We start from the raw sequence: 112,697 nt of genomic DNA, 5'->3' as shown, positions 1-112,697 counted from the left end.
GTTCGCCCTGATGCCGTAGCGAGTGTTCGCCCCGGCGATGTTCTCGGTCAGCGCGATCACGGCGGCCTTCGTCGCCTTGTACCCCAGGTACGGGTAAGCGTGGCGGACCGCCATCGAGGAGATGTTCACGATCGAACCGGCCTCCTGCTTACGCATCACCGGGATGGCGTGCTTGCAGGCGAACCACATCCCCCGCAGGTTCACGTCCACGATCCGGTCGAACGCTTCCGCTTCCAGTTCGGTTGCCGGCGCATCGCCCAGTGCGAGACTCGCCCCAACGTTGTTGTGCAGGATGTCGATGCGCCCGTACGCGCTCGCACACGCCTCAATCGCTGCCCTCACCTGTGCCTCGGACACCACGTCGGCGACGAATGCCTGCGCCTCGCCGCCCTTCGCCCGGATCATCTCGACCGTGTCCACCGCCGACTTCTCGTCGCGGTCCACCACCAACACCTTCGCCCCTTCGGACGCGAGAAGCACCGCCGTCGCTCGTCCGTTGCCTATCGTCTCACCAGGCGTCTGTCCGGCGCCGAACACGATCGCCACTTTGTCCCTCACCCGGTCTGCCATCGAACTCAGCCTCCTCGGTTGTTCGCGAACTCTACCGGAGTGCGCGATGCCCGACGCAGCGTCCCGCTCCGGACATGTTGGAGGAGTCACCTTGAGGAGAGAGAAGATAGGGTGCCTCGGCCGCCCGGCGAATCTCTATCGCCCGGTTGAAACTCGGCAGAATTCAGGACGCCGCGGGTTCCCGGACCGGCGACATGATCGCTCGGACGACATCTTCCGCCGAGTAGCTGCCGTCGGCCTGCACTTCGAGCTGCTTGTAGAACCCGGTGTCTTTCCCAAGCGTGACAATGAACGGTTCTTCTCCGGTCCTCGTCGACTGGCCGTATCCGGCGGCGGAGCCAAGCCCGTTGCAAAGACAGACCTTCGCTTCGGCGTCGGCTGCGTTACCACCTTTTTTCACATAGGCGTCGACTGCTTCCGCGGGACACCGGAAGCCGACTCCGCCGCCTTCCGATTCATCCTTCTGGTACGCCTGGGTCAGGTGCCCGATGTTGCAGATGCGCTGGCGATTCTCGTAAACGGATAGCTCCGACAGGCTGCCTTCAAGCTGGACCACCTGGAAGGGGAAGCCCGAGGGCGATGCGGTCGCGCTCGTCTTCACTTCGAGCGAGTCGGTAGCGATTCGCTGCCTCAACTCGCGCTTGATGTCTTCTCGCAGCGCCGACTCGTTGCACAGCGCGAACGCCGACCCCACCTGCACGCCGGTCGCCCCCAGGCACTTCGCCTCGGCAAGCCGACCGGGGCTACCATACGAACCGGCGAGCCAGAACGGCTTGCCAATTTCAGCCAGCTTCTCCAGGTCGGGCCGGTCGCGCTCTCCGTAAATCGGCTGGCCGTCGTCCGCCAGAGTCTTCCCGCGGGCAGGGGCGTTGTGTCCGCCCGCGCTCGGCCCTTCCATCACGAAGCCATCGACTTCGACCGTCGCCGCGAGCCGCATCGCCAGGGCATGGTGCGAAGCGATGAGCAGGAACTTCGGGCGCTTGAGGCACTTCCCCGCGGGCACGAACTCCCTCGGGTCGAGCTTCAGGGTCACTTTCTCGCTGCTGCCTTCAACGTCCATCCGGTAGCTAGCCGGTTCGTTGCGCGCGAAACTCGCGAGGACGGCCGGGACCTGGTGCGGGATCCCGGCGCCGACGAGCACGTAGTCGACGCCCGCCATCATCGCCCCAAGCAACACTGGGAGATGCATCAGCTGGACTTTTTCGAGCACGTTGATCCCGATGGGCCCGCTGTGCCCCTCTTTGGCGAGCCACACTTCCACAAAGGCCGAGGCAACCGCCAGCTTCGTCATCTTCGATTTTGTCGCTTTGCTGCCGTTGACCAGGACCTCGGGCTTCGGCGGTAGCTTCCGCCGGCCGCGAGCCTTGGATGGGTCGCGTACCGCGTACTGGTCCATGATCTCGCTGGCAGCTTCTGGATCGAAGGCGTTCAATGCCCGCGCGACATCCTTGTCCCCCGCCTGTAAACGGTCCACAAGGATGACCGGGAGGCCGGTCCCCGAGACCACGCCGAGCACGTTCGCTCCCAGGCGCTGACCGGCCATGGCAACGGCCCGCGCCAACCGCCAGCTCGAAACTCCGACGCCCATCCCTCCCTGGATCAGTTCAGGCAGGCGGGGTGAGTTCGTTGGACGTTGTCGCATTGTTTCTATGGTAAGGCAGCCTCGGGCTAGCGTCAGTGCGTCCGCCTACACGCCTGCGCCGGGCGCACGCACCAATCCCGTTGCCGGCCGTCAAATCCGGTAGAACCGTGCTGCCGTCCCGTAGAACATCGCGTCCTTTTCCTCTTCCCGGAAGCCGGCCGCGATCCGCTTGAACGCGTTCCAGAGCACTGCATAACTCACGCTCACTTTGTCCACCGGGAAGTTGCTCTCGAACATGCACCGCTCCGGCCCGAACCGGTCGATCGTGTACTCATAGTAATGCCGTGTCGCATCCACCAGCTCCTGAGAAGTTGGCGGCGCCGGCCGCTTGTCCCAGCCGAATCCGTTCAGCGGCATGTTCAGTCCCCCGAGCTTCGCCACCACGTTCGGGCACTTCGCCAGGTCATTGATCGCTGGCTTCCACTGGTCGAAGACCTCTTTCTGTTTTCCCGCGAACGGCCCAATGCCAAGCGGCCCTCCGAAGTGATCGAGCACGATCGGCGTCTCCGGGAACGCGCGCGCCAGGTCGGTGAGCTCCGGGATCTGCGGGTGGTAGAGCCACGCTTCAAAGGTCAGTCCCAGGCGCCCAAGGTGCGCGTACCCCTCCCGGAACTTCGCGTCCATCAGGAGGCCCTCCGGTGGGTTCGTGTGCGAGTTCCGGATGTCCGCGCTGGCGTGCCACCCGGCAGCGTGCCGGATCCCACGAAACCGGTTCGCGCTCGCGTCGATGTGCGCCGTCAGTACTGGTGCGACCGCGTCGCCGAGTGCGAGGTCCGCGAACCCGATGATCCCCGCGCACGCTCGCATCGGTCCATACCCGCCGCTCGCACTCATCGCAGCCACGCCCTGCACGAACTCCGTCTCGCCAACTGGCCGCATCGCCTCGGAGCCGTCCGCCCGGTACATCGAAAGGCACTCGATGAAGACGGTGCTGACGATGTTATGGCCGCTACCGGTGTCCGCCAGGAGCTCATCCAGCAGGTAGCGGTTGCCGCCCCGGTCCCAGAGGTGGTGGTGGGGGTCACAGATCCTGCGTCCCGGTTCCAGCGTCTCTTCCTGGACCTGGTTGAGCCAATCAGTTGAGTCGGGCATCGATGTCCTCCAGCGTTCCGCGAAGCCTACGCACCTTGCTCGCTGCATCTCAACCGGCGTAGCCTCGGTGCGTCAGCTGAGGCGCCCCGCTCGCGAAGGATTTCCACGAGACCGGGTTTCTCTGTCGCGAAAGGATGCGCCGTGCCAGACCTCGAAGCCGAACTCGGACTGCGTGACAGGGTCGCAATCGTCACCGGCGGTGGTGCAGCCGGCGATGGCATCGGCAACGGCCGGGCCGCCGCCATGCTCCTCGCTCGCGCCGGCGCCAGCGTCTTCGTTGTCGACCGCAAGCTCGAACTCGCCGAGCGCACGGTCGAGATGATCCTGGCCGAAGGCGGACAGGCCGCCGCCTTCGCGGCCGATGTCACCGACGAGGCAGCCTGCCGGATCCTCGTAGAGGCCGCCGTCGCCCGCTTTGGACGCCTCGACCTGCTTGATAACAACGTGGGAATCGGGAGCCGGGGCAGCGTCGTCGAGGAGTCTGCCGATGCCTGGCGCCGTGTGATGCAGGTGAACGTCGAGAGCATGTTCCTCGTCTCGAAGTACGCCATCCCCGCGATGGTCGCTTCCGGTGGCGGCGGGGCAATCGTCAACGTCGCCTCCATTTCCGCCCTTCGTCCGCGCGGGCTGACCTCGTATTCGACCTCGAAAGGAGCCGTCATCGCCCTCACGAAGGCGATGGCTGTCGACCACGGTCCCCAGGGCATCCGCGTGAACTGTGTAGCCCCCGGTCCCGTCTACACGCCGATGGTCGGCGCCGGTGCGATGAGCCCCGAAGCCCGCGAGAACCGCCGGTCCGCTTCGCTCCTCGGCATCGAGGGCACCGGCTGGGATGTCGGCAACGCCGTCCGCTTCTTGCTTTCCGAACAGGCCCGGTACATCACCGGCCAGGTCCTCGTCGTCGATGGCGGCGCCACCCTTCGCGGCCCAGAGCGCGCGAACTGAGGTTCAGAACATGGCCCGAGTCCCTTATCTCGCGAAATCCGACCTGAAGCCCGAGGACCGCAGCCTGCTCACCCGCGAAATCAACCTGAATCGAGCCCTCGTCAATAGCCCCGAAGGCGCCCGCGCCTTCGGCACGCTTGGCGGGTTCATCCGCAACAAGAGCCGTCTCGACGGCCGTCTTCGTGAGCTTGCCATCCTCCAGGTTGGCTACCTTACCCGCTCAGAGTACGAATACTCCCATCACATCAAGATCGGGCGGGACTTCGGCGTCGGCGACGACGACATCCGTTCCATCGCGTCGGAGTCCGCCGGCGAGGTCTCCACGCTTGAGCCACTCGCCCGCGCGGTCCTGGCTGCCGCCCGCGAAGTGGTTACCAACCTCGCTATTTCCGCTTCGACGTTCTCGGAACTGGAAGCCGGCCTCGACTCGGAGTGCCTGACCGACCTCGTCATCACGATCGCCTTCTATTGCGGCGTCGTCCGTCTCCTCGAATCCCTCCAGATCGACGTCGAAGACGAATATCTCCACTACCTCGAAGAATTCCCACTCCCCATCTGACAGGTGGTCCGGCCGCCCCCTCCCGTGCCGCTCCGCCGACCATTCCCAAGGTTGACTAGCTTGCCTTCCGGCCTCCATGGCCGAAGTACTGCCGAGGCAGGTGTGCGGCTCTCTCCTCCCCCGTCTGTGCATGCGGCGCATCTATCCAGCAGGTCCCGTCGCGGGCCACATGTCCGTCCGAATCGAACGCACCCCGCAGCCCCTCCCGGGCCAGCCGCAGGTTCCTCGCCACCGACCCGGCGCTGTCGTCGAGCCGCCAGGGTGAGTTCTTGGAAAGGTCCGGCCGGATCACCCTGACCGGCATCTGGCTCGTGAGACATGCTTCGACCGCCCGCGTCGTTGCTGTGCTCAGGATGCTGAACGACTGCTTCAGCACCCCCGCTGCAGTCTTCGGCCGGGCAAGGTTCGCCGGCGGCGTCAGGTCGATCGCCAGGATTTCGGTTGCCCCCATCTCCATCGCCGTCGTCATGTCCACCGAGGCCGTCACACAGCCGTCCACAAACTGGTCTCCCCCGAGCACCACCGGTTCGAACACCCCGGGGATTGCGGTCGATGCGAGGATTGCGCTGCTCAACGGGCCCGACCGGAACACGTGCTTCTCGCCGCGCGTGAGGTTCGTCGCCACCACGGCCAGCTCGAGCCGGGCATCCTCGATGCTGTGGCCGCCCATGTGCTCCTCCACCAGTCGCGGCACGACGTCGTTCGTCGTCACGCTCAGCGGGTGAAACAGCCGAGCAGCCATCCGCGCCGGATGGAACTTCACCAGCGACAACCGGTCCAGCCCAAGCCAGATCTTCAGGAGTTCCTCCGGCCGGTCCGGGTGGAGTGCGATCCACGCGCCGTTGAGCGAGCCCACGCTCGTCCCGACAACGATTTCCGGCCGGAAACCGAGCTCGAAGGCGGCCTCAATGTACGTTGCCTGGATCACGCCGAGCGCGCCTCCGCCCCCGAGCACAAGCGCCGGCCGGTTCCCCCGCCTCGTCAAGTCCGTGATGTCTGGCATTTCAGGTCTCGCCATCATCTTCGGCAGGGGTGGCTGCCTCTGAACCTCAGCCCGCCAGGATTCGCGCCAGCACGGCCGCGTCCACGTTCCCCCCGGAGACGATCACCCCGATCCGCTTCCCCGCGGCGTCCGCAATTCGCCCGCTCATCAAGGCCGCGGCCGGGATAGCTCCGGTCGGCTCAACAACGGTCTTCATCCGGAGGACCATGAACCGCGTCGCTTCTTCGATCGCTGCGTCGGAGACCGTCACCACTCCGTCAACGAGGCGGCTGATCACGGCGAACGTCAACAGGCCGGGCTGCCGCGTCCGCACCCCGTCCGCAATCGTCGTCGGCGGGTCGATGAGCACCCGTTCGCCCGCCGCCAGGCTCAGCACCCAATCGTCGGCGCCCTCGGGCTCCACGCCCATCACCCGGGTGTTCGGCGAAAGCGCCTTCACCGCAGTTACCGTCCCAGAGAGCAGGCCGCCCCCGCCGAGGGGTGTGATCACCAGCTCCAATTCCGGGACTTCCCGCATCAGCTCGAGCGCTGCCGTGCCCTGGCCGGCCATGATCATCGGGTCATCGAACGAGGGCACCACGTACGCGTTGGTCGGCCCTGCCGCTTCCCGCACTACCACCTCCGGCAAATCGCGCAGGCGGTCATAGGTCCGCACCGTCGCCCCGTAGCCGCGAGTGGCAGCCGCCTTCGAAGCCGGTGCGTCCTCGGGCATCAAGATGGTGCATGGGATCCCGAGCAGCCGCGCCGAGAGCGCGACCCCCTGCGCGTGGTTGCCCGAAGAGGCGGCGACGACCCCACGCCGCCTGGCATCGGGCGGCAACGTGGAGAGGTGGTTGTACGCCCCCCTGAACTTGAACGCCCCGACTCTCTGGTAGTTCTCGCATTTGAAGAACACCGTCGCACCGGTCATCTCGTCGAAAGTCCGCGACGTCATTACTGGCGTGCGGTTGGCAACTCCCTCAAGCCGTCCCGCGGCTGCGAGCACATCGTCGAAGGAAATCGGAAGGGCGTCTGTCACCCTCCGATCCTAGCGGAGCCGGCGCCACGAAGCGAGCGCCCGGCCACGTTATGGCGTTTTCAGGTACGATTCGCACTGGTGGGGCTGGAGGCCTGATGCGCGCAGCCGCGCAGCAGACAGCGCACAGACATTCGCGGGAACGCCGGTCGCGTCCCGAATGGGCGGTCGTCGCCTTCGTTTCGCTCGTCGCCGCTACCGCATACCTCTGCCTCAGCATCAGCCAGGCCATCGGGTCCCACTACTCGGAGGAGACCTCGCCGGCCATCGCCGCGTTGGCCCCCCGCGACGAAGCGGACTCAGAGCAGGTCCCCGCGCCTCCAACCGTCGAAGCATCCGCCGCAGAGTTGGCCGCACCCGCGCCGCGCCCTATCCGAGGTCTCGCACCCGCTGTGGGCGACCCGGCGCTTCTCGCCGTTATCCAGGGCGCCATCGGCAAGGACAGCGACCATATCGCGGTCTCCGTCCGCCGCATCTCCGATGGCCGTTCCGCCGCAGTCAATGGCGACTACCAGTTCTATGCCGCGAGCACATTCAAGCTCGCCGTCCTCTACGAAGCCGAACTCCGGCATTTCCTCGGCGAACTCGAATACTCCGATAGGCTCTTCATCACCGATGAGGACGCCGCCGAAGACCTGGGTACCTCCGGCCGCCTCGAATTCGAGCCCGATGGGAGCATCACCATCGGCCATCTCCTCGAGGCGATGATTACCGTCTCCGACAACTCCTCAGCAGTGACGTTGATGCATGCCTTCGGCGCCGGCAACATCGATCAAACGCTGCGTTTGCTCGGCCTCTCCACGATGACGGTGAACCAGGTCGAACTCTGGACCACGGCGGATGACCTCGCCCGGCTGATGCAGGCGATCTATGTGGGCGAGGGTCTGGGGATTCGGGAGCGAGCCCACATGCGCGACCTCCTGCTCGCGCAGACGATCCGCAACGGGATTCCCGGTGCGCTCCTCGGCGAGGTCGACTCTGGACTCCTGATCGGGAACAAGACAGGTACATGGCCCGGCGCACAGCACGACGTCGCATTCGTCGAAGCCCAGTCCGGCGCGTACGTGATCGCCATCCTCACGGACGGCTCGTACGAAGGCTGGCTTGCCCTCCATCGTGTCGTCCCGGAGGTCCACGCCGCCCTCTCGGATTAACACAGCAGCGGTCGTTTTCGCGACGTCTTTTTACGCTCTCTGGTATCGCCCGGGGCACTCGCGTAGGGTAGTGTGACCCCAGCGCCCCCGGAGTTTGTCACTTGCCGGATTACGACGCGCAGGAAGGCTCGGCCCTTCGTCGGCTCTTGGTCTGCCTCGGGGCAATCGCACTCTTCATAACGCTGATAGTCATCGGTCTCTCGGCCACCGGCACGGCGCACTTGCTGCCCATGCAGGCCCGCGCCGCGTCCTCGCCCGCCGCCAACTGGGACTTCGCGCGTCCCGCCGTCGACAGGATGAATGCGGCGGCGATCCAGGTCTGCGGTGCTGAGGCGACCGCCCGCGCCGCCCACGGCACGCCCAATGAAGACGTCCGTAAGGCCCAGGTTGAAGTGCTCGTCGCCGAGTACCAGCAGTCCGAGCGCGACTACAACGCCGCGGTCCGAGCGATCGTCGAGGCCGGTGGCCGCCGCCCTTCCGATGTCCCCAGCAAGGCGCTTCCCCTGGACCTCGCGCGCGCCAGGAACTGCATCAGGGTGGCCGTCGCCGAACCCAAACAGACAAAGCCGCTCGCGGCTCTCACACTCGCCATCGCCCAGGGCGACGATTCCGGCCCGGTCTGGATCCCCGCCCCGGAAAGCCGCTTCCTCACCCTGGAACAGCTCGACGCGGCCGCCGCCATGGCTGGCTGGCCCAACGAGCCGGGCTGGTGGCCGGAAATGCGCAAGATCATCCTTTGCGAAACGCGCAGCCTCGATACCATGGCCCACAACACCAGCGATCCCTATGGCGGCAGCTACGGCCTCGCCCAGCTCAACGGGAGCTACCACTTCGCTAATGCTGGCCAGGACTTCTCGCGCCGTTTCGACCCGGTGGTGAACCTTCGCACCGCCCTCTGGCTTCGCACCGCCCGCGGTCACTTCGGTGGAACCGGCGGGTGGTTCAACTGCGCGAAGCTCTGGGGCATAGAATAGGCGGAACTTCCTGCAGGAGACGGACATGTTTGTCGCCATGAACCAGTTTTCCGTGAACGAAGGCCGCGGCGCCGATTTCGAAGAGCAATGGCGCACCCGCGAAAGCTATCTCCAGGGCTTCGAAGGCTTCGTCCATTTCGCCCTGCTCAAGGGAGACGAAGCGGGTGATTACGTCTCCCACACGATCTGGCGCTCCCGGGAGGATTTCCTCAAGTGGACCCAGTCTGAGGCCTTCAAGAAGGCCCATTCCGCCCGCTCGAGCGAAGGCGTGCTCGCCGGGCATCCCCGCGCCCGCTTCTACGACGCCGTCATAACCGAGCCTGCCGAGGTGCCGGTGCTTTCGCGTTGAGTCAGGCCGCGGAATCCTCGCCGCTTCGCCCCGAGCACTTCCGCCGCCAGGACGAATCCGACGACGCGCTCTTCTACCGCGAACCGCGCCTGGTCACGCACATCGATGATGCTGCGATCGAGGCGGTTTCGCGCTTCTACGGCGAACTCATCCCCCCGCGCGCCCTCGTCCTGGACCTGATGACGAGCTGGGTCTCCCACCTCCCGGCCTCGCTCCATCCTGCCGGTGTGGCGGGCCTCGGCATGAACGCCGAGGAGCTCGCACAGAATCCCGTCCTCACCGAGCGGATCGTCCAGGACCTCAACCGCGACCCCGTGCTTCCCTGGGCCGATTCCACCTTCGACGCCGCCATCGTTACCGTCTCAGTCCAGTACCTGACCGCGCCACCGCTGGTATTCGCCGAAGTCGGCCGCGTCCTCAAACCCGGAGCTCCGTTCGCGGTCGCTTATTCCAACCGTTGTTTTCCCACCAAGGCTGTCGCGGCGTGGTTGTCGCTTGATAGCCGTGCCCAGGCGGAGTTAATCGGCCTCTACTTCCGCCTCGCCGGTACCTTCACTCCGCCGCAGGCGTTCGATATCTCTCCGGGGCCGGGGAGCGACCCCATGTTCGTCGTCGTCGCCCGCCGCCTTCCCGTCATTCCCGGCGCATGACGTGAAGGTCCGAGGCCGGCAACTCGATGAGCCATTCCTGGCCCGCTGCAACCCCCAGCACTTCGTACGGCCGCGAGGCAATCTCCACTTCTACCTCGGGCCCCGTATCTACCGGCTTGAAGTGCAGCGTATGGCTGGACCCGAACGCGAACTCCTCCGTGAGCATCGCCCGGAATGCATTCGCGACCTCGCCCGGCCGGCGAAGATTCACCCGCTCTCCTCGGATCGCCACGTCTATGCCGGAGCCGGGCATCGCCGCAATCGGGGCACTTGCTGCGAACCGGGCGCCCGCGACATCCAGCATAGCCGTCCCGTCCCGGTTCTCGATGACGGTCGCAGCGAAAATGTTGGATGTACCGGTGAGTTCCGCAACCCGGCGGCTCACCGGTCTCCGGAACACCTCCTCGCGCGCTGCGAACTGGAGGATGCGGCCGTCATCGAAGACCGCCAGCCGGTCTGCCAGCAGGTGGGCCTCGCGCAGGTCGTGCGTCACGAACACGATCGTTAGGCCCAGCTCCGCCCTCAGCCTCAGGAGTTCGCGCCGCAATGTCACCCGCAGCGCGTCATCGAGGGCGCTGAACGGCTCGTCCAGGAGGAGTACGTTCGCGTCCCTCGCCAGCGCCCTCGCCAGCGCCACCCGCTGCCGCTGGCCCCCGCTGAGCGTGCTCGGCTTCCGGTTTGCCAGGTCGCCGATCCGCAGGAGGTCCAGCAGCTCCGCCGTTCGGCTGCTCCGATCGATCGCCCTTGGGATGCCGAAGGCCACGTTTTCGGCCACCGTCATGTGCGGGAAAAGGGCAAGTTCCTGAACGACATAACCGACGTTACGCGCCTGCGGCGCCACGTGGATGCCCGCCGCCGAATCGAACATCGGCCGGCCATCGACCGTGATTCGCCCCCTTTCGGGGCGGACTAGCCCGGCGATTGCCTGCAGCGTCACGCTCTTGCCGGCGCCCGAATGGCCGAACAGCACCACGATCTCGTTCCGTGCCTCGAACCTTGCATCGTAGGTGAAGCCGCCGAGCCGGATGGCCGCGTCAAACTCGATGCTCACGCCTGCCAGGTCTCCCGGTTCGAGACCAGCCGGAACACCACCAGTACGCCGAGCGCGACGGCGAGCAGCATCACCGAAAGTGCAATCGCCCCGGCCAGCCCGAGTGAGCTCCCTTCAAACGCCGAGATGATCGCGAGCGGCATCGTCTGCGTCGTTCCCTCCAGGTTCCCCGCGAAAATCAGCGTTGCGCCGAGTTCCCCCATCGCCCTCGCCCAGCACAAGACCGTGCCCGCCATGATCGCCGGCCGCACCTGGGGCAGGACGATGCGGAAGAACGTCCGCGTCTTCGAGGCGCCGAGTGTGTAGGCCACCGCCTCTGCTCGCCGGTCAACCGAATCGAACCCGCTCCGCGCCGCGCGCACGTAGAACGGCGCGGCAACCAGCACTTGCGCCATGATCACCGCCATCGTCGTGAACGCGAATGTCTGCCCGGTCCATGCCTCGATCGGCTCGCCCACCAGCCCTCGCCTCCCGAATGCCGTCAGAAGCGCTACCCCCGCAACCGTGGGGGGCAACACGATCGGCAGGTCGATTGCCGCGTCGACGATCGCTTTTCCCGGGAAGCGCGCCCGCGAGAGCAGGTACGCCACCGGCGTCCCAAAGACGATCGTCAGGACCAGTGTCACTGTCGAGGTCCACACGGAGAGCCAGAGCGCCGCCTGCGCAGTCTCGGACCGCGCGAGTTCCCAGGTCTTCCCATCCTCAATTGCCCGGTTTGCCAGCCCGGCGAAGGGCAGCACGAAGAACGCACCAAACGCTGCGGAGAGCACCAGGAGTGTCACGAGAGCTGTCCGGTCGGTCCGCATCGCGTTCGCAGTCTACGGCAGCGCGCCCGCTCGCCCTACGGCGCAGCGAAGCCGTACTTCTCCAGGATCGCCTGGCCATCCGCTGAGCGGACGAACGCCGTGAATGCTGCGGCGGTTACACCGTTCGGGCTCCCCAATACAACCGCGATCGAGTATTCCGCCAACACGTTGTACGGCGCCGGGATCTCGATGACCCGAACGTCGCCGCCAGCCGCGACGATGTCCGTCCGGTATACGACTCCCGCATCGGCCTCCCCCAGCTGGATCTTGGCCAGGACCGCCCGTACGTTCGCCTCTTCGCTCTTAAGGTTCGCCAGCACCCTGTCCGAGAAGTCCGGGCTGATTCCGCCCGTCCCCGAGGCCTTCGCCAGGACTTCTCGAGCGTATCGCCCGATCGGCACGTCCTCGCCCGCAAGCACCAGCTTTACTCCCGGCTTAGCAAGGTCTGCGAAGGTCGCGACCGCCTTCCCGTCCTTCGGGACCACCACGACCGGCGTGTTCGTCGCGAAAACGGCCGATCCTTCCGCGTTGCCCTGGTCAATCACGTTCTTCATCTGGGCCGTGTCGGCCGATGCGAACACGTCCGCGGGGGCGCCTTCGTTAATCTGGACCGCCAGCGCCGAGGATGCCGCGAAGCTGAACGTCACTTCGGTCCCGGGGTTCGCTTTCTCGAAGGCCGCGCCAACTTCCTTGAACGCCTCTGACAGGGACGACGCGGCGAATACCGTGATCTCTCCGTCGATTGTCCCGGGGGCGCCGTCGGAGCCGTTGCCGCAGCAAGCCGAAAGCGCCGCGCCCACAAGTAGGGCAAAGAACACGGTGGCCCGCCCCATCAGAAAGCCATCGGTTCGCGGCTGACGAACTCGTAGAGCATGGCCGGCCGGTGCGCACCCTCTTTCGATGTCTGCCCCGTCTCCCGGATGATCCCGAGCCCTTCCACTCGCCGCCGGAAATTCCGTTTGTCCAGGGACTCGCCCAGGATCGCCTCATACACATGCTGCATCTGCGTCAGGGTGAACCGCCGGGGCAGCAGGCTGTACACGACGTTCGTGTACTCCAGCTTGTTGCGGAGTCGCTCTTCCGCGTACGCGACAACTCGTTCGTTCTCGAACGCCAGCTGAGGCAACGGGTGCACCGGTTGCCAGGCCGGGCGCCATTCGGAATCTGCTCGCATCCGTGCCCGCGCCAGGTCCACCAGCGCGAAGTACGTCACGACGATGTCCGCTCGTCCTTCGCCCAGCTGGTCGAACGTGTAGAGCTGCTCCAGGAACACGTCCGAGACGCCAGTCTCGTCCTCAAGTTTTCGCTTTGCCGCAGCGTCCAGTGATTCCCCTTCGTGCAGGAAGCCGCCCGGGAGTGCCCACTGCCCCCGCGATGGCTCCGCCGCGCGCTCAATCAGCAGCACCGAAAGGCTGCCCTGCCGCACCGTGAAGATGACCACCACAACGGCCGTTGCCACCCTCGAAGTGTAGGGCCTCCCCGCGAAAGGCTCAGGAGGCGCCCCCAGCCGCGGACACGTTGCCCCTCTCCCGAGTCCTCTCTTCACCGTTGACGAAACGAACATATCTTCCTATAACACATCCCGTGAGACGAAAACCCGGCGCTCTGCTGCCCGTGGAACTCGCCATCCTCGGCGCCGCCCTGGAAAGCGGTGCTGATGCCGAGTTCTACGGCTACGCCATCGCCAGGCAAATGCAGGCTGGTGATGCGTCACGGCTCCTCACCTCCCACGGCACCCTCTACAAAGCCCTCGACCGACTCGTGAAAGCAGGCTTGCTCACCTCCCGTTGGGAGGATGCCCAGGTGGCAGCCGACGAAGAACGCCCGAGGCGCCGGCTCTACCGCCTGACCGCGGCGGGCGGAAGTGCGCTCCGCCAGGCAGAGCGCGCCGCAGCCTCTGCCTCCGCCGCCTTGGTTGAAGGGTTCCAAGCACTGTGAACGCAGTCGCTCGCTGGTCGGCCGGGTTCGCACGGACCTGGACCCGCGCCTACACCCTCGGGCTCGATACCGGCGCAAAGACCGACCGGCGCGCGGAGATCGAGTCTGATCTCTGGGAGCACGGGACGAGCCTCCACTGGTCCGGGCGCGCAGCTCTGGAGATGGCACTGCGCTGCTTCCTGGGCATCCCTGCCGATGCGGCGTGGCGCGCCGAACAAGCTCGAACCGGCGAGCGGGCCGCAGCCATCATCGCTACCCTCCTCCACCGCGCCGAACGAATCACCGAGTGGGTCGCCCGCCGTGGCCTTCCCGGCATGACCACCGTGCTCGCCTGGGCGTTCATCGCCGGCGGGCTGTTGCTTACGCTGCTCTTCCCGTTCCAGCCGGAGAAGGGTGCCGGCATGGTCGTCGTCGGCGGTTGGGGCATAGGTGCAGGGTTAGCCATCCGATGGGGCAAAACGCGCATCCCGAACCGGCCGGTCTCGGGCTTTCTCGCTCTCGCCGCCGGAGCAGCACCACTGTCGCTGATCCTCCTGGCCACGGTCATCGCTCCGCTCGCCGCACTCGCCGTCCTCACCTTCGAAGGCCGCCGGGCATGGGCGGCCTGGAGGCTCCCGAAGGAAGCCCTACGGATGAGTGATTCACAATAGGAAGCTATCTTCCTATAATGCTTCCCGTGGACCTTTCCACGTGGAGGCATCTCGATGCATCACACGATCCGGAGACTTGTCGGGCGGCTCGTCGCCCTTCCCGCCCGCCAGGCAAGCGCAACCGGCGCCAGGCGGCGCTACCTCCTTAGCGGAGCCGTCGTCGGCCTCGTCCTCGGTGTTGCCGCCCGCGCGTGGATGCGGACCATCTCAGAAGAGCACGTCTTCACCGTTGGCGGCTCACTCTTCATCGTGGCCTTCTTCGCCGGCATGGGCGCCCTCGCCGGTCTCGCCGCCTGGTGGCGCTGGGGCGCCGGCGGTCCGCGCAGCAGCCTTGCCGTCCGTGCCGCCGCCTTCGCGCCATTCGCCTTCCTTGGTCCGTTCATGCTGCTCTTCGTGCCGAGTCTGCTGGCGGCCCTCGTCTCCGGGCATCCCGCCTGGCGAACATGGGCCAGGCGGCTCGCTCTCGCCGGTGCCGGTGCGTTCTTCGGGCTAACCGAACTAATCATCCTCACTGCGGACGTGCCGGGAAACGCCGGCGTCCGCCTTGCCTCAGGTCTGCTCTACCTTCCGCTCGCCTATGCCCTCTTCTTCACGAACCGGCTGGCGCTCGATCCGCTCCCGCGCCGCGAGCGCCCCGCTCCGGCGGGATGACCCAAAACGCCGCCTCCGGGTACACTGGGAAGTCTGTGCGGAGGGGTCGCATAGTGGTCTAGTGCGCCCGCCTGCTAAGCGGGTTCCGGGGTAACTCGGTCGAGGGTTCAAATCCCTCCCCCTCCGCCACCTCCCAGTTCTCAAGGTCATCACCCACCCATGCCAGGCCGTTACTACCTTTGGACCGTCGGCTGCCAGATGAACAAGGCAGACAGCGAGAAGCTCGCCGCCGGTTTTGATCGCATGGGCCTCAAGCCCACCGAACGCATCGAACGGGCCGACATCGTCGTCATCAATACCTGCAGCGTCCGCCAGCACGCCGAAGACCGCGCCTACTCCAAGCTCGGCCGCGTCCGCGACCTGAAGAAGTCCAACCCCGCCCTGAAAGTCGCCGTCATGGGCTGCATGGTCGGTCTTAAGACCGGCGACCTTGAAAAACGATTCCCCCAGGTCGATGTCTTCGCACGGCCTCAGCAGTTCGAGCCGATCATCGAGCTCATCGAAGGCCCCATCGAGGACCTCGGCGGCGAATTTTGGCCCACCACCTACGCGATCCCCGAAGGCCCCACCGCCTACGTCCCTATCGTCCACGGCTGCAACAAGTTCTGCACCTACTGCATCGTTCCCTACCGCCGCGGCCGCGAGAAGAGCCGCCCGATGGACGAGATCGTCCGCGAAGTCGCCTACCTGACGGCTCACGGAGTGCGCGAAGTCACCCTCCTCGGCCAAACGGTCGAAGCCTACGGTCATGACCTGGCCGAACAGCCCGATCTCGGTGACCTCATGCGCGACCTTTCTGCGCTCGATCGGCTTCAGCGCATCCGTTTCCTCACCTCCTACCCGAGGGACATGACGCATCGCATCCTCGAGGCCATCGCCGAGCTGCCGAAAGTCATGGAATGCTTCTCGCTCCCCGTCCAGGCCGGCAGCAACCGCGTCCTCGATTCCATGCGCCGCGGCTACACCCGCGAGGAGTACATCGAGAAGATCGCTGAGGTCCGATCCCTCATGCCCCATGCCGGCATCACGACCGACGTGATCGTCGGTTACCCAGGCGAAACCGGCGCCGACTTCGACGAAACCTGCTCCCTCCTCGAAGAACTGCGCTTCGACAAGGTCCACGTCGCGGCGTACTCCCCACGTCCCGGCACCATCGCCTGGCGCAAGATGGAAGACGACGTCCCCGCCGAAGTGAAGGCCGCGCGCCTCCATCGCGTCGAGGAGATCGAAGAACGAATCTCCCAGGAGATCAATTCGACCTATCTCGGCACCGTCCAGCCGATCCTCGTTGAAGCCATCCGCAACGACCAGCCAAATGGCCGCACTCGCACCGGCAAGCTCGTCCACCTCGACGCCCCCGCCCGGATCGGCAGCATGGTCGACGTCCATATCGAGCACGCCGGACCGTTCTCCCTTCGCGGCATGCCCGCCGATGCACTCGTACTGGCTTAGGCTCCCGCCCCCGCGCTTCCGCTCGCCTAATTCTCTGCCCAATCGATCGTCACCGAGTTCCGGTCGTTCGGGTCGACGCGCACATTCAGCGACGAACCCTCGATCAACAGGCTGACCAGCGAGGACCGCACAAGCGTCGGAATCGTCACGCGGTACGGCACGCCCCCAACAGGCTGGACTTCCACCTCGAGCTCCAGCAGCCGCTGATTCGCGGCCGTCGCTCCGCGGTCCCGCTTCCGCACGATGGATGCCCGCTCAAGGACGAGGTCCGGCCCGGGTTCCGGCGCTGGCGCCGGCGGCGAGGCCGTCGATGCGACTCCGGCGGCTGTCATCGATGGATTCGTCCGCTCCACCACATCGCCGCCCTTCATGAGTGTTGCGTTCCGCAGGACCTCTTCGTCGATGGAGATCCCCATCGACTTCAGGTAGGCGCTGAGTCCCGCCGGGTCATTGGGCACGTCGCGCCCCTGCCGTTGGCCGCGCAGGTCAATGACGCGGTGCTGCACGGTGACGTTCGGGCTGTTCGCCGGGTCGACTTCGATGCCGAACGGTTTCAGGAAGCCCGCAATGCTGTTCGCCGCGTCGCCGGGCCCAGCGCCGCTGCCGATGCTCGACACCAGCGACCGCGTCTTGCGGATCGCGAACTCGGTGGCAGCGGACGAAATCAGGCCCGCCCCGATGAAAGCCACGCCCATCGTCACGAACGTCGTCTGCGCCCCCGCTGTCGCTCCCGAGCAGTCGCCGTACTGGCAAGCCGAAGTCTCATCCAGCCAGGCTGTGAACGCATCACTGAGCCCCAGCACCAGGAATCCCGCGCCGAGCGCAACGAACAGCACGCCCATCCCATGGCCGATGACCCGTCCCATCGTCGACATACGCACTCCCCGGGGAAGTCCCCGCCGGTTAGACCGGCATCGCGAAGGGATCTTACGGCTTCGGAACCGCTACTATCCGCTCACAACTTTCGGAGGAATACCGTGAAATTCGAAGACATCAAGAAGGTCGGCGTCCTCGGCGGCGGCATCATGGGCGGCGGCATCGCCCAGACCTACGCCGTCGCCGGTTACCAGGTCGCCGTCTGCGACATCAACGACGACGCCATCACCGCAACGAAGCATGCGGTCTTCGATGGCAAATGGGGCATCAAGCGCGGCGTCGAACGCGGCAAGATCCCGTTCGACGATGCCGTCGCCGCCATGGGCCGCGTCTCCTTCGGCACCGCCCACGGCGTCCTTGCGGACTGCGACTACATCATCGAGGCCATTCCCGAGAAGCTCGAACTCAAGCAGCAGGTGCTCGCCGCCCTCGACAAAGTCGTGAAGCCAGAAGCCATCTTCGCTTCCAACACCTCGGGATTCGTCATCGAGGAAGTAGCCCGTGACGTCTCCGAGGCCCGCAAGAAGCTCTTCATCGGCATGCACTTCTCGAACCCCGTCACCACCATGCGCATGTGCGAAATCATCTACACGCCTCAATCCGCCCAGGACACCATCGATGCCGGCGTCAAGCTCGGCGAAGCTGGCGGCAAGGCCGTCTCACTCGTGAAGGACACGCCCGGGACCTACGGTTTCCTCCTGAACCGGATCTTCGGCGCTGCCGCTCGCGAGGCCCGCGCCATCGCCGAGCAAGGCATCGCCACGAAGGAAGACATCGATAAGGCCATGATCACCGGCCGAAACTGGCCCTCAGGCTTCTTCGGCGCCCGCGGCGGCATCGGCAAGGAGTGGTAGCAGCCCGCCGAGGCAGAGCAGCTGCCTCCCGCGGTGTAGCATTCGGCCTGCAAGTCACGCGGGAGGCAACCTCATGCCCTGGATCGAAGTCAATGGGACGGACATCTACTACCAGGAGGAGGGCGCCGGCCAACCCCTCGTCTTCCTCCATGGCAACACCTCCTGCGGCGAGGCGTGGTGGCAGCAGTTCGCCCACTTCCGCGACCGTTTCCGCTGCATTGCCTACGACAGCGTGAACCACGGTCACTCCTCGAACTCCCCGCGCGACGCCGACGAGCCCGACCGCGCCGACGAACTCGAAGGGTTCCTGGCCGCCCTGGGCATCTCCCGGCCGATACTCGCCGGCAACTCCATGGGCGGGAACACCCTTACGCGCTGGGCGGCCCGCCATCCCTCAGATGCGCTCGCCCTCATCCCCTCCGGCGCCGGCGTCGCCCGTGCCGGTCAGCCCGGCGCCACGCCGCCGCTTCAGCAGCCGCTAAGCCCCGACGTGCTCTTTCTCCCCATCGGCGACTCCCTCACCGATGGCTTCAAACAGAGCCAGCCGCGGATGTTCGAGCGCTATCTCCGGATCCGCTCAACCGCGACGCGTCTGGAGGCGATGCGTTACCCTCGCCGTCCCGCCCCGAAGACCCTCGCCGAACGCGAAGGCATGGCCGGACGCGTCACCGCGATCACGTCGCCGATGTGCATCATCGTCGGGGCCCTGGACCCGGCCGTTCCCCGTTGCGAGATGTTGCATGAGTTGGTCCCCGGTTCCAACTACCACGCCATCGCCGGGGCGCCCCACAACGTCTACTACGAAGCGGCCGAACCCTACAACGCCATCGTCGACGCCTTCCTCGCGAAGGTGATGGCGGCGGTGCGGGCAGGCTAACTTCGTTCCTCGAACCACCAGGTTGGGGGCTCACAAAGGACTTCCACCGACTCCCAAGCATGTGGTTGAGAGCCCAGCCCTACCCCGCCTCGCTCGTGTCGATCTTCGTCGTGCTGCGCCGGTCCTTGAACTTCGCCTTCAGGTAGTCGCGGTTCATCTTCGCGATGAAATCGATGCTGATTCCCTTCGGGCAGGCGGCCTCGCACTCGGCGTAGTTCGTGCAGCTCCCGAAGTACTCCTCCATCGTGTCGACCATCGCGACCGTCCGGCTCCAGCGCTCTGGCTGCCCCTGGGGCAACAGGTTCAGGTGGGCCAGCTTCGCAGCCGTGAAGAGCTGCGCTGCCCCGTTCGGACAGGCCGCTACGCATGCCCCACAACCGATGCACGCGGCCGCCTCGAAGGCAAGGTCCGCCACTGACTTCGGGATCAGGGTCTCGTTTCCGTCGCCTGCCGCACCGGTCGGCGCCGAAATATAGCCGCCGGCCTGGATGATGGCGTCGAATGCCGACCGGTCCACCACCAGGTCCTTAATCACCGGGAACGACGTCGAACGCCATGGCTCCACTGTGATCGTGTCGCCGGTCTTGAAGTTCCGCATGTGCAGCTGGCAGGTCGTCGTCAGCGTCTTGAGTCCGTGCGGCACGCCGTTGATGACTACCCCGCACGAACCGCAGATGCCTTCGCGGCAGTCGTGGTCGAATGCGATCGGCTCCTTGCCCTGCGCGATCAGCTCTTCGTTGACGACGTCCAGCATTTCGAGGAAGGACATGTCCTCGTTGATGTCGTTCGGGCTATAGGTCTCGAAGTGCCCGTCGTCTTTCGGGCCGCGCTGGCGCCAGACCTTGAGGAGGAGGTTGAGGCTCATTTGTAGCTCCGCTGGGCGAGGTGAACGTTCTCGAAGACCAGGTCTTCTTTGTGCAAATTGGCCGCCGTCCCGGCGCCCGTGTACTCCCACGCGGCGACGTACGCATAGTTGTCGTCGTCACGCTGCGCCTCGCCGTCCGGCGTCTGGTGTTCTTCCCGGAAGTGCCCTCCGCACGATTCCTCGCGATGCAGCGCGTCCTGGCACATCAGTTGACCCAACTCGATGAAGTCCGCGACCCGCCCGGCTTTCTCCAGCGATTGGTTCATCGAGTCGCCGTCACCGAGCACCCGGACATCCGACCAGAACTCCTGGCGCAACGCGTCGATGTCCTTGATCGCGGTCTCCAGCCCCGACTTGTTCCGTGCCATGCCGCAATAGTTCCAGCACAGGTGCCCCAGTTCCTTGTGGAACGAATCCACCGAACGCTTGCCGTTGTTGGTGAGGAGACGGTTGACCTGCTCTCGCACCCCGGCCTCTGCTTCTTCGAACGCCGCCGACTGGGTCGAAGCAGCCGGCTGGTTGAGGTGGTTCGCCAGCTCCCCCGCAATCGTCGTTGGCAGGACGAAATAGCCGTCCGCGAGGCCCTGCATCAGTGCGCTCGCGCCCAGCCGGTTCGCCCCGTGGTCGCTAAAGTTCGCCTCGCCGAGCACGAACAGGCCCGGCACGTTGGACATCAGGTTGTAGTCCACCCAGAGCCCACCCATCGTGTAGTGCACGGCCGGGTAGATGCGCATCGGCTGGGTGTACGGGTCCTCTCCTGAGATGTTGTCGTACATATCGAACAAGTTGCCATAACGTTGTTCGATGACGTTCCGGCCCAGCCGCTCGATCGCCGTCTTGAAGTCCAGGTAGACGCCGTTCTTCAGCGGTCCCACGCCGTACCCGTCGTCCACCATCCGCTTCGCCGCGCGCGAAGCGACGTCCCGTGGCACCAGGTTCGCGAACGACGGGTAGATGCGCTCCAGGTAGTAGTCCCGTTCCGCCTCGGGGATCTGGTTCGGGCTGCGTTTGTCGTTCTTGTCCTTTGGCACCCAGATGCGTCCGTCGTTGCGGAGTGACTCGCTCATCAGCGTCAGCTTCGACTGGTAGTCCCCGCTCACCGGGATGCAGGTCGGGTGGATCTGCGTGTAGCAAGGGTTCGCGAAATAGGCGCCCTTCTTGTGCGCCCGCCACGCCGCCGTCACGTTCGATCCCTTCGCGTTCGTCGAGAGGTAGAACACGTTCCCGTAGCCGCCCGTCGCCAGTACGACCGCATGGGCTGAGTGCCGTTCGATCGCACCGCTCACCAGGTCTCGCGTGATGATGCCCACCGCCCGGCCGTTTTCCGTCACCAGGTCCAACATCTCGTGGCGGGCGTACATCTTCACTGAACCCGCATCCACCTGGCGCTCGAGCGCCTGGTAGGCGCCCAGCAATAGCTGCTGCCCGGTCTGGCCGCGCGCGTAGAACGTCCGCGAAACCTGTGCGCCGCCGAACGAACGGTTGTCGAGCAACCCGCCGTACTCGCGCGCGAACGGCACGCCCTGCGAAACGCACTGGTCGATGATCTGCACGCTGATCTCCGCGAGCCGGTGGACGTTCGCCTCGCGGGCGCGGTAGTCGCCGCCCTTGATCGTGTCGTAGAACAGCCGGTGGACGCTGTCTCCGTCGTTCTTGTAGTTCTTCGCCGCGTTGATGCCGCCTTGCGCCGCAATCGAGTGCGCGCGCCGCGGGCTGTCCTGGAAGCAGAAGACTTTTACGTTGTAGCCCATCTCGCCGAGTGTGGCCGCCGCCGCTCCACCGGCCAGCCCCGTCCCGACGATGATGACCTCGAACTTACGCCGGTTTTGCGGCGCCACCAGCTTGGTGTTGAACTTGTGGCTCGTCCACTTCTCTTCGAGCGGACCTTCTGGGATGTTTGAATTGAGTGTCATTGCGGCCCCCTTACTCCACGATCCCGGTCATGACAGCGATCGGGAACGACACGTTGCCGACCACCACCAGTGCCGCGAAGCCGATTGCGAACATCCGCCGCCAATCGTTGAAGCGCGGGTTTGCCCAGCCCAGTGACTGGAACAGGCTCCACGCGCCGTGGTAGATGTGAATTCCGAGCAACAGGTTCGCAACGATGTACACCGCCGCAACGGGTTCTCGCTGGAAGCTCGCGACCAGGTTCTCGTAGGGCGTCCCGCGTGTGTAGCTCGAGGTGGCCACTCCCACGCCCCAGGTAAGGTCCATCAGGTGGAAGAGCAGGTACGCGCCGACGATGATGCCGCTCCAGCGCATCGTCCGGGCTGCGTAGTTCGCCGCCACGTAGGTGCGCCCGCCCTTGTATCCCACCGCCCGCGATTGACGGTTCAACAGTGTCAGCGTGGCCGCCGAATGGATGTGCAGCGCGAACGCCAGGATCAGCCCGCCGCGCATGATCCAGAGGAAGCCCGTGTGCGGCAGTATCGGCTCACCGATGGTGCGCAGGTACTCGCCGTAGTGGTTCATGTGCTCGGCGTCCTGGTACATGTGCAGGTTGCCCAGCATGTGCGTGAGCACGAACCCGAGCAGCAAGAGCCCCGTCACTGCCATTACGGCCTTCTTGCCTATCGCCGAGCCGTAGAAATCCAGCAGCCAGAAACGCGGCCGTATCCTGCGCTGCCGCAACGGCTGCGCGACGCGTGAACCAGTGAGCATGCCCACCCTCCCGAACGTGTCCCTGTCAGACGGTTAGGGGCGACCCGGCGTTTGCGGAGCCAGGCGAAGCACGGAACAAGCCGAAAGAGCGGCTTTACCGCTGTCCCACCGCGAATCCTAGCCCTGCGTCATGGGGCCAGCAATGCAGCGTCATTCATTCGTGCTATAGAACGTTGTCTCACCTATCGATTCCGTGATTCAACCTGCCGCACCCATCTCAGGATCCCGATGACCGATTTCGCATCGCAGATCTCGCCCGATTCGAGGGCCGCGATTGCCTCGCCGGGAGTCAGCGTCTCCACCTCGATGTCTTCGTCGTCGTCGGCATCCAGAGTCGATGGCTCGAGTTCGGTACAGACGAACAGGTGGATGAACTCGGTGGTGTATCCCGGTGCCACGAAAAACCCGCCCAGCGGTTCGATCTTGCCCGGCCGATGCCCCACTTCCTCCTGTAACTCGCGCGAAACGGCCGCCAGCGGTGCTTCGCCAGCCTCCAGCGTCCCTGCAGGCAGCTCCAGGAGCCGCCTGCCTGCCGCGTGCCGGTACTGCGTCACCAGCAACAGGTTGCCCTCCGCTGTGACCGGCACCATTGCCACCGCCCCCGGGTGACGGATGGTCTCGCGATACGCGATCACCCCTCCGTCCATCTCGATGGTGTCGAGGCTCACGTTGAAGAGGCGGCCCGCATAGGCCGTTTCGGAAGAAATCACTCGAGGGTCAGGCATGGTGGGATTGTGGAGTTGGAGTGGCAGCAGTGTCGATCGACGAGGAGCGCCAAGGCCGGTCTCGCCTCCCTCCGTCGGCCCGCCTCTAGATCGCCCTCCCCAGGCACTCCCACACGCGCTTCGGGTCGGCGTACCGGTGGATCGTCCGGTGCTCCAATTGCTCCACCTCGAACAGCCCGGCCACGGCCCTGTGCACCATCGCCTCGTCGAAGAACCGCTTCGTCTCCGAGAAGTGCGCCTGGTACGAGTCTGCGACCCGGTAGAAGTTGGGCTCCAGCTCCTCGCCCTGGCCCGCTCCGTGTGCGAAGTCGTCGGTCGCGTTTACGCGAAACAGGAACGCCGACCCTTCGCCCAGGACCCGCCGGATCTCCCCGAGCGCGGCCCGCGTCTCGGCCCACGGCAAGTAGTGCAGCGCCAGCGACGAGACCGCGCAGTCGAACGCCCCGTCCCGGAACGGAAAGCGTTGCCGTAGGTCCGCCCGCAGTAGCATCGCTCGCGGCGCGTTCACCCGTGCGCGCTCCAGGGGCGCCCGGTCAAAGCCGACGACCTGGAACCCATGGGTGTGCAGCGTTGCCGCGTCCAGCCCTGGACCGCAGCCAGCCTCAAGCAGCCGATCTCCCTGCGCCCGCAGAACGGAAACAAATGGAGAAAGCCAGTCGCTGGCTTTCGGCAGCGGCTGGCTTTCTCGTTGTGCGTCCTGGGCCGTCATGGTGGGATTCTCTTCCTTCACGAACTCTCCGTGAACTCGCGAGAAAGAAACCCTCCGTGACCTCAGTGCCTGTGTGGTGAACTAATCGAGGTAGTCTTTGAGCTTCTTGCTCCGGCTCGGATGACGCAGCTTGCGCAGCGCCTTCGCCTCGATCTGGCGGATGCGCTCACGCGTCACGCCAAACTCCCGGCCCACTTCCTCGAGCGTCCGGCTGCGGCCGTCCTCCAGCCCGAAGCGCAACTGTAGGACCCGTCGTTCCCGGCTGGTCAGGCTCGCGAGCACGTCTTCGACCTGCTCGCGGAGGAGTTGCTGGCTCGCCGCTTCTGCAGGCGCCAGCGCCGTCGGGTCCTCCAGGAAGTCGCCGAGATGGCTGTCTTCCTCTTCGCCGATCGGCGTCTCCAGCGAAACCGGCTCCTGCGAGACCTTCTGGATCTCCCGGATGCGCTCAGGTGTGTAGCTGGCGGCGGCGTCCGGCTTGCCGGATTCCGTCATCCCGCGGGCGATCTCCTCGCTCGTCGGTTCGCGGCCGTACTCCTGCACCAACCGCCGGCTGACGCGCACGAGCTTGTTGATCGTCTCGACCATGTGGACCGGGATGCGGATCGTCCGCGCCTGGTCAGCAATGGCGCGCGTGATCGCCTGCCGGATCCACCACGTCGCGTACGTTGAGAACTTGAAGCCCTTGCGGTAGTCGAACTTCTCGACTGCGCGGATCAGGCCGATGTTCCCTTCCTGGATCAGGTCCAGCAGCGACATCCCGCGGCCGATGTACTTCTTCGCGACCGAGACCACCAGCCTAAGGTTCGCCTCCGTCAGCCGCCTCGTCGCCTTGCTGCCGTTCCGCTTCACCGTGTCGAAGTGATAGCGCAGCTTCTCTTCCAACGGCGAGATCTTCTCGATGAGGCCGTCCACGGGGGGTACGAGGTCGTCCTCCGTCCCCGCTTCCGTTCCCATCTGGGCCACCAGGTCCGGCGTCAGGACGTGCGTGATGATCGAGAGTTGGACGATCCGCATGTGGGCGTCGTCGTCTTCGATCTTCAGCTTGTTCACCACGTGGATCGTGAAGTCCGGGTCCATCTCGCCGTCGATCAGCCCCCGGAACTGCGGGTCCGCGATCGTCTCGCTGAACGAGAGGTTCTTCAGCTTCTGGCCGTCCGGATTGCGCCACTTCCGCGTCACCGTAAGTTCGCCCTCTTCACGCGGGCGCACCAGCTTGTCGAAGTCGTCGACGAAGCGCTTCGCTTCCTTGTAGACCGAAAGCAACGCGCCCCACTGCTCGAGCAGCCGGACGGCCACGCGTGCAGCCGATGGCGGATGCCCGTAGTTCGTCACGTACTCCTGCTCGATGGCCTCGATGTGCAGGCCTTCTTCCATCTGCCGGGCGAGGTGCTTCTCGTCGTCCGCGGTCAGCAGGTAGACCTTCCCGATTTCGCGCAGGTACATGCGCACCGGGTCGTCGATACCCTCGGATTCCTCGCTCAGGAGCGCGAGGCTGGCATCCTCTTCTTCCTCTTCTTCGTCGCTGTCGGCGGGAGTCTCCTCCTCGTCGTCCGTGGTCGCCTCATTCAGCTCGTCTTCCGAAGACTCGTCGTCGGTGAACGAGGAGAGACGGCTGAGTACGCCGTCGATCACGGCGCCATCGTTTGAAGGGGATGCGCCGGTCAGGACATCTTCTGTCATAAGTAAAACACTACCTCAGGTTGAACAGGGAACGAACCGCTGGACGCGCAGGGCATACTGCGCCTTTTGAAGCTTAGCAAGTGAACAAACGCATTTCAAGGGCTTTTCGACAACTCGATCCCGCGCTGTTCGCGGGCCGCGTCACGACCCCCGTCACTGTCACCCACAATTGACAGTACCACCCCTTCCCACCCACCATACCCCATGGCCACCTCCCGCCACGACCGCGCCAAAGACGCCCTCCTCCAACACCACCTTGAACGTCTCCGCCACACCAGTACCGTGATGGCCGCCTCCGCCGATGAGGTGCGCCGCGCCCGTGCTCTGCGCGACCAGTCCATCCGCGAAGCCGTCGCCGCGGGGCTCTCACTTCGCCAGATCGGCGGCGCCCTCGGGCTCAGCGCCCAGGGCGTCAACGCCACCCTCGCCGCGCCGAAAGCAGCCTACGACACCATCGGCCAGACCTACTCCCAGACCCGCCGCCCCGACCCGCGCATCCGCGACGCCATCTGGGCGGCACTCGGCGATGCCAAGTCCGTGGTCAACGTCGGGGCCGGCACGGGCTCCTACGAGCCGCCCCAGACACTCCTCGCGGTCGAACCGTCGGTCGTCATGATCGCCCAACGCCCGCCAGAACTCGCTCCTGCCGCCGTCTCGACCGCGGAACGCATTCCCCTTCCCGATAAGTCGGTCGATGCGGCACTCGCCGCCCTCACCATCCACCACTGGGCGAACCTCGAGGCGTCGCTTGCCGAAATACGCCGCGTCGCCCGGCGCGTGGTCATCTTCACCTGGGACCTCGATGTTTCCCGGACGTTCTGGCTCATCGACTACATTCCCGCCATCCTCGAACTCGATGAGCGGATCGCCGTCCCGATCGACCGCCTCGCCGAACTCCTGCGCACATCCGATATCCGCACCGTCCCCGTCCCGCACGACTGCACCGACGGCTTCATGGGCGCGTTCTGGCGACGGCCAGAGTCCTACCTCGATCCCTCCGTCCGTGCCGGAATCTCGACGTTTCCGCGGCTCGACCAGTCTGTCGTGCGGGCGGGGTTGGAGATGCTGCTGCAAGAGCTCCAATCCGGCCGATGGGCCGAACGCCACCGCAACCTCCTCGACCTTGAAGAGCTTGACCTTGGCTACCGTCTCGTCGTCGCGGACCTCGATTGATCCCGCATTTCCCCGCACCACCCCCACCCCCTACCCTCGATCCATGTCTCGACGCGGTCAGCGCTACAAAGAACCCGCCGAACCAACCTTCATCACTGTCCGCGTCGAATCGCTCGTGTTCGGGGGTGCCGGCCTCGCGCGCGGGGCCGATGGCCGCGTCGTTTTCGTCGCCTTCGCCGCCCCCGGCGAACTCGTCGAAGCGCAGGTCGAGCGCGAGTACCCGGACTACATCCAGGCTGTCACCACCCGCGTCATCGAACCCTCGTCCGATCGCGTCGAGCCGCGCTGCCCCCTGTTCGGTGAATGCGGCGGCTGCCAGCTCCAGCATATGAGCTACCCGGCTCAGCTCGCGGCCAAGGAAGCGGTCGTCCGCGAACAGCTCCGCCGCATCGGCAAGCTCGATGACTCCGTCGTCCGCCCTATCGTCGGCGCCGCCGAGCCCTGGGGTTACCGCAACCACCTCCGCTTTTCCACCGGCAAGAAGTACGGCGATGTCGGCTACATCGGCCGCAAGGGCTACGGACTCCTCAAGGTCGACTCCTGCCCCATCGCCGACCCCTGGGTCAGCGACCTCCTCCCCAAGCTCCAGGGCCACGGAGCCGGCCTCCACCAGGTCCAGGTCCGCTACTCCGCCGAGACCGGCACCGGCCTCATCAACCCTGCCATCCCCGACGTCCCCTTTGAGACCGGTCAGAAGGCCTACGTAGAAGAGCTCGCCGGCCGCCGCTTCGATGTCAGCGCCTCCGCCTTCTTCCAGGTCAACCACGCCCAGGCCGAACAGATGGTCCGCCTGGTCGGCGAAGCCCTCCCCGAACGTGGCGACCTCCTCATCGATGGCTTCGCAGGCGTCGGTACCTTCGCTGTCATCTACTCCGACCGATTCGAACGCGTCCTCGCCATCGAAGAATCGAACAGCGCCGCAAAGGACAGCGAGCGCAACCTCGCCCAGGCGCCCAACGTCGAGATGCTCGTCGGCAAGGTCGAAGACATCCTCCCGGATCTCGAAGTCCGTCCCGACGCAATCATCCTCGACCCGCCTCGCCCGGGCTGCGCCCCTCCCGTGATGCGCGCCATCCTCGAGTTCCAGCCCTCTACCGTCGTCTACGTCTCCTGCAACCCGGCCACGCTCGCCCGCGACCTCCGCATCCTCGTCAACGGCGGCTACCAGCTGGACTCGGTCACCCCGCTCGACATGTTTCCCCAGACCGGCCACATCGAGTGCGTCTCCCGGCTCACCTTCATCGGCCTCCCGGAAGCGCCGGAAGGACCGGATGAAGATGCCGTTGAGCCGGACGAAATTATCGTGGACGAACCCGGCCTTGAGTAGACGGCGCCCGCCGCAGCACCTCCGTTCCGTCGTCGCCTCGATAGGGATCGCCGGAAGATGAGTCCGCGCGTCATCCTCGCCTCCGCTTCACCCCGCCGCCGTGAGCTCCTCGCCGCCCTCATCGATGGCTTTGCCGTGGTCCCTTCCGACGTAGACGAACTCCTCACCGGCGATGGCTTCGTCGATGCCGAGCGCCTCGCCTTCGCCAAGGCACAGGACATCGCCCGCAAGAACCCGGGCGCCATCGTCATCGGCTCCGACACCGTCGTCTTCGATGAAGACCGCAGCTTCGGCAAGCCGGCCGACCAAATCGACGCCATGGACATGTGGCGTCACCTGCGCGGGCGCGTGCACGAAGTCGCGACCAGCGTCGCTCTCGTCGGGGCGTCCGGCGAACGCCAGCTCACGGAGGTCGCCGAAGTCGAGCTGGCGGCCCTCTCGGATGTCGAAATCCATGCCTACGTCGCCTCGGGGCGCCCCATGGATAAGGCCGGCGCCTACGCCATCCAGGACGAAGACATCCCCACCGTCGCCGCCTTGCAGGGCTGCTATTGTGCCGTCATGGGCCTCCCGCTCTGGATCACCAGGGGTCTTCTCGAAGACGCCGGCGTGCCCTGCCGCGACCCCTCGGTGGCCTTTCCACGCTGTGCTGCCTGCCCATCGCGCCCGGACGGCGGCTGAGACGGCGCCGCGTCTCGCGGCCCACCACTACTTGAGATGCTCCCGCATCCGAGTACACTGGCCCCCGAACGCATGCCCGGCATCACCCGCTGGCAGCGGCAATCGGGGGAAGAGCAGAGGCTGTCCATGAGCATGAACCGGAGCCTCGGCCGCGCATCGGGCGCGAACTCGCATCAGATCCGCGTCCTCCTCGTCGATGACCACGCCGTCATTCGCCAGGGCCTCCGGATGCTCCTCGAAAGCCGCCCCGAACTCGAAGTCGTCGCCGACTGCGAGAACGGCCGCGAAGCCCTCCTCGCCGTCGAACGCCTCAAGCCCGATGTCGTCCTCATGGATGTCGTCATGCCCGGCCTCAACGGCATCGAGGCCACCCGCCAGATCCGCAAGGCATCCTCCACCACCCGCGTCGTCATCCTTTCCGGCTTCGTCGATGAAGAGCAGATCACCGGCGCCCTCCGCAACGGCGCTTCCGGCTACCTCGTCAAGAACAGCGACGTCTCCGAACTTGTCCTCGCCATCCAGACCGTCCACCGCGGCAACCAGTACTACTCCGCCGCCCTCAGCGAAGGCTTCGATATCCCCGAGCTCCAGCTCCAGGCCCGCCGGCCCGAGCAGAAGACCGGCCTCGATACCCTCACCGCTCGCGAACGCGAGGTCCTCCAGCTCATCGCCGAGGGCCACACCAACCAGCAGATCGCAGACGAGCTCGTTGTCAGCGTCAAGACCGTCGAAGCCCACAAGTCCCACATCATGGAAAAGCTCAAGGCGAAAAGCCGCACGGACCTGATCCGCTACGCCCTCAAGCGCGGCATCGTCAAACTCGAAAGCGTCGACGAAGCCGAAAAGAGCCTGGCGAACCTGGGCAGCGCAGATTAGCATGTTCGGCATCTCTTGGGAGGGGCGGTACCATGAAGGCAGGGCGAACACCATTCCGGCACTCCCTACTCAGGCTCGTGCCGCTCCTTGCTTCTGGAGCGACTAACGCCGAAATCGCGAGAAAACTCGGGCTCAGTAAGCACACTGTCGAGTGTCTACGTTAGTGAGATGAAGTCGGCTACCGGAAGCAGAGATCGCGTCGCTCTCGCCCTGCTTTGCCAGAAAGTAATGTCGCATATGACTCAATCCGTTCGAGCTGGCTCCATTGCTTCGACGCACAGCACTTGGCCATGCTTGTCCGCGAAGCAAGGGAGTTGGAGGACTCAGGAATGACCTTTAGGAAGCTCGCGATAGCTCTCATCGGGATCCTGGCTGTAGCGACCAATGCCGTGGCTCTCGCGTCGAACCCCGACTCAGGGTCTTGGACAGGAGGCGGGTGCAATATGTGGGGAGGGTCGTACCAGACATACTCTGGCACGAGTTACAGCTACACATACTCCCCGAACTGCCAAGGGTTTCAGGCGAGCCACGTCCATGCCGGATTCTTCTCGACCACTTGGCACTGGTTCGATGTTGATGCAGCAGGAATGGCTAACAAGAACTGGTATCTCTACAACGAGGCATCTGAAGGGCATCATCAGCTGTCGTTTCCGTGGAGCCCGAACAACATCTTTGGTTTCACACACGCCGAGTGAATCCTCCAGACGAAACGAGAGGGGAACTACCCATCATGAATCTCGAAGCGCCTACTTCCAGCAAGTCATGGGCACTGGTCTTCGTGGCACTCGCCGCGGCGGCGGTTGCGCCCCTCTTCTACGCGAGTAGAGGGAACGACGGAGCTGCTGCTTTCGACAGTCCGGCGTCCTCCGGGGCCGACATCTCCCAGTCTCAGCGTGACGCGCTCGCCGATGGCGAGATAACCGAAACTGAGCTTGAGGCTGCATTCGAGCGGGCAGCGGCGTGTCTCGTGGCACATGGTATCGAGCCGATACGGCTCGGGGACCCGCTTCTGGAAGGCGAGTACCAGTTCGCATGGAAGAGCGGTCCCGTCGATTCGCCCCAGGCCCATCTGGACGCGTCTTACTGCAAGAGGGCCGAGCTCGAGTCGTCTCTCACGACGTATCAGCGCGCGCTCTTCGAGGGGCCAGTCGACACCAGGGAGCGCCACGAGGCTACGAGGGCGTGCCTCGCCCGGCACGGGGTCGGCGTTCGTGCGAACTTGAGCGAGCCCGAGGTGCGCGCCTTGATGAAGGACGATGCGACGCGCTCTGTTCTCGTCGCTTGCGTGAACAATCCGTCGTCAAAGTGAATAGAAGGCACTCTCCGGCGCACAAACGTTCGCCTTCCCTGCAATGCCCTATCGCCCCAGGGAGTCGCACCCTCGCATGCTGGCCTCCCACGGGTGATTCCTGTCGATTCGTTCACAAATAGACCACGCAATGGTCTAGAATTCCTACAATGAAGATCTCCGTCACCGACGCCAAGGCACAACTCACCGAGCTCGTGCGCCGGGCTGAGGCTGGTGACGAGGTCATCCTCACTCGGCACGGCCACCCCGCGGTTCGTCTCGTGCCGGTGAGGGTGCGGCTTAACGAGGCTGAGCGACGGGCGATTCTCGAGTCCGTACGCGCGTCGGCCGCCAGCAAGCCATCGCCAGGCCCGAGCGCGGCCCGCAGCCAGGACTTCCTGTATGACGACGATGGCCTGCCGGCGTGATCGCCGTCGATACATCAGCAATCATGGCGATCCTCCTCAACGAAGACTCTGCCGCTGCGTGCGTCACGGCACTCGCTTCGGAGGACGAAGTGCTCATCTCGGCTGGCACGTTGGCCGAGTTCCTCGTCGTAGCGGGACGCCGCGGCCGCGCCAGTGAGGCCGCGCGATTGCTCGACGAATTCGACTTCGCGGTCGTCCCTCTGACGGCGATGTCGGCCCGCCAGGTCGGAGACAGCTATGCCCGCTGGGGCCGCGGAGTCCATCCAGCCGGCCTGAACTTCGGGGACTGCTTTGCCCACGCAGTGGCAACGGAGTACGCCTGCCCCCTCCTCTACGTTGGAGATGACTTCTCCCGCACCAATGTCGAAAGCGTCCTTTAGGGAAGTCCTCCCTGCGCACAAACGTTCTTCTCCCCCTACAATGCCCTATCGCCCCGGGGAGCCCTCCGCGTGTCCACGCCCATCCGCCTCCAGTACCTCGAACTGAAGCAGCGCTACCCCGATACCATCCTCTTCTTCCGCCTCGGCGACTTTTACGAAACGTTCGACGACGACGCGAAGCTCGTCGCCGCTGAGCTCCAGATTACCCTCACCTCCAAGCCGATGGGCAAGGACCTCCGCGTCCCCCTCGCCGGCGTCCCCTACCACTCCATCGATGGCCACGTCGCGAAACTCGTCGCCCGCGGCCACCGTGTCGCCATCTGCGAACAGATGGCCGACCCCGCCGATGTGAAAGGCATCGTCCCCCGCGACGTCGTCCGTGTCGTCACCGCCGGGACCGTCACCGCCGATGCCTCGCTCGATGCCGCCGCCCCGAATTACCTGGCCGCCCTCGCTGTCCGTGGCAACGACACCGCCCTCGCCCTCGCCGACATCACCACCGGCGAAGTCCGTCTCGCTTCTGGCCCCGAAGCCTCCCTCGAACTCGTCCGTTCCGCGCCCTCGGAACTGCTCGTCGAAGACCTCGCCGACGCTGCCGGTGAAGGCTCCACCGTCCTCCGTCCCCAGATGTCCGAGATCGCCGCCGGCGCCGAATTGGCCCGCCAGTTCGGCGAACACGCCCGCGATACCATCGTTGCGAACCGCGCGGAAGCCGCCGCCCTCGCCCACCTCCTCGCCTACCTCCGCGAGACGTACGCCGCCGCACTCGGTTCGCTCCAGCGCGTCCGCCGCATCAGCGAGGCCGGTCTCCTGGCCATCGACCAGCGCACCCTCCGCAACCTTGATGTGCTGAAACAGCCCGGGCGCAAGTCGTCGCTCTTCGAGGTGCTCAACCGCGCAAAGTCGCCCATGGGTTCGCGCCTCCTCCGCCAGTGGCTCACGCACCCACTCCGCGACCTCGATGCCCTCGAACGCCGTCTCGATGCCGTCGAATGGGCGATGACCCACCCCATCGAACGCGAACGCTGCCAGCTGGTCCTCGGAAACATGCCCGATATCGGCCGCATCCTCGGCAAGGTCGGCGCTCGCGGCGCCGGCCCCCGCGACCTCTCAGGTTTGCGCGCTGGCCTCCGCGCCGGCCTGGACCTCGGGATGCACCTCTCGGGTGGTGATGTGCCCGGCCTCTTGCACGAAGCGCTCCGCGGGCTCGCTGCCGCCGCCGATGCCCTCGTCACTCTCGATGCCGCCCTCGATGAGGACCCACCGGCAGGTTTCGATGAAGGCGGTGTCATCCGGCCGGGCTTCTCGCCCGAGATCGACTCACTTCGTGCGATGACTCGCGACGCCCGCGGCTTCCTCCTCGGCCTGGAACGCCTGGAACGCGAGCGCACCGGCATTAAGACCCTCAAGGTCGGCCACAACAAGGTCTTTGGCTACTACCTGGAAGTCTCCTCCGCCAACACTGGCAACGTCCCCGATCACTACCAGCGCCGCCAGACCCTCGTCGGCGCAGAGCGTTACGTCACCGAAGAACTGAAGGAGCACGAGTCCCGCCTTGTTGGCGCCCGTGACCGCCTGGTCGACCTGGAAAAGCAGGCCTTCGCCCAGCTCGTCGAGTCGCTCGCGGCCGGGCTCGCCAGCCTCCAGGCCGTCGCCGAGGCCGTCGCCTTGATCGACCTTGCGATGGCGCTCGGCGAGGTATCCAGCGAACGCGCTTACGTCCGCCCGCGCTTCGCCGAAGGACAGGTCCGCATAACCGGTGGCCGCCATCCCGTCGTCGAAGCCGCCGTCGGCCCCGGCCGTTTCGTCCCCAACGATTGCGTGCTCGACGAGGAATCCCAGGTCGTCGTCCTCACCGGCCCGAACATGAGCGGGAAGTCGACCTTCCTTCGCCAGGTCGCCCTCATCGCTCTCATGGCCCAGGCCGGTTGCTTCGTCCCCGCAACCGAAGCAGAGCTGCCGCTCTTCGACCGCATCTTCAGTCGCATCGGTGCACAGGACGACCTCGCGGCCGGCCAGTCCACCTTCATGGTCGAAATGGTCGAGACCGCCCAGATCCTCCATCACGCCACGCCCGATTCACTCGTCATCCTGGATGAGGTCGGCCGCGGCACAAGCACGTTCGATGGCATGGCCATCGCCCGCGCCGTCGTCGAGTTTCTGCACAACCGAAAGGAGGTCTCGGCCCGCACGCTCTTTGCTACGCACTATCACGAGCTCACCTCGCTGGCCGGCGTCCTCCCGCGCGTCCAGAACATGCACGTCGGAGTGCACGAAGAAGGCTCCGACGTGGTCTTCGAGCACCGTATCCTCCCCGGCCCTAGCGACCGCAGCTACGGCATCCACGTTGCCCGCCTCGCCGGGCTCCCGGGCGCTGTGGTCACCCGCGCGGAGCACCTCCTCGTCGAACTCGAGGCATCTCGCCCCGTGGCCGGCTTCCAGTCGCAGCCCCCCGCCTCCCAGGTCCAGCCATCGCTCTTCGGCGGCCCGTCCCCGGTCGAATCCGAAGTCGCGCGCCTGGACATCGACGGGATGACGCCGATCGAAGCCATCCAGAAGCTCTACGAACTCAGGGCTGCCGCACGCGCCGCCCTCGAAGGCCCCCGCAAGTGACACCGGCGAACGTCGCGCGTGTCCTGTTCGCCCTCCCCCAAACCTGGCGGGGAGGCCGGCGTCACGAGTGCCGGGAATGACCGCCCGCACCATGATCCGCGTCCTCGCGCCCGAAGTCGCCGCCCGCATCGCCGCCGGGGAGGTCGTCGAACGCCCCGTTTCCGTCGTCCGGGAATTGCTGGATAACGCCATCGATGCGGGCGCCTCCCGCATCACCCTCGAAATCGAAGAAGGTGGCCTTTCCCTCATCCGCGTCACTGATGACGGCCGCGGTATTCAGCCGGAAGAACTCGAACTCGCCTTCGAACGCCATGCCACCTCGAAGATCGCCGATCTCGACGACCTCGGCCACGTCCACACTCTCGGCTTCCGCGGCGAAGCCCTCCCCTCCATCGCCGCCGCCTCGGACCTCGAGATTGTCTCCCGCGTCGAGGCCGAGCCGGTGGGCGTCACCGCCACCCTGGTTGAAGGCCGGGTCGTCCGGCGGGCCGCGAGGCCAGCCCCGCGCGGCACCGCGATCACCGTCCGGGACCTTTTCCTGCGTGTTCCCGCCCGGCGCAAGTTCCTCGGCGCGCCGGGCAGTGAAGGCCGCCAGGTCGTGGTGCTCGCCTCCCACTACGCGCTCGCTTACCCGGGCATCGCCTTCCACGTCGTCTCCGGCGGCCGCCGTGCGCTCACCACCAGCGGCGACGGCGACATCCGCCACGCGTTCGCTGCCATCTATGGGGCCGAGACCGCCGCAGCCATGCTCGACGTCGACTTCAGCGACGGTGGCATCTGCGTTACCGGTATCTGCGGTCCGTCGTCTGTTCACCGCGGCAACCGCGCCGCGATCTCGCTCTTCGTGAACGGCCGTTGGGTCCAGAGTCGCCCGCTCACCTTCGCCCTCGTCGATGCCTACCAGGCCCAGCTCCCGATCGCCCGATTCCCCGTCGCCGCCGTCAACATCGCCATCCCGGATGAGGACGTCGATGTCAACGTCCACCCGGCGAAGGCGGAGGTTCGCTTTCGCGATGAACGCGCCGTTGGCCGTGCCGTCCGCCGAGCCATCGCGCTCGCCCTGGAGGCAAGCCGTCCCGTCGCCTGGAGCGAGGCCGCCTCTCCCGCCGGCATCCTCGCCCGTCCGCTCCACGCCGTGCCGGGTCCACCGCTCGGCGGCCCCCAACCCTTGCAGGCCGCCCTCGGCCTCGGCCGCGTGTCGCCAACGGGATCCGCAGGCCAGGCCGTCCCGACCCAGCGTGACCTCCTCCCCATGCTCCGCGTCGTTGGCCAGCTCAACGCCACCTACGTCGTTTGCGAAGGCCCCGACGGCATGTACCTGCTCGACCAACACGCCGCCCATGAACGCGTCGTCTATGACCGCTTGCTTGCCCGGCCGGAAAGCGAGCCGGCCGGCGTACAGCCCCTGCTCGAACCCATCGTGCTCGAACTCGAACCAGTCCTTGCGGCGACGCTGGACGAGCACCGCGCCTCACTCGGTCGCCTCGGGCTCGATACGGAACCCTTCGGCGAGCGCGCCGCCGTCATCCGGTCCGTCCCCGCCGGCCTCGGCGCCCGCGACATCGTCGAGGAGGTGACCGCCCTCCTCCGGAAACTCGAAGGTGAGCGGCGCGTCACCGACCCCTTCGGCAGGGCAGCCGCCACCGTTGCCTGCCACAGCAGCGTCCGCGCCGGAATGTTGCTCTCGATGGAGGAAATGCGGCGACTCGTCGAAGACCTTGAGCACACGACCGCACCCCGTACATGCCCGCATGGCCGGCCGACTCTCGTCCACCTCGGAACCGACGCGATCGAACGCCAGTTTGGCCGCCGCTGATATGGCAGGCCCTACAATGGTTTGGACATAACGACGAAGTGCGCCGGGTACTTCAATGTCTGCAGCGCCGCTTCGGGCCACTCCGCCGTCCCCGTCACTTCGTACCCGAACTTCCGGTAGAAAGGGGGGAGTTCAAGTCGGGGACTCGCCACTTCCAGGTCCATCCAGGTGCAACCGTGCTCACGCGCGAAATCCTCCGCCGCCGCGATCAGTGCCCGCCCGAGCCCTGTCCCTTGTGCCTGGGGCGCCACCGAGAGCATTCCGAAGTGTCCCCGAACGCCATCGACGGAGACGCGGACCACCCCGGTCACATCGCCGTCCTCGCCCCGCGCAACGAGGAACGTTTCCCGCTCGATGAAGGCCGCCACTTCGCCCGCGTCGGTCCTGTCGCCGACCTTGAAGAAGTCTTCGACGCGGTAGGCGGCGTTGATCACCCGGCTGATGGCCACCGCGTCGCAAGCCTCCGCGACTACGATTCGCCCCATCAAAGCTTCTTTTCCAGGTAACAGACCCGGTGAGGCTCCGGTAGCCCCCAGTGGTCTGCCTCGAAGCGCTCTTCGAACACCGGCGCGTATCCCTGCCGGATGTAGTACGGCACCAGGTCGAACTCGTACAGCGTATTCAGGGCGATGTGCGTATGCGCGTGCTCCCGCCCGATCCGCTCAGCCTCACCCAGAAGCAGCCTGCCGATGCCCCGCTTCATCTGGCGTGTATCGACACCCGCGAGCCCGTAGTACAGGGCAGTTGCCGGCGGCGCATACCCGTCGTGGACATCGGTAGCGTTCACGGGGCGGACCATCGCACTGCCGACGATCGTCTCGCCGGCCTTCGCGAGGATAAAACGGCCGCCTTCTCCCGATTCCTCCAGTAGACCGCCTGCGTCGGTGCGGTCACCTCGCATCAGCGCGTGCGTCAGGAACGCACGGTTCACCAGGGCGGCGATCGTCTCCAGGTCGGCTTCGCCCGCTGCCACAACCGCCAGTTCGACGCCATTCATGAGGGAAGAAGGGTATCAGAGACGCTGCCGTTCCATCGCCCGGCCGCTCAAAAGGAGGCGCGCTTCTCGCGCCGATCCGGTGGCGCCGCTTACGCGCTCACATCGAGTTGGCGGCCCACTCCCGGGTCCAATAGCCGGACCACCTCTTTGGCCATCTCGTTCTGGACCTTCACGGCTTTCACCGCGGCGCCGAGCGCAACCCGGCCCTGGATTCCCTCGACCGGGTCAACAGCGATCGTCGTCGGGGCAAGTGCCTGGAGAAGGTTCATACCATGCATGATCCCCCCCAGCTCCCCGCCATCACAAGACGCTATCCGGTGACAGTCCGGTGGCGAGGCCCGCTAAAACCCGAACGCCTGGCTAACCCCGTAGGCTGCTCGCTGCGACTCGAACTTCGCGACTTCGTGGCTGAGCACCAGCAGATCGTGCGTGTTTCCTGCCCGGTCCTTCACCTGGTCGCGAAGCAACGCTTCCGGCCGGAAACCGAGCCCCTCGAAAGTAGCGATCGCGCCCTTTTGGTCGAGCGTCATTTGCGCGACCATCTTCTCGATGCCCATGGCCAGCGCGTTTGCAAATGCCTCCTGCGTAAGCACCCGTCCCAACCCGAGCCCCCGCGCCGACTCCGCCACCATCACGCGCAGTTCCGCTACATGCGCCGTCCACCTCAGCAAGCTCCGGTGAATCGTCGCGTACCCCACGATGCGGACGCCCTCGACCGCGAGGATCGTCACGATCTCCCCGCTCTTTAGCTCGGAAATCCAGTCGTCGATCGCTGGCTCCTGGCTGATGTCTCGTCGCAGGAACAGCAAGTCGTGCTCGGGCAGGGCGCGTGCGAATTCCAGGAGGCCCGCCTTGTCTCCCGGTGTCATCTGCCGCAGCGTGACTTCGTGACTCCCTGCGCGATAGGTGATCGGATACTTGCGCGGCGCTGCCTCGGTCATACCGAACGCTCCCCCAGCCATGATTCCAACTGTGGCCAGAGACGATAGATGGCGTTCCCGCCTGCAACAAGGCTCACGTGCCCGCCCTTCAGCATCACTTCGCGTTTGTCCTCGCTTCCAATCATCGGCACCAGGGGTTTCGCGGCCTCGTACGGCACGATGTGGTCGTGTTCGGCGACGATATGGATGAACGGCGCCTTGATCTTCCCAAGATCGACCCGCCGCCCGCCGATCTCAAGTTCGTTCTTCGCAAACTTGTTCTCCCACATGAATTCCTTCGTCACCTGGCGGAAGCATTCTCCCGGGAACGGGATCTGGTCTGCCGCCCAACGGTCGAACATGCGGTAGGACTTCACGAACTCGTCGTTCCAGAGGTTGTCCCAGAGCTGCACGTTCTTCGCCACTCTTGCCGCCGGTTTCAGCATATCGAACGAGGCGAACAGGAGCTCCGGGGGCACGTTTCCCAGCGTGTCCACAACCCGGTCGACATCGAAGTAACGGCGGTCCGTCCACTGCTTGAACAGTGTCATCCCGTCCGCATCCACCGGCGTCGTGAAGCAGGCCAGGTTCTTCATCGGTCCATCCGCGTGCAGCGCCCCGTACATTGTCGCGAGCTGCCCGCCCATGCAGTAGCCGATGACGGAGACCTCATCCTCTTCTGAGTCTCTCATCACCCGTTCGGCGCAGTCCGGGATGAAGTCCAGCACGTAGTCCTCGAGCCTGAGCTTCGTGTCTTCCGGCCGGGGAACACCCCAGTCGATCATGTACACGTCGAAACCCTTCTTGAGGAGGAACTCCACCAGGCTCTGTCCCGGGGTCAGGTCCAGGATGTACGGCTTTGAAACCAGCGACATCACGAGCATCACCGGGACTCGGTAGACCTCGTCCGACTGTGGGCGGTAGTGATACAGCTTCAGCGTCCCGCGCGCATGGATGACCTCTTTCGGCGTCAGCCCTACCGCGGGGTCTCCCGTCGAAATGTACTCGAGGCCCTTGATGCTCCGCTGGATTGTCCGTTCGATTTGCTGCCGGACTCGCTCTTCAACCGTCGTTTCGCGTGCAGGAGCAGTCATGGGGACCTCCGTGGCGGGATGTGCGGCGTTTCGGGCGGCTCGCACGCTGGACCGGTGATCGAGTGTACCCGGCGCCGTGATCGGGTATCCAGTGCCGATCATGACGCGAAGAAGGTTCCCGGGACGTCAACATTGGATGAACAGGTTGTGAATCGGCCAGGCAGCCTCTCCGCCGGCCGGGGCAGACCTGGCATGCGCGTGTAGGATTGCGCCACAGGGTGGCCGGGCCTTCTGCCCCGGTTCGGCCGCGGTTGCGTCCCATCCGAGGACCCGAGGGGAACATGACAGCTACACCCGCGCTCGAACGCACCATCACCACCTACCTCGAAGGCCGCGAACGCTCCGACCAGCCCGAGAACATTCACACGGATGCAGTCGCCCTCGAGATGGGCTACCGCGGCGGCCTCGTCTACGGGACCTCGGTCTACGGCTGGGCCACCCCACTCATCATGGACCTCCTCGGAGAGCCGTGGCTTCGTGGAGGCTGGGCAGATGTCCGCGTGCTGCGCCCGGTTTACGCCGGGGAACAGCTCACCATCGCGGCAACACCCGCCCCCGACGGCGCTTACCAGGTCGATGCCCGTGACGGCCATGGTCGTGTCCGTGTTGCTATCACTGTCGGGCTCGGGCGGGCTGAGTGGCTGGAAGATCACCTCCCCTCGAAGCGGCTCGACACGGAACCGCTCCCGTCCCCTCGTCCCCTCCTCCGGCTCGATACCGCGCCCGTGGGCGCGGATCTGCCTGCGCTTCGTGCAGACGCCCGCGATCGCCTCGCCAGGCTCTTTGACGAAGCCAGCGCCCACGAGCGCGGACCGATCGTCGTCGATGGCCGCGAGGTCCAGAGCCCCGCCTCGTTCGCCGGCCGCATGACCTGGTACACCCACGCCTGTTGGGACTACGCCGGCCCATCGCTCCACGCGCGCAGCCTCGTCCAGCACCTCGGCGTCGTAGATGCCGGCGAACCAGTGACGGTCACCGGGCGCCTTCGCGCTGTCTACGAACGGAATGGTCACCACTACTCGGAAACCGACGGCGTCATCTTCGCCGCGGATGGTCGGGAAGCCGCCCTCACCCGCCACACATCGATCTTTCACGTCGCGAAGCGTTGACCCGGCGCCCGGAGCTACGCTCTCGCAGGCTTCTTCGTCCTTGGCGGCCGGGGCATCGTCGCCGCGATCGGCGCGCCGGTCGCGGCCGCCGGCTGTGCAGCTTCGCGGCGCAGGAGCCCGTCTTCGATCTGGTCGAGCCGCTCTTCGATCTGCGAGAGCCGTTCGCCGATGGCCAGGATGTCGTTCCGCGTCGGGACGTTGATGAGCTGCAGGTAGCGGCCCATCACCTCGTTCATGTTCTTCTGCAGGTTCAGGTAACCGTCCATCATCCGGCCCATCGTCTGGCTGAACTCGTCCGTTGCCATCGCATCGTTCAGGAAGCCGTTCCACTGCCGCTCTGAGTTCGCCATCCAATCCCGCCACATGCCGAATGGGTCTGCCGTTGTTGTGTGTTCTGCCATTCGAATCCCTCCTCGGGAGCTGCGCTTAGGACCTACCGGTCGCGTTCTGGGCCGCTGTCATCGATGGTTGTACCGCCGCCAGGGACGAAGCCCTCCAGCGTCGACGAGAGGATCTTCTGGTAGTTCTGGAGCACGTCGATCCAGCCTGAAAGGAAGAGCTCACCGGCTTTCGTCAGGCTGTACATCCGCCGTGCTGGCCCGTTTTCCGAAGTGTCCCAGAAAGACGAGACCATCCCCGTCTTTTCCAATTGGCGAAGCGTCCGGTATACCGTCCCACTGTCTGATTCCGGCAGCCCCGCCGCCGCCAGTTTCTGCGCGAGCTGGTACCCGTACGCGTTCCATCCCTTCAGGAACGCGAGCAGGCTCGTCGAGAGTAGTTCGCCGTGCAGGCGAGGTTTCACGTCGGGAGTGTCGTTGGCCACGGTTGTGTCGGCCTCCTCTGGGTAACTGCAGTATGCACTTAGAAGCGAAGTGTTGACAAGTCTTGCAGCTATGTGTAACTTGCATCTAGATGGGGCGCACCAACGCCCAACCCCCAACAAAGAAGGAACCCTCTCCATGGCCTCCAACGAACACGTCCAGAAGTACTACGACAGCCTCCTCGCCAGCTACGACGTCCTCGTCGACGCCGTCGCCAAGGCGAATGACCGCGGCATCAAGGTCACGAAGCAGTTCGCGACCGACGTCGCGAAGGGCCAGCGCGAAGCCATCGACCTCGGCCGCAGGCTCTCCGCCGAGCCGACCGACCTTGGCCACTTCTACACCGCCGTCCTCGAGGCCACCACGGCCGCCCAGGGTCGCGCGCTTGCATTCACCCAGGCCGCCTACGCCGAGGCCATGGGCGCCGGCAGCGAAGCCCGCGAAACCGTCGAGAAGCTCGTCGCCGCCAACAAGGAAACCTCCCAGGCCGCCGTCGAAGTTGCCCGCAAGTGGGCCGCTGCCAACCCGATGGCCGACATGGTGAAGAAGGGTTATGAAGCCATGCAGCCCGCAGCCAAGACCGCCAAGAAGGAAAAGGCAGCCGTCTAGGCACTGTCCCCCCGGGGAACAGAGAGGCCCGGTCGTCAGACCGGGCCTCTCTGTTGCGTGCTTGTCGATCGCCTACCGATTCGGCGATGGCGCGCCCAGCAGCTCTGTTTGCGCCGCCACCCGCCGCTCGAAGATCGCCCGTGCAGCATCCAGCAGCGCGAAAACCTCCGGCTCAGTGACTGAGTACCATGCGCTTGTCCCTTCACGCCGCGCTTCCACGATCCCCCGCGCGCGCATGATCGAGAGATGTTGCGACGCATTGGCCGCCTCAATCCCGGCTCGCACCTGGATCTCGCCTACCGTCAGGCTTCCGGCGGTCCGTAACGCTTCGAGGATGCGGATCCGGACCGGGTTCGAGAGAGTCCGGAACAGGTCGGCTTTGAAGTCCTGCAAGGTTGACATCCGCCCCCAGCCTAACAATTGTTTCTAATCTGCGCATGTTCGAATATAAGGAAGCGAGCATCGAGCGGCTCGACCTCCTTCTCGGACGTACGCCTTTGCAAGCGGTCCAGTCCTGGCTGACGCTCTCACCCTCGATGCCCGCGAACATCCGCCAGAACTTGCTCGCGGGCATCGTCGTCGGTGTCATCGCCTTCCCGCTCTCGATCGCCCTCGCCGTCGCCGTTGGCGTGCCGCCGATCGCCGGCCTCTACACTGCCGTCATCGCCGGGGGCATCGCTGCGGCCTTCGGTGGCTCGCGCTTCAACATCACCGGCCCGACTGCCGCGCTTGTCCCCGTCCTCAGCCACGCAGTCGTCATCCACGGACCAAAGGCCCTCCCGCTCCTCGGGCTGATGGCCGGCGTCATGCTCCTCGTCATGAGTGCCCTCCGCGCCGGCCGCCTCGTCCGCTACATCCCGGGCACCGTCGTGGTCGGCTTCACCGCCGGCATCGCGCTCTCGATCGCCTTCGGCCAGCTCAACAATCTGTTGAACATCACCGGCACCGATGCAAGCCTCGAACACTTCCACGCCCGCGTCTGGGACAGCGCCCGCCACCTCGAAACCGTCGGGTTCACCACCCCCGCCATCGGCGCGCTCGCCCTCGCAATCCTCGTCGTCTGGCCGCGGCTGCCCCGTGCCCGCGCGATTCCTGGTCCGCTTATTGTTGTCGTCGTCACCACCGCGCTCACCTGGTACTTCGGCCTCGATGTCCCCACCGTCGAAAGCAAGTACGGGGCGATCCCCCAGGAACTACCTTCGTTCGATGCCGGCTTCATCGACATCGGCCTGATGTTCGACCTCCTTCCGCTTGCTGTTTCCGTCGCCATCCTCGCCGGAGTTGAATCTCTGTTGAGCGCCGTCGTTGCCGATGGCATGTCCGGCGGCCCAGAACGGCATGAACCCGATAACGAGCTGCGCGGTCAGGGCCTCGCGAACGTTGCCGCTTCGCTCCTCGGCGGCATCCCGTCTACCGCTGCCATCGCCCGCACCGCTGCCGGGATCCGCAGCGGTGCAACCAGCCGTCTCACCGGTGTCGTCCATGCCGTTACGGTTCTCGCCGGGGTTCTCCTCGTCGGCGATGTCGCCGGCCGCGTCCCGATGGCTGCGCTCGCCGCCATCCTGCTCATCGTCGCCTGGAACATCGCCGAGGTTCCCGAAGTCTCCCGCCTCCTCCGAAAGTCTGCTCGCGGCGATGCCTTCGTCCTCGTTTCGACCATCCTCATCACGCTCTTCTTCGACCTTACCTACGCCATCGGGTTCGGCATCATCGCGTCGATGGTGCTGCTCCTCCGCCAGCTCATTCGTGTCCCCGCCGCGCAGCAACTACTCCCCGATGAGACGGGCCATATTCGCCAGGTGACGCCCGAGCTCTCGGCGCTCATGCAGTCCCGCCCCGATATCGCGTTCTTCAACGCCGAGGGCGTCCTCTCGTTCTACAGTGCCGCCGCCTTCGAATACGAACTCCTCGGCCAGACCCGCAATCCCCTCATCCTCCGCATGAAGGATGTCCACCACATCGATGCTTCCGGTCTCATCACGCTCGAAGGTGTCGTGGAGCACCGGCAGAAGAGCGGCGGCCGGATCATCCTCACCGCGATCCAGCCGGAAATCAGCGAGTTACTCGGACGCTTTGGTCTGCTCGCGAAGCTCGGGCCCGAAAATGTCTTCGAACACACGAAGGACGCGATCGCCTCGATCGACCTTCCCGGTGGGCACAGCCCTCACCCGCAGGGACACCCGTCCGAGGATCAGTAGCCCGGCTCGTGGTGCCCCTCGGCAGCCTGTCGCAATCGGCTCGCCAGCACGCGGTAGACGCCCGGATGGAACGCCATGCCGAGGTGGGTGCAGTTCACCTCGTCGTTCAGCGAGGTGTCATCCTCGATGCAGTTCTCCCAGTCCACGACCCCGTCCCGCTTCGAGTAGATCGCAAAGTGCGCGACCTCGTACTCCTCGGGCGCGATCATGTTCTTCACGAAACTGCATGTGCAGTGCCCCGAGAAGCAGGATGGCTTCACGTTCTTCGCCACGTGCCGCCCATGTACGCCGCGCAGCGATTCGGTCGCCGCGTGTAACAACGGGTGTGCCTTCACCGCATCTTTGAACGGCGACCCCATCGAGATCACCAGGTTCACGTACTCCGGGTAGTCCAGTGCCACGTGCCGCCCAAGCATCCCGCCGAGGCTGTGGCCCACCACCCGCACCCGTTGGCCGGTGTCCCGGTACGCCCGCCGGATCGTCTCCAGCAACAGGCTGGCCACATGGTCCGGGCAATCCGCGTTGTGGCCCACGTTCGAGAAGTATGGCCGGTACCCGATCCGTGCCAGCCACCAGTACAGTTCAGTCATCGAAAGGTCACTTGCCAGGAATCCGGGCACGACGACAACCGGTTCGCCCTCGCCCGCGGGGATCCCGCAGCCGTAGTACACGGGCGAGCTCCGCAGCGCCATCCAGTCCAGCGGGAACATCGCCTCCCGCCAGATAGGGGTAGCCGCCATCTGGAGCGAGGGGTCCTCGGAGAAGGGGTTCCCCGCTCCCGCGTTGAGCGAGTATTCCACTGCATTCATGGAAGCGACCCCCGGTGTTTTCCGCGCGGTAAGTTCCCTTACTCGGTGCAAGCTACAAGCGGTCTCCCGTTCGGACAAGGCCGCCAACCGCACGGCGCCTTACCCGAATGTTCCGTACCGAAGCTATCGTGATTATCGACGCACTCTATGGTTCGCGCGATAGGCCGCGGGGGAACGGCGCTCTCAGACCGGCTTACACTCATCGCAAGGCGCGAATCCCGCCTCGATTGCGTCCGCCGCGTTCCGGAACCCCTGGATTCGGGCGGCCGGGATGGTGTCGAGGCCGCCGCAGGCCGGCAGGCAGAACTCCATGAAGTCCAGCTGGCCGACAAACGGGGGGGCGTGCTGGATCCACTGCAGTTCGCGGTGAGTCAGTCCCTCCATCTGGAGAACCGCCTCCTTCACCTCGGGCCCCCCGGCTGAGTACTTCCCCAGCTCCCAATCCGCCCTGACCACCCGGTGGCAGGGCACGATGAACGGCACGGGGTTGTGCCCAAGGCACGTTCCCGCGGCTCGCACCGCGCCCGGATTGCCCGCTTCTCGCGCGACCCAGTTGTAGGGCCGGATGCTCCCCCGGGGGATACGTGACGTCGCCCGGAGCACGGCTCGCTGGAACGGCGTCAGTTCACCCAGGAAGGCGATTTCGTTGCCCCGTCTGCGACCCGCCAGTACCTGCTCGGCCGCCTTCCGCACCCGTTCCGATTCGCCGTAGGCGGGTTCGAACCCGAGTTCATACTCCGCCCGGTACTCGTAGCGGCGAAAGTCGTTGTCGACAAGGTGCACAAGTTGTTCGTCGTGCACGATCCGGATCGGCCCGATGGGCAACTCGAGGTCGAACCACCGGAGGCTCCGGGTGGCGCGCGCCTGGAGTCCCCTCAGTTCGCCCCTGAGATCTGCGGCGAACCCCGGGTCCGGTTCGAGGCGCACCTCCTCAAGGACGGCCTCGCGCAATCCCGGAAGGTCGTTGGATTCAGGCATCGTGCTCATACCCGGCCTCCTGAAGGAGTTCCCGCAACCGGTTCACGGCGCGGTAGGTGAGTTGCTTGACTGCCGCTTCGCTCTTTGCGAGCTCGTCGGCGACCTGGCGGACGCTCCATTCGCGCCCGAAGCGAAGGACGACCACACGCCTTTGTACCTCGGGCAGTCTGCCCACCGCCACCTGGACGGCGCTCCGCTGCTCGTGGCGGACCAGGTCGAAACCCGGCCAGTGGTCTTGTGGTTGGTCGTGGTCCATCAGGGGGATTTCCCGCCCCCGCTTTCGGCCTCCATCGCGCGCCAGGTTGCGGACGATGGTGCACAGCCATGCCTCGAACGGCCGGCCCCGGTCTTCGTATCGGTGAAGGTTTACCAGTGCCCTCCGGTAAGCCTCCGCCGTCAGGTCTTCGGCGCCCGTGTGGTTGCCGGCGAGGGAATAGGCGTAGCGGTACACGCCCGGTTGCGTCCGGTCGTAGAGGCTGGCGAAGGCATCGGGCGAGGTCCGCGCCGCCGCGATCAACTCCGTCTCATTCATGCACACGCAGGGTAACGGCGCCTGCCGCTGATGGTAACGCCGGACACCGTCCGTACCTGCGCATCGGCCCCCGCCTGACGTCCAACCGGGCCTTGTTCTGAGGCCTACCGTCCCTTTCCCTCGGCTTAACCGTGGTACATCGTTTTCAACCAGGCCCGGCACAGCGGGCTGAAATGGGGAGGATCCCGTCCGATGAAGCGCGCCTTTGTATTCCTCGGTGTGGTGCTGGTTGCGGCGACCTTCGGAAACGCTGCCCTGCGCACCTCCGCCCAGACCCCGGATCTGCGCATGAACCACGTGCAGGTGCTCGGCACCCACAATAGCTACCACCTCGAGCCCTACCCGGAACTTCTCCAGATCATCAAGCAGTTCGAGCCCCAGCAGGCACTCACCTTCGAGTACAGCCACCGGCCCCTGACTGAGCAGCTTGGACAACTTGGAATCCGTCAGGTCGAACTCGATGTCTTCGCCGACCCCGGTCCCGCGCCGCTCTTCGCATCGCCGTTAGGTGAATCCGTCGCCAAAGGGCCCGCCTCCGTGCCAATCGCGGGAATGGCCGCGCCCGGATTGAAGGTGCTGCACATCCAGGACATCGACTACCGGTCGACCTGCCTCACACTCGTCGCCTGCCTCCAGGAAATCGCTACCTGGTCGGCGGCCAACCCCCGTCATCTCCCGATCCTCGTCCTCATCGAGGCGAAGGATGACCCGCTCACGCTGCCGGCGGGGATCCCTCCCGCTGCCGTCCCCGTGCCCATCGGAGCCGCCGAGCTCCAGTCGATCGATGACGCCATTCGCTCCGTCTTCGCACCTGCCCGCCTCATCACACCCGATAACGTCCGCGGCAGCCGCGCCACGCTCGAAGAGGCCGTGCTCAAAGATGGCTGGCCCAGCCTCGACCAGGCTCGCGGGCGCGTGCTCTTCGCCCTCGACAACCAGGATGCCACGCGTGATGCCTACATCGCGGGCCATGCTTCGCTCCAGGGTAGGGTGATGTTCACCAGTTCCGATCCCGGGACGCCTGAGGCGGCGTTCGTCAAACTCAACGATCCAGTCGCCGACCTTGCACTGATCAAGAGCCTGGTCTCCAGCGGTTACCTCGTCCGCACTCGCGCGGATGCCGACACTGTAGAAGCCCGCACCGGTGCCACCGCCCGGCGGGAGGCCGCTTTCGCCAGCGGCGCGCAGTTCGTCAGCACCGACTACCCGGAGCCCGATGCGCGTCTCGGCGCCGGCTATTCGGTGGTCCTCCCGGGTGGCAAGGAGGGTCGCTGCAACCCGGTCCTCAGCATCGCAGCCTGCACTGCGACGACGTTCGACCCGCCACCGGCTCCCACACCGACGGTCACGCCAACGCCCACCCCCACCTCGCCCGCGACCGCCACCCCGACGGCCACTGCGACATCACCCGCGCCCGCGACGCCTTCCGCGACCGCTTCCCCCGCAACTCCGCCGGCGGCGACTGCGACGGCCACTCCGACGAACCCCGCACCCCGCCCGCCCTCGACGGGTGATGGCCACGCTGCAACCGGCAGCAGCTCGAGTCTTCCGCTGGTGGGAGTTGTGGTGCTCGGTGCTGCCTTCGCCATCGCCGGCCTCAGCGCGGGACGTCGCCGCTGACGAGCAGCCCCACGTACGAGGGCTCGCGCCGCGGGAGCGCGGCCCGGAACGGGCACGCGCTGCGAGACGATGGCGGTCGAACGCACGGGCCCGTTTAGTATCAGTTCCCGCCCCGGCTGCCATACCGTCCCCGACCGGGTCCCGTCGCAACGACGGCGCCCTCACGGCCGGGAATGCCGGTCGCGGTGGCGCCGGAGTTACAGTGCGAGCGCCGCCGGTGCCTCGAGCAGAGCCTGGATCTCCTTGATGAAGCGCGCGCCTTCGGCGCCGTCGGAGACGCGGTGGTCGGCGCTGAGGGCGACCTTCATCACCTGGCGGACGACGACCTGGTTGTCCCGCACGAGCGGCTGGGGCATGACGGAACCGACGCCGAGGATCGCCGCCTGCGGCGGGTTGATGATCCCGATCAGTGTCTCCACCCCGTAGGCGCCGAGGTTCGTAATCGTAAACGTGCCCTCGCTGTACTCATCCGCACGCAAATGCCCCGACTTGGCCCGGCCGATCAGATCCTTCGCTTCGACCGCGATCCGCCCCAGGCTCTTCGACTGGCAATCGAGGATGGCAGGCGCGATGAGTCCGTCGTCGAGTGCCACCCCAATGCAGATATTCACCCGCTCGTGCATCTCCAGGCCGCTCTCGTGAAACTCGGCGTTGAACTGTGGCTGGCGTTCGAGCGCAATCGCACACGCCTTTACGATCAGGTCGTTGATGCTGACACGCTGCTCTTCGGTCGCGTTCGCGTTGATCTGCGAACGGAATTCGAGGGCGGCAGTCATGTCGATGTCGAGCGTCAGATAGTAGTGCGGCGCCGTCGCCTTCGATTGGGACATTCGCCGGGCGATTGCCTGGCGCATCTTCGAAAGAGACGTCGTTCCCGCCGCTGTGGCTGGCCGCACGGCGCCCGTCCCCTGACTGTCGCGCTCCTTTTCGGGCGCGGGTGGGCGAGCTGCCGTACTCGCTCCGCCGGCCGCGATCGCTGATTCGATGTCCTTGCGAAGGATGCGGCCGTCTGGACCGCTTCCGCGCACACTCGAATAGTCGAAGCCTGCTTCGACGGCAATCCTCCGCGCGACGGGCGAAATGCGGATACGTCCGTTGCCTCCCGGCGCGTGCGGCGGCTCCACCACTGTCGAAGCCCCTGGCGCCATCGCGGGGGCCCGGCTCGCAGCCTTCATCTCCGGTTCGATGGCGCGCTTCGCCGGTTCCGCGGGCGGCTTTCGTTCGATGTCGGGCGCCGCTTCATTCTCGGCGCCGAGGAGGGCAATCACCTCGCCCACCGGGACGACTTCGCCCTCATGGGCGATGAGCTTGATGATCGTGCCCGCTTCGAAGGCCTCGATCTCCACGTTCGCCTTGTCGGTTTCGATTTCCGCGAGCAGTTCGCCCCGCGCTACGCTCTCGCCGACCTGCTTAAACCATTTCACAATGGTGCCTTCGGTCATGTCGGCCCCCATCTGGGGCATGGTTACTTCGAAGGCCACGGGCTACTCCTTGAACATCCGGAGGACCGCCTCGACAACGTCCTCCTCAGAGGGCAGTGCGGCGAACTCCAGGTTGCGATTGTAGGGCAGCGGCACGTCTTTCGAAGACACCCGGGCGACCGGTGCGTCCAGGTAGTCGAAGGCCCGCTCCATGATCTGTGCGCTGAGTTCTCCCCCGAAACCCCCGAACAGCCAGTCGTCCTCGACGATCACTGCGCGGTTCGTTTTCTTCACCGAGTTGACCACCGTGTCGATGTCGAGCGGACGGATGGTTCGGAGGTCTATCACCTCGGCGTCGATCTCCTCCTGTTCTTCGAGCATCCTGGCCGCCCGCATCGCCTGGTGGACGCTGCCGCTGTAGCCGACGATCGTCACGTCGCTCCCGCTCCTGAGGGTGTTCGCAACGCCGAACTCTACCAGGTAGTCCGGGTCGTCCGGCACTTCGCCCTTGAGCGCGTAGTTGGCCGTGTGCTCGATGAAGATAACCGTGTTTTCATCGCGGAAGGCTCGCTTCAGCAGCCCCTTGGCGTCGGCAGCGTTCGAAGGACACACCACTTTGAGACCCGGGAAGTGCGCGTAGAGCCCTTCGAGCGAGTGGCTGTGCGTCGCCGCCAGCTGTGAGCCGCCGCCGCTGGCCATCCGTACCACCATCGGGACGTTTATCTGGCCGTTGGACATGTGGTACAGCTTCGCCGCACTGTTCACGATCTGGTCGAGTGCCAGGAAGCTGAAGTTGATCGTCATCATCTCGACCATCGGGTGCATCCCGCCCATCGCCGCTCCGATGCCGATGCCAACCATGCCCGACTCGGCGATCGGCGTGTCCCTCACCCGCTCCTCGCCGAACTCGTCCAGGAGGCCCTTCGTCACGGCGTAGGAGCCTCCATAAGCCCCAATGTCTTCCCCCATGAGGAACACCCGCTCATCGCGCAGCATCTCTTCTCTGAGCGCCTCACGGAGTGCATCGCGCATGCGCATCTCAGCCACGGGCCGGCTCCTTCGTGACAAAGTCAAAGAGGGTGTCCAGCCCCGGCTGCGGGCTCCGCTCCGCGAATTCGATGGAATCTTCGACAACCTGCTCCACGCGCGCGGCGATCTGTTCGAACTTCGCCTCGTCGAGTTGCCCCGCTTCGAACATCTGCGTCTTGAGCCGTTCGATGCAGTCGCGCTTGCGGTATCGCTCGATCTCGTCCTTCAGCCGGTACAGCTCCGGGTCGGCCATGGAGTGGCCCCGGTAGCGGTACGTCATCGCTTCCACGAAGTAAGGACCGTTCCCGCTCCGCGCGTGGGCGACGGCTTCCTTCATCGCTGTGTGGACGGCGAGCACATCCATTCCGTCGACCGAGACGGCCGGCATGTTGTACGCCGCTGCGAGCTTCGGGATATCGGTCGAAAGCGATTCCTTCAACGGCACGCCCATGCCGTAGAGGTTGTTCTCGCAGAAGAAGATCGTCGGAGTCTTCCAGAGGACCGACATGTTCAATGCTTCGTGGAACTCCCCTTCGCCGACTGAGCCGTCGCCAAAGATGCAGAGTGCCACCGAGTCTTCCTTCTTCATCTGGGAAGCGACACCGAGGCCGACCGCGAGCGGGAGATGGGCGGCAACGATGGCATAACCGCCGAGAAAGCCCTTCGTGACGTCGTAGAGGTGCATCGAGCCACCCCGGCCGCCGCTCACACCCGTCGCTTTGCCGAACAGTTCGGCCATCACGCGGTTCGGGTCGAGGCCGCGCGCCAGTGCGTGGCCGTGGTCGCGGTAGTGCGTGACGATCTTGTCGCGCTCTTCGAGGGCGGCGATGGCGCCTACCGCACACGCCTCCTGCCCCGTGTACAGGTGCAGGAAGCCCTTGATCTTGCCCTTGGTGTAGAGTTCGCCGCATTTCTCTTCGAAACGGCGTATCAGCACCATCTGGTAGAGGAACAACCCCAGTTGTTCCTCGCCGAGCTCCGTGGTCGCGGCGGATTGGATGGGTGTCGTCACCGGTTGGCGGCTCCTTCGGGAGGTTGGGTGCCCGCGCGCCTGCGGGCGATGTGGATCGCGTCGCCGTCGACGGCGAGCGCGGCTTCCTTGATCGCTTCCGCCAGCGTCGGGTGCGTGTGCACGGCGAATCCGACTTCGATCGTTGTCGCCTCCAGGAGCGCGATCATCGTCGCTTCGCCAAGGAGGTCATTGATGTCGTGGCCGACCATGTGGATGCCCAGTACTTGTCCCGTCGGTGCATCGGCGACCACCTTCACGAACCCTTCGGTGTGGCCCACGGCAACCGCTTTGCCCAGCGCGGTGAGGGGGAAGCGGCCGCTCTTCACCGTGAACCCTGCGTCCTTCGCGGCCTGTTCGGTGTACCCGATCGAGCCCACATTGGGCTGGCAGAAGGTAGCCCGCGGCATCTGTACATAATCCAGGACCGGGACGGCCTTGCCCGCTATGTGCTCGACGGCGATGACCCCTTGCTGCATCGCGACATGGGCGAGCATCAGCTTCCCCGTCACGTCGCCGACGGCGTAGATCCCCGGGACGTTTGTCTCCATGTGCTCATCGATCGTAATGAATCCGCGCTGCGTGGTGACGCCCGCTGCCTCCAGTTCGAGCCCCTGCGTGTGCGGCACGAAACCGGCAGCCAGGAGGACCGCATCTGCCTCGACCGTCCGTGCGCCGTCCTCTCCTTTGACCGTCACTCTCGCCATTCCGGCCTTCACTGCCACATCTTCCACACGAGTCTTCACCAGGCACGTGATGCCGCGCCCTTCGAAGGAGCGCTTGAGCGCGCGGCCGGCATCCGGGTCTTCCTGCGGGACGATGGTTTCGAGGAGCTCCACGATGGTAACCTCGGCGCCGTAACTCGCCCAGAGGTGTCCGAACTCCACACCGATCGGGCCGCCGCCGATGATGACGGCCCGCTTCGGCACGGTCTTGCTTTCCAGGGCTTCGCGGCTCGTGACGATGACGCTGCCGTCCGGGTGGATGCCCGGGAGCAACCGTGTCGACGCGCCCGTCGCGATGATGATCGAAGAGACGGCGAACTCCCTCGCGTCGCATGCGACCGTCCGCGTGTTCTTTAGCGAAGCCGCGCCTCTCACGATCGTGATGCCATTGTCACGCATCAGGCCCTCGACGCCGCTTACGACTTTCTCCACTACTGCCCGGCTGCGGTCGATGGCCGCCCCGAAGTCATAAGTAGCGTCTTTCACGCCCTGGATTCCCCACGTCTCCGCGTCGCGGACGAGGTTCACGACATCTGCATTCTTGAGCAGAGCCTTGCTTGGGATGCAGCCCCAGTTCAGGCAGAGCCCACCAAGCCGGTCCCGTTCAAAGAGGACGACCGACTTGCCAAGCTGGGCCGCACGGATGGCGGCCACGTAGCCCCCGGGTCCGCCGCCGATGATTCCGATATCGTAGTCAGCCATAGTCCATTCCTAGACTACCATAGATTTGATTGGGGTCACCGCCGCGCAGGCGATCTGCAAACGCAGCTTCCACTCTCCCTTATGCCCGACGGCATTGTCTACAGTGCGAACCCTCATCTCACGCTGCAGGCTGCAGCCTGCGGCGTTATGCCGCCGTTTCGCGACATGGCCTGACGTCTTCGGCTGTAAGGTGCGCAGATCTACGACGACACAGGGGGCAAAAGGATGGAATCCGGAAGATTGGGGGCAGAACGAGAACCACTGGTCGAACGGCCGACGGTCCCGGATGGCTACGGGCTGCCAGCGGATGATTCAGGCCTTCTCGAGTGGGCGTGGGCAGAAGAAAAGCTGTCAACCGGTTTGAACTACTGGGTTGCGACGGTTCGCCCGGACGGCCGTCCCCACGCCACGCCCGTGTGGGGAGTCTGGTTCGACGGCGCGCTCTACTTCGATGGAAGCGCAGAGACGCGCCGGATGCGGAACATCGCCTCGAACCCGAACGTCGCGGTCCACCTGGAGAGCGGCGATGAGGTCCTGATCCTCGAAGGCGAGGCGTCCGCCGTGCCTCCACCTCCGTCGCGGGCACTGGCTGGATCGCTGGCGGCCGCGTATGCGGCGAAGTATGTGGCCCACGCCTACGCGCCCGCGGTCGACCAGTGGGACGACGGCGGGCTGTACGTCATGCGCCCGCGCATCGGCCTGGGCTGGACGCTCCGGCCGGGCGAAGAGTTCGGGAAGAGCTACACACGCTGGCGCTTCCCGCGGGAGGCCGGCTGAGCGCTGGAATGCCGTCGCTCTCAGGGGGTCAGCGGGTTCCTCAGGATGTAGATCGCGTGTGTGCGCAGGAGGGGGACGGCGGCCAGCGGGCCATACAGCCATGGCGCCCATTGGCCCGCGCGCCGCGCAAGCGGTGGCGCCAGCGTGATAGAACGCGTTCGCATCGGGCTGCGCGGGAACCAGCGCCGGACGTCCTCCTTCGTCACGGGGTGGACTGCCCTGTTGCCGGGGTTTCGGCGTCTCATGTCATAAATGATGATGAAGCCGCCCGGTTTCGTAACCCGCCGGAGTTCGCGGGCGATGCCAGCGCTGATCTCCTCGTCGGGCACCGAGCTAAACAGCGTGAACGCAATCGCCAGGTCAAACGTGGCGTCGGGCTCGGGCACCGCGTCCGCACTCCCGGCGTGGACCCGGATCTCCGGGGAGTGCGCCTTGCAGTAGTCGACCGCGTCCGGGTCGAGGTCGATCCCCGCGATGTGTTCCGGGCGGGCGCCCCACTGCACGAACAGGCGCATGTTGTAGCCCGTCGAGCATCCGGCCTCGAAAGCACGCAAAGAATCGAGAGTGGGCCAACCGTTCTTGCGCAGGAACCGCGCCAGGAAGCGTTCACGCTCCTGGACCATGAGGAGGTTGCCGGGCTGCAAGATCGAATGGTCGGCCACGGTAAAGGGCACTCTATCTGTGCCGGCGGCTCCGCAACAGGGGAAACGTAAGGCCCCGGTTTACCAGGGGGCGCTGGGGTGTGGCCGGAGTGCCTGGTGGGATTCTGAGGCGCTTCGCCAGGGCGGCACGGAGCGAAGGGGCGGGAGTATCATCCTCGCCGTGGAGGGCAGGCGATGAGCATCGAGCAGACTTACGTAGAACGGAACCCGGCTTCGGCGCGGTTGTACCAGCGGGCGGGCAAGGTCCTGCCCAGCGGTGTCACCCACGACAGCCGGTTCGTGCGCCCCTTTCCTGTCTACGCCGAACGCGCCGCCGGAGCGCGAAAGTGGGACGCCGATGGCCACGAATTGATCGACTACGTCATGGGTCATGGCGCCCTCATGCTCGGCCACAACTACCCCTCGGTGATTGAAGCCGCCCAGGCGCAGCTGGCCCTCGGCACGCACTACGGTGCGAGCACCCTCAGGGAAATCGAGTGGGCCGAAGAGGTCACCCGCATCGTCCCTTCCGCCGAAGTCGTCCGCTTCACCAGCTCGGGCACTGAGGCAACCCTCATGGCCCTTCGCCTCGCCCGCACCCACACCGGCAAGCCCGGTGTGATCAAGTTCGACCGTCACTTCCACGGCTGGCACGACTACGTCGTTGCCAATTCCAGGTACTCCGTCGGCGCGCCCGCGGGCGTCCCCCAGGCCACACTCGACTCTGTCTCAGTCTTGCCCCTCGAGATGGCCGAAGTGCGCCGTACCGTGGAAGAGCGCGGCGACATCGGGGCTATCATCGTCGAGTCTGCCGGGGCATCGAGCGGACAGCTCCCGGTGCCGCGAGGCTTCCTCCACGAACTCCAGGCCTTCTGCCGCGCCCAGGGAATCGTCTTCATCATGGATGAGGTGGTGACTGGCTTTCGCTGGGCGCCGGGCGGTGTCCAGGAAATCGAAGGCCTCAAGCCGGACCTCACGACCCTCGCCAAAATCCTTGCCGGCGGCTTCCCCGGAGGCGCGGTCTGCGGGAGCCGGGAAGTGATGGAGTTCCTCCGCTTCCCCGATCCAGGCACGAAGACCGCAAAAGTCGGCCATCCCGGCACCTTCAACGCCAATCCTCTCTCCGCGGCAGCAGGGGTCGCCTGCCTTCGCGAGATTGCCGATGGCCGTCATCAGCGCCGCGCGAACGACCTCGCAGCCCAGCTTCGCGCCGGCATGAACGGCGTGATGTGCGAACTCGGCTTGCCCGGCTTCGTTTACGGCCAGGCCAGCGAGTTCCGCGTCGTCATCGCGGGGACGCAAGTCCCCGAGGCCCAGGACTATGACCCTCGTGATCTCCCGTGGGCCCTGCTGGAAGAAGGGATGCCCGCGGAACGGGCCCGCCTGCTCCACCTTGCGATGACGAACCACGGTGCTCACCTGTTCGGCGCCGGGGGCCTCGTCAGCTCCGTTCACACCGAGGCAGACATCTCGCGCACCGTCGGAGCCTGGCGAGAGGCGCTGCGCGAAATGCGCGACGAAGGCGCGGCATAGACCAGTCGTAGTGGTCTTTCGCCAAATGTCCCCCGAGAGGGACTAAGATGGGTGCGTGGCGTCGTTCATCGTCTTCCTGCTGGTCGCCGGGATCCCGTTCGTGATCTTCGGGATAAATGCGCTGAACGCGATGCGCGAACAGCGCGGTATCGCGGCCGGTATCCCTCGGCCGAAGCAGGCGAAGGAACCGCGCCGCAAGAAGGCTCGTGACGCTCGTCTCCGCCAACGCCGTTCCGTCTACTGCGGCAAGGAATTCACCCACTTCGCTCTTGCCATCGTCGGCTCCCAGGATTCCTGCAAGCGCTGTACCTACTTGCAGGAGGTGCCGCCCCCGCCAGGCGACGGCGACGGTGAAAGCGACACCCCGGGGAGCGACTCCGACGCCGCGGTACGCGCGGCCGAGGCCATCATCGACCGGGCCCAGCAGTAACTCACCGCTGCCTGGCGCCGCACGTTCCGTCCTATAATCGCCCCACTCACTTTCCGGAGATCTCCATGCAGTACACGCGCCTGGGCCGCACCGGCCTCCAGGTTTCCCGCCTTTGTCTCGGAACCATGACGTTTGGGCTTCAATGCGAAGAGCGCACCTCCGTCGCCATCATGGACAAGGCATTCGGCGCCGGGGTCACCTTTTTCGATACTGCCGATGTCTATCCGCTCGGCGGCACCGGCGACACCGTCGGAAGGACTGAGGAAATCGTCGGCCGCTGGCTCCACGGTCGCCGCGACCGCATCATCCTCGCCACCAAGTGCTTCGGACGTTCCGGCCCCAACCGTTGGGACCAGGGCAACTCCCGTAAGCACATCCTCGATGCGGTCGAGGCCTCCCTGCGCCGTTTGAACACGGACTACATCGACCTCTACCAGCTGCATGGACCAGATCCCGAGACGCCCATCGACGAAACCGTGCGCGCGCTCGAGGATGTCGTCCGCTCAGGGAAGGTGCGCTATGTAGGCTGCTCCAACTTCCTCGCCTACCAGGTCGCCCGCGCCATCGGTCGGAGCGAGGCGTTGGGCGTGGTCCGCTTCGATTCGGTGCAGCCGCGTTACAACCTCCTCTTCCGCGAGATCGAACGTGAACTACTCCCCCTCTGCCGCGAAGAAGGCATCGGCGTGATCCCATATAACCCCATTGCCGGTGGCCTCCTCAGCGGCAAGCACAACCGGGACTCCGGTCCCGAGGAGGGCTCGCGCTTCACGCTCGGTACTGCCGCTGAACGCTACCAGGACCGCTACTGGCACGAGGCGATGTTCGAGACCGTCGAGCAACTGCGCCCGATCGCGAACGATGCCGGCATGGCCCTCCCCGAGATGGCCGTCGCCTGGGTGTTGGCGAACCCGGCGGTCACAGCACCGATCATCGGCGCGAGTCGCCCTGAACAACTCGATGACACGCTCAAGGCGGCCGAAGCGCCGATGAACGCCGAGTTGAAGAAGACGCTCGACTCGCTCACCGCGCAATACCGGCGCGGAGACGCAGCACGCTAGTGAGCGAGCTTGCCGAGTTGCTGCAAATCGCCCGGCGGGCGGCGGTCATTGCGGGTGAAGTGATCATGCCCCTCTACGACGCCGGGACCGCCGTCGAGCTGAAAGCCGACCGGACCCCCGTCACCATCGCCGACCGCAATGCCGAACTCGCCATCCGCGAGTTCCTCGCGCGTGAGTGCCCCGGACACGGGATCCTCGGCGAGGAATTCGGCGAGACGCCCGGCGATGGCCGCCATCGCTGGATCCTGGATCCTATCGACGGCACCAAGTCGTTCATCCACCATGTGCCCCTCTTCGGCACGCTCGTCGCCCTCGAGCGCGATGGCGTGCCGGTCGCTGGGGTCATCGCCTGCCACGCGGTCGGCGAGACCGCCTCGGCGGCCCAAGGGCTTGGAGCCCACCTCAACGGTGAGCCATGCCACGTTTCCGCCACCTCCGAGATCCGCGAAGCTACCATCACCATGACGAGCTTCTCGCGGATGCTCCGGGGGCGCTCGGCGGGCGTCGCTCGGCTTGTCCAGGAGTGCGGCCTGACACGGGCCTGGGGTGACTGCTATGGCTATCTTATGGTGGCGACCGGCCGTGCCGACGTCATGCTCGATCCCGTCATGAGTATCTGGGACGCTGCGGCCCTCTACCCGGTAATCCGCGAGGCCGGGGGCGGTTTCTCCCAGTGGGACGGAACGCCCGTTCTAGGCGACTCCGTCGTGGCCACGAACGGCGTTCTTCATCCCGCGGTCCTCCAGGCGCTTGCCGTCGCCCCGGAGTAGCGAGGCGGGAAAGACGGTCCGGTATGGCCGTGATTCTCGCACTTTCGGCCGCTCAGCGGGCACGGCCGGACGTTGTACCGTCTTCATGTCGTGCGCGAATGCCCCACCTGTCATCGGAAAACCATCGACACCGACGTCGTCTGCCTGGTATGTGGCCAGGACCTCCGGGCCGCGCGGTTTGCTCCTCCGCCGGGAGCCCCAGGTCCCCAGTCCGAGTTCGTATCAGCGCCTGATTCGCCGACCGTTTCGGGCGAGGAAGTGCCAGGGTGGTTCCGGGAGCGCCACCCGAACATCGAGTTGTTCGCCTGGCTCGTGTGGGCGCTCGCTCTGCTGGGTTTGACCGCATTCGTCACGCTAATCCTCGCCGCCTTGCGCGAGGACAACCGCGACGGTTGGGGCTTGCTCATTGGGTTCGCGATCTTCCTGGCGACGGCCCCCAGCGTCATCCTCGTCACGACGGCCCTGGCAATGCGGCTCCGCCGGCGCGACGTTCAAACGTTCTGCGGCATGGCCCTCTGGTTCCTGGCGATTCCCATCCTCCCGGTTTGGTGCTGTTTGTTCGTCGCCTCGCGATTCTCCCGTCAACCCGGGATCCCGAACGCACTCCGCGCGATGAACCGCCTGGCGACGAGTTCTATCCTCACCTTCGCGTTCGTTGCGTTTTCCATCGGCGGTTTCGCCGGTGTCCCGCTTGTGCTTGCCTGGCTGCTAGTGCTCATTTGGGCTCCCGTTTCGCTGGTGAAGGCCCGGCGCCAGGTCAGTGCGGCATCCGGTGCGCCGGGCTCCAGGTTCCGCGCACCGCTTGCTCCTTGAACCGCGCCTCACGAAAAAGGGTCCCCCGCTGTGGGGACCCTCTTTCAAAGTGCTCGGTAAAGCAGTGACGTGTTCGATCAGGCCTTCCCGATCTTGAACATCCTGGTGCTGCAGACGGGGCACGAGCCCTCGGTGGCCGGCTTGCCATTCTTCATCGTGATGGGCTTCGGGGTTTTCATCTCCCGTTTCACCCTGCACTTGAGGCAGTAGGCTTCCAACTGGTCCTCCTTCTTTCCGCCCGCGGGTGGGCGGACTTCGGCGAATTGATAGAGTGTCTACGCGGATGCGCAGGTTCGCCGTTCCATCAGGCATGATCGGAGCCCGATGCGGGCATGTCAAGAGTCTAAGTGAGTCTGGACACGACATAAGACGAGGATTTACGGGAATTGGCCGAAAGAAACACCTTCCGCGGCCGGATCTCACCGGTATCACTCACCGAACCGATGCCCACGAACTCCCCCAGGGCTCCGTAGATTCGGACAGGGTCAGCGGCCCGGATCGTCCCGCCGGGAGCCTGCCAGGCCACGCCATGAGCCACTGCGTCCACGCCTTCCGCACCGAGGATTGCCGCATCGATAACGCTGATCCCGTCATCCGTTGGGAGGAGCAACTCGTCCAGCGCGCCGTCCGCGGCGGCGGCTTCCAGCCTCTCTAGCGTCACGGCGCCCTCCAGGGAGAACGGTCCAGCTCGGTGGCGCCGCAGGGCCGAAAGGTGTCCTCCGCATCCCAGTGATTGGCCGAGGTCCCGCGCGAGGCTCCGGATGTAGGTCCCGGACGAACATGAAACGTCGATCGCTACCGTCCCGGGGCCGGCGATTGCCGCGTCCAGGCCATGCACGGTGACGCGACGCGCCGCTAGTTCGGGTGCCTCGCCGCTCCGCGCGAGGTCGTAAGCGCGTCTCCCTGCGATTTTCAGCGCGCTGAACACCGGTGGCTTCTGGAGGATCGGCCCGCGGAACGCTTCCAGGTGGTCATCGAGGATTCCTTCGTCCATCCGGGGGACGGCCGATTCTTCGAGGGTTTCGCCTTCGGCATCGTCGGTGGTCGTCGTTCGTCCGAGGGCGATCGTCCCCGTGTAGCGCTTGTCGTGCCCTGTGAGGTATTCCACCAGCCGGGTCGCCTGCCCGAGGCAAAGCACCAACAAACCCGTGGCCATCGGGTCCAGTGTGCCGGTATGGCCGATCCTGCGTTGCCCGGTGATGCGGCGGGCTTTCGCCACGACGTCGTGGCTTGTCCAGCCGGCCGGCTTGTCGATCAGCAGGATGCCGTCGAGGCCGCTGTCACTCCGCTTGCTCACGATAGTCGTTACTCACTTTGCGGATCAGGTCGGAAAGCCGCGCGCCGCGTTCGATAGAAGGGTCGAAGCGGAACGTCAGGTTCGGGATCGCACGCATCTTCATGCGGTGGACGAGTTCTCGGTGCAGGAAAGGTGCGGCGTGTTGCAGCGCCGTCAGTGCATGTTCCCGCTCCTCGTCCGTGCCCAGGTGGGAAACGAAGACTGTCGCGTGGTGCAGGTCCGGCGAGACCCGCACTTCCGTGATGGTGATCAGGCCCTCGCCGACGCGCGGGTCCTTCACCTTGCGCAGGATCAGGTCGCTGATCTCAGCCCGAAGCAGTTCGTTGACGCGGGTTGTGCGGAGAGACATGGCATTCCGGCCCGCAGCAATGCGGGCCCTCCGTTCGTTGGGGCGCTACGCCTTAACTGACGCGCTCTTCATGGATGAACTCGATGACGTCGCCGTCCAGGAACTTGTCGAAGTTGCTGAGGACGACTCCGCACTCGTAGCCAGTCTGCACTTCCCGGACATCGTCGGCGAAGCGTTTCAAGCCCTCGCAGCGAGTTCTGGTGAGCTCCTGGTTGTTGCGCAACACGCGGACATTCGATCCGCGCCGGAGCGTGCCATCGGTGACGAAACACCCTGCGATCCCGCCGAGCCGGCTCGACTTGAACAACTGCCGGACCTCGGCATGTCCGTCGATAACCGTCTGGAAGACGGGCTCGAGCATACCCTGGAGCGCCTTCTCCACGTCCTCGAGCACCTGGTAAATGATCGCATAGGAGCGGATTTCGACGCCCGATACGTCCGACCGTTTCTTGGCTGATGGGTCGATCCGCGTGTTGAACGCGATGATGATCCCGTTTGAAGCTTCTGCCAGCATGACGTCGCTGTCGCTGACAGGCCCGGTTGCCGAGTGGATGATCTTGACCTTGACCTCGGCGTTGCTCAGCCGTTCGAGAGAGGCCTTGATCGCCTCAGCGCTGCCGCGGACATCGGCCTTCAAGATGATGATCAATTCCTTGAGCTTGCCGGTCGAAATCTCGTTGAAGAGTGTGTCCAGGTTGACGTGCGCATGCGCGGTTTGTTCCACTGCTTCGCGCCTGCGCCGCCGTTCCTCGACGACCTGGCGTGCGAGCCGCTCATCCGCCACGGCGCGGATGCGTTCGCCCGCTTCCGGGACGGATTCGAGGCCCATGATCACCGCCGGGAACGCCGGCGGCGCTTCGCGGATGCGTTCGCCACGATCGTTGAACATCGCCTTGACTTTGCCACTCGTCTCTCCGACCACCAGGGCATCGCCCTGGCGAAGAGTCCCGGATTGGACGAGGACCGTCGCGATGGGCCCGCGGCTGGAATCAAGTTCGGCTTCGATCACGACCGCCGAAGCTGCCCGGTCCGGGTTCGCCTTCAGCTCGCCCACTTCGGCGACCAGGTTGATCGATTCCAGGAGATCCGCGAGGCCGTCGCCCCGGGTCGCCGAGACCGGGACCGCGATCACGTCGCCACCGAAGTCCTCGACGACGATGTTGTGTTCGGTGAGTTGCTGCTTCACGCGGTCCGGATTCGCGGCGGGCATGTCGATCTTGTTGATGGCCACGATGATCGGGACGCCGGCGGCGAGCGCGTGGTTGATTGCTTCAATCGTTTGCGGCATCACGCCGTCGTCGGCGGCAACAACCAGGATCGCGATGTCGGTGACCTGCGCTCCGCGTGCTCGCATCGCCGTGAAGGCGGCGTGGCCCGGGGTGTCGATGAACGTGATGAGCTTCCCGCCCATCTCCACCTGGTACGCGCCGATGTGCTGAGTGATACCGCCCGCCTCGCCTGCCGCGACCCGGGTCTTGCGAAGCGCATCGAGGAGGCTCGTCTTCCCGTGGTCGACATGGCCCAGGATAGTGACGACGGGCGGCCGCGGCTTGAGCGACGCCGGGTCATCGTGGATCTCTTCTTCTTCCACCGCGGCCGGCGCTACTGCGGCTTCAGCCGCCGGTTCCTCCTCGGTATCGAATCCTAGTTCGACCGCGATGATAGCGGCCGTGTCGTAGTCGATCGTCTGGTTCTGGTTCGCCATCACGCCGTTCGTCATAAGGCGCTTGATAACTTCGATCGGTGTTACGCCGACGAGGTCCGCCAGCTCTTTCACGGTGAGCGCGCGCGGGATGCTCACGACCTGCGAGGTGGGTTTTGCCGTCATACAGTTTCGCTTTCTTCTGCCGGCAACGTCATTCCGAAGACGCGAAGGGCCTCGATATCGTCCAACGCCGGGGAGATCTTAAGTGCATTTTTTATGGTAGCGCCTTTGAGGGCTTTCACCCAACATCGCCGCAGGGGATGGAGGTAGGCGCCGCGTCCCTCCGCCTTCCCGCTGGCATCGACAGCGATTCGCCCGTCAGGCGTGCGCACGATTCGGATGAGCGTGCGCTTCCCTTGTTCTGCGCGGCAGGCGATGCATGTTCGCTGTGGAACAGGGCGCGGCCGCGGTCCTGGCGAACTCACCGGTGTTCCTCCGATTAGTGGATCCGGCCGGAATACTCGATGTCGTCCATGTCGTCCTCTTCTTCTTCCGAGAATCGGGATGGACGCCGCTGCTTCTTCGCTGCGGCTTTCGCCTTGGTCGCGTCCTCCGGCTCCTCCCGGCGGATGAGGTCTTCTCCGAAGCGGATCGCGGAGGGGCGGGACTCCGTCACCACCGTGGTCGGGATTTCGTATTCCTCGTCCTCGTCTTCTCCGTAGTCTTCCGACTCTCGTTCCTCGCCCTTCGGCACAGCCATGCGATCAACGATCGAGGCGAACGAGATTTCTTCTTCCTCGGTGCCGGCAGGTGCCGGCTCGGCCGCCGGCTCAGCGCTCGCCGCAGCCGGAGTGGCCTCGGCAGGCACGGCGACGGCCTCTTCCTCTGCCGCCGCCGCGATCTCCTCGGCTTCGCTGATGATGTCGATGTCCGGGGTTTCACCCGGTGCGTACGGTTCGAAGGCGAGCGCTTCTGCCGGTTCGCCGGCCTCCGTGCGATCCTTCGATGCCTGGCTCTGGATCGTGATTCGCCATCCCGTCAGTTTCGCTGCGAGGCGTGCGTTCTGGCCTTCTTTGCCAATCGCCAGCGAGAGCATGCGGTCCGGGACAACGACAGAAGCAAGGTGCTCGTGCTCGTCGACTTCGCATTCGAGCACCTGGGCCGGGCTGAGTGCGTTCGAAACGAAATTCGCAGGATCCGGATCCCACTTGATGACGTCGATTCGCTCGCCGGCAAGCTCGTTCACGATGTTCTGGATCCGGCTGCCGCGCATCCCGACGCACGCGCCGATCGGGTCGATGTTCTGGTTGCGGGCATGCACCGCGACTTTCGAGCGGTGCCCGCCCTCGCGCGCAATGCTCTTGATCTCGACTGTGCCGGCCTTGATTTCCGGGACTTCCATCTCGAAAAGGCGGCGGAGGAGGTTGCGGTGGCCGCGGCTGACCACGATCTGCGGGCCTTTAACCGCCTTCAACACCTCGAGGACGAGGACTTTGACTCGCTGGCCCGGTCGCAGGTGTTCGTTCCGGACTTGCTCCGGGAAGGGGAGCACCGCTTCCGTTCCCCGCCCGAGCTCCACGATCATCTGGCGCGCTTCCACCCGTTGGACCGTCCCGACGAGGAGCTCGCCTTCCTTGCCGATGTACTCGTCGTACACAGCGTCGCGTTCTGCCTCTCGGAGGCGCTGCAGGACCACCTGCTTCGCGGTCTGCGCGGCGATACGCCCGGCATTCGGCGGAAGCTGTTCTTCGAAGTCGAGCACATCGCCGATGCGCACGTCGGGCTTCCACTTCATCGCGTCGCTCATCGTCATCTCGACGTTCGGCTCTTCGACTTCCTCGACTACGACCATTTGCCGGTATGCCCGGATATCGCCGCCGACCGGATCGATCTTCACGTTGATGTTTGGGGCGTTGTCACCCTCCCGCCGGAAAGCGGATGTCAGGGCGGCTTCGACTGCATCGAAAACGACCTCCCTGGGGAGGTTCTTTTCAGCGGCGAGAGCACTCAGTGCGAGCAAAAGATCGTTTTTCATAGTTCCAACAAAAAAGTGGGCTGCGAGCCCACTCCCAAGAAGGTTGTGCCATCGGCAGTATAGCACCCCGGCGCAACCGGGCGATGCCCGTTGGGATCAACGATTCCCGGCCAGTGATCGAAGCCTTTCCACGATGGCGGGCAGCGTTTCGAGCACGCGGTCGATTTGCGGCGCGGACGTGTCTTTGCCGACCGTGAGCCGGAGCGACGCGTGCGCGAGGTCCGAGTCGATGCCCATCGCGGTGAGGACGTGCGACGGTTCGAGCGCCCCCGTCGTGCATGCGCTGCCGCTGCTCGCGGCGATATCCGCCATATCGAGCGCGAGCAGGACGCTTTCGCCCTCGACGTTCCGGAAACAGCAGCTGAAGTTGTTCGCCAGGCGCCTTTGCCGGTCCTGGGGGCCAGTGATCACCGTGTCCGGTATCCGTTCGGGGATACCGAAGAGAAGCCGGTCACGCATCGTTGCTGCATGCGCGTTGCGTGCCGGTGCTTCGTCCCATGCCAGCTTCATCGCCGTTGCCAGTCCGACAATCCCTGCCACGTTCTCGGTTCCTGCCCGGCGCTCCTTCTCCTGGCTTCCCCCCAGGAGCATTGGCTGCCAGGGCGTCCGGTTCTTGATGTACAGCAATCCAACGCCCTTCGGTCCGTACAGCTTGTGGGCCGCAATGCTGAGCAAGTCGACGCCCAGCTTCGCAGGCGTGATCTCCATGGCGCCCGCGCCCTGGACCGCGTCGGTATGGACGACAACCCGCGGGTTCTTCGCCTTCGCGATCCGCGAGATCTCGGCAATCGCCTGGATCGTGCCGACTTCGTTGTTCGCCGCCATCACCGAGACGACCGTCGTCTCCGGCGTGACCGCGCCCTCGAGTGCTGCCAGGTCGAGGAAGCCCTCGCCGTCCACGGGCAGGTACGTAGCGCGAAAGCCCTCGTGCTCGAGTTGTTCCACCGTGTGGAGGACCGCGTGGTGTTCGATGGCACTCGTGACGATGTGGTTACCGTGGCCTCGTTCGCGTTGAGCGAGCGCCGCGCCGCGGATGGCCGCGTTGTCCGACTCCGTCCCGCCGCCGGTGAACACGATCTCTTTCGGAGCCCCACCAAGCAGGTCGGCGCATAGCTTGCGCGCGGCATCGATGGCCCGCCGAGCTTCCTGCCCTTCGAGGTAAATCGAAGAAGGATTGCCCCAGTACGTCTCAAGCATCGGCAGCATCGCCGCGATCACGCGCGGATCAGGCTTCGTCGTCGCCGCATGGTCCAGATACACCCGTGCCACCCACCAAGCCTAGCCCACAGCTTCCCGCAAAGAAATAACGCCGCCTGGTGCCGCCTCGTCGAGACTCACCGCCCATTCGGATCCTGTTGAGTGCGCCGGCCTCGACAGAACGTCGTCCGGCGTGGCCGAGGCGCCCGCGCAGGCGGGATCTAGCTCAAGCCCTGGCCCGCGAGGAAGTCCAGGATGTCCTGGACGGTGTGGATGTTCTCCGCGTCCTCGTCCCGGATCTCGAACTCCGCATCCTCTGAAAACGCCTCTTCGATGGCGATGGTGAGGTCCACGATGTCGAGGGAGTCTGCGCGCAGATCGTCGACGAGGTTCGCCTCGGGTGTCACTTCTTCGGCGCCGACCTTCAACTGCTTGACGACGACATCACGGACGCGTTCGAACACGGTTGCCATGGATTGGGCCTCCACCGGGAATTGACTCGTCTCGGGCGAATTTCCCGCCCGGTTAGGTTCAGGTGCGCGTAGGTTAGGTCACCCGTTGTACTTGCGGAAGATCACACTGCCGTTCTGTCCGCCGAATCCGAAGCCGTTCGCGGCCGCAGCTCGCACTTCGCGTGAGCGCGCTTTCAGCGCGGTGTAGTCCAGGTCGCACTCCGGGTCCGGATTCTCGAGGTTGATGGTCGGGGGCACCATGTCGTGATGCACCGCCAGCACGGCCGCGAGCGCACCGACCGCTCCCGCCCCACCGAGAAGATGTCCGACCATCGACTTCGGCGAACTTAGCGAGAGCTTATAGGCGTGCTCACCAAATGCCAGTTTCACGGCGCGCGTCTCGGAGGCGTCATTCAGTGGTGTCCCGGTGCCGTGTGCTGCGATGTAGTCGATGTCCTCGGGCCGGAGTTCCGACGCACGCAGAGCCTCCGTCATAGCGTCCTGCGCGCCGGAGCCATCTTCGAGCGGTGCCGTGATATGGAACGCGTCGCAACTCAGGCCGCCCCCCGCCAGCTCGGCATAGACCTTTGCGTTCCGAGCCTTCGCGCGGGCTTCCGATTCGATGACCATGACCGCCGCGCCTTCTCCGAAAACGAAACCATCCCGGTCGCGATCGAAGGGCCTGCTCGCCCTCGTCGGTTCGTCATTCCGGCGGCTGAGCGCCCTCATGTTCGCCAGTGCCGCGATCGGCAGTGGGTGCAATGCCGCTTCGGTCCCTCCGGCGAGGACCACGTCGCACCGCCCTGATTCGATCAGCTGCTTCGCCTCCATGTACGAGTAGAGACCGCTCGCACACGCAGCAACGCTGGCAAGGGCCGGTCCGCGCAGCCCCAGGTGCATTGAAACCTGGCAGGCGCCCATGTTCGGCGCCATGATCGGGATGTAGAAGGGGCTTACCCGCGCCGGCCCCCGCTCATTCAGGACAAGGACTTCGTCCATCGTGTCGATTGCCCCGCCGGAACCAGTCGCAATTGCTGAAGCTGCCCGGCGCCGTTCGTCATCGGCCAGCGTCAGCTTCGCATCGTCCGCTGCCAGTTGGGCCGCCGCGACCGCGAACTGGGCGAACCGGGACATGCGCCGCGCACCCTTCGAGTCCATGTAGTTCCCGGCCTCGAAACCCTTCACCTCCGTCGCGATCGTGACGGGCATGTTCGTGGTGTCGAACCGGGTGATCTGGCTCGCGCCGGAAACCCCGGCAACCAGGTTCTCCCAGAAATCGTGGGCGGTCAGGCCGATGGGCGTGATCGCGCCCAGCCCGGTGACGAGTGCTCGGGTCACAGGTTTCTCCCCAGGTTATTGGACCTTCTTGAAGATGACGGCGGAGTTGTGCCCGCCGAGGCCGACAGATGTGGTCATGGCGATGTTCACCGCCATCGAGCGGGCAACATTCGGCACGTAGTCCAGGTCGCATTCCGGGTCCGGTGTCGTGTAGTTGATCGTGGGTGCCACGCGTTGGTCGCGGATAGCCATGACGCAGGCGAGCGCCTCCACCGATCCGCTCGCCCCCATGCAGTGTCCCGTGATCGGCTTCACCGAGGAGATAGCGGCGTCGTAGGCTGCCTTCCCCATGATCTCCTTAAAAACGAGTGTCTCAACGCGGTCGTTCAACGGCGTCCCGCTGCCGTGCGGGTTGATGTAGTTGATCTCCGATGGGGCGATCCCGGCCTTCCTGATGGCCGTATTGACGGCCCGCTTCAGCCCGCGCCCCGTCTCATGCAGGGCGATCATGTCATACGCGTCGTTCGAGGATGCGTAGCCGACGACTTCGCAGTAGATCTTCGCCCCGCGAGCCTTCGCCTGCTCGTACTCCTCCATGATCATTCCGCAGGCGCCCTCTCCCGCGATGAACCCGTCGCGATTCAAGTCGAATGGCTTGAGCGCCTTATCCGGGTGTTCGTTGTCACCCGCGAGCGCCCGCATCGAGCACCAGGTCGCGTGGTAGATGGGCAGGAGGACCGCCTCGCTGCTGCCGGTGATGACCGTGTCGGCATCACCACGACGAATCGTCTCGAACGCTTCGCCGAGCGAGTTCGCGCCAGTCGCGCAGGCGCTCACCGGAGCGAAATTCGGTCCGCGCGCGCCCGTGTGGATGGCAATGTGCCCGCTCGCCGCATCCGCGATGAAGTTCGCCACCAAAAACGGTGTCACCCGTCGTGGCCCCTTTTCATCGAGGATCCGCTGGTGGTCGAGCACCATGTCCGTCCCACCCGCTCCGGACCCGAAGATGACTCCCACCATGTCGGCGTTCTCTTCGGTCACCTGGAAGCCGCTGTCGGCCAATGCCTCGATCGCCGCCGACATCCCGAACGTCACGCTCCGGTTCATGTAGCGCTGCTGTTTGGCATCGGCCCGGTCGCCGAGTTCGAAATTCTTCACTTCCGCCTGGATCCGGATGGGATAGGGCTCCGGGTCGAACAGGGTGATCGGTCCGATGCCACTGTGTCCCGCGAGCATGGCCTGCCACGTCTCTTCTGCGGTATGGCCGACAGCGGTGACTGCGCCGACTCCGGTTATCACGACTCGACGGCTCATCGGGCTGCCCCTTCCACCAGCTGCCAGCGATCACTGAGCAAGCCCTCGTAATCGTCACTGATCGAGATACTGTTGATCTCGTAGTCGATCCGGCGGACGAGCTTCGTCAGGACGTTACCCGGGCCTACTTCGATGAACATATCGGCGCCCTCATCCCTCATCTTCTCGATGGACTTCTGCCAGAGCACGCCGTGCGTGAGCTGGTCCCGGAGTTCGGAATAGACTTGCGGTCCCGTGGTGAGCAAATCCGCATTGACGTTGCCGACGAGCGGACGGTGTGGGTCACGGATGTGCATCTTCTGGAGGAGCGCATTCATCCCGTCGCTCGCTTTGGCCATCAGCGGCGAATGCGAGCCGATTGAAATCGGCAAGCGGACGACTTTGCGCGCCTTCGCCTTTTCGGCGAGTTCGATCGCCGTCGTCAACGGTTTGAGGTAACCGGAGATAACGCTCTGCCCGTCGCAGTTCGCGTTCGCGAGTCCCACATACCCCTCTTTCGAGGCCTCGGCGCAGATCTCGAGCACCTTCGCCTCGGGGAGGCCGAGGATCGACGCCATGCCTCCCGGGTTTTCCGTTCCGGCCTCGCCCATCAGGCGGCCACGCTCGGCGACGAGCAACAGACCTTCCTCGAAGTCGAGCGATCCGGCCGCAACAGCCGCCGTGAACTCGCCCATCGAGTGGCCCGCGAAGAGGTGGGGATCGAACTTCCTCCCGCTGGCGGCGAAGCGTTCTCGCAATGCTTCGAGCCAGGCCATCGAGGTAACGAAGCTTGCGGGCTGCTGGTTGGCGGTCGATTCAAGTTCGTCTGCGGGACCCTCCCAGCAGAGCTTCGAAAGGTTCCGGTCGAGCACCTGGTCGGCCCGTTGGAAGATGTCGCGGGCGGCCTTCGAGACCTGCGAGAGCCGGTGTCCCATACCGACGTACTGCGATCCCTGGCCGGGGAAGATGAGCGCGAGACGCGCCCAAGGCTTCACTTCCTGGTCCATTGGGAAACCAATGCCCTCCAGACGGCGCCTGGGGCGCGCCAATCTCCGACCGAGGATAGCAGGGTGGTGGGGGAGGGGCGAAGGTTCGGTAGGCACGAACGAACGGCGCCGGCCCGTCCTCAGTCCGGCATGGCCGTCCGAAGACGTACTCGGGCCGCCGGATCCGGCGGGGGAATCACCGCAGATTTTCGAAGGGCCTCAACACCGGGCGGCGGCCAACGATGCTTCAGATGAGGCTCGGTGGGTCGATTTCCACGTGCCAGTGCTCGCCGAGGCGCACCAACTCCAGCAGGCGCGAGGGGTTCCGGCCACGCAACAGCACCTGGTAGCGGTATTCCCCGCGAATCCGGGGGATGTATGCCGGTGTTGGCCCCAGGACGTCCGGTTCCGCCCGCCCGGCAGCATCGCGTCCGATCCGGAGTTCGTTTGCCACTCTCGCGGCTTCTTCGAGCGCGTGTTCTTGTCGTGCGTGCCGGAAGATGAGCCGGACCAGCCGATTGAACGGTGGGTAACCCGCCCGTCGACGGTGGGCAATCTCTTCGTCGTAGAAGGCGCGATACTCGTGCGTCGCCGCGGCCACAATCGGGCCCGCCTCGGGTTCGTACGTCTGGATGAAGACGTAACCCGGCTTCTCCCGCCGTCCGGCGCGACCTGCGACCTGCGAAAGCAGCTGGAAGGTGCGCTCGTGGGAGTGGTAATCCGGCAGGCTGAGTCCCACGTCCGCGTCCACCACCCCCACCACCGTCATCTCCGGCAGGTCCAGGCCTTTTGCCAGCATCTGCGTCCCGACAAGGATGTCGATCTCGCCCGATTCCAGCGATTGCACCATCCGCTCGTGGCTGCCCTTCTGTCCGGAAACGTCGCTGTCCCAACGAGCGACGCGCGCCCCCGGGAAGTACGCGCGGGCCTCCTGTTCCACCCGCTGGGTACCCACACCGAACGGCCGGTAACGCCTCCCGTCGCACTTCGGGCAGCGGTCTTCGAGACGTCGGGAGCGCCCGCAGTGGTGGCACACCAGCATCGTACTCACGGGGCTTTGGACATCGACGCTCAGGGCAACCTCGCATGACGGGCACACGGGCAGATACCCGCAGTCCCGGCAGAGAACGAACCGTGCCGACCCCCGCCGGTTCACGAACAGGATCGACTGCTCGCCTTGCCGGAGGGCAGCATGCACCGCTCTCCGGAGCGGTTGCGAGAAGATGCTGCGGTTACCGCCGCGCAGTTCCTCCCGCATGTCGACGATGGTCACCGCCGGGAGTGCGCCCTCCGAAATCGAACCATCAGTTCCGGGCGAGAGTCGCTGAAGGAGTTCGACTCGCTTGATCGCTCCGACTTCGCTCCGGTGGTACGTCACCACGTCGGGCGTCGCGCTTCCCAGCACAAGCCGCGCCCCCGTCAGCCCGCAAAGACGCTCGGCTGCATCGCGTGCGTGGTACCGCGGTTGAGGGTCTACCTGCTTGTAGCTCCACTCGTGTTCCTCGTCCAGCACCACAAGCCCGAGGTTCGGCACGGGCGCGAAGATCGCACTTCGCGAACCGACGATCACCCGCGCATCGCCCCGCTGTACCCGGTACCACTGGTCGAACAACTCGCCCATGGAGAGCTGCGAGTGGAAGACCGTCAGGGTCTCGCCGAAGCGTTCGCCGTACCGCCGGATCGCCTGCGGTGTGAGTGCTATCTCCGGCACGAGGACGATCGCCGCGCGCCCACCCTCAAGGGTGCGCCTGACCAGTTCGAGGTAGACCTCCGTCTTCCCGGAGCCCGTCACGCCGTGAAGCAGCGTCGTCCCGGGGTGCGCCCAGATCGCCTCGAAGGCGGCCGCCTGGTCCGCGCTGAGCACCGGCGGAGGCCGGTGTTCGAAGCGGTAGTCGGCCAGCGGGTCGCGCTCGAGCTGCTGCTCGTACTCCCGCAGGAAGCCCCCGGCTTCGAGCTTCCGCAGGTGCCCCGGCGTCGCCCCCAGCTCCCGCGTCTCCGTCAGCGTCACATCCGGGTGTGCCGCCAGGTGCCGGAGCAGCCGTGCCTCGACGGACTTCGCGTTGCGCTCGGCGAGGGTGTCCGCCTGTGCGAGCGCTGCCTCCGGTGCGGCCCCCAGCGCGACACGCCGCTCCATCCGGGGTCTCCCGGCCGGCCGCGCGAGCCCCTGCGCTACCGTCAGGTGGCCGTCGCGTTGCAGCCGGTCCAGCAGTGTCAGCGACACCTGCCCGACTGCCTCGCGAAGTGCCTCGATCGAGACGCGGCCGTTCGCGGCGATGTACTGCAGGATGCGCTGGTCTTTCGGGTACGCCGGTAGCAACGGCGGGATGTCCACCGGCGACACCATCGTCACGGCCTTCTGCCCATACCCGGAAGGAAGGCAGCAGGCCACGCAGTCCCAGAGCGGCGCGAGGTACTCATCGCTCATCCAGCGAGCGAGCGCGATGTGCGGGCCGTCCAGCACCGCGGCAGGGTCCGCCACCGCGCTGATCGGCCGCACCGCCTGCAACGGCGTCGCATCGGCCAGCGCCATCACCACGCCCTGGAGGATGCGCGGCCCGAACGGCACGAACACCGCCTGTCCAGCCGCCACCTCCAGCCCATCCGGGATGCTGTAGGTGAACGGCTGCCGCGCCGGCTGCCCCGCGTTTACCGCCACCTCCGCGAAGCGCGTGCCCGCGGTGGGGGCCTCGGCGGGGTCGTTGCCGAACATGCTGGGCGTCGTCACCCGCCGATCATGGGATGGCGCCCTGCCCCTGTCGATCAGCCGCTGGGCCGGGCGCTGGATACGCACGCCTGCGGCGGTGTATCTTCGGGCCCGCCCGAACGCCCGGCGGGCGCCGCACCCCCGGAGCTCCAACGTCGCACAGTGAGGTAACTCGCCATGGCAGCGAACGTCCTATCCACCAACATCGCCTTCTGGCACGCGCCCGCCATCTTCATCAAGGGCCTCACCCCGGACCAGCTCCACTGGCAGCCCGAGAACCACGATACCTCCATCATGTTCGCCCTCTGGCACGCCTACCGCTCAAGCGATGACCTCGTCCATGGCCTCTTGCTGCGCCGGCCCACCGTCTTCGCCAGCCAGGGCTGGGCCTCCCGCCTGCCCGTCGGCGAGACGGGCCGCTCCGCGTTCGGCAACGGCATGACCCGGGACCAGATCGGCTCCCTCCGCCTGGACCTCCCCGAACTCTGCGCCTATGCCAGCGCCGTCGGCGCCAGCATCAACGCCGTCCTCGATGCGCTCTCCCCGGAAGACGCTGCCGCCGAGATCGCCCTTCCCTTCTTCACGGATGTCTACCCCGGCTACGACCGCATGTCCCGGCTCGAAGCCGTCGCCTTCTTCGGCATCGGCCACGTCGCCGAACACCTCGGTGAGGCCCAGCTCGTGAAGGGCCTGATGGGCCTCCAGGGCGCCCTCCTCTGAACGGCCGCCCTCCGTCGCACCCGGCCCCGGCGCCGGCTGACCCCGCGGGCAGCGACCGGGACATCCGCTTCGAAGCGTGGCTGCGAGACCGCGGCATCGAGGGCGCGCGGCGGATCGTCCGGGAGGCCGCCGGGACCATCCTCGTCTCGAAGTTCGAACCGGGCTTCGCCGCCCGCCTGCACGAGGCGCTCGACCGCGTGCCCGAGGTGTTCGACCCGGCTGTCGTCCGGGAGCGCTACCTGAGCACGGCCAGCGGCACTCCCCGGGTCGAGGCCTGGCGGCTGGCGCTCGAAGGGCTGCTCGCGCAACTGGGGCCATCTCGAGGGCTCGACCGCGACCAGCTGGCCCAGGTCCGCGCCGGCACCGATTCGGTGGCTGCCCTGCTCGACTCGGTGCTGTGGTCGTCGCCGCTGCTGGGCACGGACTGGGAGCCGTCGGAGCCCGAGCTATCCGCCCGAGCCGATGCCCTCGCCCGCATGGACGACGAGTCCAGCATCTTCACCCGGTATTACGGCGACTTCGAGGGCAAGCGCGTGGAGAACCACTGCCCCGGCGCCCAAGTGGCGCGGCAGCTGTTCGCGCAGGGGTGGGGGATGGTCGCCGAGCGACTAGAGGAAAGAGGAGGAAAGAGGAAAGAACGGAGGGTCAGGGGCGGAACAGGGGGTTGTTGTAGAAGGGGGAGGTTGGGAGGAAGTTGGGGCGCCAGCCGGCGGGCGGGAAGCTGGGGTGTGACGGGGAGTGGTTCGGGGCGGGTTTGGGCTGGTTGTGGCCGAATTGCTGGTTGGCTTTGAGGTATTCCTGGCGCTTGGCGCCGACGTTCTCGATTTCGCGGGCCTGTTCGGTGGTTTCGCGGGTTTCGAGGTGTTCGGCGACGGTTGACGAGGCATCGACAAAGGCGCGGACGGCGGCGAGGTAGGCGGCGGTATCCGGGGAGGCCGCGGAGAGCGTGCGTTCGGCGATGCGGAGGGTCCGGAGGATCTGGGAGCACTGGCGATGCGGGATAGCGCCGGCAAGCTGCATGCGGATGAGGCCCTCGGTGAAGGCGAGGAGTGACGACGTGTCGTGGAAGTCGACGGGGAGGAGGTCGAGGTCGAGGGCATCGCGCTGGTGGGCCGGGGACTGGCGGCCGCCGCGCGTGCGGGCTTCCTGGACGCTGGTTAGGGCGTCGGCTTCATGGAAGAGGCAGAGGTCGCCGGCCCTGAGGCGGTAGGCGTTGCAGGGTTGGCCGGATTTGGCGATGGCTCGGCACCTTTTCCTGGGGTTACGCAAGTGGTTGGAAGTGGTCGTTTCAGGTTCGGACGTGTTGACCACTTCCGGGGCGGGAAGTGGTCCGGGAGTGGTTACGGGTTCATCCCTCACCCCCGACCCCTCTCCCAAGCGCGAAGCGCGGTCCCTCACCCCCCGCCCCTCTCCCAAGCCTGGGGGAGGGGAGTTGGACGATTTGGGAGTTGGGATTCTGGATTCGTCCCTCAACCCCGGGTAGGGATTCTGCTCTCCCAAGCCTGGGAGAGGGGGGATGACCGCGGCGGAGGGCGCTGGAGTGCCGGCGTTGTTCCAGGGGGCGTCGGGGCAGTCGGGGCGATGTTCCGTCACTCCCGACCCCTCGATCCAGTTCGGATTTCGGATTTCGGATTCGTCCCTCACCACCGACCCCTCTCCCAAGCTTGGGAGGGGGGAGTTTTGGAATTCGGTGGGGAGTTTGTAGGTGCCGTTGAGGTAGGCGGCGGCGTCGAAGGGTGGGAAGCCTTCGGGGATGGCGCGTTCGAGTTGTTTGGCGAGGGCGGCGAGGGAGCGGTTTGCGGGCATGGGGTGAGGTTGGACCGGGATCACCGCGAGCACGTAGGGCGTGATGGCATCCCTCACGCCTGAGAGGGTGACGGAATCTGGCGGGATAGCAGATGGAGTCGCGGGGCTCAGTCCCCGCTTGTCAACGTGCCAGCGTCCGAGTGTCGCCGGGGATGAACGCCGGGCGAGCACAGGCGGTTGCACCGAGGTTTAGCCGGCTAGCCAGTGTCTCCTTCCACGACGCTCGCCATGTGAAGAGCCCGTCGCGGTCGGCGATTGCGCACCGGAACGCGGTGGTTGGTTGTTGGGAACCGCATCGGCGGGAGGGGGAGGTTGGCAACTGAGTAAGCGGGGACTGAGCCCCGCGACTCCACGGGTGTGTGGTGGGCGCCGGTGGCTAAGCCGGTGTTGCGCTCGGCAGGCCCGTGCCTTCCTCCCGTTCCGCGGGGTTGGTTGTTGGGAACCGTGCCGGCGGGAGGTGTGGATGGGAGGGGAAGTTGGCAACTGCATAAGCGGGGACTGAGCCCCGCGACTCCATGGGTGCGTGGTGGGCGCCGGTGGCCAGATGGTGTTGCGCTGGGCAGGCCCGTGGCTTCCTGCCGCGCGGGGTTGGTTGTTGGGAATCGAATCGGCGGTAGGTGTTGATGGGAGGGGGAAGTTGGCAACTGCATAAGCGGGGACTGAGCCCCGCGACTCCATGGGTGCGTGGTGGGCGCCGGTGGCCAGATGGATGTTGCGCTGGGCGGGCCCGTGGCTTCCTGCCGCGCGGGGTTGGTTGTTGGGAATCGAATCGGCGGTAGGTGTTGATGGGAGGGGGAAGTTGGCAACTGCATAAGCGGGGACTGAGCCCCGCGACTCCACGAGTGTGTGGTGGGCGCCGGTGGCTAAGCCGGTGTTGCGCTGGGCAGGCCCGTGGCTTCCTGCCGTGCGGGGTTGGTTGTTGGGAACCGTGCCGGCGGGAGGTGTTGATGGGAGGGGGAAGTTGGCAACTGCATAAGCGGGGACTGAGCCCCGCGACTCCACGGGTGTGTGGTGGGCGCCGGTCGCTAAGCCGGTGTTGAGCCCGGCCCGCCCGTGGGGTCTTCCCACCAAACGCACCAGGTAAAGGGCCAGTCCCGGTCGGCGGCTACAAGTCCGGCGGCGACGGGGTTGCGAACGATGTACTCGGTGACGGCGTCGAAGTCGCGTTCATCGCGACAGACACGGTCCCACATTCCTGGCTGCCAGATCGGACCAAAGTGCCCGGCGGACCGAGCGAGGCGGGAAGTCCACGACTTCCAGTCGCGGACGAAGCTGAGGATTTCGCGGTTGCGCGGGCTGACGAGGAGATGGAGGTGGTCAGGCATGAGGCAGGCGGCGAAGAGTTCGACTCGGCCGGCAGTTCGTTGTTCCATCAGCGATTCCCAGAGCGCGGCGCGAACCTGCGGCGTGAAAGCGTGGACTTCGGGGTGGGCGGCGAAGACGAGGTGGAAGACGCGTTCGGCGTCTGCGTACTGGGACTTATCGGCGAGGCGGATGGTCTTTGGGAACCGCATCGGCGGGAGGGTAGGGTGAGAAGGGAGAGTTGGCAACTGAGTAAGCGGGGGCTGAGCCCCGCGACTCCACGGATGTGGCGAACTTCGTTGGTCTCATGGCGACAGCAGGGTGTTGGCAACCAGCCCGTCGCGGTGGCCCGGGTGGCTGGGCTCGGAGGGATGCCGGCCTCGGGGCCCCGGTAGTCCCCGGCGCGGGAGCACGGGCCGCCGCGAGCGGGCAGGACGGTGAACGTAGCCAGAGTAGGCGTTAGGCGTTAGGGGATAGGCCCTCACACCCGGCCCCCTCTCGCGACTCCTGCGTCGCGGGCGAGGGGGTGTGCAGTGTGAAGGGTGGCGCATGGCGCGAGCGGCGACAGAGCGCCGCGACTCCAAAGGTGGCGACTGATACCTTCTCCCCATGTCCCGCTTCGATGTGATTGTGGTCGGCGGGGGGCCTGCCGGGAGTACGGCGGCGCGCGAGATGGCGGCGGCCGGGGCGCGCGTGCTGGTGGTCGATAGGGCGGAGTTCCCGCGTTACAAGGCCTGCGGCGGGGGCATCCCGCTGCGCACCGAAAAGCTCCTGCCGTTCCCTATCGATTCGGTGGTCGAGGACTCGGTCAGCCTGTTGCAGGTGAGCTACCAGGGACGCTCGCGCTTCGTGCGCGATTCGGGCCAACCGTTCGCCCACATGGTCATGCGCGAGCGCTTCGACCAGCTGTTGCTCGAGCAGGCGAAGAAAGCCGGCGCCGAATTCCGGCCGGGGACCGTCGTACGCGAGGTCTCGCTCGATGGTGGCGTGACGGTCCGGGCCGAGGGGTTCGAGGCCGGGGCGGATTACCTGGTCTGTGCCGACGGCGCGCATTCGCCGGTCGGCAAGCTGGCCGGTCTGGGCGAGGGCATCGCCGAGTGCGCCGCCTGGGAGGTGGAGGTGCGGGCGCCTGCCGTGCGCAGGCTGGCGTACCGGAACACCGCCCTCATCGAACTCGGGTACCGCCCGTGGGGCTATGCCTGGCTCTTCCCGAAACGCGAAGTGCTCTCCATCGGGATCGTCCTCCCACCGGACCAGGCGGGGGACATGAAGGACCACGTCCGGGCCTATATCGACTCGCTGGGCCTTGGCTCTGCCGAAGTCGAGATCGCCCGCGGCCACAAGATCCGCTTCCGGCGTGGGGGCGAACGCATCGCGAACGAGCGCGCACTGCTCGCCGGGGACAGCGCCGGGCTTGCCGACGAATTCACCGAAGAGGGCATCTCCTACGCGGTCGAATCGGGGCGGCTGGCGGCTCGAAACGTCCTGCGCAGCCTCGGCGGCGGCTCGCTGGCTTCGTACCAGGCCGACGTAGACCGGGAGATCATGCCCGAGCTGCGGGCGGCCCGGCAGATCGGTTTCATGTTCTATGGGATGCTCAGGCGCGCGCCCCGGCCCTGGATGTTCGCGAGTTCGAAGTTCCCGTACCTGTGGGATGCGTTCTTCGCGGTGCAGCGCGGCGAATCGACGTACGCTCGCGAGGCGGCGCGGGTGCCACTGCTGCCGGGCATCGCGCAGCGGATGCTGGACCGCCAATGACTGCGCGGCCGGAGGGCCCAACCGGGGAGCAGGAGGGTGCGGGGCCCCGCGGGATCTCCCTGCGAGAAGTGATAGACCTGCTCGTGCCGGTGTACGGCCGCCCGGTGCCACAGGTGAGTCACGACCCGCTGGCGGAACTGGTCCTGACCGTGCTTTCCCAGAACACCGCGGACACGAACAGCGGGCGCGCGTTCCTGCAGCTGATGCGCCGGTATCCCTCCTGGGACGCGATCGCAGCTGCACCGGTCGAGGAGGTGGTGGCGGCCATCCAGACCGGCGGACTGGCGCAACAGAAGGCGCCGCGCATCCAGGCGATCCTCCGGGCGGTGGCCCAGCGGGCGCCGGACTGGGATGTGGGGTTCCTCGAAGAGCTGCCCCTGGAAGAGGCGCGTGCGTGGCTTCGAGCGCTGCCCGGGGTGGGCCCGAAGACCGCTGCCTGCGTGCTCCTGTTCTCGCTGGGGCGGCCGGCGCTGCCGGTGGACACGCACGTCGAGCGGGTGAGCAAACGCCTCGGGCTCATCCCCGAAAAGGCGAGCGCGGACCAGGCGCACGGCCTGCTGGAAGCCCTCGTGCCGCCCGAGGAGTACTACGCTTTCCACATGCTCCTGATTAAGCACGGGAGGCGGACGTGTGCCGCGCGGCGGCCTGCGTGTGCGCGCTGTCCGCTGGCGGCGTGCCCGAGCCGGGAGGGCTGATTGCGGGCTACTGACCGGCGGCCGCCTCGGAGAGTTCGGGCTGGATGGCCCGTTGCGGCTCGCTGGTCTGGACGCCGCGTGTGAGGACGAGGAAGACCGGTACTCCCGCCGCCATAATCGCGCCCCCGAGGAAGAACGCCGCAGCGAGCCCCTGGGCGTCGACGATGATCCCGCTGACGACCGAGCCGATCACGATGCCGAGCCCGTTCGAAGCCGAGCCAAGACCGAGGACGGTACCCATGCCGACCCGGCGCCCGGCGACCACCTGTATCGCTCCCGCCGCGACCTGGGAGATCGAGCCGCTGGCGCCCATCGCGAACAGGAGGAGGGACCATCAGCCCGTAGGTGGGCACAATCCCAACGCAGGCGAGGAGGGCGCCGTTGACCAGCAGGCCGGCGGCGACAAGCACCCTTCGGCTGTAGGCGTCGGCCATGCGGCCGAAGAGTGGCTGGGCAAGCCCGCCGGTGATGTCCTGGGTGGCGAAGGCGAGGCCGATGAGCATCGGGCTGACGCCCAGGCCGTCTTCGAGCCGGAGGGCGAGGAAGCTGAAGGAGGCGCCGCTGGCGAGCGAGATGAGGCCCTGGTGAGCGGTGACGGCGACTACGAGGCGGTCCTTGAGGGCGACGGCGAATGGCGTCTGCGTCTCGCGTGCTTCGCCTCGCGCGAGGGATGCTCGCTTGAGGACCTCGGCGGGGCTGTGGCGCGGCAGCCACCACATGAGGATGAGGGCGCTGGTGGCCATGAGGATGGCCATGGCGACGAAGACGGAGCGGAAGCCGACGACTTCGCGGAGGACGCCGGCAAGGAGCGGGCCGGTGCCGAAACCGATGATATCGGCGGTGGCGAAGACGCCGAGCCAGCGGCCTTCCTGGCCCTTCGGCGTCATATCGCCAACGTAAGCGCGGGCGACGGAGAAGATGAGGCTGGTGCCAAGACCGCTGAAGGCACGGAAAGCAATGACCTGGTAGAAGCTTCCGGCGGTGAGGTATCCGAGGGCGGCAACCAGGTAGATGCAGAGCCCGGCCACGATGAACGGCTTGCGCCCGTAACGGTCGGAGAGGCGGCCGGCGAAGGGGCCGACGAATGTCTGGACGATGGCGAAGACGGAAAAGGTGAGGCCGAGCCAGACGCCGCTAGCGCCGAGCTCCTTCGCGTAGACGGGGAGGAGCGGGGATACCATCGAGATACCCATCGTTGCCACGAAGACCGCGGCATAGAGGGCAATGAAGGGACGGGAGCGCACGTCTCGACGGTACCAGTTGTCCGGTTTCGAGTCTCAAGGGGAAGGCGGCGCGACGGAGATCGGGGTGCGACGGACCGCCGAGGGTGGTTCAATACGGGTATGGAAGACTTTCTCTGGGGCTTGTGGAACGGGGTCACGGCGTGGCCGTTGTTGATCTTGCACATCTTCGACTGGTGGGAGCGGTATCCCGTGTACAACCTGGGACGGGATGGGGGCTGGTACCAGTTCGGGTTCCTGCTTGGCGCGGGGTCGCCGCTGCTGGGGATGTTCGGAGGGAACAAGGCGGCACAAAGGGACTAGATGGACACTCGCGGTCCCTGCGCGGGCGCGTGGCCGTGTTTCGTGGTCTTCGGCTAGACTCGGGGGACAGCTTTCGAACCGCGGGCAGGGCAATGAAGAAGATCTTCGACATCCACGTGCATTTCCCAAGGAATTTCGAGCACCCCGAAGAAGACCCGGCGCCGATGGTGGACCGGCTGGTTGAGCGACTGAACAGCGCGGGTGTGACGAAGGCCTGCTTGCTGACGGGTGGGCGTTTCGGGCCGCCATACGAGCGGGGCATGGAGATCGCGCAGAAGTACCTCGACATCTTCATCCCGGTGGCCGTGATCGACCCGGAGGAGGTCGACGGCGAGGGAGTTCACCGGTTGTACGAGATGGGGTTTCGGGGGCTGAAGCTCATCGGTGTGCAGCGGCCCTACGACGAGCCGGACTACTTCCCGGCATACGCGAAGGCTCAGGAACTGAACATGCCGGTGCTGTTCCACATGGGCGTGATTGGCGGCGGACTCGACTATTCGATAACGCACCCGCGGCGAGATGCGGCAGCGGCGCAGGCGTATCAGCGGATGACGGCAATGCAGGACAGGATGCCGCCGCGGAATGTATCGGCGATGCGGATGTCGCCGCTGCACCTGGATTCGATCGCGAACCGGCTACCGAAGCTGAAGATCATCGGGGCGCACCTGGGAAACCAGGGGAACTACGACTACGCAACATCGGCAGCGCGTTGGCGACATAACGTATATTTCGATATGAGCGGTGGAGAGACAATCGAGCGGCACATGGTGGAGCGGCGCTTGCTGGCGGCGAATTCCCAGGGTGAGTTCGGCGTGGAGAAGCTGATCTTCGGGAGCGACTGCGGCATGGATGAGATCAAGGACCACATCGACCGCTTCGACATCATTTACGACCAACTCGGGCTGACGGACGACGAACGCGAGCGGCTCTGGTGGCGGAATGGAGCCGAGCTGTACGGGCTCGAGACCCCGAGCTTCGCAGCCGAGTGACGGCGGCACCGGCACAGATGCAGCCCGTGCCGGGGGCGACGAGTGTCGCCGCGCGCACGGTGCTGATTGGCGGGCTCGCGGCGCTGGGTATCGGCGCGTATGTCTCAATCCGGCCGGAACAGCCGTGGATCCTGCTGCTGACAACGCTCATGGTGGCGCTGGGTACGGATGGACTGGTGAAGAGTCATCCGCGCTGGGTCGACCTACGGCCGATCGACTCGGTCGTGTATGCGTTTCTGCCGGCATTGGCGGTGCTCGGCGCCGGGCTGTTCATCGACCATGCGATTGAGAGTTACGCGCGCCAGGGGATGGCGATGGCGGCTGCAGTCACGGTTGGGTTGGCGGCCTTCGGGGAGTACCAGACCGTTGACCCGGGCGGGCGGCTGTATGGCCCGTTCAGGATCTTCATGGCGGTGGCCACTTACCTGGTGGCGTTTTCGTTCTTCACCGTGATCTACAGCCGCGATTTCGACGTGCCTTTCGCGGCGGCGTTCGTGGCGGGAGTGAGCGCGTTGCTGGCGATGGAACTGCTGCGCGAGGACCGGATCGTGGGGCGGAGCAGCCTGCTTGTTGGGATAGCAATCGGCCTGACACTGGGAGAGTTCCGGGCGGCGCTCTACTTCTACCCCCTTGATGGCCTGCTCGCCGGCGCATTGCTGCTGATCGCGTTCTACCTGGCGACCGGCATCGTGCATCACATACTCGACCGTGACCTGGACCTGGCGACGGCGGCCGAGTACGTGGTCGTAACGGCAGGGGCGGCGGCGGCTGTGGTCGCCGCGAAGGCGATAACGTAGCGGGGCGACGGCCGGGAGTCAGAGGATGCTGAAGTCCAGGCCTGGATTCCTGCGTTCGACGACGTTCTCGAGGCGGGCCCGGACGGCATTTTCGATTGCTTCGCTGCCGGTCGGGATGATGTACAGGCTGCGCGTGCGGATGGCTTCGAAGACGAGCTCGCCGATTTCTGCAGGCTGGATCATGGTCGAGCGCATCGCGTTGAGTGCGGCGCGGCGCTGTTCCCCTTCGGGGGTGGCGCCGATATCGGAGTCGCCGTAGTCCGTTTGGCGGTTGCGGCCGGAATCGAAGATGTTGGTGTTCACGAACCCGGGACAGAGGACGGAGACGCCGATCGGATGCCCCGCCCGCCCGAGTTCGAAGTAGAGCTGTTCGGAGAGAGCGACGACTCCGAACTTCGCGACGGTATAGGGCCCACCGACGGCTCCGCTGACGAGCCCGGCAACCGAAGCGGTGTTCACTACGTGGGATTCTTCGCCCGAGGCGATCATCCTCGGGACGAAGCTGCGGACGCCGTGGATGACGCTCCAGAGGTCAACATCGATGACCCATCTCCAGTCATCCAGCGAGAGTTCCCACGAAGCGCCGGGGCTGCCGCCGATGCCCGCGTTGTTGCAGAGGATGTGGACAGCGCCGAAGCGCTCGTAGGCGGCTTTGGCAAGGGCTTCGACGTCCTCTTGTTTCGCGACATCGGTCCGGCGGGCGAGTACCTTGACGCCCCGCGCCGCGATGGCCGCTTCGGCCATTGCGAGCGGCTCGGCTTCGATATCGCCGATGACGATGTTGACGCCGGCATCGGCGAAGCGTTGAGCCATGGCGAGCCCAAGGCCGCTCGCTCCTCCTGTGATAACAGCGACTTTGCCTTCGAAGCCGTCCATGGTGCCCCCTCGGTGCGTGCGGGGCAGGATACTGCGGGCGGCCAGGCGGGTCACGTTCCCGGTGCCTGGTAGAAATGCCAAGACGGCCGCTCCCACACGGGAACGACCGTCTTGTGTTGAGCTGCGCGCGCCTGTCTAGGCGGCTGGATGGAGCTTTCGCGGTTCGAGACCCGGCTCATCGTTCCAGAGTGCCAGGCGCGTATGGCCATGGCGGGCGATGTGCCGCTCGATCCACTGCCGCTCGATGTCCGGCGCACCCGTGAAGCGGGCGGCGCAGCGAGGACATGCGGTCATGTGTTTCCTCTTACTTCTTTCCTACTGAATAGTATCGGCAGAACCATGTAAACAAACCGATCAGGGTTTTCCCGTCTCCGGCGCGTGCCTGGTCCTGCTATCTGTTGGTGCAACTTCGCGACCGGCGGTTGCACATGGACTACGGCCTCGGGTGGAGGCCCATGGGTGGCTTGCGCCACTAGCGGAGGTGCGCCACCGTTCCATGGTGGGCACCGTGAAGATCTGTTCGTGGAACGTCAACGGCCTGAGGGCAACCATCAAGGCTGGCCACCTGCAGGCATGGCTTGATACCAGCCAGCCCGACGTGGTGGGATTCCAAGAAGTAAAAGCGACACCTGAACAGGTTCCGGATGAGCCCTGGACGGCTCTTGGCTACCGTAGCTGGTGGCACCCGGCTGAGCGTGCCGGTTACAGCGGATCGATCCTGCTTTCGAAGGAAGAGCCGCTCGCAGTCCGCCTCGGCCTGGGTCTCGAACAGTTCGATATCGAGGGTCGCGTCATCCAGGCCGACTTCCCACAGTATACGGTCATCTCGGCCTATTTTCCTAATGCGGGACGCGGAGTGGAGCGGATGGAGTACAAGCTGGACTTCTACGCGGCGTTCCTGGAGCACGTGAACGGCCTTCGAGCGCGGGGCCAGAACGTTGTGTTCATGGGCGATTTGAACGTCGCCCACAACGAGATCGACCTGGCGCGGCCGGAAGAGGCCATGAAGGGCACTGGCTTCTTGCCGGAAGAGCGGGCGTGGATTACCCGGTTCATCGATGCGGGCTACGTCGACACGTTCCGGGCGTTAAACCCGGATTTGCGGGGTGCCTACAGCTATTGGGATGCGTGGCGGGACCGCCGGGCTCGCAACATCGGCTGGCGGATCGACTACGTGATGGTGAACGGCGAGTTCATGCCGCGGGTGAAGCAGGCGTTCATCCAGCCTGAGGTCATGGGGTCTGACCACTGTCCGGTGGGAATAGAGCTGGAAAGCTGAGCGGTTCGGCGCTGGTTAGCCGGCCAACACGCCGTCGTCGACCAGAACTATCCCGAGCGAGCCAATCGCTCCACTGCTCATCAATTGGTAGGTGTGTTCCTCGCCAACCGGGCTGAGCACCTCCTGGGCGGTGCGTACGCCAGCTGGGGGAATCGAAGAGGAGGACGGCCATGCGCTTGTTCTCGCCACGGTCAAAGAGGAGGAAGCCGAGGTAGCCGGGGATTTCCCGCGCGGCGGTGACGAGATGGTCCCGGACCGCGCCGGTGAGTTCCTCGGCGCGTTCGGGCTTGACGGTGTATTCGACGATGCTGGCGGCTCGCGGCATGGAAACGTCCCCATGGAAATTTGGGGGCAATGGTGTGCGATCGGCAGTGTGCTGAATAGCCCTAACGTTCGCGTAAAGGTACAGTATGGAGCCGATGCACATGTTCCGCGCACTGGCTTACCGGAACTACCGGCTGCTCTGGTTGGGACAGACAGGACACTCGGCGACGCTGTGGATGGACCAGGTCGCGCGAGCGGTACTCATCCTCGATTTGACCGACAACTCGCCGACGATGCTCTCGCTGGTGATCGCTACGCGACTGGCGCCGATCCTCGTATTCGGGCTGCTGGCCGGGGCGATTGCGGACCGGTACGACAAGAAGAAGCTCCTGCTAACGACGCAGTGGGTGTCGACGCTCTGTCACGTGTTCATCGGGACGATGTGCCTGACCGGTTTGGTCGAAGTGTGGCACGTGTTCCTGACGGCGGGCGTCGCCGGGACGGCGATGGCGTTTAACCAGCCGGTCCGGCAGTCGCTCATCCCGATGACGGTGCCGAAGGAAGTCCTGCTGAATGCGGTGGCGCTGAACTCGACAGCGTTGAGTTTCATGCGCATCGGCGGGACGAGCCTGGCAGGCGTACTGCTGATCTGGTTCAACATCGGGTCGATCTACATCATCACGGCGAGCGTGTACGTCCTCGTGACGATCACGACGATGTTGATGCGTTTCGAAGGCGGAGCCACGCGCAGAAAAACTTCGGAAGGGGGCATCTTCGGGGACCTGAAAGAAGGGTTCACGTACATCGCCTCGAACCGCACGCTGGGCGTGGTCACGGCGCTGGCGCTCATCATCTTCGTGTTCGGGATGCCGTATCAGCAGGTGTTCGTGCCGTTGCTGGCGAAGGAGACGCTGGACCTGGGGAACTCGGGCGTCGGCTTCCTTCAGGGTGCGACGGGGGTAGGTGCGTTTAGTGGATCGCTGTTCGTGGCCTGGAAATCCGGAATCGCGAAGCCAGGGCTGCAGCTGGTGTTCAACCTGCTGGTATTTGGCACGGCACTCGTGCTGATTTCGTTGCAGTCCACGCTGATCGGGACATGCCTGTTGCTCGCGGTCGCAGGGAGCATGACGGTGACGTACATGGCGTTTACGAACGGGATCCTGCTGGAGTACAGCACGCCGGAGATGCACGGGCGCGTGATGTCGTTGTTGAGCCTCGACCGGGGGCTGATCCCGGTGGGGGCCATCCTGGCGGGCACGCTGGCATCGACCATTGGGGTGAGACCGGGCTTGTTCACGCTCGGGTCGACGATCCTGGTGTTGAGCACACTGGTGCTGGTGTTCGCGGGGAAGCGGCTTTCGGCGATTAGTTCGGCGAATGCGGTCGCGGGGCACGGGCGGCATGCGGGAGCGGAAGGCGCCGACAGTACTGAACGGCCGATGGAGACGCAGGCGGCGGGCGGCGGCCGGTAGCTTTTTTGACCCCGCGCCGCCCAGTCCTTAGATTGGTTCGAGGCCGGGCGGGCCATGGTCGTATCGGGGTGTAGCGCAGCCTGGTAGCGCACTTGTATGGGGTACAAGAGGTCCCGCGTTCGAATCGCGGCACCCCGACCACTCACTTCTGGGTCCTGGGATGGGCGTCCGGGGGACGAGGCGCTTGCGGCGACGCTTTTGTAGAATGCGGCTATGCGCATGTTCCTCGTGCTTTTGGCGGTAGGGGCCGGCACTTTCGCCGGGTACCTCGTCGGTGATCGCGGGGGAGTAGACGTGACGAGCGGGATGATTGGCGCGGCGGCACTGCTGGCAATCGCGATGGCCTGGATGATGCCGGCTGACGCTCCACGGAGGACTGTCTCGCTTCGGCCGCGAGGGGCGCGGCCGGCGCCGGCGGTCGAACGTCCGGCGCTGACGCCGGAGGACGCGGCACGGCAGCGGGAGCAGGAGCGGATCCTGAGCGGGGCGCAGGTCGGCGTGCGGCTGGTGGAGACGGGTCGAAATCAGATCGCGGTCATCAAGGTCCTTCGGACTTACCTGGATATCGGGCTCAAGGACGGCAAAGACCTTTCGGACAGGGCAAAGCAGGGTGGGCGTCCGCTGGTGGCGGAAGCAATGGGTGCCAGCCGCGCCCGCGACTTCGCGCGGGAGATGGAGAACGCGGGCGGGCGACTGGAGTTTGAAGAGACGGTTACTCGATAGCGATGCGGCCTGTCATGGCGGGGTTGTTGGCGCATTGGTAAGTGAAGCTCGAGCCAGTCTGGTCGAAGATGCGCTCGTAGGTGCCAGAGGTTTGCTGAGGCCCGGTGCTGCCGGCGTATTGGATGGCGCAAGAGGTGGTGGAGACCCACTTCCAGATGACTTTCGAGCCGGTCTTCACGGTGACGGAATCAGGCGAGAACGAGGATTCTTTCACTTCGATCACAACCTCCTGGCGGACGGCCGCCTGGGTGGGTTGCTGATTTATCGCTCCTGAGAGGTCGCCCGTGCCATCGTCGCCGCCTCCACCACAGGCTGCCAGGGGCAGCGAAGCCGCAATCACGGTGATTGCGAAACCTGTACCAACCAATCGACGAAATCCGGTCACGATTCCCTCCGCGGAATGCTTATGGCGCGGAATCGTAACAGCCGGCCGCTCGATTACAACAATTGATTCATGCGGGGCTTTCTATCTATTCCCGACAGGTGCAGAGCCGGGCATATCTCACCGAGAACGCAGGCAAACTGATTGCCGATATCTGGTCAGCCAGCCCGGCGGCTGATTGTGACTGTGGACTGACCTGGGATCTCGGCGAGGGTGAAGAGGCCGCGGACGATGCGGACGTTGACCGGTGCGGTGTCGTCACTGGAGACGGTGCGGGAGACCCAGGATTCACGGACGTTGGCATCGAGGTGGACGGAGGGGCCGTCTGCCTGGCGCACATCGGCTTCGATGTGGATTTCGCCCGGGGTGGTGGTTTCGTAGAGGCGAAGTTCGCCGCGCCCGAGGCGGTCGTGGTTGAAGTTGCCGCCGAGCCAGTTGATCGGGGTTGATGGCTGGAGGTGGGAGTGCTCGTCGGAGGAAAGGACGAGGCGTTCCGGGGTTGCCTCGAACGGCCGGAGGGGGACATCTCCGAACGAGGGAGCAACTCCTGGCGGGAGATCCGCCGCGGTTTCGGGATCGAGTACGTGTTGCGTCATGGTGTCCTCCCCATCACTACAAGGTTCGTTTGCCTCCGGCGAAAAGGTATGCGCTTTTCGGGAGCAGCCGGGTGAACAGGCTGTTGGCAACTGGTGAAGTGTCAATCATGGCGGTTCCTCTGGACGAACCTGCCGATGCGTTCGAGGGCGCGTTCGATCTGTTCGTAGCCGCTTGCGTAGCAGGCACGGACGTAGCCTTCGCCGTGGGCGCCGAAGGCGCTGCCGGGGACGACGGCCACGCGTTCTTCGGCGAGGAGGCGTTCGCTGAAGGTGACGCTATCCATGCCGGTGACGGAGACATCGGGGAAGGCGTAGAAGGCGCCTTTGGGTTCGAATGTGGGCAGGCCGATGGCGCGGAAGCCATCGACGATGAGGCGACGGCGGCGGTCGTATTCTGTGACCATTTCGGAGACGAAGGCTTCGCCGTGTTCGATCGCGGCGATGGCCGCGTACTGGCTGGCGGTGGGCGCCGACATCATTACGTATTGGTGCACTTTCATGACGGCTTCTGCAAGTGGGCCCGGGGCCGCGACCCAGCCGAGGCGCCAGCCAGTCATGGCGTAGGCCTTGCTGAATCCACCGAGGAGGACGGTGCGCCCGTGCATGCCGGGGAGGCCGGAGAAGCAGGTGTGCTGGCCGACGTAGGTCATGCGGTCGTAGAGCTCATCGGAGATGACGGCGAGGTCGTGTTTGCGGGCGACTTCGCCGATGGCGAGGAGGTCTTCGCGGCCCATGGTGGCGCCGGTGGGATTTGAGGGGTAGCCGAGGAGGATGGCCTTTGTGCGCGGCGTGATTGCGGCTTCGACGTCTTCGGCGAGGAGGCGGAAGTCGTTGCAGGCGAAGGTTGGGACGGGGACGAAGTTGCCGCCGGCCATGAGTGTGGCGGGCAGGTAGGCGACGTAGCAGGGGTCGGCGCAGAGGACTTCGTCGCCGGGATCGAGGAGTGCGCGGAGGGCGATATCGAAGGCTTCGCTGGAGCCGCTGGTGATGATGATCTCGGTGCGCGGGTCGTAGCGGACGCCGTAGAGGCGGAAGAGGTGTTCGGCGAGCTTTTCGCGGAGTTCGAGGAGGCCGTAGTTGGAGGTGTAGTGCGTGTCGCCGCGTTCGATGCTTTCGATGGCGGCGCGGCAGATGGGCTCGGGTGTGGTGTAGTCGGGTTCGCCGACGCCGAGGGAGATGACGTCTTCGATGGTGCTGAGGAGATCGAAGAATTTGCGGATGCCGGAGGGTGGCACCGACTGCATGCGGCGCGAAATGAAGCGTTCCGGGCTCGCGCTCACGGTATTCATGTGGGGTCCCCTGTCTCCCTCAAGGCAGCCCTGTCATAGAAAGACCGCCTCGGGGGCGGTCTTTGGTGTGGTATTAGTGCCTGGTCAGACCGGCCGCCGACTTTGCCCGCGCGCATGCGCCGCGGCAGCAGCGGCTGCGGTGGCGAGGAGGGCGGAAAGCAGGGCGAAGATCGTCATTGGCTCCCGTAACTGTGTCGGCTGCGGGTTATAGCGTCAATAGAGGGGAAACCCGATGAGCGGACGGGCCGCGTCCGGGCCAAGCCGGTATGGGAGGCGAGCGGTTCATTCGAGAACGGTTGCCTGGTTGATTGCGAAGGGACTATGGTGCGCCGGATGGGCGCGATGGAGAGCGGCCCGGCCTCTCTCTCTCTCTCTCTCTCTCTCTCTCTCTCTCTCTCTCTCTGGAGGCGGTACCGATGGCGATGCAGGGATAAAGCCGGACGGGCCCAGGGCTGGGCGTGGTTCCACGCGCAGCGCGCAGTAAGGGTGTTAGGGGACACCTGGTGGCAGGCCAGGCGAATGGCTGCGTGGTCGGAGCAGGCGGCGCGCAAAAGGGCAGGGGATTAGGGACCTCGGCATTGCCTCCGACACCCTGCGTGCCCCGCTTCCGAATGTCAAAGAGGGGACCGAGAGGTAACGTGAAGATCAAAACGAGCCCTGAAGCGGGACCACGCGCCGAAAAGCCTTTGGCTGCGTTATTGGGGACGCCCTTTGGCGCTGCCGGCGACCGAGGCAAGTGGAGGCCGCTGATGCAGGCGCCGAGGTCCGACTCCTGGGGTGGCCCCTACCCACCGGCGAAGTCCGGCGCGTTGGTCGACCGGAACCTACCGCCCCCCACCCCGGTGGTACGTGCCTCACCCCCCCCCGAGGCGGCCGTTTGAAGGACTGGTCAACGGTTCCGTATCCAGCCGCGCGATGGCGGTGCCCCCCCCCCGGCCCCCCCCCCCCCCCCCAGCCCGCCGGCGCCCCCCCCCCCCCGGCCCCCCGCCCCGGCCCCCCCACGAATTCAGACCTGGGGCCTTGTCATCCTGCGTCCTTATGCGAAGGCTTCTGGAGACTCGCCAGTTTCACGGCGGGTGTATCCGCCGATGCCAGACGATGCCCCTTTCGAGCGACCCCGTCTTTCGCAAGGGACTACCGGCCGTCCGTCCGATGGCCAGAGTTGGGACTCCGGGCCGCGTCAATTGTAAGGAGGTTTGGCCAATCGGCGGTCGTCTGGCATGACGCCTCGTGGCAAGATCGTCCGTCTGCCTTCCGCTTCCGATGGATTTCGATGAGCCGGACCAGTGGAATGTTCTTCCGCGGTGGTTCTCGCGTTTAGCCCGCGCTGTCCCGGCGTCAGGCCGCCAGCACGGGGTAAAGGCGCCCGCCCGTCGTCCGACGCCAGATGATTGGTCTGCCTGCAACGCCGACCCCCCGACGGGACCGCTCCGATTGGGCGAATTCTGGCGGCGCGTACGTCAATTGGCGGTCCTACGGATATCGCAGCGACGATCTGCAGTCCCTGCCGGCCACCCGCCACACCGCGGCCCGTCGAATCGTACGCCTGGCGCGCGGCGCAAAACCCAGTCCGCCCGGCTGGGCTTCGTTCAGCTTTCGCCAATGGCACGGCCTGGGCTGCACGCGAGATCCCCTGCCTGGCGGCCCGGACGGTTCCGGTGCCTGGACAGTGGTGCCGACGTTTGTCGCTGGAACTCAGGGTCTCTACCATCGGTTTCCGGCAGCCCACGCCAGCCGACCCATGAACACGGGGATTGGACCCCCCCCCCCCCCCGTCGCCCAGGCGAAGCTGGGCGCCCCCCCCCGGTGGGTCGAGGCAGATGCGCTGGAATGGTTCGACCATGAAGCGTACAAGAACGTGGCTTACGGATGGCGCCTTACCGAAGCCGAACTGAAGGATCTTGCCTCTAGCATGCGAGCAGCGGTGTAGCAGTTGCGGCGCCTGAAATTCACTGTCGTGCTGATCGCCGCTGCGATCGCGGCGGCGGCGTTTGGTGCCGCAGTTCTCGTTGGGCGAGATGGTGGCGCTGATCCTACGCATCCACCGGTGTCTGGATCGCCAACTCACGCTGGTCCGCGCTTTGTCGACCTTCTCGGGATTGGTGTCAACCTCGGTCACTCCGTCACAGTTCTCTCGGATGGATCTATCCTCATCGTTGGGGGCCGCAACAAGGACGACACGGGCGACCTCGTGAACGCGATCCGATTTGAGCCGGCTTCAGGATCAATCTCACCTGTCGGCGACGTTCCGGCCCCAGTCGCGTTCCACACTGCGACCGTGCTGGGCGACGGCAACGTGTTGATCGTGGGCGGCGACGTCGCCGCCGTGTTCGATCCCAGCACGAATGTCTTCACAAAGGTCGGAGATCCCCTTGTCCCGCGGAAGGGGCACAGCGCCGTCTTACTTGCCAATTCGACGGTGCTCGTCGCTGGTGGAAGCAGCCTGGGCCGGTTCGCGACTTCGGCCGAAGTGTATGACCCGTCGGTTCGTCAATTCCGCACAGCCGCCCCACTGTCCGCTCCCGCGCCGAGGCCTTCACTGGTCGCCGCCGGGGACGGTGCTTTGCTGGTTACAGGAGACCGGATCGAACGGTATTCACCTGGCAACGACACCTTCACCCTCGTCGACGTCACGCTTCCAGCTTCCGGGCCGACAGTGGTTCGTATTTCGGAGGGCCTCGTCCTTCTCACAGGAGGACTTAGCTCCGAAGTATTAGACAGATCCGGCACGGTTCGTGCATCTGATCTCGTCGCCTTGCTGGATCTCACGACCGGTTCGATTCGGACTCTCGGCAAAATGACGACACCCAGGTTCCTCCACACCGCAACTCTTTTGGAGGATGGCCTTGTGCTCATCACTGGGGGCGACAGCGACTCGCACCGGGATGAGACCCTAGCCTCGGCTGAACTCGTTGACGTTTCGAACGGCCATGCGACTCGCGTGGAAGACATGGCGCAAGCGCGGTCAGCCCATCAAGCTGTGGCTTTGAGCGGCGGGCGCGCGGGCATATTCGGTTCGGCGTCCGTGAGCGCGGAGCACCCCGCGGAAGTGTTTGTCAGGTAGTCCGTCGGCGGCTCCGCGATCGGTTAGCCGAGCTCACCCGCCTCTCGGGCGCTACAATCGGCGGATGTATCTGACTGACCTGACCATTGCGGAAGCGGCGGTGCGGCTCGAGCGCCGGGAGATCTCGTCGGCCGAGCTGACGAACGCTTACCTCGAACGCATCGAGCGCCTGAACCCGTCGATCAATGCGTATGTGACCGTGACGGCAGAGCGGGCGCGGGCTGATGCATCGCGCGCCGACGAAGAGATTGCCGCTGGCAACTACCGGGGGCCGCTGCACGGCGTGCCGATCGGGCTGAAGGACCTGTACGACACGGCGGGGATCGAGACGGCCGGCGGTTCGAAGATCCTGAAGGGCCGCGTGCCGGAAAAGGATTCGACGGTGGCGCGGAGGCTGGCCGAGGCCGGGGCCGTGCTGCTCGGCAAGACGAACACGCACGAGTTCGCCTGGGGGGTGACGACGAACAACCCACACACGGGGGCGACCCACAACCCGTGGAAGCTGGACCGGATCCCGGGGGGTTCGAGCGGCGGGTCCGGGGCGGCGATCGTGGCACGGATGGCGGCGGGGACGCTCGGTTCGGACACGGGCGGGAGCATCCGCATCCCCTCGGCGCTTTGCGGGGCGGTTGGCCTCAAGCCGACGTTTGGGCGGGTGAGCAAGGCCGGAGTCCTGCCGATGTCGTGGCAGTTCGACCATGCGGGGCCGATCTGCCGGACGGTGGAGGACGCGGCGATCGTGCTGCAGGCGATCGCCGGGTACGACCCAGACGACTTCGCGACTGTGCCCGTCCCCGTGCCCGACTACCTGGCCGGGCTCGAGGGCGGCGTGCGCGGCCTGCGGATAGGCGTGCCGCGGGAGCAGTTCTTCGGGCTGCTGGACGCGGAGGTGCGCGTCGCAATCGAACTGGCGCTGGAGACGCTTTCGGGACTGGGAGCCGAAGTGGTCGATGTGGATGCGGGGTTCAGGCGAGAGACGCTGTTGAAGGCGTGGCTGGTGTGCGTGGCGGAGAGCCAGGCGTTGCATGCGGAATGGTTCCCGAGCCGGAAGGACGAGTACGGGGAGGACCTGCAGCAGACGCTTTCGGGGCCGCTGCCCGACGCGAAGGGGCTGGCTGACGCCTACCGGGCGAGCTATGACATCAAGGAAGGGGTGCGCCGGACGTTTGAGGTGGTTGACCTGCTGGTGACCCCGACGACGATGCGGACCGCTTCGCTCATCGGCGAGGAAGAGGTGGAGGTCGATGGGTTCAAGATGTCGACCGGGGGAGCGTTCGCGCAGCTGACGATGCCGTTCAATATCGCGGGGGTGCCGGCGATCTCGGTGCCATGCGGGTTCGATGGCGAAGGGCTGCCGATCGGGTTGCAGATCGCGGGTGGGCCTTTTGAGGAGGCGAAAGTGTTGCGGGCGGCGAGGGCGTTTGAGATGGGATGAGATGAGAATGAAAGAGGAAAGAGGAAAGAGGGACGGCTTAGAGGCGGGTGTTGCCTGCGGCGAGGTTTCCGAGGCAGTTGAGGTCGTGGAAGGTAAGGGCGGGGCCAGGCGGGAGGGTTTCGGCCCAGGCGACGGCAGGGCCTGAGACGCGGCCCGTGGTGATGAGGACGGCGGCGGTGGCCCCGGTGGCGACAGCGGCGCCGTAGAGGTCGCGGACCTGGGCAGCGCTGACTGCGGCAGATTCGGCGTAGCGTTTGCACTGCACGGCGAGCGTTTCCTTGCGCCTGCGGGCGAGGATGTCGATGCCGCCATCGCCGGTGCCTCCCCGGTGTTCGACGTGCCAGCCGTCGCGCCGGAGCCAGCGGGCGACTTCGGTTTCGAATTCGGAGGGGTGGAGGCCGCGAAGCCCTTCGAGGGTGCGGCGGGCGGAGCGTTGCTTGAATGCGGAGCGAAGTTTACGCGCGACCATGAGCGCTACGAAGGCGACTCCGGCGACGCCAGCCCAGCGGTAGCCGGCAGGATCGAAGTAGACGACGGCGGCGGAGATGGCCGTGAGTGTGAGGAGTGAGCGTGTCATAACGAGATTCGAGTGTAAAGGGGAAGTGCGACAGGTGCTGGCGGCCCCGGGACGGGCAAGGATACGGAAGTTACATTCCGGTGATTGAGATTCGCGCTGCGCATGCGGTATGGTGCGCGGGTGGAGCGAGGTCGGCGATGTCCGCACTCGCCATCGTCAAGGAGGCTCATCAGTGAGACTGATCGACGCCCGACTGATCTTCTCGGCTGTTGCGGTCGGCCTCGCTGCAATCCTAGGTTCACTCTGGGCTAACGGCACAGCAGCGGCAGCGCCGCCGGCCGGGCTTGCCGTCTCTGTGCAGAAGGATGCGGCAGACGCCCCGCTTTATGCCCTCGTCTCCTGGGACGCCCCATCCGCGGCCGGAATATATGAAGTTCAGAATGCGTCGATCCGTTCCGCTACGCAGGAGCGGTCGTGGCGTACGATTCCGTCGTCAGCCATCGTCTTTGAGGAATCTCGCGCCAACCTGAGGGACGCATACGAGGTCGGAAGCGGCGCCGCCTGCTACCGGGTTCGTAGTATCGCTCCAGAGGCATCCGACTTCTCTTCGGAAGCCTGCTCGCCGATCCCGCCCAGTTCTTCGGTCCCGGGCCCGCCGAACACGGGAAATTACACGCGCGGGCACCCGGGAAATTCCATGGATGCGGGTGCAATGGGCGCTCTCCTCTTGGTCTCCGCTCTCGGCGTTTCTGGCTGGACGATCGCACGCAAGCGCTGACGCAAAGCCGGGGGTGGGTCGTGGCGTGACGTCGCCCCGCCCCCCTGGCCCGCCACCACGTTTCCCCCGCCCGACGCCCCCTCGTACGCACTGGCGACCTGGAGTACGCGGCCCTCGTCGAAGAAGTTGCCGATGATCTGGAGGCCGACTGGGCAGGCCTTCGCTGATCGAGGCAGTTGGCGCGGTGTATCATGAGGGCGAGGTATCGTCATGGGTGGAGTGAAGCAGGAAGTCAGGCGACTCGCGGAAGACTTGCCAGAAGACGCGACGTGGGACGACGTCATGGAAGAGGTCTTCCTCAAGCAGGCGATCGAGGCTGGGCTGAAAGCGGGTTCCGAAGGACGAAAGCGCACAGTTGGGGAAGTCCGTAAGAGTTACGGGTTGCCTGAGTAGTCCGAATGGAGGTGTTCTGGACCGAACCGGCGGATGCACATCTTGCGGCTATTCATTCGTTCCTCGCGCAGACTTCGCCGCGGTTCGCAGATCGAACCATCGATCGTATCACCGCCCGGACGAAGCAGATCGCCGAGTTTCCAAGGTCAGGGCGGTGATCCCCGAGGCGGAAGCGCTTGAAATCCGGATGCTGATCGAAGGCGCGCACCGGATCCTCTATGTCATCGGTGCCGGGCACATCGAAGTACTTGCCGTGCTCCACGGCAGGCGTGGTTCCATGTAAGGCTTCACAGGCCCGCCACCTGGTTCGCCCAGCCGCCCGCCGCCTCATAGGCGCTGGCAACCTGGAGCACCCGGCCCTCGTCGAAGAAGTTGCCGATGATCTGGAGGCCGACGGGGAGGCCTTCGCTGAAGCCGCAGGGGACGCTGATCGAGGGGAGGCCGGCGACCGAGGCGGGGAGCGTGTAGACGTCGTTCAGGTACATGGCGTAGGGGTCATCGACCTTCGCGCCGATGGGGAAGGCGACCGTCGGAGAGGTGGGCGTGACGATCACGTCGTACTTCGCGAAGGCGGCGGCGAACTCGTTGTTGATGACGGTGCGGACCTTCTGGGCCTTGAGGTAAAAGGCATCGTAGTAGCCGGCGGAAAGTGCGTAGGTGCCGAGCATGATGCGGCGCTTCACTTCGTTGCCGAAGCCCTGCGCGCGCGTCTGCTCCATGTTGTCCCACATGGTGGGGCCGGAGCGGTCGCTGAAGCCGTACTTCACGCCGTCGTAGCGGGCCAGGTTCGCGGAGGCTTCGCTGGGGGCGATGATGTAGTAGACGGCGAGAGCGTGTTCGGTGCTGGGGAGCGAGAGCGAGGTATCGATCTCGGCGCCGAGCGAAGCGAGTGTCTTCAGCGCCTCGTCGATGCGGGCTTTGACGCCGGGTTCCATGCCGCTGATGAAGTACTCGCGCGGGACGCCGACTTTCATGCCCCGGATGTCGCGGCCGAGGTAGTGGCGCATGTCGGGCATGGGCTCGGGATTGCTGGTGCTGTCGCGGGGGTCGTGTCCGCCGATGCACTGGAGCATGGTGGCGACGTCTTCGACGTCACGGCCGATGGGGCCAACCTGGTCGAGCGAACTGCCGAAGGCGATGATGCCGAATCGGCTAACGCGGCCGTAGGTGGGGTCGAGGCCGACGACACCGCAGAGGGCGGCAGGCTGGCGGATGGAGCCGCCGGTGTCGCTGCCGAGCGAGAGGATGGCTTCGCCGGCGGCGATGGCCGCGGCGGAACCGCCTGAGGAGCCGCCGGGCACGAGGTCGAGGTTCCAGGGGTTGTGGGTGGGGCCGAAGGCGCTGTGCTCGGTGCTGGAGCCCATGGCGAACTCGTCCAGGTTGGCTTTGCCGACCATGACGGCGCCGGCCTTGCGAAGCTGTTCGTAGACGTGGCTGTCATAGGGCGGGATGAAGTTCTCGAGGATCCTGGAGGCGGCTGTCGTGCGAGTCCCCTTCGTGACGATGAGGTCTTTGACGGCAACGGGGATGCCTGTCAGGGGTGTGGCAGTGCCGCTGGCGTAGCGAGAGTCGGCTTCGCGGGCCTGTTCGAGGGCGAGTTCGGGAGTATTGGTGATGTAGGCATGGACCTTGGGTTCGACTTCGGCGATGCGATCGAGGACGGAGCGGGTGAGTTCGAGGGAGGAGAACTCCTTCGCGCGGAGCTTTTCGTGGGCTTCGTGGGCGGTGAGCCGCCAGAGGTCGCTCATTCGAGCACCGCGCGGACGCGGACGTAGCCGTCTTCGGTGCGGGGGGCGTTGGCGAGGGCCAGGTCCTGGGGAAGGGAGGGTGCAACCAAGTCGTCGCGCATGACGTTAGAGAGGGGGAGGGGGTGCGCGGTGGGATCGAGTCCGGTGGTATCGACGGCAGCCAGGGCGGTGAAGTGATCGAGGATGCCGGAGAGCTGGGCGGTGAATCGGCGCACGTCCTCCTCGGTGAGGGCGATGCGGGCAAGCCGGGCGATATGGAGGACTTCTTCGGACGTGAGCGCCATTTGGCAAGCGTAAGAGAAAAGAGGAAAGAGGAAAGTGGGCGGGCCTTTGGCGGGGCTTAACCGCGCCGTTTTCCGGGGGAGGGGGGTTTGGTAGGGTGAGCAGGACTTTTGAACGAGGGTCTTTGCATTTGGGTTGCGCGCACCGATCCGGGGTGCACTTTGGAGCTGAGGGGCCGGCGGCCACGCAGGTGAAAAACGAATGAGTTCGTTGATTGTGCGGCGACGGCTGCAGGAGCGCCGGGCACACCGAAGCAGCGGTGCGGCGCCGTGGCTGGTCGCCCTGGTTGGACTGTTCGCTTTCGGGGCGATCATGGCAGCCGCGGCGGCGGGCGCACTCTTCGGAATGTACAACTCGTACGCGCACGACTATGTCCCGATCGAGGAGAAACTGCTGCAGCGCGCCGTGGGCCTGACGACGATCTACGATCGGGGCGGGCCGGACAGCGGTGTCGAGCTCGGGAGCCTGACGAATCCAGATGCGCAGCTGCTCGAGCCGGTACCGCTCGAAGCGATATCGCCGTTCATGGTGAACGCGACGATTTCGACCGAGGACAACTCGTTCTGGGACAACCCCGGCATCAACTTCACGGGGCTCGCGCGCGCGGCGTACGAGAACTACGTGAAGAACGAGTTCGGGGGCGGTACGGGCGGCTCATCGATCACGCAGCAGCTCATCAAGAACGTCTACATCTGTCCGAGCATCACGAACAGCGACGACCCGACGCGGTGTGTGACGGCGGAACGGACGCTCGACCGGAAGCTGCGCGAGATTGTCTACGCGGTGGAATTGACTCGTGATTACACGAAGGAAGAGATCCTGACCTGGTACCTCAACCAGATTTCGTACGCTGACCGGTATATCGGAGTAGAGGCGGCCTCGCAGGGGTATTTCCGGAAGGCTGCGAAGGACTTGACCCTTGGTGAGGCAGCGTTGCTCGCGGGAGTGCCGCAGTTCCCGACGCAGTACCACCCGCGTTACAACTGCGTTCGGGGTGACGACGAGAAGTGCCTTCTGGATGCGCTGGGCCGATCGACGCTGGCGGGCGAGGCCAAGGTGCGCCAGGAGGCGGTGCTGGACCTGATGGTGATCCACGGGCGGGCGACGGCAGAAGAAGCGGCGGCGGCGAAGCTCGAGGAGATCAAGGTGTTCGCCGCTTCGAACCCGCTGAAGGCGGAGGCATGGATCGACAACCAGGTGGAGCCGCGCCTGGTGCGGATGTGCAAGGCGGGACTGCTGCCGATGCCGAAGGGTGTCGAAGAGTGCACGGCATGGGTGCACTCGGCGGGGTACAAAGTGACGAGCACGCTCGACTGGGAGGCGACGGAAGCGGCGCGCCTCCTTTCGCAGACGAAGATCGCCGAGGGCCAGGCGGCGGGTTGCAATTGCTTCAATGCCGCGATCGTGACGATCGAGCCGACGACGGGGGAGATCATCGTCTATTCGCCGAACATCGACCCGACCTACCGGTCTGACAAGCGCGTGGCGGGAGACATCGACCAGCTGAGCGAAATCAACCAGCCCGGCTCTTCGTTCAAACCTGCGGTGTACCTGAACTGGTTTGATACCCAGAACAAAGCGCCGATGAGTTTCTTCTGGGACACGAGTCCGCTTGCAGTCGAAGGGACCGAGATTACTAACCCGAGAAACGACGGCAAGGTCAGTGAGGGGTTGATCTCGGCGCGCGCGGCCCTCGGAGGATCTCAGAATGTGGGTGCGTTCCGGGCGGCGCAGGAGGGTGGCGTCGACAACGTCATCGAGACAGCGAAGAAGCTCGGAATCACGACGCTGGAGCAGCACTTCGACCCGACATTCGGCAACCACCAGGCGGTTACGTATGGAGCGTCGATCGCGACCGGCGGGGCGAACATCCGGGCGGTCGACATGGCGTACATGGACGCGACGATTGCGAACATGGGGAAGATGATCGGGACGAAGTCCTACGCGGAGTACGTCCCGCTCAAGGATCTCAAGAACACCGCGACGGACATCGGTGCGGACTATGACACCGCGGTCAGGCAGGCGATCGAGTTCCAGCGGGGCAACATCAGGATTCCGGGGACGCGGGAAATCGACCCTGTGGTGGTCCTGGAAGTGCGCGACAAAGACGGCGGACTGGTGTATCGCGAACCGGATAAGCGCGAATCGAAACAGACAATCGACGCCGGCTCGGTTTGGCTGTTGCACAGCATCATGTCGGACTGCACGGCGCGGTTCATCATCTGGGGCTGCGGCGGCTCGAATAACGACCTCGGGCTCGACTTTTACTCGGGTGGCGTGAAGATTCCTTCCGGCGTGAAGACGGGGACGCAGCAGGGGCCGTTGAAGGCGAGCGACACGCTGGAGACGTGGATGACAGGGTACTCGCGGCATGCGGCGACGGCTGTCTGGGTGGGGAATGCGAACAACGAACTGGTAAATGACCGGTCGTTCGCGAGCGCGAATGCGACGGTGCGCCTCTGGAAGAACTGGATGGGCAGTTACCACGAGTTGTTGGCGTCCCGAGGTGTTGGCGGATATCGCCAAAGGTTTCAGCGACCTCCAGCCGAAGAACGTCGCACAGCGCAGCTTCGAGAGCGCGGCGACCGACCGGACGGTGGGCCCGGACTTCAAGTACTGCGAACAGACCGTGACGAGCTGGGTGCGGACGGACGTGAAGTACGACTCCCAGTGCGAAGAGAAGGAAATCGACACGCGAAACGGCTTCCTCGCCACGGCCGAGACGCCAGCGCAGTTCAAGGAAATGAAGAAGTTCGTGAAACTGCCGGGATTCAAACCCGAACCCGCGAAAGAGCTCGCCAAGGAGCGCGGCATACCGATTGCGCCGACAGACAAGAGCACAGGGCAGGTGGCGCTTTCGATTGCGAACCTGCAAACCGGGAGGACGATCAGCACGACGTTCCAGGTGACCGGGACGGTGAACGTCCCGAGCCTGAAGAACTGGAAGCTTGAAATCGGCGAGACGGCTGCCCCGACGGAGTGGAAGACGATCGGGAGCGGCAGCACGAACGTCACGGCAGAAGGCCCGTTGGGCGTGATTGAGCCGCGCGACCTGAAGGACAACGCCGTCTATACCGTCCGGCTGAGCACCGACGATGGGAAGGGCCTGAAGCTATCGGTGGTGATCAACATCAAGCGGACGAACGTGCCGAACAACCCGTTCGGGAGTGTTACTCCGACGCCGAACCCGAACTTCCCCGTGGGGACGGTAACTCCGCAGGTGCCGAGACCGTAGACCGACCGAAAAGCGGACGGGGCGATGGGGCAACGTTATCAACGGCGGCCGGACGGCGCGACTGGCGGAGGGCGTCGCAGAGCCGGGCCAGTTCGAAGGTCTCGGCGTTGGCGCGGGCCTCGGAGTTGCCAAGGCGGGTTGGTGATTAGTCGCCGACAGAGAGCCGGATGATGCTCATCGCGCGCCGCGGTTCTGGGGATAGCGGGACGACTCCCGGGCGAGTGCTGCCAGCCACTCGGTACGGCCGGGTTCGAGCTGATCCCAGGTGAAACGCCAGCGCCAGTTGCCTTCCGCGCGGCCGGGTACGTTCATGCGAGCTTCGCTGCCGAGCTGAAGGACGTCCTGCATCGGGATGATCGCTGTGTTTGCGATGGAGCGATAGGCGCAACGGATGAGGTCGTCCACGATGTCTTCTCCGTCGATGGAGAGGTATTCGCGGACGCGGTGGCGTTCGAGATCGGGTGCCTTGCGATACCAGCCGAGGGTTGTGTCGTTGTCGTGGGTGCCGGTAAAGACGACCTGGTTGGTTACCTGGTTGTGGGGGAGGTAGGGGTTCGCGTCGTCGTCGCCGAAGGCGAATTGGAGGACGGCCATCCCGGGGTAGCCCAGGGCGTCGCGGAGGGCCCGCACCTGCGGGGTGATGATCCCGAGATCTTCGACCACGATAGGGAGCTTGCCGAGGGCGGCGGCCAGGGCATCGAAGAGGTCGCGTCCGGGGCCCGGTTCCCAGTGCCCGTCGACCGCGGTAGGGGCTTCGGCCGGGATCTCCCAGGCGGACTCGAAGCCGCGGAAGTGGTCGATACGGACGGCGTCGAAGAGCGACAGGGTGCGCCGCATTCGGGCGACCCACCACGCGAAGCCGTCGGCGCGCATCGCCGACCAATCGTAGTGCGGGTTGCCCCAGCGTTGGCCGGTGACCGAGAAGGCATCGGGCGGGACACCGGCGACAACCTGGGGACGGCCTTCGCGATCGAGTTTGAATTGCGATTGGTTCGACCACGCGTCGGCGCTATCGAGGTCCACGAAGATCGGGACATCGCCGTAGAGTGCAACGCCTCGGGCCTGGGCATAGAGATGCAGTGCCGTCCACTGGCGGTCGACCGCCCATTGCAGAAAGCACTGGTAGCGGACTTCATCGGCAAGTGCTGTGGGCCCCGCGGAGGGGAACTCGAGCGGGTCGTGGTAGCGCCCGGGCCAGAGCCACCAAGGCTGATCGCTGAGCTCGCGGAGGGCGGCGAAACGCGCATAGGGCTCGAGCCATGGGTTGGCTTCGTGGAACCGGTCCAGGGCCGTCGCTCCACCGCCGGCAAGGAATTCGTTGCAGGCCGAGCGCAGGAAAGGTGCACGGTGCTCGCGAAGTCGATCGAAATCGAAGCTGTGGGGGTCCGAAGCGGATGGCGCGAAGCCTGTGAGGCGATCGAGGAGGCCATCCTCGGCCAGGCCGGGAAGGGAGATGAGCAGGGGTTCACATGCGAAGGCGGATCGGGAGGCGTACGGTGAATTCCCGGGCCCGACCGGGCTCGGCGGGAGCATCTGCCAGATGCGTGAGCCGGCCGCGGCGAGGAAGTCGACGAAGTCGCGCGCTTCGCTGCCGAGGCCCCCGGGGCCGGGCAGGGAGGTCGGGTGGAGGAGGACTCCGGCGGAGCGTTCGGTCACGAATCGAGTATCGAAGGAGGCGGGACTAGCTGCGAGCGGCTGGGGTTCGGGAGGAACTTGGAGCAGCCGCGGAAGGCTGTGCCCGGATCGCCCTTCGCAGCGGTCAGAGGGCGACGGCTTCGAGGTCTTCGAGATGCACGCGACAGGCGCGCCGGTCGCGGCCGAGGAGTGCAGCAAGGTCCCCGAGGGCCTGGGCCTGGAGGAGCTGGCCGAAGGTGTATGGCCGGCCGGGGATCGCGATGTCGTGTTTGATCGAGTCGATTACTTCGATGAAGGCGCCGCTCGGCGGACCGCCTTTGTGAAGCTGACCGGTGGAGTGGAGGAACCGGGGGCCGTAACCAACGGTCACTGCGACTCGGTGCCGCCGGGCGAGGGCTCGGCGGACGGCATCGAGCCGGTCGCCGTTTTCCTGGTTGCGGCTGATGAACGCGTTGATGGCGATGTAGTCGCCCGGTTCGACGGTCCCCAGGAGGTCGCGGAGGTTGATGGGCATCACGTCGGGGACCCCCCCCGCGAGGATGATGCCTGCGGCATCCTTCGCCTCCTGGACGTTCGGCTGGTCGAACGGTTGGACCTGGAGGACGGCGCCGGCGATGGCGGTGGCGAACTCCCAGCGGAAGAACTCACCGCCGATGCCGGCATCGGCGAGTTGTATGACTGGATGCCCGGCGGACTCGAGCTCGCGGAGGCGGGGGGATTCCTCATAGGTGACGAAAACCCGGTCGGAACCGTAGCCAGCGACCGGACCGACCGGCTCACCTTCGACAGGGAGAATGCCCCGACCCTCCTTGCCGGTGGACTCGGCAACGAGCTGTTCGATCCACCAACCGAGGGTCTTCATCGATTCGGGAAGGACGAGCGTGCACTTGTCCAGACCCTGGAGTGCCGCTTCGGCGAGGGCTACGCCGAGGGCTACGCCGGGATTCGCGGCAGTGGGGATGGTGGCGGCACATTGCTCGGCGATAGCAATCGCGTCATCGAGTATCTGCCGAACCGGCGCCCCAATCAGCGCGGCCGGCACCATCCCGAAGTGGGAAAGCACCGAGTAACGGCCGCCGATGTCGGGCCGGTTCTCGAAGACGCGCCGAAAGCCACGCTCCCGTCCGAGGATGGCCAGGCTGGAGCCCGGGTCGGTGATGGCGACGAACTGTTCAGGACTTTCGACGCGGTCCCAGAAGTAATCGAGGTGGCTGAGAGTCTCGATGGTGGTCCCGGACTTGCTGGCTACGAGGACGAGCGTGCGGGCGAGATCAAGCCGGGCCTCCGTCTCGCGGACTTGTTGCGGGTGGGTGCTATCGAGCACGACGAGGTCGAGCATGCCGGGCGCGGCACCGAAGGTTTCGCGGAGGACCTCGGGACCAAGGCTGGAGCCGCCCATGCCAAGAAGGAGGACGTGCTTGAAACCATCGGCGACGACGGCGCGGGCGAAGGCCTCGAGTTCGGGCAGTTCATGGCGCAAGTCGTTGGCGACTCGGAGCCATCCGAGGCGGTCGACGATCTCCGTGGGTTCGGGTTTCCAGACGGAGTGGTCTCCGGCCCAGATCCGCTCAACGGTGCGGTCCCGGGTGAGATCGGCGATGCGCGCGTCTATCCGCTGGCTCAAGGAGGGGGTCATCGAGAGACAACGGTAACGCAGGACCGGGGAGTGGCGCGATTCAGGCCGCGGCAGAAGGGGCCGCGGGCCGCCGATCTATGATGCTGATGACGGTTTCGCCGCAGATTTCGACTGCGGGGGCGGGGATGATCCGTCCGGCGGAGCCAGGGAGCACGTCGTGGCGCTTGCCTTTTCGGTAGGGGATTGGCTTGGAGGCGTCACTGTACATCGTGCCTACATTTTCGGCGGGCACCCGTAGGGAAACCCCTAATTCCGGGTGACGAAGGCGGGGCGCCCCGGTGACGGAGAGGTGAAGAACGGCCGGCGCGCGACCTCGCCGGGCGGGAATCAGCCGTGGCCAGAATTCGCGGGGTTGCCTGTGGGTGATTTTGGCGGGGGTGTCGGGGTTTCCCCCTAGTGAACGAACGGTGCAGGTGTGCCGAAGATGATGACAGGTAGCCATTCGACCGCGAGCCGCTGGCGCCAGGAGAACGAAGATGAACAACCACATGCGGGTCTGCCAGCACTGCAGGCTCCCCTATGACTGGCGCCGTTCGCCTTCGGGTTCGCTGAAGATGACCTACTGCGGGTCGCTCTGCGAGAAAGCCGACCTGGGGTTCACGATCGAGACGCTTCTCTGCGAGGTGCAGGTGGTGCGTCTCGACTGGAAAGAGTTGCTCGCGGCGTAAGTTCCTGGTGTGAACTGCCGCCCATCTGTAAGACACGGCCAGCGCCGTGCGTCTTAAGGATGAGGGCAGTTACTCCCCTCGCACGACGAGCAGTCACCAAATGCGTGACAAGCTCCATATCCAGGGTAAGAACCCAAACGGAGGACTACGGCAATGGCAACGGCGACCATCCTGTCTATCAGCGATCAGACGCACATCAAGGAATGCCGCAGGTGCGGCTTGCGATACGACTGGCGGCGCTCGCCGAGCAGTTCGTTGAAGATGACATACTGCGGGTCGCTCTGCGAGCAGGCGGACCTGGGCTTCACGATCGAAGCGCTGCTGCGGTATGACCGCCAGCCGGCGCCAATTGCGGCCTGAGGCGAGCGCCTCCGTAACGAGAGCGTAAGGTGGGTCTCTTTACGCAACTGAACTGAAGGCTCTACGCTGGATCTAGCCCGGGCACCCGACCCTCCACCTGGAGGGCGGGGAAGCCAGGGGCGGAAGGGACACCACTCTTGGTCGACGCACCCATCGGCCCCGGTCCCGCCGGGATGAACCTGAATCACATCAAGGTCTGCGCGCGCTGCAACCTCCGCTATGACTGGCGGAAGTCTCCCAGCTCGATGAAGATGACCTATTGCTCTTCGCTCTGCGAGAAGGCCGACCTCGGGTTCACCGTTGAGGCGCTGCTGCGCTACGAGCGTGCCACCCCGGCCGGCCGTCTAGGCTCCGAACACTCCGAACACACGAGAGGCCCGCGAATTTCGCGGGCCTCTTTGTGTTTTGCGTCTCAGTCCAGACGGTCCGGTCTCAGGCGGTGGTGGTGAGGGGAGTATCTTCGCGGTTGGCCCATTCGCGCATGGAACCGTCGTAGACGCGGACGTTGTCATAACCGAGGAGTTCCATGGTAAAGGCGGCGTGTGCGGCGCGAATTCCACCCTGGCAATAGGTGATAGTTGGCTTGCCGCGTTCGATTCCGGCGCCATCGAGGAGTGCCTGGATCTCGGCGGCGGGCAGGAACTTCCGTGAATCATCGGTGTGGACGAATCGGAGCCATTCGAGGTGGTGGGCGCCCGGCACGCGGCCGACTCGCTTGTTGCCGCGATCGTTGGTGCCGTCCCACTCGCCGTCGGTGCGGGCGTCGAGTACCTGGCAATCCGGGCTGGCGTGATGTTCCTTGAGGAACTCGACGGTCGCGTTGATGTCCGGGTTGGGCGATGCGGTGAAGCTGCCCTTCGGCGCGCGGGTGGCGTGGAATGTCACCGGCCGACCTTCGGTCATCCACCGGTGCCAGCCACCGTTAAGGACCTTCGCGTTGGTGTGGCCGTAGTACTTCAGCACCCACCAGAGACGCGAGGCGACGAGCGCGTTGTTGTCGTCGTAGGTCACGACGAGGGTATCGTCCGAGACACCGAGCCTGGCCATGAGTTCTTCGAACTGCTTCGGAGGCATCACGAGCGTCCCGTGGTCTGAGCCCTCAGGATCCTCTTCCTTGATGTAGTAGTGGACGGGGAGTTGGACCGCGCCGGGGATGTGTGCGCGGCGGTAAGCCTCGAGCGTGGCGCAATCTATGACGCGGACATTCGGGTTATCGAGGTTGGCCTGGAGCCAATCTGGTTCGGCGAGGAGTTCGGGGTGTGCGTACTCGGACACTGGGTGGCCTCCAACCTGAGATGACGGGGACTGAGTCTAACGCCCATGGCAGGGGACGGTCACCCGGCCGATTCGCCTGACGGCGGGGGGATCGTCGAGACGACGACATCGTCGATGATGAGCCCCTGTTGGCCTTGCCGGAGAACGGAGACGATGAGGGTGGCGCCGGGTTGGACGTTTTCGAAGTGCAGTACGCGGTGGATGACACCAGCGGTGGGTTCGGACCACTCCACGACCTGGGGCGGCCCGCCGAATTCCACCTGGATGCCGTTGACCGCGGATTCGCCGTAGTCGTAGAGGCCGAGGTCGACCCACGCTTCACCGCCGGGGAAGGCGGAGGCTTCGAGGCGAAGCGGTTGCCAGGGGGCGATGGCGACGAGTGCGCGGCCGCCTTCGTAGCGCGCATTGTCGAAACGGTACCAACCGGAGGCGCGGTCCCGCTCCAACTCCGGGTCGAACGAGAAGTTCAGCTCCGGTTCGAATACCGTGATGAATCCGACCTCGAGGGGGAGCAGTGGCCGCCAGATCTCGCTGTCCGTGCGCGCCATCACCGAACAGTCGTGTTCAGGGGAGTCCGGGTCGATGGCTGCGGGGAAGTCGAGCGAGGTGGAAGTCATCCCCGGAGCGGCGTTGACTTCCCGGAGGGCGAGTGTCGATTCGCCGCACTTGAGGCCGAGGGAGATGGCCGCCGACGCGGCGGCGGAGTTCTGGAAGCTGAGGGTGAGGACCGCATGCTGCTGGGGGAAGAGGCGTTCGCTGGAGAGCCCGGCTGCCGTCGCGGTGACATTCGCGCCGATGCTCGTGGAAAGGCGCAGCGTCGTCACGGGGCCAGGGGCCTCGGGGACGAGCCAGACTGAGGCCCCGGATGGGTCGCTCCAGACCTTCTCCCAGTGAGGCGCGTGGGCAGTGGGCTTCGACCAGTGGTCCTGATGCGGGCTGATGACCACGAGGCTGCCGGGAGTGACCCATGTCCTGCCCTGCGAGTCGAAGCGGTTGAGTGTGTAGCCGGTCCCCGTGAGCCGTTCGTAGTACGAGGTTCGGTCGAGGCCCGTGTGGAAGCTCATGTAGCGGGAGAGGTCGTCGTCCCATGTGTAGACGACCTGCTCGGGGCGGGAGTCGAGGAAGTTCGCGAGATCGAGGGCGAGACGGTCGACGCGATGGCCGCGCCAGTAGTCGTGGTCTGCGTCGACCGAAGCTACGTTGAAGGCGAGCAGGGAGGCGAGGAGCACGGCGATGTAGGCATCGACTGCACGACGGTAGGGTGGCTGGACGCCGGCGCGCCAGCGGGTGAGGCCGACGCCGGCCAGTGCAGCGAGGAAAGGCACCATGGCGAGGACGTAGCGCGGCTCCTTCCACCAGGAGTAGAGGCTAGGGAGGCGCATGAGGTGCTCGAAGTACAGGTAGAGCCCGGCAATGACGATCAAGAGCGAGACCACCTGGCGGCGCTGTTGAGGATGGTCTCGCCAGGTGAGTGCGATGAACGCCGTGCCAAGGAGGGTGACGCCGGTGAGCGGGATGAAGCCGCTGTCCCTCGTGAACGTGCGCAGGTACGTCCAGTCGATGTCGGAGTACATCAGGGCGCCGGGCTGGGAGCCGCGCCCTTCGCCGATGACGGTGCGAATGTCTTCGAACGGTTCACCGCCGAGAGCGAGAAGGAGAAGGCTCATGGCCGTGGCGACGGCGAGTGCGGGAGGGACGCCCCAGAGCATGGTCAAATCGAAGCGGCGGCGGTAGAGGACGAGCCCGGCGAGCGGCAGGGCGAGTCCGAGCGCCGTCTGGCGGGCGTAGAAGGCGAGCGCCCAGAGGAGGCCGGTGAGCGCGAATAGAATGGCACGGTGGCGCCACGGCTTCTGGGGAGAGTCCAGGGCATGCCAGAAAGCCAGGACCGTCGCGACCGAGAAAAAGGCCGCTACGGTATCGGGCAGGAACTGGGTGGAGTTGATGACAGCTTCGGGGAAGATCACACCGATAAAGGCAGCGATGAGTCCGGCGAAGCGGTCGCCCGAGACGCGGAGCGCAATGACGAAGGCGAGAACCGCCGCAGCCAGTGAGCAGAAGAACGGAAAGGCGATCGACTGCACCTCGCCGGGCCCGAAGAGGCGGTAGCCGATGGCTGCAGGGACTTCGAGGCTAAGGCGAAGGTACTGGGTGTAGTACAGGCTGCCCAGCGACTTGTGGTCGAAGACGGGCAGGCCGCGGGCGATGCTGGCGGAGGCATCGGCGTAGGCGAAGGGATCGGCGAGGACGAGCCCGTACCAAAAAAAGACCCGCAGAGCGGCGGCGAGGGCGAGGATCGTAGCGAGGGCGAGCAGCGTGGGGCCGTCGCGCCGGGTGCTCATCCGGTTACTCCGTCTGCCGACCCTGGAGCCACACGCGAATGGGAGGGGCAACGACCCGGGTGCACCCGCCGAACACCAAAGGGTGAGCCTTTCCGCATGGCTCCACAGGATACCGCAACCGCCGGGTGATGGGGCCGAGGGGTGTGTCCGCACGGCCAGCCGCGATCGGGTATCTTCGATGCACTACTACTACTTCAGGTGATCACCATGGAATACCGTTCGCTCGGCCGGACCGGCGTGAAAGTCAGCCCACTTTGCCTTGGATGCATGATGTTCGGAGGGAAGACCACTCCTGCGGATTCCGCAGCGATTATCGACCGCGCGATCGACGCGGGGATCAACTTCATCGACACGGCGAATGTATACAACGCCGGCCGGAGCGAGGAGGCGACGGGCGCGGCGCTGAAGGCGAACGGCAAGCGCAACCAGGTGGTGCTGGCGACGAAGGTGCACGGGCGGATGGGCGAGGGCGTGAACGACATGAACAACACGCGCCGCCACATCATCCAGTCGGTGGAGGACAGCCTCCGGCGACTACAGACGGACTACATCGACCTCTACCAGATCCACCGCCCGCAATCGGATATGCCAGTCGACGAGACGCTGCGCGCGCTCGATGACCTGGTGCGCTCGGGGAAGGTGCGCTACCTCGGGGCAAGCACGTTCGCGGCATGGCAGCTGATCGAGTCGCTCTGGGTGTCGAAGGAGTACGGTCTGAACCGGTTCGTCTGCGAGCAGCCGCCGTACAACCTGCTCGACCGGAGGATCGAGCGCGAGCTGCTGCCGATGGCGCAGAGCTATGGCATCGGGATCATCCCGTGGAGCCCGCTGGCGGGGGGACTCCTCTCCGGGAAGTACAACCGGAACGAGCCGCCGCCCGAGGACAGCCGTTACGCGAACCTGAGCACGAACCCGATGTACCGGCGGCGCATGAACGACAACATCTGGGACGTGATCGAGGGGCTGGAGAAGATCGCGGCGGACAAGCGGATCGAGCTGTCGCAGCTTTCATTGGCGTGGTGCATGCAGGCCCCGGGCGTGACGAGCCCGATTATCGGTCCGCGGACGATGGAACAGCTCGAGGACAACCTGAAAGCCGCGGATGTGGCGTTCACGGCCGATGAACTGAAGGAGATCGATCGAGTCATTCGTCCCGGGACGAACGTGAGTCCGTACTATGAAGCGGACTGGGCGGTGAGCCAGTACCGGTGGTAGGGGTTGCACGTGCGACTCGATCGGCCGCTCTCTCATGCGCCGTCGTGGCGGCCCTGGCGTTCGCGGCCTGCAACTCGAGCGGCGAGGACAGCCGCAATCACCGGCTCGCGCTCTGGGACGCCGTTTCCGGCGACTGGCGGTTCATCTCGCCCGCGGGCAGGTCGTCGAACGAGTTTGAGTGGCTGCCCGATGGCTCGGCGATGCTCGTCATTGAAGGGGAACCCCAGGGCGCCGGGCAGGCCCGAAGTGGCGGGTATTTCCTCGCCGTCCGCGAACTCTCCGGCAAGGTGAGGTGGGAAGTGGAAGGCGGCATGGACGACCGCCAACCCGTGGCCGCCACGGGCTCGCCCGATAGCACCGAGGTGGCGGTCCTCCGCGATACCTTCGGCGACGGTGAGCGCACGGCGTTCATCGAGATTCGCGATGCCGGGTCGGGCCAGGTGTTGCGCTCGACCGAGACGTGGATCACTCGGTTGACGTCCGGCGCGGCGCCGGTGGCAGCCGACATCGTGTGGACGCCGGACGGTCGACTGGCTGTGGTCTCCCACCGTGGTGCGGGGTTCAACGACCTCCTCTGGTTCGATGCGGGCTCGATGGCCGCCGAGCCCTTGCGTCCAACGGAGGCGTCGGAGGTCTGGGCGATCGGCAACGCCATGAACCCGAAGGTCCTTGTGTTCGCCCTGAGCCAACCGGGCGGCGGCAGCACGCTCACGCTCCACGAGCCTGGGGGGCCGGCTCGCGACATCGACGTCGGTCTCGGCGGCAACCTCGCTGTGGACTTCTCGCCGGATGGCACGCGGTTGGTCGTCGCGTACGACGAGGGAATCGAAACCATCGACCTCCGAAGCGGCGAACGCCACATCCTCCGTGGCGCCTTCACGTACGGAATCTCCTGGGGCGCTAATCGACGAATCGCCAGCGCCTGGGGCTCGGACGTGATCACGTTCGACGAAGACGGCTCGGGCCTGCAGACGGAGGTCTCGCTGTCCGGGGGCCGGACGGCCCGTCACCCCGCGTGGTCGCCGGATGGCGAGAGCATCGCCTTCATCGTGGAACCCAGATACCGGGACTGACCTTCGGCTGATCCCGGTGGGGTAAGTACATCGGTTTGACACCCCTGACTGCGCCGCGATAGCGTCCCTGCACGTTTGACCAAAGGTTCGGAGAAGATTCCATGCGAGAGATGACCGGCGGCGAAGCCGTCTACGAAACGCTGCGCGCGCTTGGTGTCGACACGGTGTTCGGGATCGTTAGCGTCCACAACATCCCGATTTACGATGCGATTCACCGGGGCGGCGGGATTACCGCTGTGGCGGTGCGCCACGAGCAAGGGGCGGTGCATGCTGCCGACGGATATGCGCGAGTAACTGGGAAACTTGGAGTTGCCATAACGAGCACTGGACCAGGTGTCACCAACGGAGTGACTGGCCTGTTCGAAGCCGGGTTCGCGAGCAGCCGGGTGATGATGATCGCGGGGCAGATTGACTCGGCGTACTACGGCAAGGGCAAGGGCTTCCTGCACGAGGCGGAGAACCAGTTGCCGTTGCTCCGGACCGTGACCGGGCGGACGGAATCGGTGCGGCGGCCGGAGGAGATCGGCGAAGCAGTCTTCCGAGTCGCGCAGGACATCAACACCGGGCGGCCGCGTCCGGGCGCGGTAGAGATACCAATTGACTTCCAGTACGCGAAGGCGGAGATCGACATCCCGCACGTGGAAGCGTGGCCACGGAAAGCGCCGGACCGGGATGCGATAGCACGCGCGGTGGAGGCCATCCGAAACGCGAAGAAGGTTGTGATCTGGGCTGGAGGCGGGGTGCTCACCGCGGGGGCCGAGGGCGAGCTGTCACAGCTGGCCCAGGCGCTGCAGGCGCCAGTGTTCACGACGGGCAACGGGCGAGGCAGCCTGCCGGAGGACCACCCGTTGTGCATGGGACCGTTGACGGCGCAGCCGGGCGTGGGCGAGACACTGGCGGATGCGGACGTGGTGGTCGCCGTCGGGACGCGCTTCCAGGCGGGCCAGACGCGGAACTGGACGTTGCCCCTCGGCGGGAAACTCATTCATCTCGACGCCGACCCTGGGGTCATCGGCCGGAACTACCGGGCGGACGTGGCAGTGGTCGGAGATGCGCGGTTGGGCCTCGCCGGCCTGTTGAAGGGCCTCGAGAGCGCGAGGAGTGACAGCGCGTTCCTCGCGCGGGCGCAGGAACTCCGGGACGCGACGCGGAAGCAAATCCGGAGCGAGATCGGTCCGGACTACGAGTCGATCATGGACTCAATGCGGGAACTGCTCCCGCGCGACGGGATCGTAGTTCGCGACGCGACGGTGCCGGCCTACCTCTGGGGAAACCGGCTGATGCCGATCCTGTCGCCGCGGACTTCGCTGAACCCGACATCCGCCGCGATCGGTCCGGCGCTCCCGCTGGCTATTGGCGCTGCGATCGGGAGCGGCAAGAAGACGGCAGTCATCCAGGGCGACGGCGGGTTCATGCTGAACATCGGCGAGCTGGCGACAGCGGTGCAATACAACGTGCCGGTGGTGACCTGCGTCTTCAACGACGGCGGTTACGGCGTGCTGCGTTCGATCGAGGGCCGCACGTTCGAAGGCCGGCAGTTTGGCGTGGAACTGGCGACGCCGGATTTCGCGATGGTGGCGCAAGGGATGGGGATGAGGGCCGAACATGTCGACAGTGCTGCCTCGTTCAGGGAAGCATTCGGGCGTGGCCTCGCGCACGACGGGCCGTACCTGCTCGACATCGACATGACGAAGCTCACGCCGATGTCGGGGCTGGGGACGCCGCCGCCGAAGCGGTAGGCAGTGGGCGCCAGCGAGGACGCGGAAGCGCCGCCAACAGCCGGTCGCGTGCCCAGACGCGCTCGTCTCACTTTCTGCCTGCTTGTGTAGAATCGCCGAAATTCGTTAGCCGCAGGCGAAGAAGGCACCTCTCATGGCGCAAGACACTGCCCCCGCCGAACTCGGATTCGACCCGGACGCACTCCGCGAGAAGTACCGCCAGGAACGCGACAAACGGCTGCGGGCCGATGGCAACGCGCAGTACCTGGAGATCACCGGGGAGTATGCGCACTACATCGAGGATCCGTATGTCCAACCGGACGTCCGGGAGCCGGTGACGACTGAAGTCGAGGTGGCTGTCGTGGGCGGGGGCCACGGGGGGTTGCAGATCGGCGCGCGGTTGCGCATGGCCGGGGTGCAGAGCATCCGGCTGATCGAGAAAGGTGGCGACTTCGGCGGCACGTGGTACTGGAACCGTTACCCGGGCGCGGCCTGCGATACCGAGGCGTATATCTATATGCCGCTGCTCGAGGAGACGGGCTATGTCCCCACCGAAAAATACGCGAAGGCCCCCGAAATCCGGGCCCACTGCCAGCGCATCGCGCAGCACTTTGACCTCTACCGCGACGTCTTGTTCCAGACACAGATCACGGAGGTGCGCTGGCAGGAA

General features: G+C 65.5%; 113 protein-coding genes, 2 tRNA genes and 2 pseudogenes (2 of these 117 running past the window's edge). 56 read left to right on the top strand and 61 right to left on the bottom strand.

Annotated elements, in window-relative coordinates:
• From IPG14_RS06990 to IPG14_RS06980, 3 genes are all read right to left on the bottom strand, one after another.
• Nucleotides 1-570: the 5' portion of an SDR family NAD(P)-dependent oxidoreductase gene (locus IPG14_RS06990; protein WP_343391309.1), read on the bottom strand. Its footprint begins 228 nt before the window's first position; 570 of the gene's 798 nt are visible here — the first part of the coding sequence; the start codon lies at nt 568-570; its stop codon lies off the left edge, out of view.
• Between the two features lie 163 nt (nt 571-733).
• Entirely contained in the window at nt 734-2,212 is a 1,479-nt protein-coding gene (locus tag IPG14_RS06985) for a nitronate monooxygenase (protein WP_343384079.1), read from the bottom strand.
• 90 nt (nt 2,213-2,302) lie between these two features.
• Nucleotides 2,303-3,304: an amidohydrolase family protein gene (locus tag IPG14_RS06980; protein ID WP_343391308.1), complete on the bottom strand. Its 1,002-nt coding sequence runs from the start codon at nt 3,302-3,304 to the stop codon at nt 2,303-2,305.
• A 141-nt stretch (nt 3,305-3,445) separates the two neighbouring features.
• Between IPG14_RS06980 and IPG14_RS06975 the strand changes: the two genes are divergently transcribed.
• Together IPG14_RS06975 and IPG14_RS06970 are read left to right on the top strand one after the other, a co-directional pair.
• A complete protein-coding gene (locus IPG14_RS06975; RefSeq protein ID WP_343391307.1) occupies nt 3,446-4,249 on the top strand; it encodes an SDR family NAD(P)-dependent oxidoreductase in 804 nt (267 codons plus the stop codon).
• Between the two features lie 10 nt (nt 4,250-4,259).
• Complete coding sequence (locus tag IPG14_RS06970) at nt 4,260-4,808, top strand: carboxymuconolactone decarboxylase family protein (protein ID WP_343391306.1); 549 nt, start codon at nt 4,260-4,262, stop codon at nt 4,806-4,808.
• A 55-nt stretch (nt 4,809-4,863) separates the two neighbouring features.
• Here IPG14_RS06970 and IPG14_RS06965 read toward each other — a convergent pair whose 3' ends face one another.
• Both IPG14_RS06965 and IPG14_RS06960 read right to left on the bottom strand, forming a co-directional pair.
• Nucleotides 4,864-5,811: a patatin-like phospholipase family protein gene (locus IPG14_RS06965; RefSeq protein ID WP_343391305.1), complete on the bottom strand. Its 948-nt coding sequence runs from the start codon at nt 5,809-5,811 to the stop codon at nt 4,864-4,866.
• A 46-nt stretch (nt 5,812-5,857) separates the two neighbouring features.
• Complete coding sequence (locus tag IPG14_RS06960; protein ID WP_343391304.1) at nt 5,858-6,829, bottom strand: pyridoxal-phosphate dependent enzyme; 972 nt, start codon at nt 6,827-6,829, stop codon at nt 5,858-5,860.
• Between the two features lie 95 nt (nt 6,830-6,924).
• Here IPG14_RS06960 and IPG14_RS06955 point away from each other — a divergent pair, with 95 nt between their 5' ends.
• The 4 genes from IPG14_RS06955 to IPG14_RS06940 all read left to right on the top strand — a co-directional run bounded on the left by IPG14_RS06955 (nt 6,925) and on the right by IPG14_RS06940 (nt 9,953).
• Nucleotides 6,925-7,980 (top strand): serine hydrolase, encoded by a 1,056-nt coding sequence (locus tag IPG14_RS06955; protein WP_343391303.1) that lies wholly within the window; start codon nt 6,925-6,927, stop codon nt 7,978-7,980.
• Between the two features lie 101 nt (nt 7,981-8,081).
• Nucleotides 8,082-8,954, top strand: a complete 873-nt coding sequence (locus IPG14_RS06950; protein WP_343391302.1) for a hypothetical protein — start codon at nt 8,082-8,084, stop codon at nt 8,952-8,954.
• A gap of 25 nt (nt 8,955-8,979) precedes the next feature.
• A complete protein-coding gene (locus IPG14_RS06945; protein ID WP_343384087.1) occupies nt 8,980-9,303 on the top strand; it encodes an antibiotic biosynthesis monooxygenase in 324 nt (107 codons plus the stop codon).
• Nucleotides 9,300-9,953 carry a methyltransferase domain-containing protein gene (locus IPG14_RS06940; RefSeq protein WP_343384088.1) on the top strand — a complete coding sequence of 218 codons (654 nt, stop codon included), beginning with the start codon at nt 9,300-9,302 and terminating at the stop codon, nt 9,951-9,953. Before IPG14_RS06945 ends, IPG14_RS06940 begins: the two co-directional genes overlap by 4 nt.
• On the opposite strand, the gene IPG14_RS06935 is transcribed toward IPG14_RS06940, so the two are convergent.
• The 4 genes from IPG14_RS06935 to IPG14_RS06920 are packed head-to-tail and all read right to left on the bottom strand — an operon-like array spanning nt 9,937 to nt 13,269.
• On the bottom strand, nt 9,937-11,004 hold the full coding sequence (locus tag IPG14_RS06935; RefSeq protein ID WP_343391301.1) for an ABC transporter ATP-binding protein: 1,068 nt from the start codon (nt 11,002-11,004) through the stop codon (nt 9,937-9,939). The genes IPG14_RS06940 and IPG14_RS06935 overlap by 17 nt on opposite strands.
• Nucleotides 11,001-11,810 carry an ABC transporter permease gene (locus IPG14_RS06930; protein WP_343391300.1) on the bottom strand — a complete coding sequence of 270 codons (810 nt, stop codon included), beginning with the start codon at nt 11,808-11,810 and terminating at the stop codon, nt 11,001-11,003. Before IPG14_RS06930 ends, IPG14_RS06935 begins: the two co-directional genes overlap by 4 nt.
• 35 nt (nt 11,811-11,845) lie before the next feature.
• Complete coding sequence (modA, locus tag IPG14_RS06925) at nt 11,846-12,643, bottom strand: molybdate ABC transporter substrate-binding protein (protein ID WP_343391299.1); 798 nt, start codon at nt 12,641-12,643, stop codon at nt 11,846-11,848.
• Nucleotides 12,643-13,269 carry an NUDIX domain-containing protein gene (locus IPG14_RS06920; protein WP_343384092.1) on the bottom strand — a complete coding sequence of 209 codons (627 nt, stop codon included), beginning with the start codon at nt 13,267-13,269 and terminating at the stop codon, nt 12,643-12,645. Before IPG14_RS06920 ends, modA begins: the two co-directional genes overlap by 1 nt.
• Nucleotides 13,270-13,394: 125 nt before the next feature.
• On the opposite strand from IPG14_RS06920, the gene IPG14_RS06915 reads away from it, so the two are divergent.
• The 5 genes from IPG14_RS06915 (at nt 13,395) to miaB (ending at nt 16,501) form a co-directional block, all read left to right on the top strand.
• Nucleotides 13,395-13,748, top strand: coding sequence for a PadR family transcriptional regulator (locus IPG14_RS06915; RefSeq protein WP_343391298.1), 354 nt, complete (start codon nt 13,395-13,397; stop codon nt 13,746-13,748).
• On the top strand, nt 13,745-14,398 hold the full coding sequence (locus IPG14_RS06910) for a hypothetical protein (protein ID WP_343391297.1): 654 nt from the start codon (nt 13,745-13,747) through the stop codon (nt 14,396-14,398). The genes IPG14_RS06915 and IPG14_RS06910 overlap by 4 nt, the downstream gene beginning before the upstream one ends.
• A gap of 54 nt (nt 14,399-14,452) precedes the next feature.
• A complete protein-coding gene (locus IPG14_RS06905) occupies nt 14,453-15,049 on the top strand; it encodes a hypothetical protein (protein ID WP_343391296.1) in 597 nt (198 codons plus the stop codon).
• A gap of 39 nt (nt 15,050-15,088) precedes the next feature.
• A tRNA-Ser gene (locus tag IPG14_RS06900) sits at nt 15,089-15,178 on the top strand.
• 30 nt (nt 15,179-15,208) lie between these two features.
• Nucleotides 15,209-16,501 carry a tRNA (N6-isopentenyl adenosine(37)-C2)-methylthiotransferase MiaB gene (gene miaB, locus IPG14_RS06895; protein WP_343391295.1) on the top strand — a complete coding sequence of 431 codons (1,293 nt, stop codon included), beginning with the start codon at nt 15,209-15,211 and terminating at the stop codon, nt 16,499-16,501.
• A gap of 26 nt (nt 16,502-16,527) precedes the next feature.
• Here miaB and IPG14_RS06890 read toward each other — a convergent pair whose 3' ends face one another.
• Nucleotides 16,528-17,367, bottom strand: a complete 840-nt coding sequence (locus tag IPG14_RS06890; protein ID WP_343391294.1) for a hypothetical protein — start codon at nt 17,365-17,367, stop codon at nt 16,528-16,530.
• A gap of 111 nt (nt 17,368-17,478) precedes the next feature.
• Between IPG14_RS06890 and IPG14_RS06885 the strand changes: the two genes are divergently transcribed.
• Nucleotides 17,479-18,231, top strand: a complete 753-nt coding sequence (locus IPG14_RS06885) for a 3-hydroxyacyl-CoA dehydrogenase family protein (RefSeq protein ID WP_343391293.1) — start codon at nt 17,479-17,481, stop codon at nt 18,229-18,231.
• Nucleotides 18,232-18,304: 73 nt separating this feature from the next.
• A complete protein-coding gene (locus IPG14_RS06880; RefSeq protein ID WP_343391292.1) occupies nt 18,305-19,108 on the top strand; it encodes an alpha/beta hydrolase in 804 nt (267 codons plus the stop codon).
• A 79-nt stretch (nt 19,109-19,187) separates the two neighbouring features.
• Here the strand turns inward: IPG14_RS06880 and IPG14_RS06875 are convergent, their stop codons facing one another.
• The 7 genes and pseudogenes from IPG14_RS06875 to IPG14_RS06845 form a co-directional block, all read right to left on the bottom strand.
• Complete coding sequence (locus tag IPG14_RS06875) at nt 19,188-19,973, bottom strand: succinate dehydrogenase/fumarate reductase iron-sulfur subunit (RefSeq protein ID WP_343388586.1); 786 nt, start codon at nt 19,971-19,973, stop codon at nt 19,188-19,190.
• Entirely contained in the window at nt 19,970-21,886 is a 1,917-nt protein-coding gene (locus IPG14_RS06870; RefSeq protein WP_343384102.1) for a fumarate reductase/succinate dehydrogenase flavoprotein subunit, read from the bottom strand. The genes IPG14_RS06875 and IPG14_RS06870 overlap by 4 nt, the downstream gene beginning before the upstream one ends.
• 10 nt (nt 21,887-21,896) lie before the next feature.
• On the bottom strand, nt 21,897-22,637 hold the full coding sequence (locus IPG14_RS06865) for a succinate dehydrogenase cytochrome b subunit (protein WP_343384103.1): 741 nt from the start codon (nt 22,635-22,637) through the stop codon (nt 21,897-21,899).
• Between the two features lie 182 nt (nt 22,638-22,819).
• Nucleotides 22,820-23,362: an NUDIX hydrolase gene (locus IPG14_RS06860; protein ID WP_343391291.1), complete on the bottom strand. Its 543-nt coding sequence runs from the start codon at nt 23,360-23,362 to the stop codon at nt 22,820-22,822.
• 85 nt (nt 23,363-23,447) lie between these two features.
• The gene (locus IPG14_RS06855; RefSeq protein WP_343391290.1) at nt 23,448-24,071 is read right to left on the bottom strand and encodes a class I SAM-dependent methyltransferase; all 624 of its coding nucleotides are present in this window, start codon (nt 24,069-24,071) and stop codon (nt 23,448-23,450) included.
• An 81-nt stretch (nt 24,072-24,152) separates the two neighbouring features.
• Entirely contained in the window at nt 24,153-25,280 is a 1,128-nt protein-coding gene (rpoD, locus tag IPG14_RS06850; protein ID WP_343385217.1) for an RNA polymerase sigma factor RpoD, read from the bottom strand.
• Between the two features lie 162 nt (nt 25,281-25,442).
• Nucleotides 25,443-25,514, bottom strand: a pseudogene (locus IPG14_RS06845) (sigma-70 factor domain-containing protein); the annotation flags it as partial.
• Nucleotides 25,515-26,204: 690 nt separating this feature from the next.
• Here IPG14_RS06845 and IPG14_RS06840 point away from each other — a divergent pair.
• The 10 genes from IPG14_RS06840 (at nt 26,205) to mutL (ending at nt 36,333) form a co-directional block, all read left to right on the top strand.
• Nucleotides 26,205-26,924 (top strand): class I SAM-dependent methyltransferase, encoded by a 720-nt coding sequence (locus IPG14_RS06840; RefSeq protein ID WP_343391343.1) that lies wholly within the window; start codon nt 26,205-26,207, stop codon nt 26,922-26,924.
• Nucleotides 26,925-26,967: 43 nt separating this feature from the next.
• The gene (locus IPG14_RS06835) at nt 26,968-28,251 is read left to right on the top strand and encodes a class I SAM-dependent RNA methyltransferase (protein ID WP_343391289.1); all 1,284 of its coding nucleotides are present in this window, start codon (nt 26,968-26,970) and stop codon (nt 28,249-28,251) included.
• Between the two features lie 57 nt (nt 28,252-28,308).
• Nucleotides 28,309-28,932 carry a Maf family protein gene (locus tag IPG14_RS06830; RefSeq protein WP_343391288.1) on the top strand — a complete coding sequence of 208 codons (624 nt, stop codon included), beginning with the start codon at nt 28,309-28,311 and terminating at the stop codon, nt 28,930-28,932.
• 72 nt (nt 28,933-29,004) lie between these two features.
• Nucleotides 29,005-29,808 (top strand): response regulator transcription factor, encoded by an 804-nt coding sequence (locus IPG14_RS06825; protein ID WP_343388591.1) that lies wholly within the window; start codon nt 29,005-29,007, stop codon nt 29,806-29,808.
• Nucleotides 29,809-30,092: 284 nt separating this feature from the next.
• On the top strand, nt 30,093-30,503 hold the full coding sequence (locus tag IPG14_RS06820; RefSeq protein ID WP_343391287.1) for a hypothetical protein: 411 nt from the start codon (nt 30,093-30,095) through the stop codon (nt 30,501-30,503).
• A 35-nt stretch (nt 30,504-30,538) separates the two neighbouring features.
• Nucleotides 30,539-31,117, top strand: a complete 579-nt coding sequence (locus IPG14_RS06815) for a hypothetical protein (protein ID WP_343384110.1) — start codon at nt 30,539-30,541, stop codon at nt 31,115-31,117.
• Nucleotides 31,118-31,266: 149 nt separating this feature from the next.
• Nucleotides 31,267-31,524 carry a type II toxin-antitoxin system prevent-host-death family antitoxin gene (locus tag IPG14_RS06810; RefSeq protein ID WP_343388592.1) on the top strand — a complete coding sequence of 86 codons (258 nt, stop codon included), beginning with the start codon at nt 31,267-31,269 and terminating at the stop codon, nt 31,522-31,524.
• Nucleotides 31,521-31,904, top strand: a complete 384-nt coding sequence (locus tag IPG14_RS06805) for a type II toxin-antitoxin system VapC family toxin (RefSeq protein WP_343384112.1) — start codon at nt 31,521-31,523, stop codon at nt 31,902-31,904. The genes IPG14_RS06810 and IPG14_RS06805 overlap by 4 nt, the downstream gene beginning before the upstream one ends.
• Before the next feature lie 69 nt (nt 31,905-31,973).
• Nucleotides 31,974-34,517 carry a DNA mismatch repair protein MutS gene (gene mutS / locus IPG14_RS06800; RefSeq protein WP_343391286.1) on the top strand — a complete coding sequence of 848 codons (2,544 nt, stop codon included), beginning with the start codon at nt 31,974-31,976 and terminating at the stop codon, nt 34,515-34,517.
• Nucleotides 34,518-34,593: 76 nt separating this feature from the next.
• A complete protein-coding gene (gene mutL / locus IPG14_RS06795; RefSeq protein ID WP_343391285.1) occupies nt 34,594-36,333 on the top strand; it encodes a DNA mismatch repair endonuclease MutL in 1,740 nt (579 codons plus the stop codon).
• An 11-nt stretch (nt 36,334-36,344) separates the two neighbouring features.
• On the opposite strand, the gene IPG14_RS06790 is transcribed toward mutL, so the two are convergent.
• The 5 genes from IPG14_RS06790 to IPG14_RS06770 form a co-directional block, all read right to left on the bottom strand.
• A complete protein-coding gene (locus IPG14_RS06790; protein ID WP_343391284.1) occupies nt 36,345-36,818 on the bottom strand; it encodes a GNAT family N-acetyltransferase in 474 nt (157 codons plus the stop codon).
• Complete coding sequence (locus IPG14_RS06785) at nt 36,818-37,330, bottom strand: GNAT family N-acetyltransferase (RefSeq protein ID WP_343388596.1); 513 nt, start codon at nt 37,328-37,330, stop codon at nt 36,818-36,820. The genes IPG14_RS06790 and IPG14_RS06785 overlap by 1 nt, the downstream gene beginning before the upstream one ends.
• A gap of 89 nt (nt 37,331-37,419) precedes the next feature.
• A complete protein-coding gene (locus IPG14_RS06780; protein WP_343391283.1) occupies nt 37,420-37,599 on the bottom strand; it encodes a hypothetical protein in 180 nt (59 codons plus the stop codon).
• 72 nt (nt 37,600-37,671) lie between these two features.
• Nucleotides 37,672-38,271 (bottom strand): GNAT family N-acetyltransferase, encoded by a 600-nt coding sequence (locus IPG14_RS06775; protein WP_343391282.1) that lies wholly within the window; start codon nt 38,269-38,271, stop codon nt 37,672-37,674.
• On the bottom strand, nt 38,268-39,344 hold the full coding sequence (locus IPG14_RS06770) for an alpha/beta fold hydrolase (protein WP_343384119.1): 1,077 nt from the start codon (nt 39,342-39,344) through the stop codon (nt 38,268-38,270). The genes IPG14_RS06775 and IPG14_RS06770 overlap by 4 nt, the downstream gene beginning before the upstream one ends.
• Nucleotides 39,345-39,625: 281 nt before the next feature.
• On the opposite strand from IPG14_RS06770, the gene IPG14_RS06765 reads away from it, so the two are divergent.
• Nucleotides 39,626-40,453 (top strand): hypothetical protein, encoded by an 828-nt coding sequence (locus IPG14_RS06765; RefSeq protein WP_343391281.1) that lies wholly within the window; start codon nt 39,626-39,628, stop codon nt 40,451-40,453.
• A gap of 14 nt (nt 40,454-40,467) precedes the next feature.
• On the opposite strand, the gene IPG14_RS06760 is transcribed toward IPG14_RS06765, so the two are convergent.
• Nucleotides 40,468-40,854 (bottom strand): poly(R)-hydroxyalkanoic acid synthase subunit PhaE, encoded by a 387-nt coding sequence (locus IPG14_RS06760; protein WP_343388599.1) that lies wholly within the window; start codon nt 40,852-40,854, stop codon nt 40,468-40,470.
• 32 nt (nt 40,855-40,886) lie between these two features.
• Entirely contained in the window at nt 40,887-41,276 is a 390-nt protein-coding gene (locus tag IPG14_RS06755; protein ID WP_343384122.1) for a helix-turn-helix transcriptional regulator, read from the bottom strand.
• Nucleotides 41,277-41,412: 136 nt separating this feature from the next.
• Here IPG14_RS06755 and IPG14_RS06750 point away from each other — a divergent pair, with 136 nt between their 5' ends.
• Nucleotides 41,413-41,883: a hypothetical protein gene (locus IPG14_RS06750; RefSeq protein ID WP_343384123.1), complete on the top strand. Its 471-nt coding sequence runs from the start codon at nt 41,413-41,415 to the stop codon at nt 41,881-41,883.
• Nucleotides 41,884-41,955: 72 nt separating this feature from the next.
• Here IPG14_RS06750 and IPG14_RS06745 read toward each other — a convergent pair whose 3' ends face one another.
• Nucleotides 41,956-42,285 (bottom strand): metalloregulator ArsR/SmtB family transcription factor, encoded by a 330-nt coding sequence (locus IPG14_RS06745; RefSeq protein WP_343388600.1) that lies wholly within the window; start codon nt 42,283-42,285, stop codon nt 41,956-41,958.
• 35 nt (nt 42,286-42,320) lie between these two features.
• Between IPG14_RS06745 and IPG14_RS06740 the strand changes: the two genes are divergently transcribed.
• Nucleotides 42,321-44,081 (top strand): SulP family inorganic anion transporter, encoded by a 1,761-nt coding sequence (locus IPG14_RS06740; protein WP_343391280.1) that lies wholly within the window; start codon nt 42,321-42,323, stop codon nt 44,079-44,081.
• Here the strand turns inward: IPG14_RS06740 and IPG14_RS06735 are convergent.
• From IPG14_RS06735 to IPG14_RS06725, 3 genes are all read right to left on the bottom strand, one after another.
• Nucleotides 44,075-44,890 (bottom strand): alpha/beta fold hydrolase, encoded by an 816-nt coding sequence (locus IPG14_RS06735; protein ID WP_343384126.1) that lies wholly within the window; start codon nt 44,888-44,890, stop codon nt 44,075-44,077. The genes IPG14_RS06740 and IPG14_RS06735 overlap by 7 nt on opposite strands.
• Before the next feature lie 183 nt (nt 44,891-45,073).
• A complete protein-coding gene (locus IPG14_RS06730) occupies nt 45,074-45,877 on the bottom strand; it encodes an MGMT family protein (protein ID WP_343391279.1) in 804 nt (267 codons plus the stop codon).
• Complete coding sequence (locus IPG14_RS06725) at nt 45,861-46,400, bottom strand: sigma-70 family RNA polymerase sigma factor (protein ID WP_343388604.1); 540 nt, start codon at nt 46,398-46,400, stop codon at nt 45,861-45,863. The genes IPG14_RS06730 and IPG14_RS06725 overlap by 17 nt, the downstream gene beginning before the upstream one ends.
• Before the next feature lie 192 nt (nt 46,401-46,592).
• Between IPG14_RS06725 and IPG14_RS06720 the strand changes: the two genes are divergently transcribed.
• Nucleotides 46,593-48,020, top strand: coding sequence for a phosphatidylinositol-specific phospholipase C1-like protein (locus IPG14_RS06720; RefSeq protein ID WP_343391278.1), 1,428 nt, complete (start codon nt 46,593-46,595; stop codon nt 48,018-48,020).
• Nucleotides 48,021-48,217: 197 nt separating this feature from the next.
• Here the strand turns inward: IPG14_RS06720 and IPG14_RS06715 are convergent, their stop codons facing one another.
• From IPG14_RS06715 to lpdA, 4 genes are read right to left on the bottom strand one after another with little or no spacing between them, the layout of a single operon-like run.
• Nucleotides 48,218-49,501 carry a dihydrolipoamide acetyltransferase family protein gene (locus IPG14_RS06715; protein WP_343391277.1) on the bottom strand — a complete coding sequence of 428 codons (1,284 nt, stop codon included), beginning with the start codon at nt 49,499-49,501 and terminating at the stop codon, nt 48,218-48,220.
• Nucleotides 49,502-49,504: 3 nt separating this feature from the next.
• Entirely contained in the window at nt 49,505-50,488 is a 984-nt protein-coding gene (locus IPG14_RS06710; RefSeq protein WP_343384131.1) for an alpha-ketoacid dehydrogenase subunit beta, read from the bottom strand.
• Nucleotides 50,481-51,482 (bottom strand): pyruvate dehydrogenase (acetyl-transferring) E1 component subunit alpha, encoded by a 1,002-nt coding sequence (gene pdhA, locus IPG14_RS06705; protein ID WP_343384132.1) that lies wholly within the window; start codon nt 51,480-51,482, stop codon nt 50,481-50,483. The genes IPG14_RS06710 and pdhA overlap by 8 nt, the downstream gene beginning before the upstream one ends.
• On the bottom strand, nt 51,479-52,906 hold the full coding sequence (lpdA, locus tag IPG14_RS06700; RefSeq protein WP_343391276.1) for a dihydrolipoyl dehydrogenase: 1,428 nt from the start codon (nt 52,904-52,906) through the stop codon (nt 51,479-51,481). The genes pdhA and lpdA overlap by 4 nt, the downstream gene beginning before the upstream one ends.
• A gap of 225 nt (nt 52,907-53,131) precedes the next feature.
• Between lpdA and IPG14_RS06695 the strand changes: the two genes are divergently transcribed.
• Nucleotides 53,132-53,683, top strand: a complete 552-nt coding sequence (locus IPG14_RS06695) for a pyridoxamine 5'-phosphate oxidase family protein (protein WP_343384134.1) — start codon at nt 53,132-53,134, stop codon at nt 53,681-53,683.
• Nucleotides 53,684-53,703: 20 nt separating this feature from the next.
• Here the strand turns inward: IPG14_RS06695 and IPG14_RS06690 are convergent, their stop codons facing one another.
• Nucleotides 53,704-54,345: a class I SAM-dependent methyltransferase gene (locus tag IPG14_RS06690; RefSeq protein ID WP_343384135.1), complete on the bottom strand. Its 642-nt coding sequence runs from the start codon at nt 54,343-54,345 to the stop codon at nt 53,704-53,706.
• Nucleotides 54,346-54,519: 174 nt separating this feature from the next.
• Here IPG14_RS06690 and IPG14_RS06685 point away from each other — a divergent pair, with 174 nt between their 5' ends.
• The 5 genes from IPG14_RS06685 to IPG14_RS06665 all read left to right on the top strand — a co-directional run bounded on the left by IPG14_RS06685 (nt 54,520) and on the right by IPG14_RS06665 (nt 58,928).
• Nucleotides 54,520-55,857, top strand: a complete 1,338-nt coding sequence (locus tag IPG14_RS06685; RefSeq protein ID WP_343384136.1) for an aminotransferase class III-fold pyridoxal phosphate-dependent enzyme — start codon at nt 54,520-54,522, stop codon at nt 55,855-55,857.
• A gap of 55 nt (nt 55,858-55,912) precedes the next feature.
• The gene (locus tag IPG14_RS06680) at nt 55,913-56,287 is read left to right on the top strand and encodes a hypothetical protein (RefSeq protein ID WP_343391275.1); all 375 of its coding nucleotides are present in this window, start codon (nt 55,913-55,915) and stop codon (nt 56,285-56,287) included.
• A 59-nt stretch (nt 56,288-56,346) separates the two neighbouring features.
• Nucleotides 56,347-57,345 carry an aldo/keto reductase gene (locus IPG14_RS06675; protein ID WP_343391342.1) on the top strand — a complete coding sequence of 333 codons (999 nt, stop codon included), beginning with the start codon at nt 56,347-56,349 and terminating at the stop codon, nt 57,343-57,345.
• On the top strand, nt 57,345-58,115 hold the full coding sequence (locus IPG14_RS06670; protein ID WP_343391274.1) for an inositol monophosphatase family protein: 771 nt from the start codon (nt 57,345-57,347) through the stop codon (nt 58,113-58,115). The genes IPG14_RS06675 and IPG14_RS06670 overlap by 1 nt, the downstream gene beginning before the upstream one ends.
• Nucleotides 58,116-58,373: 258 nt before the next feature.
• Nucleotides 58,374-58,928, top strand: a complete 555-nt coding sequence (locus tag IPG14_RS06665) for a hypothetical protein (protein ID WP_343391273.1) — start codon at nt 58,374-58,376, stop codon at nt 58,926-58,928.
• Between the two features lie 77 nt (nt 58,929-59,005).
• On the opposite strand, the gene IPG14_RS06660 is transcribed toward IPG14_RS06665, so the two are convergent.
• From IPG14_RS06660 to priA, 12 genes are all read right to left on the bottom strand, one after another.
• Nucleotides 59,006-59,107, bottom strand: coding sequence for a DUF5679 domain-containing protein (locus IPG14_RS06660; RefSeq protein WP_343385220.1), 102 nt, complete (start codon nt 59,105-59,107; stop codon nt 59,006-59,008).
• A gap of 164 nt (nt 59,108-59,271) precedes the next feature.
• A complete protein-coding gene (truB, locus tag IPG14_RS06655) occupies nt 59,272-60,225 on the bottom strand; it encodes a tRNA pseudouridine(55) synthase TruB (RefSeq protein ID WP_343391272.1) in 954 nt (317 codons plus the stop codon).
• Nucleotides 60,209-60,574, bottom strand: coding sequence for a 30S ribosome-binding factor RbfA (gene rbfA / locus IPG14_RS06650; protein WP_343391271.1), 366 nt, complete (start codon nt 60,572-60,574; stop codon nt 60,209-60,211). The genes truB and rbfA overlap by 17 nt, the downstream gene beginning before the upstream one ends.
• A 52-nt stretch (nt 60,575-60,626) precedes the next feature.
• The gene (gene infB / locus IPG14_RS06645; protein ID WP_343384142.1) at nt 60,627-62,402 is read right to left on the bottom strand and encodes a translation initiation factor IF-2; all 1,776 of its coding nucleotides are present in this window, start codon (nt 62,400-62,402) and stop codon (nt 60,627-60,629) included.
• Nucleotides 62,399-62,704 carry a YlxR family protein gene (locus IPG14_RS06640; protein ID WP_343384143.1) on the bottom strand — a complete coding sequence of 102 codons (306 nt, stop codon included), beginning with the start codon at nt 62,702-62,704 and terminating at the stop codon, nt 62,399-62,401. The genes infB and IPG14_RS06640 overlap by 4 nt, the downstream gene beginning before the upstream one ends.
• 14 nt (nt 62,705-62,718) lie before the next feature.
• Complete coding sequence (gene nusA, locus IPG14_RS06635) at nt 62,719-64,254, bottom strand: transcription termination factor NusA (RefSeq protein ID WP_343384144.1); 1,536 nt, start codon at nt 64,252-64,254, stop codon at nt 62,719-62,721.
• 96 nt (nt 64,255-64,350) lie between these two features.
• Nucleotides 64,351-65,523 (bottom strand): cysteine desulfurase family protein, encoded by a 1,173-nt coding sequence (locus IPG14_RS06630; protein ID WP_343391270.1) that lies wholly within the window; start codon nt 65,521-65,523, stop codon nt 64,351-64,353.
• A gap of 149 nt (nt 65,524-65,672) precedes the next feature.
• Complete coding sequence (gene acpP, locus IPG14_RS06625) at nt 65,673-65,924, bottom strand: acyl carrier protein (RefSeq protein WP_343384146.1); 252 nt, start codon at nt 65,922-65,924, stop codon at nt 65,673-65,675.
• A gap of 78 nt (nt 65,925-66,002) precedes the next feature.
• Nucleotides 66,003-67,241 carry a beta-ketoacyl-ACP synthase II gene (gene fabF, locus IPG14_RS06620; protein WP_343391269.1) on the bottom strand — a complete coding sequence of 413 codons (1,239 nt, stop codon included), beginning with the start codon at nt 67,239-67,241 and terminating at the stop codon, nt 66,003-66,005.
• 15 nt (nt 67,242-67,256) lie between these two features.
• On the bottom strand, nt 67,257-68,495 hold the full coding sequence (gene fabF / locus IPG14_RS06615; protein ID WP_343391268.1) for a beta-ketoacyl-ACP synthase II: 1,239 nt from the start codon (nt 68,493-68,495) through the stop codon (nt 67,257-67,259).
• On the bottom strand, nt 68,492-69,481 hold the full coding sequence (gene fabD, locus IPG14_RS06610) for an ACP S-malonyltransferase (protein WP_343391267.1): 990 nt from the start codon (nt 69,479-69,481) through the stop codon (nt 68,492-68,494). Before fabD ends, fabF (IPG14_RS06615) begins: the two co-directional genes overlap by 4 nt.
• A 226-nt stretch (nt 69,482-69,707) precedes the next feature.
• The gene (gene priA / locus IPG14_RS06605; RefSeq protein ID WP_343391266.1) at nt 69,708-72,185 is read right to left on the bottom strand and encodes a primosomal protein N'; all 2,478 of its coding nucleotides are present in this window, start codon (nt 72,183-72,185) and stop codon (nt 69,708-69,710) included.
• A 156-nt stretch (nt 72,186-72,341) separates the two neighbouring features.
• On the opposite strand from priA, the gene IPG14_RS06600 reads away from it, so the two are divergent.
• Entirely contained in the window at nt 72,342-72,884 is a 543-nt protein-coding gene (locus IPG14_RS06600; protein WP_343391265.1) for a DinB family protein, read from the top strand.
• 645 nt (nt 72,885-73,529) lie between these two features.
• On the opposite strand, the gene IPG14_RS06595 is transcribed toward IPG14_RS06600, so the two are convergent.
• Both IPG14_RS06595 and IPG14_RS06590 read right to left on the bottom strand, forming a co-directional pair.
• Nucleotides 73,530-74,243: a hypothetical protein gene (locus tag IPG14_RS06595; RefSeq protein WP_343391264.1), complete on the bottom strand. Its 714-nt coding sequence runs from the start codon at nt 74,241-74,243 to the stop codon at nt 73,530-73,532.
• Nucleotides 74,244-75,715: 1,472 nt separating this feature from the next.
• Entirely contained in the window at nt 75,716-76,204 is a 489-nt protein-coding gene (locus IPG14_RS06590) for a transposase (RefSeq protein WP_343384155.1), read from the bottom strand.
• A 397-nt stretch (nt 76,205-76,601) separates the two neighbouring features.
• On the opposite strand from IPG14_RS06590, the gene IPG14_RS06585 reads away from it, so the two are divergent.
• Together IPG14_RS06585 and nth are read left to right on the top strand one after the other, a co-directional pair.
• A complete protein-coding gene (locus IPG14_RS06585; protein ID WP_343391263.1) occupies nt 76,602-77,750 on the top strand; it encodes a geranylgeranyl reductase family protein in 1,149 nt (382 codons plus the stop codon).
• Complete coding sequence (nth, locus tag IPG14_RS06580; RefSeq protein ID WP_343384157.1) at nt 77,747-78,445, top strand: endonuclease III; 699 nt, start codon at nt 77,747-77,749, stop codon at nt 78,443-78,445. The genes IPG14_RS06585 and nth overlap by 4 nt, the downstream gene beginning before the upstream one ends.
• Here nth and IPG14_RS06575 read toward each other — a convergent pair.
• Nucleotides 78,337-79,701: pseudogene (locus IPG14_RS06575) on the bottom strand (MFS transporter); the annotation flags it as partial. The gene nth and the pseudogene IPG14_RS06575 sit on opposite strands and share 109 nt — an antisense overlap.
• Nucleotides 79,702-79,788: 87 nt before the next feature.
• On the opposite strand from IPG14_RS06575, the gene IPG14_RS06570 reads away from it, so the two are divergent.
• From IPG14_RS06570 to IPG14_RS06560, 3 genes are all read left to right on the top strand, one after another.
• Complete coding sequence (locus IPG14_RS06570) at nt 79,789-79,989, top strand: hypothetical protein (protein WP_343384158.1); 201 nt, start codon at nt 79,789-79,791, stop codon at nt 79,987-79,989.
• 92 nt (nt 79,990-80,081) lie between these two features.
• Nucleotides 80,082-80,978: an amidohydrolase family protein gene (locus tag IPG14_RS06565; RefSeq protein ID WP_343384159.1), complete on the top strand. Its 897-nt coding sequence runs from the start codon at nt 80,082-80,084 to the stop codon at nt 80,976-80,978.
• Nucleotides 80,975-81,775, top strand: coding sequence for a hypothetical protein (locus tag IPG14_RS06560; RefSeq protein WP_343384160.1), 801 nt, complete (start codon nt 80,975-80,977; stop codon nt 81,773-81,775). Before IPG14_RS06565 ends, IPG14_RS06560 begins: the two co-directional genes overlap by 4 nt.
• Nucleotides 81,776-81,793: 18 nt before the next feature.
• Here the strand turns inward: IPG14_RS06560 and IPG14_RS06555 are convergent, their stop codons facing one another.
• Both IPG14_RS06555 and IPG14_RS06550 read right to left on the bottom strand, forming a co-directional pair.
• Entirely contained in the window at nt 81,794-82,651 is an 858-nt protein-coding gene (locus IPG14_RS06555; protein ID WP_343391262.1) for an SDR family NAD(P)-dependent oxidoreductase, read from the bottom strand.
• 135 nt (nt 82,652-82,786) lie between these two features.
• A complete protein-coding gene (locus tag IPG14_RS06550; RefSeq protein WP_343384162.1) occupies nt 82,787-82,945 on the bottom strand; it encodes a hypothetical protein in 159 nt (52 codons plus the stop codon).
• 202 nt (nt 82,946-83,147) lie between these two features.
• Here IPG14_RS06550 and IPG14_RS06545 point away from each other — a divergent pair, with 202 nt between their 5' ends.
• The 4 genes from IPG14_RS06545 (at nt 83,148) to IPG14_RS06530 (ending at nt 86,389) form a co-directional block, all read left to right on the top strand.
• A complete protein-coding gene (locus IPG14_RS06545) occupies nt 83,148-83,930 on the top strand; it encodes an exodeoxyribonuclease III (RefSeq protein ID WP_343391261.1) in 783 nt (260 codons plus the stop codon).
• Nucleotides 83,931-84,349: 419 nt separating this feature from the next.
• Nucleotides 84,350-85,666 (top strand): MFS transporter, encoded by a 1,317-nt coding sequence (locus IPG14_RS06540; protein WP_343391260.1) that lies wholly within the window; start codon nt 84,350-84,352, stop codon nt 85,664-85,666.
• Nucleotides 85,667-85,730: 64 nt separating this feature from the next.
• Nucleotides 85,731-85,807 (top strand) — tRNA-Pro (locus tag IPG14_RS06535).
• A gap of 72 nt (nt 85,808-85,879) precedes the next feature.
• Complete coding sequence (locus tag IPG14_RS06530; RefSeq protein ID WP_343391259.1) at nt 85,880-86,389, top strand: ribosomal protein L7/L12; 510 nt, start codon at nt 85,880-85,882, stop codon at nt 86,387-86,389.
• Here the strand turns inward: IPG14_RS06530 and IPG14_RS06525 are convergent.
• The 3 genes from IPG14_RS06525 to IPG14_RS06515 form a co-directional block, all read right to left on the bottom strand.
• Complete coding sequence (locus tag IPG14_RS06525) at nt 86,379-86,774, bottom strand: hypothetical protein (protein WP_343384168.1); 396 nt, start codon at nt 86,772-86,774, stop codon at nt 86,379-86,381. The genes IPG14_RS06530 and IPG14_RS06525 overlap by 11 nt on opposite strands.
• A 155-nt stretch (nt 86,775-86,929) precedes the next feature.
• On the bottom strand, nt 86,930-87,367 hold the full coding sequence (locus IPG14_RS06520) for a hypothetical protein (protein ID WP_343384169.1): 438 nt from the start codon (nt 87,365-87,367) through the stop codon (nt 86,930-86,932).
• Between the two features lie 101 nt (nt 87,368-87,468).
• Nucleotides 87,469-88,656: an aminotransferase class I/II-fold pyridoxal phosphate-dependent enzyme gene (locus IPG14_RS06515; protein ID WP_343391258.1), complete on the bottom strand. Its 1,188-nt coding sequence runs from the start codon at nt 88,654-88,656 to the stop codon at nt 87,469-87,471.
• 1,957 nt (nt 88,657-90,613) lie between these two features.
• On the opposite strand from IPG14_RS06515, the gene IPG14_RS06510 reads away from it, so the two are divergent.
• Nucleotides 90,614-91,720: a kelch repeat-containing protein gene (locus IPG14_RS06510; RefSeq protein ID WP_343384172.1), complete on the top strand. Its 1,107-nt coding sequence runs from the start codon at nt 90,614-90,616 to the stop codon at nt 91,718-91,720.
• 64 nt (nt 91,721-91,784) lie between these two features.
• Nucleotides 91,785-93,155, top strand: a complete 1,371-nt coding sequence (locus tag IPG14_RS06505; RefSeq protein WP_343391257.1) for an amidase — start codon at nt 91,785-91,787, stop codon at nt 93,153-93,155.
• A gap of 37 nt (nt 93,156-93,192) precedes the next feature.
• Here IPG14_RS06505 and IPG14_RS06500 read toward each other — a convergent pair whose 3' ends face one another.
• Complete coding sequence (locus IPG14_RS06500) at nt 93,193-93,732, bottom strand: restriction endonuclease (RefSeq protein ID WP_343391256.1); 540 nt, start codon at nt 93,730-93,732, stop codon at nt 93,193-93,195.
• Between the two features lie 928 nt (nt 93,733-94,660).
• Between IPG14_RS06500 and IPG14_RS06495 the strand changes: the two genes are divergently transcribed.
• Genes IPG14_RS06495 through IPG14_RS06485 form a run of 3 tightly spaced genes read left to right on the top strand, consistent with a single transcriptional unit; the run spans nt 94,661 to nt 95,126 of the window.
• A complete protein-coding gene (locus IPG14_RS06495; RefSeq protein ID WP_343384175.1) occupies nt 94,661-94,843 on the top strand; it encodes a hypothetical protein in 183 nt (60 codons plus the stop codon).
• Between the two features lie 5 nt (nt 94,844-94,848).
• Entirely contained in the window at nt 94,849-95,001 is a 153-nt protein-coding gene (locus IPG14_RS06490; RefSeq protein WP_343391255.1) for a type II toxin-antitoxin system RelE/ParE family toxin, read from the top strand.
• Nucleotides 94,998-95,126: a type II toxin-antitoxin system RelE/ParE family toxin gene (locus IPG14_RS06485; RefSeq protein ID WP_343389126.1), complete on the top strand. Its 129-nt coding sequence runs from the start codon at nt 94,998-95,000 to the stop codon at nt 95,124-95,126. The genes IPG14_RS06490 and IPG14_RS06485 overlap by 4 nt, the downstream gene beginning before the upstream one ends.
• 4 nt (nt 95,127-95,130) lie before the next feature.
• On the opposite strand, the gene gatA is transcribed toward IPG14_RS06485, so the two are convergent.
• Both gatA and gatC read right to left on the bottom strand, forming a co-directional pair.
• Nucleotides 95,131-96,591 (bottom strand): Asp-tRNA(Asn)/Glu-tRNA(Gln) amidotransferase subunit GatA, encoded by a 1,461-nt coding sequence (gene gatA / locus IPG14_RS06480; protein WP_343391254.1) that lies wholly within the window; start codon nt 96,589-96,591, stop codon nt 95,131-95,133.
• The gene (gene gatC / locus IPG14_RS06475) at nt 96,588-96,875 is read right to left on the bottom strand and encodes an Asp-tRNA(Asn)/Glu-tRNA(Gln) amidotransferase subunit GatC (RefSeq protein WP_343384179.1); all 288 of its coding nucleotides are present in this window, start codon (nt 96,873-96,875) and stop codon (nt 96,588-96,590) included. Before gatC ends, gatA begins: the two co-directional genes overlap by 4 nt.
• 199 nt (nt 96,876-97,074) lie before the next feature.
• Here gatC and IPG14_RS06470 point away from each other — a divergent pair, with 199 nt between their 5' ends.
• Nucleotides 97,075-99,825, top strand: a complete 2,751-nt coding sequence (locus IPG14_RS06470) for a transglycosylase domain-containing protein (RefSeq protein WP_343391253.1) — start codon at nt 97,075-97,077, stop codon at nt 99,823-99,825.
• Nucleotides 99,791-100,108, top strand: coding sequence for a hypothetical protein (locus tag IPG14_RS06465; protein ID WP_343391252.1), 318 nt, complete (start codon nt 99,791-99,793; stop codon nt 100,106-100,108). The genes IPG14_RS06470 and IPG14_RS06465 overlap by 35 nt, the downstream gene beginning before the upstream one ends.
• Nucleotides 100,109-100,282: 174 nt before the next feature.
• Here the strand turns inward: IPG14_RS06465 and malQ are convergent, their stop codons facing one another.
• From malQ to IPG14_RS06450, 3 genes are all read right to left on the bottom strand, one after another.
• A complete protein-coding gene (gene malQ / locus IPG14_RS06460; protein WP_343391251.1) occupies nt 100,283-101,764 on the bottom strand; it encodes a 4-alpha-glucanotransferase in 1,482 nt (493 codons plus the stop codon).
• Nucleotides 101,765-101,867: 103 nt separating this feature from the next.
• On the bottom strand, nt 101,868-103,379 hold the full coding sequence (locus IPG14_RS06455) for a glucose-6-phosphate isomerase (RefSeq protein WP_343391250.1): 1,512 nt from the start codon (nt 103,377-103,379) through the stop codon (nt 101,868-101,870).
• Nucleotides 103,380-103,419: 40 nt separating this feature from the next.
• Nucleotides 103,420-103,587 (bottom strand): hypothetical protein, encoded by a 168-nt coding sequence (locus IPG14_RS06450; RefSeq protein WP_343391249.1) that lies wholly within the window; start codon nt 103,585-103,587, stop codon nt 103,420-103,422.
• A gap of 268 nt (nt 103,588-103,855) precedes the next feature.
• On the opposite strand from IPG14_RS06450, the gene IPG14_RS06445 reads away from it, so the two are divergent.
• Nucleotides 103,856-104,047 carry a hypothetical protein gene (locus tag IPG14_RS06445; protein ID WP_343384185.1) on the top strand — a complete coding sequence of 64 codons (192 nt, stop codon included), beginning with the start codon at nt 103,856-103,858 and terminating at the stop codon, nt 104,045-104,047.
• Nucleotides 104,048-104,200: 153 nt separating this feature from the next.
• On the top strand, nt 104,201-104,407 hold the full coding sequence (locus IPG14_RS06440; RefSeq protein ID WP_343391248.1) for a hypothetical protein: 207 nt from the start codon (nt 104,201-104,203) through the stop codon (nt 104,405-104,407).
• Nucleotides 104,408-104,839: 432 nt separating this feature from the next.
• On the opposite strand, the gene IPG14_RS06435 is transcribed toward IPG14_RS06440, so the two are convergent.
• The gene (locus tag IPG14_RS06435) at nt 104,840-105,682 is read right to left on the bottom strand and encodes a sulfurtransferase (RefSeq protein WP_343388644.1); all 843 of its coding nucleotides are present in this window, start codon (nt 105,680-105,682) and stop codon (nt 104,840-104,842) included.
• A 59-nt stretch (nt 105,683-105,741) separates the two neighbouring features.
• Entirely contained in the window at nt 105,742-108,021 is a 2,280-nt protein-coding gene (locus IPG14_RS06430; RefSeq protein WP_343391247.1) for a glycosyltransferase family 39 protein, read from the bottom strand.
• Nucleotides 108,022-108,228: 207 nt separating this feature from the next.
• Here IPG14_RS06430 and IPG14_RS06425 point away from each other — a divergent pair, with 207 nt between their 5' ends.
• The 4 genes from IPG14_RS06425 to IPG14_RS06410 form a co-directional block, all read left to right on the top strand.
• Entirely contained in the window at nt 108,229-109,236 is a 1,008-nt protein-coding gene (locus tag IPG14_RS06425; RefSeq protein ID WP_343391246.1) for an aldo/keto reductase, read from the top strand.
• 44 nt (nt 109,237-109,280) lie between these two features.
• Complete coding sequence (locus IPG14_RS06420; protein ID WP_343391245.1) at nt 109,281-110,309, top strand: hypothetical protein; 1,029 nt, start codon at nt 109,281-109,283, stop codon at nt 110,307-110,309.
• Between the two features lie 101 nt (nt 110,310-110,410).
• Complete coding sequence (locus IPG14_RS06415) at nt 110,411-112,048, top strand: thiamine pyrophosphate-binding protein (RefSeq protein WP_343391244.1); 1,638 nt, start codon at nt 110,411-110,413, stop codon at nt 112,046-112,048.
• Nucleotides 112,049-112,181: 133 nt separating this feature from the next.
• A protein-coding gene (locus IPG14_RS06410; RefSeq protein WP_343391243.1) for an NAD(P)/FAD-dependent oxidoreductase crosses the window boundary here: on the top strand, nt 112,182-112,697 show its beginning. The gene runs 1,317 nt beyond the window's last position; the window shows 516 of its 1,833 coding nt (coding positions 1-516); the start codon lies at nt 112,182-112,184; the stop codon falls past the right edge of the window.

It is taken from the genome of Candidatus Amarobacter glycogenicus (genome assembly GCF_016704105.1).
In the GTDB taxonomy this organism is placed as follows: Bacteria; Chloroflexota; Dehalococcoidia; order Tepidiformales; family Tepidiformaceae; genus Amarobacter; species Amarobacter glycogenicus.
Note: the sequence above shows the minus strand (reverse complement) of the source record. Positions and strands in the feature narration are given on the sequence as shown.

Coding starts and splice junctions, on each gene's coding strand:
- IPG14_RS06775 (WP_343391282.1), bottom strand. CDS start 38,271: ATGACCGAGGCAGCGCCGCGCAAGTATCCGATCACCTATCGCGCAGGG.
- IPG14_RS06490 (WP_343391255.1), top strand. CDS start 94,849: ATGGAGGTGTTCTGGACCGAACCGGCGGATGCACATCTTGCGGCTATT.
- IPG14_RS06555 (WP_343391262.1), bottom strand. CDS start 82,651: ATGGACGGCTTCGAAGGCAAAGTCGCTGTTATCACAGGAGGAGCGAGC.
- IPG14_RS06725 (WP_343388604.1), bottom strand. CDS start 46,400: ATGAATGAGACGGAGTTGATCGCGGCGGCGCGGACCTCGCCCGATGCC.
- fabD (WP_343391267.1), bottom strand. CDS start 69,481: ATGGACCAGGAAGTGAAGCCTTGGGCGCGTCTCGCGCTCATCTTCCCC.
- IPG14_RS06440 (WP_343391248.1), top strand. CDS start 104,201: ATGGCAACGGCGACCATCCTGTCTATCAGCGATCAGACGCACATCAAG.
- IPG14_RS06870 (WP_343384102.1), bottom strand. CDS start 21,886: ATGACACTCAATTCAAACATCCCAGAAGGTCCGCTCGAAGAGAAGTGG.
- IPG14_RS06515 (WP_343391258.1), bottom strand. CDS start 88,656: ATGAATACCGTGAGCGCGAGCCCGGAACGCTTCATTTCGCGCCGCATG.
- IPG14_RS06570 (WP_343384158.1), top strand. CDS start 79,789: ATGGAAGACTTTCTCTGGGGCTTGTGGAACGGGGTCACGGCGTGGCCG.
- IPG14_RS06545 (WP_343391261.1), top strand. CDS start 83,148: ATGGTGGGCACCGTGAAGATCTGTTCGTGGAACGTCAACGGCCTGAGG.
- IPG14_RS06985 (WP_343384079.1), bottom strand. CDS start 2,212: ATGCGACAACGTCCAACGAACTCACCCCGCCTGCCTGAACTGATCCAG.
- IPG14_RS06695 (WP_343384134.1), top strand. CDS start 53,132: ATGGAATCCGGAAGATTGGGGGCAGAACGAGAACCACTGGTCGAACGG.
- IPG14_RS06495 (WP_343384175.1), top strand. CDS start 94,661: ATGGGTGGAGTGAAGCAGGAAGTCAGGCGACTCGCGGAAGACTTGCCA.
- IPG14_RS06735 (WP_343384126.1), bottom strand. CDS start 44,890: ATGAATGCAGTGGAATACTCGCTCAACGCGGGAGCGGGGAACCCCTTC.
- IPG14_RS06540 (WP_343391260.1), top strand. CDS start 84,350: ATGCACATGTTCCGCGCACTGGCTTACCGGAACTACCGGCTGCTCTGG.
- IPG14_RS06835 (WP_343391289.1), top strand. CDS start 26,968: ATGTCTCGACGCGGTCAGCGCTACAAAGAACCCGCCGAACCAACCTTC.
- miaB (WP_343391295.1), top strand. CDS start 15,209: ATGCCAGGCCGTTACTACCTTTGGACCGTCGGCTGCCAGATGAACAAG.
- IPG14_RS06415 (WP_343391244.1), top strand. CDS start 110,411: ATGCGAGAGATGACCGGCGGCGAAGCCGTCTACGAAACGCTGCGCGCG.
- IPG14_RS06425 (WP_343391246.1), top strand. CDS start 108,229: ATGGAATACCGTTCGCTCGGCCGGACCGGCGTGAAAGTCAGCCCACTT.
- acpP (WP_343384146.1), bottom strand. CDS start 65,924: ATGGCAACCGTGTTCGAACGCGTCCGTGATGTCGTCGTCAAGCAGTTG.
- IPG14_RS06590 (WP_343384155.1), bottom strand. CDS start 76,204: ATGCGGTTCCCAAAGACCATCCGCCTCGCCGATAAGTCCCAGTACGCA.
- IPG14_RS06455 (WP_343391250.1), bottom strand. CDS start 103,379: ATGACCCCCTCCTTGAGCCAGCGGATAGACGCGCGCATCGCCGATCTC.
- IPG14_RS06860 (WP_343391291.1), bottom strand. CDS start 23,362: ATGCCTGACCCTCGAGTGATTTCTTCCGAAACGGCCTATGCGGGCCGC.
- nth (WP_343384157.1), top strand. CDS start 77,747: ATGACTGCGCGGCCGGAGGGCCCAACCGGGGAGCAGGAGGGTGCGGGG.
- IPG14_RS06980 (WP_343391308.1), bottom strand. CDS start 3,304: ATGCCCGACTCAACTGATTGGCTCAACCAGGTCCAGGAAGAGACGCTG.
- fabF (WP_343391268.1), bottom strand. CDS start 68,495: ATGAGCCGTCGAGTCGTGATAACCGGAGTCGGCGCAGTCACCGCTGTC.
- IPG14_RS06780 (WP_343391283.1), bottom strand. CDS start 37,599: ATGAACCTTCTCCAGGCACTTGCCCCGACGACGATCGCTGTTGACCCG.
- IPG14_RS06745 (WP_343388600.1), bottom strand. CDS start 42,285: ATGTCAACCTTGCAGGACTTCAAAGCCGACCTGTTCCGGACTCTCTCG.
- IPG14_RS06905 (WP_343391296.1), top strand. CDS start 14,453: ATGCATCACACGATCCGGAGACTTGTCGGGCGGCTCGTCGCCCTTCCC.
- IPG14_RS06785 (WP_343388596.1), bottom strand. CDS start 37,330: ATGAATGGCGTCGAACTGGCGGTTGTGGCAGCGGGCGAAGCCGACCTG.
- IPG14_RS06890 (WP_343391294.1), bottom strand. CDS start 17,367: ATGGGACGGGTCATCGGCCATGGGATGGGCGTGCTGTTCGTTGCGCTC.
- IPG14_RS06505 (WP_343391257.1), top strand. CDS start 91,785: ATGTATCTGACTGACCTGACCATTGCGGAAGCGGCGGTGCGGCTCGAG.
- IPG14_RS06765 (WP_343391281.1), top strand. CDS start 39,626: ATGACAGCTACACCCGCGCTCGAACGCACCATCACCACCTACCTCGAA.
- IPG14_RS06750 (WP_343384123.1), top strand. CDS start 41,413: ATGGCCTCCAACGAACACGTCCAGAAGTACTACGACAGCCTCCTCGCC.
- IPG14_RS06530 (WP_343391259.1), top strand. CDS start 85,880: ATGCGCATGTTCCTCGTGCTTTTGGCGGTAGGGGCCGGCACTTTCGCC.
- IPG14_RS06550 (WP_343384162.1), bottom strand. CDS start 82,945: ATGACCGCATGTCCTCGCTGCGCCGCCCGCTTCACGGGTGCGCCGGAC.
- IPG14_RS06825 (WP_343388591.1), top strand. CDS start 29,005: ATGCCCGGCATCACCCGCTGGCAGCGGCAATCGGGGGAAGAGCAGAGG.
- IPG14_RS06445 (WP_343384185.1), top strand. CDS start 103,856: ATGAACAACCACATGCGGGTCTGCCAGCACTGCAGGCTCCCCTATGAC.
- IPG14_RS06585 (WP_343391263.1), top strand. CDS start 76,602: ATGTCCCGCTTCGATGTGATTGTGGTCGGCGGGGGGCCTGCCGGGAGT.
- IPG14_RS06770 (WP_343384119.1), bottom strand. CDS start 39,344: ATGACTGCTCCTGCACGCGAAACGACGGTTGAAGAGCGAGTCCGGCAG.
- lpdA (WP_343391276.1), bottom strand. CDS start 52,906: ATGGCTGACTACGATATCGGAATCATCGGCGGCGGACCCGGGGGCTAC.
- modA (WP_343391299.1), bottom strand. CDS start 12,643: ATGGGGCGGGCCACCGTGTTCTTTGCCCTACTTGTGGGCGCGGCGCTT.
- IPG14_RS06880 (WP_343391292.1), top strand. CDS start 18,305: ATGCCCTGGATCGAAGTCAATGGGACGGACATCTACTACCAGGAGGAG.
- gatC (WP_343384179.1), bottom strand. CDS start 96,875: ATGGCGCTCACGTCCGAAGAAGTCCTCCATATCGCCCGGCTTGCCCGC.
- IPG14_RS06945 (WP_343384087.1), top strand. CDS start 8,980: ATGTTTGTCGCCATGAACCAGTTTTCCGTGAACGAAGGCCGCGGCGCC.
- IPG14_RS06790 (WP_343391284.1), bottom strand. CDS start 36,818: ATGGGGCGAATCGTAGTCGCGGAGGCTTGCGACGCGGTGGCCATCAGC.
- IPG14_RS06760 (WP_343388599.1), bottom strand. CDS start 40,854: ATGGCAGAACACACAACAACGGCAGACCCATTCGGCATGTGGCGGGAT.
- IPG14_RS06500 (WP_343391256.1), bottom strand. CDS start 93,732: ATGACACGCTCACTCCTCACACTCACGGCCATCTCCGCCGCCGTCGTC.
- IPG14_RS06810 (WP_343388592.1), top strand. CDS start 31,267: ATGAAGATCTCCGTCACCGACGCCAAGGCACAACTCACCGAGCTCGTG.
- gatA (WP_343391254.1), bottom strand. CDS start 96,591: ATGAGCGACCTCTGGCGGCTCACCGCCCACGAAGCCCACGAAAAGCTC.
- IPG14_RS06565 (WP_343384159.1), top strand. CDS start 80,082: ATGAAGAAGATCTTCGACATCCACGTGCATTTCCCAAGGAATTTCGAG.
- IPG14_RS06830 (WP_343391288.1), top strand. CDS start 28,309: ATGAGTCCGCGCGTCATCCTCGCCTCCGCTTCACCCCGCCGCCGTGAG.
- IPG14_RS06730 (WP_343391279.1), bottom strand. CDS start 45,877: ATGAGCACGATGCCTGAATCCAACGACCTTCCGGGATTGCGCGAGGCC.
- IPG14_RS06855 (WP_343391290.1), bottom strand. CDS start 24,071: ATGACGGCCCAGGACGCACAACGAGAAAGCCAGCCGCTGCCGAAAGCC.
- IPG14_RS06955 (WP_343391303.1), top strand. CDS start 6,925: ATGCGCGCAGCCGCGCAGCAGACAGCGCACAGACATTCGCGGGAACGC.
- IPG14_RS06875 (WP_343388586.1), bottom strand. CDS start 19,973: ATGAGCCTCAACCTCCTCCTCAAGGTCTGGCGCCAGCGCGGCCCGAAA.
- mutL (WP_343391285.1), top strand. CDS start 34,594: ATGACCGCCCGCACCATGATCCGCGTCCTCGCGCCCGAAGTCGCCGCC.
- IPG14_RS06815 (WP_343384110.1), top strand. CDS start 30,539: ATGAATCTCGAAGCGCCTACTTCCAGCAAGTCATGGGCACTGGTCTTC.
- IPG14_RS06740 (WP_343391280.1), top strand. CDS start 42,321: ATGTTCGAATATAAGGAAGCGAGCATCGAGCGGCTCGACCTCCTTCTC.
- IPG14_RS06430 (WP_343391247.1), bottom strand. CDS start 108,021: ATGAGCACCCGGCGCGACGGCCCCACGCTGCTCGCCCTCGCTACGATC.
- IPG14_RS06660 (WP_343385220.1), bottom strand. CDS start 59,107: ATGAAAACCCCGAAGCCCATCACGATGAAGAATGGCAAGCCGGCCACC.
- IPG14_RS06970 (WP_343391306.1), top strand. CDS start 4,260: ATGGCCCGAGTCCCTTATCTCGCGAAATCCGACCTGAAGCCCGAGGAC.
- IPG14_RS06685 (WP_343384136.1), top strand. CDS start 54,520: ATGAGCATCGAGCAGACTTACGTAGAACGGAACCCGGCTTCGGCGCGG.
- IPG14_RS06600 (WP_343391265.1), top strand. CDS start 72,342: ATGGCAGCGAACGTCCTATCCACCAACATCGCCTTCTGGCACGCGCCC.
- IPG14_RS06720 (WP_343391278.1), top strand. CDS start 46,593: ATGAAGCGCGCCTTTGTATTCCTCGGTGTGGTGCTGGTTGCGGCGACC.
- rbfA (WP_343391271.1), bottom strand. CDS start 60,574: ATGTCTCTCCGCACAACCCGCGTCAACGAACTGCTTCGGGCTGAGATC.
- IPG14_RS06930 (WP_343391300.1), bottom strand. CDS start 11,810: ATGCGGACCGACCGGACAGCTCTCGTGACACTCCTGGTGCTCTCCGCA.
- IPG14_RS06470 (WP_343391253.1), top strand. CDS start 97,075: ATGAGTTCGTTGATTGTGCGGCGACGGCTGCAGGAGCGCCGGGCACAC.
- IPG14_RS06865 (WP_343384103.1), bottom strand. CDS start 22,637: ATGCTCACTGGTTCACGCGTCGCGCAGCCGTTGCGGCAGCGCAGGATA.
- IPG14_RS06965 (WP_343391305.1), bottom strand. CDS start 5,811: ATGCCAGACATCACGGACTTGACGAGGCGGGGGAACCGGCCGGCGCTT.
- infB (WP_343384142.1), bottom strand. CDS start 62,402: ATGACGGCAAAACCCACCTCGCAGGTCGTGAGCATCCCGCGCGCGCTC.
- IPG14_RS06520 (WP_343384169.1), bottom strand. CDS start 87,367: ATGACGCAACACGTACTCGATCCCGAAACCGCGGCGGATCTCCCGCCA.
- IPG14_RS06450 (WP_343391249.1), bottom strand. CDS start 103,587: ATGTACAGTGACGCCTCCAAGCCAATCCCCTACCGAAAAGGCAAGCGC.
- nusA (WP_343384144.1), bottom strand. CDS start 64,254: ATGAAAAACGATCTTTTGCTCGCACTGAGTGCTCTCGCCGCTGAAAAG.